Annotated in this window: 111 protein-coding genes, 1 tRNA gene and 2 pseudogenes (1 of these 114 cut by a window edge); 59 read left to right on the forward strand and 55 right to left on the reverse strand. The window is 71.7% G+C overall.

Annotated features, from left to right (window positions below):
* The 5 genes and pseudogenes from HG542_RS09875 to HG542_RS09895 form a co-directional block, all read left to right on the forward strand.
* A pseudogene (locus tag HG542_RS09875) lies at window positions 1-632 on the forward strand (hypothetical protein); the annotation flags it as partial.
* A gap of 194 nt (window positions 633-826) precedes the next feature.
* On the forward strand, window positions 827-2,470 hold the full coding sequence (locus HG542_RS09880; protein WP_171079771.1) for an acyl-CoA mutase large subunit family protein: 1,644 nt from the start codon (window positions 827-829) through the stop codon (window positions 2,468-2,470).
* A 44-nt stretch (window positions 2,471-2,514) separates the two neighbouring features.
* Window positions 2,515-2,730 (forward strand): hypothetical protein, encoded by a 216-nt coding sequence (locus tag HG542_RS09885; protein ID WP_171079773.1) that lies wholly within the window; start codon window positions 2,515-2,517, stop codon window positions 2,728-2,730.
* A 238-nt stretch (window positions 2,731-2,968) separates the two neighbouring features.
* Window positions 2,969-3,364 carry a hypothetical protein gene (locus HG542_RS09890; protein WP_171079775.1) on the forward strand — a complete coding sequence of 132 codons (396 nt, stop codon included), beginning with the start codon at window positions 2,969-2,971 and terminating at the stop codon, window positions 3,362-3,364.
* Between the two features lie 111 nt (window positions 3,365-3,475).
* Complete coding sequence (locus HG542_RS09895) at window positions 3,476-4,936, forward strand: amidase (protein ID WP_171079776.1); 1,461 nt, start codon at window positions 3,476-3,478, stop codon at window positions 4,934-4,936.
* Here the strand turns inward: HG542_RS09895 and HG542_RS09900 are convergent.
* Both HG542_RS09900 and HG542_RS09905 read right to left on the reverse strand, forming a co-directional pair.
* Window positions 4,916-5,083: a hypothetical protein gene (locus HG542_RS09900; protein ID WP_171079778.1), complete on the reverse strand. Its 168-nt coding sequence runs from the start codon at window positions 5,081-5,083 to the stop codon at window positions 4,916-4,918. The two genes, HG542_RS09895 and HG542_RS09900, sit on opposite strands and share 21 nt — an antisense overlap.
* A gap of 80 nt (window positions 5,084-5,163) precedes the next feature.
* Window positions 5,164-5,874 (reverse strand): FadR/GntR family transcriptional regulator, encoded by a 711-nt coding sequence (locus tag HG542_RS09905; RefSeq protein ID WP_171079779.1) that lies wholly within the window; start codon window positions 5,872-5,874, stop codon window positions 5,164-5,166.
* Window positions 5,875-5,970: 96 nt separating this feature from the next.
* Between HG542_RS09905 and HG542_RS09910 the strand changes: the two genes are divergently transcribed.
* Window positions 5,971-6,495, forward strand: a complete 525-nt coding sequence (locus tag HG542_RS09910; RefSeq protein WP_171079781.1) for a gluconokinase — start codon at window positions 5,971-5,973, stop codon at window positions 6,493-6,495.
* A gap of 54 nt (window positions 6,496-6,549) precedes the next feature.
* The gene (locus HG542_RS09915) at window positions 6,550-7,947 is read left to right on the forward strand and encodes a GntP family permease (protein WP_171079782.1); all 1,398 of its coding nucleotides are present in this window, start codon (window positions 6,550-6,552) and stop codon (window positions 7,945-7,947) included.
* Window positions 7,948-8,003: 56 nt separating this feature from the next.
* Here the strand turns inward: HG542_RS09915 and HG542_RS09920 are convergent, their stop codons facing one another.
* The gene (locus HG542_RS09920) at window positions 8,004-9,527 is read right to left on the reverse strand and encodes an FAD-dependent monooxygenase (RefSeq protein WP_171079783.1); all 1,524 of its coding nucleotides are present in this window, start codon (window positions 9,525-9,527) and stop codon (window positions 8,004-8,006) included.
* A 70-nt stretch (window positions 9,528-9,597) separates the two neighbouring features.
* On the opposite strand from HG542_RS09920, the gene HG542_RS09925 reads away from it, so the two are divergent.
* Window positions 9,598-10,236 (forward strand): TetR/AcrR family transcriptional regulator C-terminal domain-containing protein, encoded by a 639-nt coding sequence (locus HG542_RS09925; protein ID WP_171079784.1) that lies wholly within the window; start codon window positions 9,598-9,600, stop codon window positions 10,234-10,236.
* Window positions 10,237-10,307: 71 nt separating this feature from the next.
* Here the strand turns inward: HG542_RS09925 and HG542_RS09930 are convergent, their stop codons facing one another.
* The 3 genes from HG542_RS09930 to HG542_RS09940 are packed head-to-tail and all read right to left on the reverse strand — an operon-like array spanning window position 10,308 to window position 13,806.
* Complete coding sequence (locus HG542_RS09930; protein WP_171079786.1) at window positions 10,308-11,438, reverse strand: acyltransferase family protein; 1,131 nt, start codon at window positions 11,436-11,438, stop codon at window positions 10,308-10,310.
* Window positions 11,435-12,829 carry a polysialyltransferase family glycosyltransferase gene (locus tag HG542_RS09935; protein WP_171079787.1) on the reverse strand — a complete coding sequence of 465 codons (1,395 nt, stop codon included), beginning with the start codon at window positions 12,827-12,829 and terminating at the stop codon, window positions 11,435-11,437. The genes HG542_RS09930 and HG542_RS09935 overlap by 4 nt, the downstream gene beginning before the upstream one ends.
* Window positions 12,829-13,806, reverse strand: a complete 978-nt coding sequence (locus tag HG542_RS09940; protein WP_171079789.1) for a glycosyltransferase family 2 protein — start codon at window positions 13,804-13,806, stop codon at window positions 12,829-12,831. The genes HG542_RS09935 and HG542_RS09940 overlap by 1 nt, the downstream gene beginning before the upstream one ends.
* A 187-nt stretch (window positions 13,807-13,993) precedes the next feature.
* Here HG542_RS09940 and HG542_RS09945 point away from each other — a divergent pair, with 187 nt between their 5' ends.
* From HG542_RS09945 to HG542_RS09995, 11 genes are all read left to right on the forward strand, one after another.
* Entirely contained in the window at window positions 13,994-15,319 is a 1,326-nt protein-coding gene (locus tag HG542_RS09945) for a DUF6716 putative glycosyltransferase (protein ID WP_373313103.1), read from the forward strand.
* Between the two features lie 32 nt (window positions 15,320-15,351).
* Window positions 15,352-16,596, forward strand: coding sequence for an acylneuraminate cytidylyltransferase (locus HG542_RS09950; RefSeq protein WP_171079948.1), 1,245 nt, complete (start codon window positions 15,352-15,354; stop codon window positions 16,594-16,596).
* A gap of 34 nt (window positions 16,597-16,630) precedes the next feature.
* Window positions 16,631-17,566, forward strand: coding sequence for an N-acetylneuraminate synthase family protein (locus tag HG542_RS09955; RefSeq protein WP_171079790.1), 936 nt, complete (start codon window positions 16,631-16,633; stop codon window positions 17,564-17,566).
* 13 nt (window positions 17,567-17,579) lie between these two features.
* Window positions 17,580-18,839: a hypothetical protein gene (locus tag HG542_RS09960; RefSeq protein WP_373313102.1), complete on the forward strand. Its 1,260-nt coding sequence runs from the start codon at window positions 17,580-17,582 to the stop codon at window positions 18,837-18,839.
* Between the two features lie 106 nt (window positions 18,840-18,945).
* Window positions 18,946-20,178 carry an amidohydrolase gene (locus HG542_RS09965; protein ID WP_171079952.1) on the forward strand — a complete coding sequence of 411 codons (1,233 nt, stop codon included), beginning with the start codon at window positions 18,946-18,948 and terminating at the stop codon, window positions 20,176-20,178.
* A gap of 132 nt (window positions 20,179-20,310) precedes the next feature.
* The gene (locus HG542_RS09970) at window positions 20,311-21,342 is read left to right on the forward strand and encodes a BMP family lipoprotein (protein WP_171079792.1); all 1,032 of its coding nucleotides are present in this window, start codon (window positions 20,311-20,313) and stop codon (window positions 21,340-21,342) included.
* Window positions 21,343-21,554: 212 nt separating this feature from the next.
* Complete coding sequence (locus HG542_RS09975; RefSeq protein WP_229922536.1) at window positions 21,555-23,243, forward strand: ABC transporter ATP-binding protein; 1,689 nt, start codon at window positions 21,555-21,557, stop codon at window positions 23,241-23,243.
* A gap of 4 nt (window positions 23,244-23,247) precedes the next feature.
* Complete coding sequence (locus HG542_RS09980; RefSeq protein ID WP_171079793.1) at window positions 23,248-24,354, forward strand: ABC transporter permease; 1,107 nt, start codon at window positions 23,248-23,250, stop codon at window positions 24,352-24,354.
* The gene (locus HG542_RS09985) at window positions 24,351-25,640 is read left to right on the forward strand and encodes an ABC transporter permease (RefSeq protein ID WP_171079794.1); all 1,290 of its coding nucleotides are present in this window, start codon (window positions 24,351-24,353) and stop codon (window positions 25,638-25,640) included. The genes HG542_RS09980 and HG542_RS09985 overlap by 4 nt, the downstream gene beginning before the upstream one ends.
* A complete protein-coding gene (locus HG542_RS09990; RefSeq protein ID WP_171079795.1) occupies window positions 25,637-26,032 on the forward strand; it encodes a cytidine deaminase in 396 nt (131 codons plus the stop codon). The genes HG542_RS09985 and HG542_RS09990 overlap by 4 nt, the downstream gene beginning before the upstream one ends.
* Window positions 26,033-26,120: 88 nt before the next feature.
* On the forward strand, window positions 26,121-27,398 hold the full coding sequence (locus tag HG542_RS09995; RefSeq protein WP_171079796.1) for a thymidine phosphorylase: 1,278 nt from the start codon (window positions 26,121-26,123) through the stop codon (window positions 27,396-27,398).
* A 191-nt stretch (window positions 27,399-27,589) separates the two neighbouring features.
* Here HG542_RS09995 and HG542_RS10000 read toward each other — a convergent pair whose 3' ends face one another.
* Window positions 27,590-28,885 (reverse strand): MFS transporter, encoded by a 1,296-nt coding sequence (locus tag HG542_RS10000; protein ID WP_171079798.1) that lies wholly within the window; start codon window positions 28,883-28,885, stop codon window positions 27,590-27,592.
* Between the two features lie 63 nt (window positions 28,886-28,948).
* Here HG542_RS10000 and HG542_RS10005 point away from each other — a divergent pair, with 63 nt between their 5' ends.
* Window positions 28,949-29,935 (forward strand): LysR family transcriptional regulator, encoded by a 987-nt coding sequence (locus HG542_RS10005; RefSeq protein ID WP_373313117.1) that lies wholly within the window; start codon window positions 28,949-28,951, stop codon window positions 29,933-29,935.
* A gap of 8 nt (window positions 29,936-29,943) precedes the next feature.
* On the opposite strand, the gene HG542_RS10010 is transcribed toward HG542_RS10005, so the two are convergent.
* Window positions 29,944-30,726 (reverse strand): alpha/beta hydrolase, encoded by a 783-nt coding sequence (locus HG542_RS10010; RefSeq protein ID WP_171079799.1) that lies wholly within the window; start codon window positions 30,724-30,726, stop codon window positions 29,944-29,946.
* A 104-nt stretch (window positions 30,727-30,830) separates the two neighbouring features.
* Here HG542_RS10010 and HG542_RS10015 point away from each other — a divergent pair, with 104 nt between their 5' ends.
* Window positions 30,831-31,958, forward strand: coding sequence for an adenosine deaminase (locus tag HG542_RS10015; RefSeq protein ID WP_171079800.1), 1,128 nt, complete (start codon window positions 30,831-30,833; stop codon window positions 31,956-31,958).
* Window positions 31,959-32,157: 199 nt separating this feature from the next.
* Window positions 32,158-32,529 (forward strand): hypothetical protein, encoded by a 372-nt coding sequence (locus HG542_RS10020; RefSeq protein ID WP_171079802.1) that lies wholly within the window; start codon window positions 32,158-32,160, stop codon window positions 32,527-32,529.
* A gap of 85 nt (window positions 32,530-32,614) precedes the next feature.
* On the opposite strand, the gene HG542_RS10025 is transcribed toward HG542_RS10020, so the two are convergent.
* The 5 genes from HG542_RS10025 to afsQ1 form a co-directional block, all read right to left on the reverse strand.
* On the reverse strand, window positions 32,615-32,824 hold the full coding sequence (locus HG542_RS10025) for a PspC domain-containing protein (RefSeq protein WP_171079803.1): 210 nt from the start codon (window positions 32,822-32,824) through the stop codon (window positions 32,615-32,617).
* An 85-nt stretch (window positions 32,825-32,909) separates the two neighbouring features.
* Window positions 32,910-33,512 carry a VanZ family protein gene (locus HG542_RS10030; RefSeq protein ID WP_171079805.1) on the reverse strand — a complete coding sequence of 201 codons (603 nt, stop codon included), beginning with the start codon at window positions 33,510-33,512 and terminating at the stop codon, window positions 32,910-32,912.
* A gap of 66 nt (window positions 33,513-33,578) precedes the next feature.
* Window positions 33,579-34,175: a hypothetical protein gene (locus HG542_RS10035; protein ID WP_171079806.1), complete on the reverse strand. Its 597-nt coding sequence runs from the start codon at window positions 34,173-34,175 to the stop codon at window positions 33,579-33,581.
* Window positions 34,172-35,734 (reverse strand): ATP-binding protein, encoded by a 1,563-nt coding sequence (locus tag HG542_RS10040; protein ID WP_171079807.1) that lies wholly within the window; start codon window positions 35,732-35,734, stop codon window positions 34,172-34,174. Before HG542_RS10040 ends, HG542_RS10035 begins: the two co-directional genes overlap by 4 nt.
* Window positions 35,735-35,777: 43 nt before the next feature.
* Window positions 35,778-36,455, reverse strand: a complete 678-nt coding sequence (afsQ1, locus tag HG542_RS10045) for a two-component system response regulator AfsQ1 (RefSeq protein ID WP_171079808.1) — start codon at window positions 36,453-36,455, stop codon at window positions 35,778-35,780.
* A 195-nt stretch (window positions 36,456-36,650) separates the two neighbouring features.
* On the opposite strand from afsQ1, the gene HG542_RS10050 reads away from it, so the two are divergent.
* A complete protein-coding gene (locus tag HG542_RS10050) occupies window positions 36,651-37,406 on the forward strand; it encodes a SigE family RNA polymerase sigma factor (protein WP_171079809.1) in 756 nt (251 codons plus the stop codon).
* Window positions 37,407-37,514: 108 nt separating this feature from the next.
* Here the strand turns inward: HG542_RS10050 and HG542_RS10055 are convergent, their stop codons facing one another.
* Complete coding sequence (locus tag HG542_RS10055) at window positions 37,515-38,261, reverse strand: uridine kinase family protein (protein ID WP_229922565.1); 747 nt, start codon at window positions 38,259-38,261, stop codon at window positions 37,515-37,517.
* Window positions 38,262-38,319: 58 nt separating this feature from the next.
* On the opposite strand from HG542_RS10055, the gene HG542_RS10060 reads away from it, so the two are divergent.
* Window positions 38,320-38,763, forward strand: coding sequence for a hypothetical protein (locus tag HG542_RS10060; RefSeq protein ID WP_227727092.1), 444 nt, complete (start codon window positions 38,320-38,322; stop codon window positions 38,761-38,763).
* Window positions 38,764-38,851: 88 nt separating this feature from the next.
* Here HG542_RS10060 and HG542_RS10065 read toward each other — a convergent pair whose 3' ends face one another.
* Genes HG542_RS10065 through deoC form a run of 3 tightly spaced genes read right to left on the reverse strand, consistent with a single transcriptional unit; the run spans window position 38,852 to window position 42,166 of the window.
* Window positions 38,852-39,739: an aldehyde dehydrogenase family protein gene (locus HG542_RS10065; protein WP_171079810.1), complete on the reverse strand. Its 888-nt coding sequence runs from the start codon at window positions 39,737-39,739 to the stop codon at window positions 38,852-38,854.
* A complete protein-coding gene (locus HG542_RS10070) occupies window positions 39,732-41,162 on the reverse strand; it encodes an aldehyde dehydrogenase family protein (RefSeq protein ID WP_171079811.1) in 1,431 nt (476 codons plus the stop codon). Before HG542_RS10070 ends, HG542_RS10065 begins: the two co-directional genes overlap by 8 nt.
* Before the next feature lie 2 nt (window positions 41,163-41,164).
* Window positions 41,165-42,166 (reverse strand): deoxyribose-phosphate aldolase, encoded by a 1,002-nt coding sequence (deoC, locus tag HG542_RS10075; RefSeq protein ID WP_306665299.1) that lies wholly within the window; start codon window positions 42,164-42,166, stop codon window positions 41,165-41,167.
* Window positions 42,167-42,688: 522 nt separating this feature from the next.
* Here deoC and HG542_RS10080 point away from each other — a divergent pair.
* The 3 genes from HG542_RS10080 (at window position 42,689) to HG542_RS10090 (ending at window position 45,023) form a co-directional block, all read left to right on the forward strand.
* Complete coding sequence (locus HG542_RS10080; RefSeq protein ID WP_171079770.1) at window positions 42,689-43,618, forward strand: hypothetical protein; 930 nt, start codon at window positions 42,689-42,691, stop codon at window positions 43,616-43,618.
* Window positions 43,619-43,688: 70 nt separating this feature from the next.
* Window positions 43,689-44,423, forward strand: a complete 735-nt coding sequence (locus HG542_RS36345) for a class F sortase (protein ID WP_171079812.1) — start codon at window positions 43,689-43,691, stop codon at window positions 44,421-44,423.
* A gap of 24 nt (window positions 44,424-44,447) precedes the next feature.
* On the forward strand, window positions 44,448-45,023 hold the full coding sequence (locus HG542_RS10090; protein ID WP_171079814.1) for a PH domain-containing protein: 576 nt from the start codon (window positions 44,448-44,450) through the stop codon (window positions 45,021-45,023).
* A 160-nt stretch (window positions 45,024-45,183) separates the two neighbouring features.
* On the opposite strand, the gene HG542_RS10095 is transcribed toward HG542_RS10090, so the two are convergent.
* The 3 genes from HG542_RS10095 to HG542_RS10105 form a co-directional block, all read right to left on the reverse strand.
* Entirely contained in the window at window positions 45,184-46,869 is a 1,686-nt protein-coding gene (locus HG542_RS10095) for a phospho-sugar mutase (RefSeq protein ID WP_171079816.1), read from the reverse strand.
* 255 nt (window positions 46,870-47,124) lie between these two features.
* On the reverse strand, window positions 47,125-47,940 hold the full coding sequence (locus HG542_RS10100) for a purine-nucleoside phosphorylase (RefSeq protein ID WP_171079817.1): 816 nt from the start codon (window positions 47,938-47,940) through the stop codon (window positions 47,125-47,127).
* A gap of 108 nt (window positions 47,941-48,048) precedes the next feature.
* Window positions 48,049-48,486: a gamma-glutamylcyclotransferase family protein gene (locus HG542_RS10105; RefSeq protein WP_006347041.1), complete on the reverse strand. Its 438-nt coding sequence runs from the start codon at window positions 48,484-48,486 to the stop codon at window positions 48,049-48,051.
* Between the two features lie 166 nt (window positions 48,487-48,652).
* On the opposite strand from HG542_RS10105, the gene HG542_RS10110 reads away from it, so the two are divergent.
* The gene (locus HG542_RS10110) at window positions 48,653-50,086 is read left to right on the forward strand and encodes an NAD(P)H-quinone dehydrogenase (protein ID WP_171079819.1); all 1,434 of its coding nucleotides are present in this window, start codon (window positions 48,653-48,655) and stop codon (window positions 50,084-50,086) included.
* Between the two features lie 146 nt (window positions 50,087-50,232).
* Window positions 50,233-51,195, forward strand: a complete 963-nt coding sequence (locus HG542_RS10115) for a DeoR/GlpR family DNA-binding transcription regulator (RefSeq protein ID WP_229922564.1) — start codon at window positions 50,233-50,235, stop codon at window positions 51,193-51,195.
* Between the two features lie 33 nt (window positions 51,196-51,228).
* Here the strand turns inward: HG542_RS10115 and HG542_RS10120 are convergent, their stop codons facing one another.
* The 3 genes from HG542_RS10120 to HG542_RS10130 form a co-directional block, all read right to left on the reverse strand.
* Complete coding sequence (locus tag HG542_RS10120; protein ID WP_227727107.1) at window positions 51,229-51,810, reverse strand: TetR/AcrR family transcriptional regulator; 582 nt, start codon at window positions 51,808-51,810, stop codon at window positions 51,229-51,231.
* 129 nt (window positions 51,811-51,939) lie between these two features.
* Window positions 51,940-53,697 carry an acetyl/propionyl/methylcrotonyl-CoA carboxylase subunit alpha gene (locus tag HG542_RS10125; protein WP_171079822.1) on the reverse strand — a complete coding sequence of 586 codons (1,758 nt, stop codon included), beginning with the start codon at window positions 53,695-53,697 and terminating at the stop codon, window positions 51,940-51,942.
* 336 nt (window positions 53,698-54,033) lie between these two features.
* A complete protein-coding gene (locus tag HG542_RS10130) occupies window positions 54,034-54,753 on the reverse strand; it encodes an IclR family transcriptional regulator (protein WP_227727111.1) in 720 nt (239 codons plus the stop codon).
* A 198-nt stretch (window positions 54,754-54,951) separates the two neighbouring features.
* Between HG542_RS10130 and HG542_RS10135 the strand changes: the two genes are divergently transcribed.
* Entirely contained in the window at window positions 54,952-55,455 is a 504-nt protein-coding gene (locus tag HG542_RS10135; protein ID WP_171079826.1) for a hypothetical protein, read from the forward strand.
* Between the two features lie 26 nt (window positions 55,456-55,481).
* Here the strand turns inward: HG542_RS10135 and HG542_RS10140 are convergent, their stop codons facing one another.
* From HG542_RS10140 to HG542_RS10155, 5 genes are all read right to left on the reverse strand, one after another.
* The gene (locus tag HG542_RS10140; protein WP_171079828.1) at window positions 55,482-56,090 is read right to left on the reverse strand and encodes a Maf family protein; all 609 of its coding nucleotides are present in this window, start codon (window positions 56,088-56,090) and stop codon (window positions 55,482-55,484) included.
* A gap of 126 nt (window positions 56,091-56,216) precedes the next feature.
* Window positions 56,217-57,671 carry a peptidoglycan D,D-transpeptidase FtsI family protein gene (locus HG542_RS10145; protein WP_171079830.1) on the reverse strand — a complete coding sequence of 485 codons (1,455 nt, stop codon included), beginning with the start codon at window positions 57,669-57,671 and terminating at the stop codon, window positions 56,217-56,219.
* Between the two features lie 112 nt (window positions 57,672-57,783).
* Window positions 57,784-57,912, reverse strand: a complete 129-nt coding sequence (mmpB, locus tag HG542_RS34900; protein WP_255315868.1) for a morphogenic membrane protein MmpB — start codon at window positions 57,910-57,912, stop codon at window positions 57,784-57,786.
* Window positions 57,913-58,160: 248 nt separating this feature from the next.
* Window positions 58,161-58,370 carry an acyl-CoA carboxylase epsilon subunit gene (locus HG542_RS10150; RefSeq protein WP_171079831.1) on the reverse strand — a complete coding sequence of 70 codons (210 nt, stop codon included), beginning with the start codon at window positions 58,368-58,370 and terminating at the stop codon, window positions 58,161-58,163.
* Window positions 58,371-58,398: 28 nt separating this feature from the next.
* Window positions 58,399-59,997, reverse strand: a complete 1,599-nt coding sequence (locus HG542_RS10155; RefSeq protein ID WP_171079833.1) for an acyl-CoA carboxylase subunit beta — start codon at window positions 59,995-59,997, stop codon at window positions 58,399-58,401.
* A 133-nt stretch (window positions 59,998-60,130) separates the two neighbouring features.
* On the opposite strand from HG542_RS10155, the gene HG542_RS10160 reads away from it, so the two are divergent.
* From HG542_RS10160 to hutH, 5 genes are all read left to right on the forward strand, one after another.
* Entirely contained in the window at window positions 60,131-60,979 is an 849-nt protein-coding gene (locus HG542_RS10160; RefSeq protein ID WP_171079834.1) for a biotin--[acetyl-CoA-carboxylase] ligase, read from the forward strand.
* Window positions 60,980-61,151: 172 nt separating this feature from the next.
* Entirely contained in the window at window positions 61,152-62,201 is a 1,050-nt protein-coding gene (locus HG542_RS10165; RefSeq protein ID WP_171079959.1) for an adenylate/guanylate cyclase domain-containing protein, read from the forward strand.
* A gap of 182 nt (window positions 62,202-62,383) precedes the next feature.
* A complete protein-coding gene (locus tag HG542_RS10170) occupies window positions 62,384-63,184 on the forward strand; it encodes an enoyl-CoA hydratase/isomerase family protein (RefSeq protein WP_171079835.1) in 801 nt (266 codons plus the stop codon).
* 155 nt (window positions 63,185-63,339) lie between these two features.
* Window positions 63,340-64,428, forward strand: a complete 1,089-nt coding sequence (locus HG542_RS10175) for a GGDEF domain-containing protein (protein ID WP_171079960.1) — start codon at window positions 63,340-63,342, stop codon at window positions 64,426-64,428.
* A 183-nt stretch (window positions 64,429-64,611) separates the two neighbouring features.
* Window positions 64,612-66,150 carry a histidine ammonia-lyase gene (gene hutH, locus HG542_RS10180; RefSeq protein ID WP_171079962.1) on the forward strand — a complete coding sequence of 513 codons (1,539 nt, stop codon included), beginning with the start codon at window positions 64,612-64,614 and terminating at the stop codon, window positions 66,148-66,150.
* Window positions 66,151-66,392: 242 nt separating this feature from the next.
* Here hutH and HG542_RS10185 read toward each other — a convergent pair whose 3' ends face one another.
* Window positions 66,393-66,671, reverse strand: a complete 279-nt coding sequence (locus HG542_RS10185) for a hypothetical protein (protein ID WP_171079837.1) — start codon at window positions 66,669-66,671, stop codon at window positions 66,393-66,395.
* Window positions 66,672-66,997: 326 nt separating this feature from the next.
* Between HG542_RS10185 and HG542_RS10190 the strand changes: the two genes are divergently transcribed.
* Entirely contained in the window at window positions 66,998-68,269 is a 1,272-nt protein-coding gene (locus tag HG542_RS10190) for a L,D-transpeptidase (protein WP_171079838.1), read from the forward strand.
* Window positions 68,270-68,342: 73 nt separating this feature from the next.
* On the opposite strand, the gene HG542_RS10195 is transcribed toward HG542_RS10190, so the two are convergent.
* Entirely contained in the window at window positions 68,343-69,806 is a 1,464-nt protein-coding gene (locus HG542_RS10195; RefSeq protein WP_171079840.1) for a cytochrome P450, read from the reverse strand.
* Window positions 69,807-70,125: 319 nt separating this feature from the next.
* Between HG542_RS10195 and HG542_RS35655 the strand changes: the two genes are divergently transcribed.
* On the forward strand, window positions 70,126-71,373 hold the full coding sequence (locus HG542_RS35655; protein WP_268256415.1) for a DUF2786 domain-containing protein: 1,248 nt from the start codon (window positions 70,126-70,128) through the stop codon (window positions 71,371-71,373).
* Between the two features lie 3 nt (window positions 71,374-71,376).
* On the opposite strand, the gene HG542_RS35940 is transcribed toward HG542_RS35655, so the two are convergent.
* Window positions 71,377-71,730, reverse strand: coding sequence for a helix-turn-helix domain-containing protein (locus HG542_RS35940; RefSeq protein WP_229922534.1), 354 nt, complete (start codon window positions 71,728-71,730; stop codon window positions 71,377-71,379).
* A gap of 19 nt (window positions 71,731-71,749) precedes the next feature.
* On the opposite strand from HG542_RS35940, the gene HG542_RS10210 reads away from it, so the two are divergent.
* Together HG542_RS10210 and HG542_RS34910 are read left to right on the forward strand one after the other, a co-directional pair.
* Window positions 71,750-72,184, forward strand: a complete 435-nt coding sequence (locus tag HG542_RS10210) for a class I SAM-dependent methyltransferase (protein WP_229922533.1) — start codon at window positions 71,750-71,752, stop codon at window positions 72,182-72,184.
* Between the two features lie 5 nt (window positions 72,185-72,189).
* Window positions 72,190-72,330, forward strand: coding sequence for a hypothetical protein (locus HG542_RS34910; protein ID WP_229922532.1), 141 nt, complete (start codon window positions 72,190-72,192; stop codon window positions 72,328-72,330).
* A 5-nt stretch (window positions 72,331-72,335) separates the two neighbouring features.
* Here the strand turns inward: HG542_RS34910 and HG542_RS10215 are convergent, their stop codons facing one another.
* Together HG542_RS10215 and kilB are read right to left on the reverse strand one after the other, a co-directional pair.
* Window positions 72,336-72,767, reverse strand: coding sequence for an acyl-CoA thioesterase (locus tag HG542_RS10215; RefSeq protein ID WP_171079843.1), 432 nt, complete (start codon window positions 72,765-72,767; stop codon window positions 72,336-72,338).
* A gap of 7 nt (window positions 72,768-72,774) precedes the next feature.
* Window positions 72,775-73,272: a plasmid transfer protein KilB gene (gene kilB / locus HG542_RS10220; RefSeq protein WP_227727118.1), complete on the reverse strand. Its 498-nt coding sequence runs from the start codon at window positions 73,270-73,272 to the stop codon at window positions 72,775-72,777.
* 201 nt (window positions 73,273-73,473) lie between these two features.
* Between kilB and HG542_RS10225 the strand changes: the two genes are divergently transcribed.
* Window positions 73,474-73,547: transfer RNA gene (locus HG542_RS10225), tRNA-Lys, on the forward strand.
* A 99-nt stretch (window positions 73,548-73,646) separates the two neighbouring features.
* Here the strand turns inward: HG542_RS10225 and HG542_RS10230 are convergent.
* Window positions 73,647-73,919 (reverse strand): hypothetical protein, encoded by a 273-nt coding sequence (locus tag HG542_RS10230; protein ID WP_171079844.1) that lies wholly within the window; start codon window positions 73,917-73,919, stop codon window positions 73,647-73,649.
* Entirely contained in the window at window positions 73,916-74,269 is a 354-nt protein-coding gene (locus HG542_RS10235; RefSeq protein WP_171079846.1) for a DUF6247 family protein, read from the reverse strand. Before HG542_RS10235 ends, HG542_RS10230 begins: the two co-directional genes overlap by 4 nt.
* A gap of 321 nt (window positions 74,270-74,590) precedes the next feature.
* Here HG542_RS10235 and HG542_RS36020 point away from each other — a divergent pair, with 321 nt between their 5' ends.
* A complete protein-coding gene (locus HG542_RS36020; RefSeq protein WP_368857183.1) occupies window positions 74,591-74,680 on the forward strand; it encodes a TRADD-N-associated membrane domain-containing protein in 90 nt (29 codons plus the stop codon).
* 26 nt (window positions 74,681-74,706) lie between these two features.
* Here the strand turns inward: HG542_RS36020 and msrA are convergent, their stop codons facing one another.
* A complete protein-coding gene (gene msrA, locus HG542_RS10240; protein WP_171079847.1) occupies window positions 74,707-75,378 on the reverse strand; it encodes a peptide-methionine (S)-S-oxide reductase MsrA in 672 nt (223 codons plus the stop codon).
* A gap of 74 nt (window positions 75,379-75,452) precedes the next feature.
* The gene (locus HG542_RS10245; protein ID WP_171079849.1) at window positions 75,453-76,544 is read right to left on the reverse strand and encodes a hypothetical protein; all 1,092 of its coding nucleotides are present in this window, start codon (window positions 76,542-76,544) and stop codon (window positions 75,453-75,455) included.
* Window positions 76,545-76,672: 128 nt separating this feature from the next.
* Here HG542_RS10245 and HG542_RS10250 point away from each other — a divergent pair, with 128 nt between their 5' ends.
* Complete coding sequence (locus HG542_RS10250) at window positions 76,673-77,818, forward strand: cystathionine gamma-synthase (protein ID WP_171079851.1); 1,146 nt, start codon at window positions 76,673-76,675, stop codon at window positions 77,816-77,818.
* 26 nt (window positions 77,819-77,844) lie between these two features.
* On the opposite strand, the gene HG542_RS10255 is transcribed toward HG542_RS10250, so the two are convergent.
* The 3 genes and pseudogenes from HG542_RS10255 to HG542_RS10265 form a co-directional block, all read right to left on the reverse strand.
* A complete protein-coding gene (locus HG542_RS10255; RefSeq protein ID WP_171079853.1) occupies window positions 77,845-78,105 on the reverse strand; it encodes a hypothetical protein in 261 nt (86 codons plus the stop codon).
* A pseudogene (locus tag HG542_RS10260) lies at window positions 78,102-78,629 on the reverse strand (sigma factor-like helix-turn-helix DNA-binding protein). The gene HG542_RS10255 and the pseudogene HG542_RS10260 overlap by 4 nt, the downstream one beginning before the upstream one ends.
* Before the next feature lie 100 nt (window positions 78,630-78,729).
* On the reverse strand, window positions 78,730-79,230 hold the full coding sequence (locus HG542_RS10265; protein WP_171079855.1) for a MarR family winged helix-turn-helix transcriptional regulator: 501 nt from the start codon (window positions 79,228-79,230) through the stop codon (window positions 78,730-78,732).
* Between the two features lie 215 nt (window positions 79,231-79,445).
* On the opposite strand from HG542_RS10265, the gene ilvA reads away from it, so the two are divergent.
* From ilvA to HG542_RS10280, 3 genes are all read left to right on the forward strand, one after another.
* Complete coding sequence (gene ilvA / locus HG542_RS10270; RefSeq protein WP_171079857.1) at window positions 79,446-80,696, forward strand: threonine ammonia-lyase; 1,251 nt, start codon at window positions 79,446-79,448, stop codon at window positions 80,694-80,696.
* A gap of 139 nt (window positions 80,697-80,835) precedes the next feature.
* Window positions 80,836-81,840 (forward strand): ATP-binding cassette domain-containing protein, encoded by a 1,005-nt coding sequence (locus tag HG542_RS10275; RefSeq protein WP_171079859.1) that lies wholly within the window; start codon window positions 80,836-80,838, stop codon window positions 81,838-81,840.
* Window positions 81,837-82,697: an ABC transporter permease gene (locus tag HG542_RS10280; protein ID WP_171079861.1), complete on the forward strand. Its 861-nt coding sequence runs from the start codon at window positions 81,837-81,839 to the stop codon at window positions 82,695-82,697. The genes HG542_RS10275 and HG542_RS10280 overlap by 4 nt, the downstream gene beginning before the upstream one ends.
* 69 nt (window positions 82,698-82,766) lie before the next feature.
* Here the strand turns inward: HG542_RS10280 and greA are convergent, their stop codons facing one another.
* Both greA and HG542_RS10290 read right to left on the reverse strand, forming a co-directional pair.
* Complete coding sequence (gene greA / locus HG542_RS10285; protein WP_171079863.1) at window positions 82,767-83,264, reverse strand: transcription elongation factor GreA; 498 nt, start codon at window positions 83,262-83,264, stop codon at window positions 82,767-82,769.
* Window positions 83,265-83,438: 174 nt separating this feature from the next.
* The gene (locus HG542_RS10290; protein ID WP_171079865.1) at window positions 83,439-83,849 is read right to left on the reverse strand and encodes a DUF4307 domain-containing protein; all 411 of its coding nucleotides are present in this window, start codon (window positions 83,847-83,849) and stop codon (window positions 83,439-83,441) included.
* Between the two features lie 136 nt (window positions 83,850-83,985).
* Between HG542_RS10290 and mca the strand changes: the two genes are divergently transcribed.
* Both mca and HG542_RS10300 read left to right on the forward strand, forming a co-directional pair.
* Window positions 83,986-84,855, forward strand: coding sequence for a mycothiol conjugate amidase Mca (mca, locus tag HG542_RS10295; protein ID WP_171079866.1), 870 nt, complete (start codon window positions 83,986-83,988; stop codon window positions 84,853-84,855).
* Window positions 84,856-84,862: 7 nt separating this feature from the next.
* Window positions 84,863-85,063, forward strand: a complete 201-nt coding sequence (locus HG542_RS10300; protein ID WP_171079966.1) for a hypothetical protein — start codon at window positions 84,863-84,865, stop codon at window positions 85,061-85,063.
* 195 nt (window positions 85,064-85,258) lie between these two features.
* Here the strand turns inward: HG542_RS10300 and HG542_RS10305 are convergent, their stop codons facing one another.
* Window positions 85,259-85,825, reverse strand: a complete 567-nt coding sequence (locus HG542_RS10305) for a Uma2 family endonuclease (protein WP_171079868.1) — start codon at window positions 85,823-85,825, stop codon at window positions 85,259-85,261.
* Between the two features lie 185 nt (window positions 85,826-86,010).
* On the opposite strand from HG542_RS10305, the gene HG542_RS10310 reads away from it, so the two are divergent.
* Window positions 86,011-88,047: a thioredoxin domain-containing protein gene (locus HG542_RS10310; RefSeq protein WP_171079870.1), complete on the forward strand. Its 2,037-nt coding sequence runs from the start codon at window positions 86,011-86,013 to the stop codon at window positions 88,045-88,047.
* A 27-nt stretch (window positions 88,048-88,074) separates the two neighbouring features.
* Here the strand turns inward: HG542_RS10310 and HG542_RS10315 are convergent, their stop codons facing one another.
* The 3 genes from HG542_RS10315 to trhA all read right to left on the reverse strand — a co-directional run bounded on the left by HG542_RS10315 (window position 88,075) and on the right by trhA (window position 91,384).
* Complete coding sequence (locus HG542_RS10315) at window positions 88,075-88,698, reverse strand: TetR/AcrR family transcriptional regulator (protein ID WP_171079872.1); 624 nt, start codon at window positions 88,696-88,698, stop codon at window positions 88,075-88,077.
* 10 nt (window positions 88,699-88,708) lie between these two features.
* Window positions 88,709-90,250, reverse strand: a complete 1,542-nt coding sequence (locus HG542_RS10320; protein ID WP_171079874.1) for an MFS transporter — start codon at window positions 90,248-90,250, stop codon at window positions 88,709-88,711.
* Window positions 90,251-90,619: 369 nt separating this feature from the next.
* Window positions 90,620-91,384 carry a PAQR family membrane homeostasis protein TrhA gene (trhA, locus tag HG542_RS10325; RefSeq protein ID WP_171079875.1) on the reverse strand — a complete coding sequence of 255 codons (765 nt, stop codon included), beginning with the start codon at window positions 91,382-91,384 and terminating at the stop codon, window positions 90,620-90,622.
* Between the two features lie 257 nt (window positions 91,385-91,641).
* Between trhA and HG542_RS10330 the strand changes: the two genes are divergently transcribed.
* Entirely contained in the window at window positions 91,642-93,462 is a 1,821-nt protein-coding gene (locus tag HG542_RS10330; protein WP_171079877.1) for a phosphoenolpyruvate carboxykinase (GTP), read from the forward strand.
* Window positions 93,463-93,576: 114 nt separating this feature from the next.
* Here the strand turns inward: HG542_RS10330 and HG542_RS10335 are convergent, their stop codons facing one another.
* The 4 genes from HG542_RS10335 to HG542_RS10350 all read right to left on the reverse strand — a co-directional run bounded on the left by HG542_RS10335 (window position 93,577) and on the right by HG542_RS10350 (window position 98,295).
* On the reverse strand, window positions 93,577-93,951 hold the full coding sequence (locus HG542_RS10335) for an SCO4983 family protein (protein WP_171079879.1): 375 nt from the start codon (window positions 93,949-93,951) through the stop codon (window positions 93,577-93,579).
* 75 nt (window positions 93,952-94,026) lie between these two features.
* Window positions 94,027-95,238: a pyridoxal phosphate-dependent aminotransferase gene (locus HG542_RS10340; protein ID WP_171079881.1), complete on the reverse strand. Its 1,212-nt coding sequence runs from the start codon at window positions 95,236-95,238 to the stop codon at window positions 94,027-94,029.
* A gap of 87 nt (window positions 95,239-95,325) precedes the next feature.
* Complete coding sequence (locus HG542_RS10345; protein ID WP_171079882.1) at window positions 95,326-96,927, reverse strand: N-acyl-D-amino-acid deacylase family protein; 1,602 nt, start codon at window positions 96,925-96,927, stop codon at window positions 95,326-95,328.
* 96 nt (window positions 96,928-97,023) lie between these two features.
* A complete protein-coding gene (locus HG542_RS10350) occupies window positions 97,024-98,295 on the reverse strand; it encodes an amino acid deaminase (protein ID WP_171079884.1) in 1,272 nt (423 codons plus the stop codon).
* Window positions 98,296-98,412: 117 nt separating this feature from the next.
* On the opposite strand from HG542_RS10350, the gene HG542_RS10355 reads away from it, so the two are divergent.
* From HG542_RS10355 to HG542_RS10375, 5 genes are all read left to right on the forward strand, one after another.
* Window positions 98,413-99,420 carry a sugar kinase gene (locus HG542_RS10355; RefSeq protein ID WP_171079886.1) on the forward strand — a complete coding sequence of 336 codons (1,008 nt, stop codon included), beginning with the start codon at window positions 98,413-98,415 and terminating at the stop codon, window positions 99,418-99,420.
* Complete coding sequence (locus HG542_RS10360; RefSeq protein ID WP_171079888.1) at window positions 99,417-100,193, forward strand: IclR family transcriptional regulator; 777 nt, start codon at window positions 99,417-99,419, stop codon at window positions 100,191-100,193. Before HG542_RS10355 ends, HG542_RS10360 begins: the two co-directional genes overlap by 4 nt.
* The gene (locus HG542_RS10365) at window positions 100,190-100,594 is read left to right on the forward strand and encodes a RidA family protein (protein ID WP_171079889.1); all 405 of its coding nucleotides are present in this window, start codon (window positions 100,190-100,192) and stop codon (window positions 100,592-100,594) included. Before HG542_RS10360 ends, HG542_RS10365 begins: the two co-directional genes overlap by 4 nt.
* 18 nt (window positions 100,595-100,612) lie before the next feature.
* Complete coding sequence (locus HG542_RS10370; RefSeq protein WP_171079891.1) at window positions 100,613-101,959, forward strand: GntP family permease; 1,347 nt, start codon at window positions 100,613-100,615, stop codon at window positions 101,957-101,959.
* A 124-nt stretch (window positions 101,960-102,083) separates the two neighbouring features.
* Entirely contained in the window at window positions 102,084-102,995 is a 912-nt protein-coding gene (locus tag HG542_RS10375; RefSeq protein ID WP_171079893.1) for a hypothetical protein, read from the forward strand.
* On the opposite strand, the gene HG542_RS10380 is transcribed toward HG542_RS10375, so the two are convergent.
* Window positions 102,984-103,268, reverse strand: a complete 285-nt coding sequence (locus HG542_RS10380; RefSeq protein WP_171079895.1) for an acylphosphatase — start codon at window positions 103,266-103,268, stop codon at window positions 102,984-102,986. The two genes, HG542_RS10375 and HG542_RS10380, sit on opposite strands and share 12 nt — an antisense overlap.
* 91 nt (window positions 103,269-103,359) lie before the next feature.
* Here HG542_RS10380 and HG542_RS10385 point away from each other — a divergent pair, with 91 nt between their 5' ends.
* A complete protein-coding gene (locus tag HG542_RS10385; protein WP_171079897.1) occupies window positions 103,360-103,533 on the forward strand; it encodes a hypothetical protein in 174 nt (57 codons plus the stop codon).
* Window positions 103,534-103,581: 48 nt separating this feature from the next.
* Here HG542_RS10385 and HG542_RS10390 read toward each other — a convergent pair whose 3' ends face one another.
* The 3 genes from HG542_RS10390 to HG542_RS10400 all read right to left on the reverse strand — a co-directional run bounded on the left by HG542_RS10390 (window position 103,582) and on the right by HG542_RS10400 (window position 105,773).
* A complete protein-coding gene (locus HG542_RS10390) occupies window positions 103,582-104,655 on the reverse strand; it encodes an alpha/beta hydrolase (RefSeq protein ID WP_171079898.1) in 1,074 nt (357 codons plus the stop codon).
* A 75-nt stretch (window positions 104,656-104,730) separates the two neighbouring features.
* The gene (locus HG542_RS10395; protein ID WP_171079900.1) at window positions 104,731-104,934 is read right to left on the reverse strand and encodes a DUF397 domain-containing protein; all 204 of its coding nucleotides are present in this window, start codon (window positions 104,932-104,934) and stop codon (window positions 104,731-104,733) included.
* Window positions 104,931-105,773 carry a helix-turn-helix domain-containing protein gene (locus HG542_RS10400; protein ID WP_227727254.1) on the reverse strand — a complete coding sequence of 281 codons (843 nt, stop codon included), beginning with the start codon at window positions 105,771-105,773 and terminating at the stop codon, window positions 104,931-104,933. The genes HG542_RS10395 and HG542_RS10400 overlap by 4 nt, the downstream gene beginning before the upstream one ends.
* Window positions 105,774-106,188: 415 nt before the next feature.
* Between HG542_RS10400 and HG542_RS10405 the strand changes: the two genes are divergently transcribed.
* Window positions 106,189-107,070 carry a trypsin-like serine peptidase gene (locus HG542_RS10405; RefSeq protein ID WP_171079902.1) on the forward strand — a complete coding sequence of 294 codons (882 nt, stop codon included), beginning with the start codon at window positions 106,189-106,191 and terminating at the stop codon, window positions 107,068-107,070.
* Window positions 107,071-107,363: 293 nt separating this feature from the next.
* Here HG542_RS10405 and HG542_RS10410 read toward each other — a convergent pair whose 3' ends face one another.
* Window positions 107,364-109,076, reverse strand: a complete 1,713-nt coding sequence (locus HG542_RS10410) for a chitinase (protein WP_373313099.1) — start codon at window positions 109,074-109,076, stop codon at window positions 107,364-107,366.
* A 167-nt stretch (window positions 109,077-109,243) separates the two neighbouring features.
* Here HG542_RS10410 and HG542_RS10415 point away from each other — a divergent pair, with 167 nt between their 5' ends.
* The 3 genes in view from HG542_RS10415 to HG542_RS10425 are tightly spaced (at most 18 nt apart) and all read left to right on the forward strand, a layout consistent with a single transcriptional unit that may run on beyond the window.
* On the forward strand, window positions 109,244-110,179 hold the full coding sequence (locus HG542_RS10415) for a hypothetical protein (RefSeq protein ID WP_227727255.1): 936 nt from the start codon (window positions 109,244-109,246) through the stop codon (window positions 110,177-110,179).
* Window positions 110,180-110,197: 18 nt separating this feature from the next.
* Window positions 110,198-110,923 (forward strand): Flp pilus assembly protein CpaB, encoded by a 726-nt coding sequence (cpaB, locus tag HG542_RS10420; protein ID WP_171079904.1) that lies wholly within the window; start codon window positions 110,198-110,200, stop codon window positions 110,921-110,923.
* Between the two features lie 13 nt (window positions 110,924-110,936).
* A protein-coding gene (locus tag HG542_RS10425) for a CpaE/TadZ family protein (protein ID WP_171079906.1) crosses the window boundary here: on the forward strand, window positions 110,937-111,151 show its 5' portion. Its footprint extends 1,420 nt past the window's final position; the window shows 215 of its 1,635 coding nt (coding positions 1-215); the start codon lies at window positions 110,937-110,939; its stop codon lies beyond the right edge, outside the window.

Consider the following 111,151-nt stretch of genomic DNA (forward strand, 5'->3'; position numbering starts at 1 on the left):
TGGCGGCCGGCACCGGCGTCCTGCCCGCCCCCTTCGGGCGCGGCGGCCGCGAACCGGCGCCCGCCACGAGCGTGGTGGCCGACAGCGACACCGAGACCGGCGCCCCCGCCACCGGCGCACCCCGCACCGGCCCGTCGCACGGCACCGCCGGCGACGGGCACGGCCGCAGCACGGCACCGTCGGCCCCCGGCAGCGCCACGCCCGTCCCCGGTACGGGCAGCACCGCGCCCGACGCCGCGCCCGGCACCGTCACCCCGACGCCCACGCCCCCGGCACAGGACCGGGATCCCGGCAAGGACGACGGCCGCAAGGGCGACGACGGCCACCCGGCCGTGATCGCCAAGCTGTGCCGCGACTACGTGGACGCCACCCGGCGCAACAGCGGCAAGGGCGTCGACAACGACACCCTGAGCGCCCTGGAGCGCGCCGCGGGCGGCGCCGCCGTGCGTGCCTACTGCGACCACGTGCTGGGCACCTCCACCAGTGGTGGCGGCTCCGACGACCAGGGCGAGGACACCCAGGGGAACAGCGGCCTGCACAACCCCCTGCGCTCCGTCCCGCACCCGCTCGTCGGGCTCCCGGACCTCTCCCGGACGCCGGGTGTGACGTTTTCGGAGCCCCTGGCGCTGTAGAGAATGAGCCGACTGGTCATCGGCAGAGCGCAGGAGCCGGAGTTCCCCCCATACCGTCGGCTCCGCGCATGTGGCGCGGGCGGGACTCTTCCCCCGGTCCTGCCCGCGCCCCCCCTCCTCCCCTTCGCATGTCCTCGTGTCCCGGCGCCGCACGGGACGCCCGCGCCTACAGTGGCTGTGGGAGGAGTGAAGCCATGGCACACGAATCCGAGTCGGCGCTCGAGTCGGTCGAGGACACGTCCCGCCTGAGCGAGTCCGGACTGCCGGTCGAGCCGGTCTACGGCCCGCAGGACCTCGCGTCCTGGGACCCCGGGAAGCAGTTGGGCGAACCCGGCGCGTACCCCTACACCCGCGGCGTCCACCGCACCATGTACACCGGCCGCCCCTGGACCATGCGCCAGTACGCCGGCTTCGGCACCGCCGCCGAGTCCAACGCCCGCTACCGGCAGCTCATCGCCCACGGCACCACCGGACTGTCCGTCGCCTTCGACCTGCCGACGCAGATGGGGTACGACTCGGACGCGCCGCTCGCCCGCGGCGAAGTGGGCCGGGTGGGCGTGGCCGTCGACTCCGTCGACGACATGCGCGTCCTCTTCGACGGCATCCCGCTCGGCGAGGTGTCGACGTCGATGACCATCAACGCCCCTGCCGCGCTGCTGCTGTTGCTCTACCAGCTCGTCGCCGAGGAGCAGGGCGTCCCCGGCGACCGCCTCACCGGCACCGTCCAGAACGATGTCCTCAAGGAGTACATCGCCCGCGGCACCTATATCTTCCCGCCCGCCCCCTCGCTGCGCCTGACCGCCGACATCTTCCGCTACTGCCAGGCGGAGCTGCCCCGTTGGAACAGCATCTCCGTATCCGGCTACCACATGGCCGAGGCCGGTGCCTCGCCCGTGCAGGAAATCGCCTTCACCCTCGCCGACGGCGTCGAGTACGTCCGCGCGGCCGTGGCGGCCGGCATGGACGTCGACGACTTCGCCCCGCGCCTGTCCTTCTTCTTCGTCGCGCGCACCACGCTGCTGGAGGAGGTCGCCAAGTTCCGTGCGGCGCGCCGCATGTGGGCCCGGCTGATGCGCGAGGAGTTCGGGGCGAGGAACCCCAAGTCGCAGATGCTGCGCTTCCACACACAGACGGCGGGCGTGCAGCTGACCGCGCAGCAGCCGGAGACGAACCTGGTCCGCGTCACCGTCCAGGCCCTGGCCGCGGTGCTCGGCGGCACGCAGTCCCTGCACACCAACTCCTTCGACGAGGCCATCGCCCTGCCCACGGCCAAGGCCGCCCGGCTCGCCCTGCGCACGCAGCAGGTGCTGGCCCACGAGACCGATGTGACGGCGACCGTCGACCCGTTCGCCGGTTCGTACGCGATCGAGTCGATGACGGACGACATCGAGAGCGCGGCCCTGGAACTCATGGACGAGGTGGAGTCGCTCGGCGGCGCCGTCGCCGCGATCGAGCGCGGATTCCAGAAGAACGAGATCGAGCGCAACGCGTACCGGATCGCGCAGCAGACGGACAGCGGAGACCGGGTGGTCGTGGGCGTCAACCGGTTCCGCCTGGACGAGGAGGAACCGTACGTCCCGCTGCGCGTGGACCCGGCGATCGAGGCCCGGCAGCGCGAGGGCCTGGAGCGGCTGCGCGCGGAACGGGACGGCAAGGCGGTGACCACGGCGCTGGGCGAGCTGCGCAAGGCGGCGGAGGGGAAGGGAAAGGGGAAGCAGCCGAAGCCGAATGTCCTCCACCCCATGAAGGACGCCCTGCGCGCCCGCGCCACCGTCGGCGAGGTGTGCGGGGCGCTGCGCGAGGTGTGGGGTGCGTACACCCCGGGCGAGTCGGTCTGACGCCCGCGGTCCCGGGCCTTCCGCGGGTGGGTCACACTGGTGAGATGTCCTCTCCCCGCCGGGCCTGCCCCGTTTGCACCCGCGAGATCGCCGTCGTCGGCGGCCGCTTCGCCCGTCACGACCCGCCCGGCCGCCGTGTCGTCTCCTACGAACTGACCTCCTGCCCCGGCTCGCGCCGCTCGGCCCCGCTGCTGTCGACGGAACCGAGGCTGTTCGACCCGGAGGAACCGCCGATGGCAGGACAGCAGCAACTGTTCTGACTGTTTGGGGCCGGCTCTTGGGACAGAGGACGTCACCGGCCGGCCGCTCCCCGTCCGCCAGGAACCGGCTGACGGCGCGGTGGGCACTTGCCCATCCGGCAGACCTTTTCCCTGAGGGCGGGGACAGCCCCCCCGATCCGAACGACTTGAAACCGTCAAGATGGCCGGCCGGGTGTTGATCTTGAGTAGGGGGCCGGGTGCAGAATGTGACCATCCGTTTCCGATCCAAGGAGTCACCATGTCGCGACGCGCGTTACGCCTCGGTCTGGCCGCCATGACGGCCATAGGCCTCACCGCCTCCGCGGCCCCCGCCGCCACCGCTGCCGAATCGACGGCAACCACGTGCCACAAGGGCGAGTTCTGCCTCTTCAGCGGCGCGCACCAGACCGGGAAGATCCTCTACCGGGTCGACGCCAAGGTCACCAAGAACGGTTTCACCTTCCCCGAGGTCGACGCCCTCGACCCCGTGATCACGCCCCGCTCGGCGTACAACCCCATCCCGGACGACTTCGGCTGCATCGTGCGCCTCAACGACCGGACACACTTCGCCGGTTCCGAGCAGGAGATCGACGGCTTCGGGGCGAAGGAGCTGAGCGGCGCACCGGTCGGCTCGATGGTGAGCGACTGCGGCTGACGGGCCGCGCGGGGCCGTACCTGGCCGTTTTCACCGTTACCTCGTCAACTGCCGTACCAGTAACCTGTGTTCGAGAACACGAAGGGGGATCGTGTGATTCGTGAGACAGGGTTGAAGGCAGAGAGGCCGGACGGACTCGACGGACTCGACAGGCTCGGCGACCAGGTGCGTGCCCTCGCCTCCGGCGACGTCACCTCCCGCGAGCTCGTCGAGCGCTCGTTGCGCCGGATCGCGGCGACGCAGCCGACGCTCAACGCGTTCCGGCGCGTGCGGGCGGAGGCCGCACTGGAGGAGGCCGACGAGGCCGACCGGCTGCTGGCGGCGGGGGAGCGCAGACCGCTGCTGGGGGTGCCCGTCGCCGTCAAGGACGACATGGACGTGGCCGGGGAGCCGACCGCCTTCGGGTGTCCGGGCGACTTTCCGCCGCAGCACGCCGACAGCGAGGCCGTGCGCCGGCTGCGGGCCGCGGGGGCCGTGATCGTCGGCAAGACCAATACCCCCGAACTGGGGCAGTGGCCCGTCACCGACGGGCCCGCGTTCGGGGTCACGCGCAACCCGTGGAGCCCGGAGCACACGCCCGGCGGGTCCTCCGGAGGGTCGGCCGCGGCCGTCGCCGCCGGGCTCGTCGCGGGGGCGCTGGGGTCGGACGGAGCCGGCTCGGTCCGGATCCCGGCCGCGTGGACGCACCTCGTCGGGATCAAGCCGCAGCGGGGGCGGATCTCCACCTGGCCCGAGCGCGAGGCGTTCCACGGCATCACCGTGCACGGGCCGCTGGCGCGGACGGTCGCCGATGCGGCGCTGCTGCTGCAGGCGGTGAGCGGCTCGCACGCCGGGGACGTGCACCGGCCGCGGGCCGTCGACGTCGAGGCGGCCGCCCGGCGCGAGCCGGGGCGGCTGCGGATCGCGCTCTCCCTGCGGCCCGCCTTCGCCGCCGTGCGGCACTGGCTCTCGCCCGCCGTGCGCGAGGCGACGGTGCGCACGGCCGAACGGCTGGAGGCGCTGGGGCACGAGGTGGTGGAGGAGGAGATCGCCTACGGGCCGATCGGACTGACCTTCCTGCCGCGGGCCATGGCGGGAGTGCGGGACCTGGCGCTGCAGGTGCCCGATCCGGCGCTGCTCGACCCCCGGACACGGGCCACCGCGCGGAGCGGCCGGCTGCTGGACGCGGCCGGGCTGCTGCGGCTGGCGCGGGCGGCCGAGGCGCCGCTGCGGCGCCGGGTGGGGGAGATGTTCGGGCGGTACGACGTCCTGCTCACGCCGACGACGGCGGTGCCGCCGCTGCGCACCGGCGATCTCGCGGGGCTCAACACCCGTGACACGGATGCCGCGATGACCGCGGCGTGTCCGTACGCCTGGCCGTGGAACGTGCTGGGGTGGCCGGGGGTGAGCGTGCCGTCGGGGTTCACGGAGGGCGGGCTGCCGATGGGCGCCCAGCTGCTCGGTCCGGCGGGCGGGGAACCGGTGCTGGTGTCGCTGGCGGCGCAGTTGGAGGCGGAGCAGCGGTGGGACGAGCGGTGGCCCGGCGGTGCCGGGCGGGCCGCGGACCCGGTCTCAGCGGGGCGCGCCGCTTGAGATCAGCAGCAGGGCCGCGACGGCGGCGAGCGGGATGAGGATCACGAGGGCGAGACCCTTGGGGTTGCTGCGGTGGTACACCCAGCGTTTGCCGTAGCGCTGGCGCGCGGGGCGCGCAGGGCGCGTGAAGCGGTTCTGGTGGCGCATGGGACTGAGGGTACGGATGGGGGGTTGGCGGTGCGTGGGTGACGTGGGCCGGATGGGGCAAGTGACCCCGTCCGGCCCCGCTATGGCGCCAGGACGTCCAGCTCCGCCATCGCGCCCGTCGCAATCTCCCGCGTCAGCCGCTCCGCGGCCTCCGCGTCCCGTTCCCGTACTGCCTCCGCCACCCTGACGTGCAGGGTGACCGCCGCCGGGTCGGGGTCCGTGAACATCACATGGTGGTGGGTGCGGCCCGTGAGGACCTCGGCCACCACGTCGCCCAGGCGCGCGAACATCTCGTTGCCGGAGGCGCGGAGGATCACGCGGTGGAAGGCGATGTCGTGCACCAGGTAGCGCTCCAGCTGCTGGCCGCGCGAGGTGGCGACCATCCCGAGGGCGTGCTCGGTGAGTTCGGCGCACTGCCCGGGCGTGGCGAGACGGGCCGCGAGGCCCGCGGCCACCGGTTCGACGGCCGAGCGCAGCACGGTGAGGGAGCGGAGCTGGCGGGGGCGGTCGGGGCCGGCCAGCCGCCAGCGGATCACCTGGGGGTCGTAGACGTTCCACTCGTCGGCCGGCAGGACGGTCACGCCGACCCGGCGCCGGGAGGCGACCAGGCTCATGGACTCCAGGACGCGTATCACCTCGCGCACCACCGTGCGCGAGACGTCGAACCGCCTCTCCAGCTCGTCCGTGCGCAGCACCGTGCCCGGCGGGTAGTCGCCCGCCGTGATCGCGGGTCCGAGGGAGTCCAGCACGCGCGCGTGCAGTCCCTGGCCTCCCTGTCCCTGCTTGCTCATGGGATCAGCCTACGGGCCGGGCTCCCGGACGATTAAGTATGACGTTTACGTCACAGTGTCTTGAATACGTCGTACTCATAAAGTTCAGTGTCCTCCATGTCGACGGAGACGGAACCCCGGACGGAACCCCGCGTCATCGTGGTGATGGGCGTGGCAGGAACGGGCAAGACCACGGTCGGGCCCCTCGTGGCGGAGGCACTCGGTGTGCCCTATGCCGAGGGCGACGACTTCCACCCGGCCGCCAACATCGCCAAGATGTCGGCCGGGATTCCGCTGGACGACACCGACCGCGCCCCCTGGCTCGACGCCATCGGCGACTGGGCGCGCGGGCGGGCCGGGCTGGGCGGCGTGGTCAGCTGCTCGGCGCTCAAGCGCGCGTACCGCGACCGGCTGCGGGCCGCGGCCCCCGGGCTCGTCTTCCTCCACCTCGCCGGCGACCGCGAGCTGATCGCCGGCCGGATGGCCGCCCGCAAGGGCCACTTCATGACCACCCGGCTGCTGGACTCCCAGTTCGCCACCCTCGAACCGCTCGGGGCCGACGAGGCAGGCATCACCGTTGATGTCGCGCCCGAAGCGGCCGTCATCGCCGAGCGGGCGGCCGCCGCCCTGCGGCGCCTCTGACCGTACCTTCCACCCCCCCTCCATCCCCCTCAACTTCCCCCCTAGGAAAGCCCCGTGAGCACTCTCAGCGTCGAGATGCTGGCCGCGGACGCACCCGCCCCGATCACCTCGGCGGGACACGCACAGCTGGGCATCGCCGTTCTCGTCGGCATCGCCGTCATCGTCCTTCTCATCAGCCGCCTCAAACTGCACGCCTTCCTGTCGCTGACGATCGGTTCGCTCGTCCTCGGCGCGGTGGCGGGTGCCCCGCTGGACAAGGCCATCGCCAGCTTCTCGGCCGGGCTCGGCTCCACCGTCGCCGGTGTCGGCGTGCTCATCGCGCTGGGCGCGATACTCGGCCGGCTGCTCGCCGACTCCGGCGGCGCGGACCAGATCGTGGACACCATCCTCGGCCGCGCGAGCCGGAGTTCGATGCCCTGGGCGATCGTGCTGATCGCCGGGGTCATCGGCCTGCCGCTGTTCTTCGAGGTCGGCATCGTGCTGCTGATCCCCGTGGTGCTGCTGGTCGCCAAGCGGGGCGGGCACTCGCTGATGCGGGTCGGGATCCCCGCACTGGCGGGCCTCTCCGTGATGCACGGGCTGGTGCCCCCGCATCCCGGGCCGCTGGCCGCCGTCGACGCCATCCACGCCGACCTCGGTGTGACCCTGGCCCTGGGCGCGCTGATCGCGGTGCCCACGGCCGTGATCGCGGGGCCGCTGTTCTCCCGGTACGCGGCCCGGTGGGTCGACATCGCCCCGCCGGAGAAGCTGATCCCGCAGCGCCCCTCCGAGGACCTGGAGCGGCGCCCCGGGTTCGCGGTCACCGTCGGGACGGTGCTGCTGCCCGTGGCGCTGATGCTGGGCAAGGCCCTGGTGGACGTCGTCGTGGACGACCCCAAGAACCATGTGCAGCGCGTCGCGGACGTCGTCGGCTCGCCGCTGATCGCCCTGCTCGCGGCCGTGCTGGTCGGCATGGTCACGCTGGGCCGCGCCGCCGGCTTCGGGCGCGACCGGATCGCCGGGACCGTGGAGAAGTCCCTCGGGCCCATTGCGGGGATCCTCCTGATCGTGGGTGCGGGAGGCGGCTTCAAGCAGACGCTGATCGACGTCGGTGTCGGACGGATGATCCTGGACTTCTCCAAGGACTGGTCGGTGTCGGCCCTCCTGCTGGCCTGGCTGATCGCGGTCGGCATCCGGCTGGCGACCGGCTCGGCCACGGTGGCCACCATCTCGGCCGCCGGCCTGGTCGCCCCGCTGGCCGCCGATATGAGCACCACGCACACGGCCCTGCTGGTCCTGGCCGTCGGCGCCGGGTCGCTGTTCTTCTCCCACGTCAACGACGCGGGGTTCTGGATGGTGAAGGAATACTTCGGCATGAGCGTGGGACAGACGCTCAAGACGTGGTCGCTGATGGAAACGCTGATCTCGGTGGTGGGGCTGGGGTTCGTGATGCTGCTGTCGGTGGTGGTGTAGGGGCCGGGCCCCGGTGGCACAGGAGGTGTGGGGCCCCGTCCGGGGCCCCGCTGCCGTTACCCCATCACCTCCGCCAAGTACCGCTCCACGTCCGCCGGTTCGTCCGTCGCGACCGCGACATACCCGTCCGGGCGGATCAGAAACAGCCCCGAGCCGTAAGCCGACTTGGCGTGGCCCTCCCGGTCGAAGAGGTCCGGGGCCGGGCCGCCTATGCGGTAGATGCGGACGCCGGGCACCTCGGCGGCAGCCGGTATCGCCCCCGTTCCCGACAGGTCCAGCAGTGTGAAGTGCGGGCCCCTGAAGGCGTCGAAGAGGCGGAAGACCTCGCCCGAGCCGTTGCGGCAGGGGGCGTCGGGAGCGCGGTCGCCGGCATGGAGGGCGTCGTCCGGGACGGCGTCGCGGTGCTCCCGGGACAGCGCGCTCTCCCGGTAGTTCAGGTCCAGTTGGTGCATCTCGCTGCCGCGGCGGCTGAGGCCGTCGGCGGTCGTGGAGCGGTCCTTGTGGTGCTGGCGCGTGCTCAGGCCCAGGACGTCCGCCGCCACCCGCGCCCGCTCCTCGTCATAGGTGTCGAGCAGGGCGTCCGGTGCGCCTCCCCGCAGCACCGCGGCCAGCTTCCAGCCCAGGTTGTACGCGTCCTGGACACTGGTGTTGAGGCCCTGGCCGCCCGCGGGGGAGTGGATGTGGGCGGCGTCCCCCGCGAGGAAGACGCGGCCGGTGCGGAAGCGCTCCGCCATGGCGGCCCGCGGCCGGTAGACCGAGGCCCAGCTCACTTCGGTCACCCGCAGGTCCGGCAGGCCCGTGCGGCGGGCGATCGTGCGGGTCAGGGCCTCCGGCGTGGCGTCGCGCGCCACGTCGGGGTCGAAGGCCGGGTCCTTGAAACGGATGAGGAGCTGGAACGCCTCCGTGCCCTCCAGGCCCCGCAGGGCGATGAAGCCGTCCTCCGCCGCCGGCCACATGTGCCAGTGGTCGCGGTCGAGCTCGCCCTCCAGCGTCAAGTCCACGATCAGCGCGGCCGTTTCGTCGACCTGCTCGCCGGCGAAGGCCGTGCCCAGCGCCCTGCGCACCGTGCTGCGGCCGCCGTCCGTACCGACCAGATATGCCGCGCGGACCGTCTCCGCCGAACCGTCGGCACCGAGCAGTGTCGCCGTCACACCGTCCGCGTCCTGCGTGAAGTCCGCCAGCCCGGTGCTGAAGTCGGCCGTGCCGCCCAGCTCTTCGAGCCGCGCGTACAGCTCCTCCACCGTCCGCCACTGCGGCACCATCAGGATCTCGGGGTACGGGACGGCCGGTGAGGGCTCGGCCCGTTCCACCAGATCCCATGTGCGGATCCGCTCCGGCCCCTCCCAGGTCTGCACCGGCGGGCACGGCCCGCCCGCGGCCGTGATGGCGCCGATCACCCCCAGGTCGTCGAACACCTCCTGCGTGCGCGGCTGGATGCCCATCCCGCGCGAGCCCGGGAATCCGCGCTCGGCGCGCTCCACCAGCCGGTGCCGGATGCCGCGCCGCTGCAGTTCGATGGCCAGGACCAGGCCGGTCGGGCCTGCGCCCGCGATCAACACCTCGACGTCCGTGTTCGTCACGGAAACCCCCCTTAACGATGTTAAGTTCGCTGCACTATCAGACTGAACTGAACAGCGTTAAGCTGTCAAGGTGGCAACGCGAATCGACCGGGCCCAAGTGGCCGACACCGCACTCCGGTTGCTGAACGACGTGGGTCTCGAAGGTCTCACCCTGCGCCGGATCGCCAAGGAGCTCGACGTCCAGGCACCCGCCCTGTACTGGCACTTCAAGAACAAGCAGGAGCTGCTCGACGAGGTGGCGACGGAGATGATGCGCCGCATGGCCGGGCCCATGCGCTCCGGTGACGGCGGCACCTGGCAGGAGTGCGTGGCCGTCGGTGCCCGCGAGATGCGGCGCTTCCTGCTCCGCTACCGCGACGGCGCCAAGGTGTTCGGCGGCACCCGTTTCACCGACGGCACCTACGCCGGCCCGCTGGAGGGCACCCTGCGCACCCTCGTCGACGCGGGCTTCTCGACGCAGGCCGCGGCCCGCGCCTGGTTCACGGTGCAGACGTACACCATGGGATACGTGATGGAGGAGCAGTCCGTGCACCCCGTGCCCGGCGGGCCGCGGGATCCGGAGTTCGAGCCCGAACAGCGGGCCAAGCGGCTGGACGGGCGGCACCCGTTGTCGTTCGAGGCGGGGGAGGAGCTGTTCGGCGACCTGGATGCGGGGTTCGAAGCCGGGCTGACTGCCGTCATAGCGGGGGTTGAGGCCACCCTGGTGTAGGGCGGATTTTCGGATGCGGGCCGGTGGGGGTTGTTCGCGCAGTTTCCCACGCCCCTTACGGGGCGCCCCCCTTACGGAGCCAGGGCCCTGCGCAGCAGCGGTGTCAGCCGGCGCTCCACCACGCGGTGCATCAGCCACGCCAGTACCAGCATCACCCCGATCGTCATCACGAACACCGCCGCCGACGGCAGGCCGAGCCTGCGGTGCAGTACGCCGATCACCACCCACCCCAGGTGCTCGTGCACCAGGTAGAACGGATAGGTCAGCGCCCCCGCGAACGGCAGCCAGCTCCAGTTCGCCCAGCGCACCTTGCCCAGGGCGATCAGTGCCACGGCCGCGTAGCCCAGCGCCAGCACGGCGATGATGACGTAGGCCGAACGGTACGAGAAATAGTGCGGGTTCGGCGGGTGCCACAGCCCCGCCACCGCGTAGTGCTGCCCGACCAGGAAGCTCATCGCGACGATGCCCCAGGCCAGCGCGTCGTGCCCGAAGCGGTGGACGAGGTACAGGCCGATGCCGCCGATGAAGTACGCCGAGTACTCCGGCATGAACACCACGCGCAGCACCTCCAGATGGGAGGCCGTGGTGATCACCGTCGCCAGGGTCCACCCGGCGCAGAACAGCACGACCCGGTGGCGCGTGGCCCCGGGCAGGACGACGCACAGGGCGAAGAGCGCGTAGAAGCGCAGTTCGGCCCAGAGCGTCCAGCACACGCCGAGCACCCGCGTGGCGCCGACCGGCTGTTGCAGCATGGTCAGGTTGACGAGCGTGTCGCTGGGCGAGACCGTCTTGTACGTCACCCACGGCAGCGCGAACACGAGCGTCACCAGCGCGATGGCCACCCAGTAGGCGGGGTAGAGCCGGGCCACGCGGGAGGCGAAGAAGGAGCGCAGCGGGCGGCCCCAGCCGCTCATGCAGATGACGAAGCCGCTGATGACGAAGAAGATCTGCACCCCGAGGCAGCCGTAGGCGAACGCGCCCGACAGGTGCGGGAATTCGTGGCGCGGCGACCTGCCCCACGCCTGACCGATCTCGCCGTCCCGGCCGCCGTAGTGGTACAGCGCGACCATGAGCGCGGCGATCAGCCGCAGGCCGTCCAGGGCGCGCAGCCGGCCCGCCGCGCCGCCGCTGCCGTGCTGTGCGCCGGCGGCAGGCGCCTGGGCCTCGGTGAGGCGGGGGCCGGGCACGGTGGGGGCTGTCATGAGGAGGGCACCGCCGTCTTCTTGGTCAGCCGCCGCTTCACGGCCCGGGCGCGACGTGCCATGCGCCGGAGCGTCGGATTGCGCGGCAGGAAGGAGAGTGAGGAGGGGACCGCGCCGGGCAGGCCCAGCGATGTGAGGCGGCGCCGTTTGAAGTAGCGCCGGGTGCGGGGTGTCAGGTGGGCCGCGAGATAGCGTTCGGCGGCGGGGCGGAGGTCGGGGAGGATCTGCGGCTGCATCGAGTAACCGACTGCCGCCAGCAGCCCGTTGAGGTCCCCGGTGTCCGGGACGGGCGGCGTCTCGTCGTCCACGTCCGGCAGCAGCGCGTCGACGATCGTCACCGGCACCCGGTTGCTGTTCTGGTACGGCGTGAGCCGCTCCAGCAGCATCTCGGTGCCCGACCGGGCGACCGGCAGGCCGTGGAAGGCCCGTGCCGTGAACAGCGCCGTCGAGAAGCAGGCGACGACCAGCGCCGGCCGCAGCCGCTGGTACACCGTCTCGGCCAGGACGGGGGTGTCCAGCACGGTCAGCTGCGTGCCGAGCCGGTCCGCCTCCTCCTCCAGCAGCCGCGACCAGCGGGCGGGTGCCGACGGGTGGGGCTTGAAGAGCACCGTCCGGTGCCCGCGGCGCACCGCGCCGCGCAGCATCCGCACGTGCAGCCGCTCCTCCTCCTCGGGGGTGAGGATGCCGAGCGCCGACAGGTACTGGCCGAGCAGCAGGGCGGCGCCCTCGGGGGCGTCGTCCGGCAGCTCGGCCGCGTCGGCGAGTTCGGCCAGCACCTTGGCGAAGACCTCGCCCGGGACGATCTCCGGCTCGACGCCGAACTCCGTGAGCAGCAGCGGCTTCAGCCCGGGCACGAGGTCCAGGTGCAGCAGGCGGCGCACGCGGGTGCCGATGAGCGGGTCGAGCTTGCTGCGCGTGGGACCGTAGCTCATCAGGCCGTCGGCGTAGACGTCGAGCGGGGCGCCGGGGAACATCTGGGCAAGCGCCATGGCCGGGTTGACCTGGAGCGACTCCAGGACGATCGTCACCTCGTCGGTGCCGAGCCCCCACAGCAGCCGCAGATGGCGCTCCCAGAGGGGGGTGTCGTCGGGGCGCGGCGACCAGCCGGTGGGGTGGAAGGGGCTGATCGTCTCGTTCCAGGACACGACGGCGTCGAAGCGGGTGCGCAGCCGCTCGAAGCCGGGGGCCTCTTCCAGAGAGGGAGATGTCTCGGGTACGGCAGCCGTGTTGGAGACCACCAACAGGCGGCGGTCGGCGGGCGCGAGCATGCCGGCGTCGAGGGCGGCCGCCAGTGTGGCGGCTCCGTAGAGGGTCGAGGCGAGAAGCAGTTGAGTACGACGCTGCGGCGTCGGCCCTGCGGGGTGTACCGCACCGGGTGTCGTGGCCGTCATCAGGCCGCCACCTCCGCCGGGGCCGGGCGGCGGCGGAGGCGGCGCAGGCGGGCTGCGCGGTCGTCGTCCATGGAATTCAGGGCGTCCTTGAGAAGATCCTGCGGCATGCGTTTCATTGCTGCTGCACTCATCGAACGCAGAGCTTTGGCCACGGCCGGTTCGAAACGTTCGATGCTGCCGAGGTGGTGGGAAATGATGGCGCAATACGTCCGCACGGCCTTGGGCAGGAGCTTTTCCGCGGCGGGATCGCGGGAGGTCTCGTCGATGACCTGGTCGAAAGCGCGAATGAAATCGAGCTGGCGTACGTCGCCGATCTGTGTGAGCGACGAGGAGATTCCGCGCCGGTAGAAAACGCCCAGCAATCCGGCCACCGCGAAGGACTGTGCCTCGCGGTGCAGGCGCCAGATCCACGGGCGGTCCTCGGCGGTGCGCAGTCCGTGCTTGAAGTGCAGGAGCCCTTGGTCCAGCAGGCGGCGGTGGTAGATGCCGGCCCAGGCGTAGGCGTAGTCGACGGACGTCGAGCGGTCGGCCGGGAGTATCGCGTCGCGCGGCCGCAGCGCGACCCCGCGACGGCCGATCGGCACCCGGTGCACGGTGCGGACGGGGCCGGTGCACTGGACGTGGTCGGTGCGCACGAAGTCGACGTCCAACGCCTCGATCTCGGCGAGCAGTCGGGGGTAGTGGCCCGGTGCCAGCCAGTCGTCGCCGTCCAGGAAGGTCAGGTACCTGCCCCGGGCGTGGTCCAGGCCCGTGTTGCGGGCGGTGGCGAGCCCGCCGTTCCTCTCGTGGCGCACGAGCACCGCCCCCGGCAGTTCGCGTGCCGCCCGCTCCAGGATGCCCGGCGTCCCGTCCGTCGAGCAGTCGTCGACGAGAATGAATTCGAAGTCCTCGCGTGCGTTCGCACGCAGGCTGCGCAGCGCGTCCGGAGCATATGTCTGCACGTTGAAGAACGGCACGATGACGGAGAGCTTGACCACTCACGGAACGGTAGGCGGCGCTCCGGCATTTACTCTGACCGCAGCCGGAAGAGCGGGTGAACGAAGCGGGTCGGAACGATGAACCCGGCCTGCGCGTCAACCGATTTGCCGATCGTCGTTGTGCTGTTTACCGATTGTTGCGCCTGCGTTGGGCAACGAAACGGAATGCATTCCTATCGTCGGCGACGTGCCCACACGTACCGAATCCCCGCCGCGGGTCGCCGTGCTCGCGGACTCCGACACGCGATGGAAATGGGGAGCACTCACCGCGCACCGGCTCGTGCCCGGCGCCCGGCCGGACGGGTTCCTGCTGCGGGGGCGGGCCACGCCCACGGTACGGCAGCTCGCCGAAGTCGGCGTCGAGGCCGCCGTGTTGCGTGAGGTCACGGGCGTCGAGTTCGTCCGGTCCATGGACCGGGACCGGTACGAGGTGATCGTGCTCGCGTGCGTCGGCGGCGCCGTCCAGGCCGTGCTGCACGGGCTCGGGCACGCGTGGGCCGGGGCGGCGCGGCGGCCCGTCGTGGTCACCGGCTACGTCGGGGTCGTGTACGAAAAGCTCGCGGACGGGCTGCTGTTGCGGCATGGGGCGGATGTGGTCCTGGCCAACTCCCGGGCGGACGCGGAGCGTTTCCGTGCCGTGTACGCGGGCGCGGGCGCCGGCGCGGAGAGCGTCACCGAGTGCGCCCTGCCGTTCCTCGGGGGCGACCCCTACGGGACCGGACGCCAAGTCCGCCCGTACACCGTGGTGTTCGCCGCCCAGCCCTCGGTGCCGGAGAGCCGTGCCGACCGCATGTACCTGCTGGAACGCACCGTCGGGCACGCCCGGCTGCACCCGGACCGCGAGGTCCTCGTCAAACTGCGCAGCAAGCCCGGAGAGCACACCACGCACATCGAGGAACACCCGTACCAGAAGCTGGCCGCCCGGTTGAAGGGCGGCCTGCCGCCCAACGTCCGCCTGGTGTACGGGCACATGGGCGACGTCCTGGACCGCACCGACCTCCTCGTCACCGTCAGCTCCACCGCCGCCCTGGAGTCCCTGCACCGGGCCGTCCCCACGGCCGTCCTCACCGACCTCGGCATCCGCGAACCCCTCGGCAACCACCACTTCCTCGGCTCCGGCTGCCTCGCCTCCTGGGACGAGCTCGACGCCGGCCTGCTGCCCGCACCCGACCCCGAGTGGACGGCCCGCCAGGGCGTCGCCGTGGGCGTCCCCTACGAGCAGGCCTTCGCCACGGCGCGCCAGCGGGTCGCACACCTCCGCGCACAACCCCAACTCCCGCCGCTCGCCCCCTACTACACCGCGCGCACCGCCCCCGGATACCTCCCCGGCATCCTCGCCCGCCACGGCTTCGACCCCCGCGGCCGCCCCCTCCCCGGCCGAGCCGCCCCCGAACGGCCGGAGAACGCCCTGCGCCGCGTCACCCGCAACGCCCTCCGCGACGCCGCCCGCGGCGCCTACCGGCACGGGGTGCAGCGTGTGGCCCCCGTCATCCGGCGGCTGGGGGAGCTGTGACACCGACCCCGAACCCCTCCGAGGAGCGCACCATGCCCGCCGTCCTGGCCGTCGTCCCCGCCCGCGGCGGCTCCAAGGGGGTGCCCGCCAAGAACCTCGCCCCGGTCGGCGGCGTGCCCCTGGTCGCCCGCGCGGTACGGGCCTGCCGCGCGGCACGCCTGGTCACCGACGTCGTCGTCTCCACCGACGACCCGGCCATCGCCGCCGCGGCCCGCGCGGCGGGCGCGGAGGTGGTCCGGCGCCCGGACGCCCTCGCGGGCGACACCGCCACCAGCGAGGCGGCGGTGCTGCACGCGATGGACGCGTACGAGGCGGCGCACGGCACGCCGGTGGACACGGTTCTGCTGGTGCAGTGCACGAGCCCGTTCCTCACCGGCGAGGACGTCGACGCAGTCGCCTCCGCGGTCGTCGAACAGGGCGCCGACAGCGCGTTGACGGTGGCACCGTTCCACGGCTTCGTGTGGCGGGAGGCCTCCGGCCCGGTTGCGGAGCCGTTCCGTGGCGCCCCGCCCGCCGCCCCGCCCCGTGAGGCCCCCGGCGGTGCCGTCGGCGTCAACCACGACGCGTCCCACCGCCCCCGCCGCCAGGACCGCCCCCAGGACTGGCTGGAGACCGGTGCCGCCTACGCCATGCGTGCCGCCGGGTTCCGTGCCGCCCGGCACCGGTTCTTCGGGCGCACCGAGCTCGTACCGACCGACGCCGCGCGGGTGCTGGAGATCGACGAGCCGCACGACCTCGACCGGGCCCGGGCCCTCGCACCGCTGTTCGGCCCCGGCGCCGGTGACAGCCGGCCCGCCCGTGCCGACGTCGACGCCGTCGTCCTCGACTTCGACGGCACCCAGACCGACGACCGCGTCCTGATCGACGCCGACGGGCGCGAACTCGTCGCCGTCCACCGCGGCGACGGGCTCGGCGTCGCCGCCCTGCGCCGCGCCGGGCTGGAGCTGCTGATCCTCTCCACCGAGACCAACCCCGTCGTCGCCGCCCGCGGCCGCAAGCTGGGCATCCCCGTCGTGCACGGCAGCGCGCACAAGGACCACGCCCTCAAGCAGTGGTGCGAGGAGCGCGGCATCGCCCCCGAGCGGGTGCTCTACGCCGGCAACGACGTCAACGACCTGCCCTGCTTCGGCCTCGTCGGATGGCCCGTCGCAGTGGCGGACGCCCATGGCTCCGTACGGGCGGCAGCCCGCGCGGTCACCTCCGCACCCGGCGGCAGCGGTGCCGTCCGGGAGATCGCCTCATGGCTTCTCGGCCCCGAACTCGGCTCAGGAATCTGACCCCCGCCCCTTCCCCTTAAGGAACCGCCTCACCATGAGTCCCGCCAGCACCGCAGCACGGACCCGCCTCCTCGGCGAGCGGCCCGTCGGACCCGGCCACCCCGTCTACGTCACCGGCGAGATCGGCATCAACCACAACGGCGACCTGGACACGGCGTTCGCCCTCATCGACGCCGCCGCCGATGCCGGCTGCGACGCGGTGAAGTTCCAGAAGCGAACCCCCGAGGTCTGCACCCCGCGCGACCAGTGGGCCCTGGAGAGGGACACGCCGTGGGGCCGGATGACGTACATCGACTACCGCCACCGGGTGGAGTTCGGCGAGGACGAGTACCGCAGGATCGACTCGTACTGCCGCGAGCGCGGCATCGCCTGGTTCGCCTCGCCCTGGGACACCGAATCCGTCGCCTTCCTGGAGAAGTTCGACCTGCCCGCCCACAAGGTCGCCTCCGCCTCGCTCACCGACGACGAACTCCTGCGCACCCTGCGCGCCACCGGCCGCACGGTGATCCTGTCGACCGGCATGTCCACCCCGAAGCAGATCCGGCACGCCGTCGAGGTCCTCGGCAGCGACAACATCGTGCTCTGCCACGCCACCTCGACCTACCCGGCCAAGGCCGCCGAGCTCAACCTGCGCGTCATCCACACCCTCCAGGCCGAGTACCCCAACGTCCCCATCGGCTACTCCGGTCACGAGACGGGCCTGCAGACCACCCTCGCCGCGGTCGCCCTCGGCGCCGCCTTCGTCGAGCGGCACATCACCCTCGACCGCGCCATGTGGGGCTCCGACCAGGCGGCCTCCGTCGAACCCGGCGGCCTGCAGCGGCTGGTGCGCGACATCCGGGTGGTCGAGGAGTCGCTGGGCGACGGCGTGAAGCGGGTGTACGACAGCGAGCTCGGTCCGATGCGCAAGCTGCGCCGGGTGGCGGGCGTCGTCGCCGAGGGCGGCGACCGCGAACCCGTCGCCGTCTGACGGGCGCGCCACGGTGACCTCTCCCGCGGGGCCTTCCGGAGGCCCCACCCCGGAGGCGGCGGCCACTCCCGTCCGCCGTCTCCGGGGCCCCCGCAGCGCGCAGGACCCCGCCCGCACGCTGGCGTTCGTCGAGAGCCCCGTCCAGCTGCTGAACGTCCTCGAATGGGCGCATCTCGGCGCGCCCCGCCGCCCGCCGCGGCGGCCCGGCGAGCGCACCGACGGCGTGCCCCGGCAGCCCGGACCCCGGGACGTCGAGACGGAGCCCCCGGACGCCGGGGAGGCGGGCGGCCTGCACGGCGTTCTCGTCGTCATCCTCGCCCCGCACGACCCCATGACCCGCGGCCAGTTGCGCCGCATGGCCGAACTGGCCCGCGACCAGGGGCACCGGGTGCAGTGGACGGAGGCCCGGGGCGGCCCGGCGGCGCCCGTGCAGACCGTCGGCGCGCTCGCCGGGCCGCTGCGCCGGGCGCACCGCGTCGTCATCGGCGACCCGTTCTCGCGCTATGTGCAGCTGCTGCTGACCCTCACCCGCGCCCGGGAGCTGGTGGTGGTGGACGACGGCACGGCCACCATGGAGTTCGTCTCCCAACTCGCCAGCGGGGAACGGCTGGTGAGGTGGCATCGCAGGGGCGAACGCGGGGCGCGTGACATCCTCTTCGCGCCGGTCTCCGCTTCCGCGCGCCGGAGGCTCACCCCGAACGACCGCCGGAACGTGGAGATCTTCACCTCCATGCCCGTCGAGGCCCCGCCCGGAGTGACCGTCACCGCCAACGACTTCGCCTGGACCCGCGCCTCCTTCGGCCCGCCCCGTCTCACCCGCACCACCGACCTCGTGGGCACCAATCTGGTCGAGACCGGCGTGGTGGACCCCGAGCACTATCTGTCCGCCGTCGCCGCGCTGGCCGCGGCCCACGGCGCCACCCGCTACTTCGCCCACCGCCGCGAGAGCACCGACAAGCTGCGCCGGATAGCCACCGGCCTCGGCCTGGAGGTCGTCCGCCCCGAGCTGCCGCTCGAACTCGTCGCCCGCCGCGGCCCCATAGGGCGCACCGTGCTCAGCTTCCCCTCCACCGTCGTGCACACCCTGCCACTGGCCCTCGCCGGCACCGGTGTGACCGTGGCAGTGTGCGACATCGACCCCGACTGGCTCACCGAGCACGCCTCGCCACGCGCCGAGGGCTTCCTCTCCGGCGTCACCGGCACCGCCCGCGAGGTACGCCGGCTGCCGCGGATGCCCGTACCCGCGCGGTGTGTCGCCGAAGGTACGCCGTAAATACGGGTCATACCCCTCGGCAAACCCATCCATGCGGCTGAACTTTTCTTGATCGATGGGTAGTTGCCCCATTCGGGGCTCTAACCTTCCAAGGGTGAATCATCTGATGCCCTGCGAAGCCGACCCCGACACCGCCCAGGGCGAGCTGCCCGGCGCGCTGCCCCCCGGGCTGCGCGCCGAACTGATCGCCTTCCGCCGGGACTTGCACATGCACCCCGAACTGGGCAACCGCGAGTTCCGCACCACCGCGGCGGTACGGGAGCGGCTCGAAAAAGCAGGCCTCAGACCACGCACCCTCACCACCGGCACCGGACTCGTCTGCGACATCGGGCGGGACAGCGCCTCGTACGCCGCCTCCGGCCGTCCCGTCCTGGCGCTGCGCGCCGACCTCGACGCACTGCCCATCCCGGACACCAAGACCGTCCCCTACCGCTCGACCATCCCCGGCATGTGCCACGCCTGCGGCCACGACGTGCACACCACCGTCGTGCTCGGCGCCGGGCTCGTCCTCGCCGGGCTCGCCGAGCAGGGGCTGCTGCCGCACCCGGTCCGGCTGATCTTCCAGCCCGCCGAGGAGGTGCTGCCGGGCGGCGCGCTCGACGCCATCGAGTCCGGCGCGCTGGACGGGGTGGGCCGGATCCTCGCGGTGCACTGCGACCCCAAGGTCGAAGTGGGCCGGCTCGGGCTGCGGGTCGGGCCGATCACCTCCGCCTGCGACCGCCTGGAGGTCACCCTCAGCGGCCCCGGCGGCCACACCGCCCGCCCGCACCTCACCACCGACCTGGTGACCGCCGCCGCCCGGGTGGCCACCGACGTGCCGGCCCTGCTCGCCCGCCGCATCGACACCCGGATGGGCCTCGCCGTCACCTGGGGCCGGCTGGAGGCGGGCCACGCCCCCAACGTGATCCCGCAGGACGCGCGGCTCTCCGGCACGGTCCGCTGCCTGGACATCCAGGCCTGGCGGGACGCGCCGGACATGGTGCACGCCGCCGTCGACGAGGTCGCCGGGATGCACCGCGCCAAGTCGGAGATCAGCTACGTCCGCGGGGTGCCCCCGGTGATGAACGACCCGGAGGCCACCGGCCTGCTGCGGCGCGCCATGACGGCGCGCCGCGGCCGCTACGCGGTGGAGGACACCGAGCAGAGTCTGGGCGGCGAGGACTTCTCCTGGTACCTGGAGCACGTCCCCGGCGCGATGGCCCGGTTGGGCGTCCGCCCGGTGGGGGATACGACCCGCCGTGACCTGCATTGCGGTGATTTCGATGTGGACGAGGGCGCGATCGAGGTGGGGGTGGAGCTCTTCACGGCCGCGGCTTTGCTCGATGGCAACCGAATGTGAGCATTCACGTCGAGAAGTGTTCGCGACGAATCGATAACGGCTTGCCAGCACCCCTTTTATCTGCATCTACGCGCGTTACGATGCCCGCGAACCAGCGCCAATGGAGGCGCTTCGTAGTGAAGGGGCCCCTCTGTGCGCCGGGTATCCACAATCACTGTCGCGGGCATCAGCACCGCGGCTCTCGCATTCACTCTTTCCGCCTGTGGTTCTTCCTCGACCGAGTCCAGCGGTGGCTCGGGCAAGGGTGTGGGCCTCGCCTTCGATGTCGGCGGCCGTGACGACCACTCCTTCAACGAGTCCGCCGCCCGCGGTGTGGACAAGGCGAAGAAGGACATGGGCATCGACAACAAGATGATGACCGCCAAGAACGGCGAGACCGAGGCCGACCGCGAGCAGCGGCTGACCTCCCTCGCCGACGCGGGCTACAACCCGGTCATCGGCGTGGGCTTCAACTACGCGAAGTCGATCGAGAAGGTGGCGAAGGACTACCCCAAGACGACCTTCGGCATCGTCGACTCGGTCGTCCCCGGCAACAACGTCGACAGCATCACCTTCGGCGAGCACGAGGGCTCCTACCTCGCGGGTGTCGCCGCCGCGCTGAAGTCGAAGAACCACAAGGTCGGCTTCATCGGCGGCGTCAACAACGCGCTGATCCAGAAGTTCCAGGCGGGCTTCGAGCAGGGTGTGAAGGACACGGACTCCAGCGTCCAGGTCACCTCGCAGTACCTGTACCCGAACAACGACAAGGGCTTCAACGACCCGGCGGCCGCCAAGGACAAGGCCAAGGGCATGCTCGACTCGGGCATCGACGTGATCTACACCGCGGCCGGCCTCTCCGGCAACGGTTCGATCGAGGCCGTCGCCGGCCAGAAGGGTGCCTGGGCGATCGGCGTCGACTCCGACCAGTACCAGCAGCCGGGTCTGGAGCAGTACAAGAACTCCATCCTCACCTCCGTGGTGAAGAACGTGGACGTCGCGGTCTACGACCTCATCAAGAGCGTCAAGGACGGCAAGCCGCTCACCGGTGAGCACAAGTACCTGCTGAAGGACGACGGCGTTTCGCTGGCCACCTCCGGCGGCTTCATCGACGACATCAAGGACAAGATCGAGGCCGCGAAGAAGAAGATCGTGGACGGCCAGATCACGGTCCGCACCTCCCCGTGATCTGAGGGCCGGTCCCGACCGGTCCATGGACACCGCGGGCCCGGCGGGGGAACATTCCCGCCGGGCCCGCACACACGAGTCAACGCTACGCGCGTAGCGCGCTGTTGGCCCGTATAGCGTCAACCCTTGCTGCCCTGCCCTCCGCTCCCTTTGCCCGAGGAGAGTGCGCCATCAAAGCGTCCACCGAAAAAACCAGCAGTACCGCCCCGGCAGTGGAACTCGCGGGAATCACCAAGCGGTTCCCCGGCGTCGTGGCCAACCACGACATCCACCTGACCGTCCGCCGCGGCACCGTCCACGCCCTCTGCGGCGAGAACGGCGCCGGCAAGTCCACCCTGATGAAGATCCTCTACGGCATGCAGAAGCCGGACGAGGGCACCATCACGCTCGACGGCGAACAGGTCACCCTGCACAGCCCCGCCGACGCCATCGCGCGCGGCATCGGCATGGTGCACCAGCACTTCATGCTCGCCGACAACCTCACCGTCCTGGAGAACGTGGTCCTGGGCGCCGAGAAGCTGCACGGCATCGGCGGCAAGGCCCGCGCGAAGATCAAGGAGATCTCCGACGCCTACGGCCTCGGCGTGCGCCCCGACGTCCTCGTCGAGGACCTCGGCGTCGCCGACCGCCAGCGCGTGGAGATCCTCAAGGTCCTCTACCGCGGCGCGCGCACGCTGATCCTCGACGAGCCCACGGCCGTCCTGGTCCCCCAGGAGGTCGACGCGCTCTTCGACAACCTGCGCGAGCTCAAGTCCGAGGGCCTGACGGTCATCTTCATCTCGCACAAGCTGGGCGAGGTGCTCTCCGTCGCCGACGACATCACCGTCATCCGGCGCGGCACCACCGTCGGCACCGCGATCCCCAGCCGGACCACGCCCAAGCAGCTCGCCGAGCTGATGGTCGGCGAGGAGCTGCCCTCGCCGGAGACCCGCGAGTCCACGGTCACCGACATCCCGATGCTCACCGTCGAAGGCCTGCACCTGTCGGCCACCGACTCCGACGGCGTCGTGCGCGCGGTGCTCGACGGCATCACCTTCACCATCCACAAGGGCGAGGTCCTCGGCCTCGCGGGCGTCGAGGGGAACGGCCAGGCCGAGCTCGTCGAGGCCATCATGGGCATGCGTTCCCCGGACGCCGGCACCGTGACCCTGGACGGCGAGGACATCACCAAGGCCCCCACGCGCAAGCGCCGCGAGGACGGCATCGGGTACATCCCCGAGGACCGCCACCGCCACGGCCTGCTGCTGGAGGCCCCGCTGTGGGAGAACCGCATCCTCGGCCACGTCACCGAGCGGCCCAACAGCAAGCGCGGCCTGATCGACACCAAGGCGGCGCGCGCCGACACCGAGCGCATCGTGCGCGAGTTCGACGTGCGCACGCCCGGCATCGAGGTCACCGCGGCCTCGCTGTCCGGCGGCAACCAGCAGAAGCTGATCGTCGGCCGGGAGATGAGCCACCTGCCCAAGCTCCTCATCGCCGCCCACCCCACCCGGGGCGTGGACGTCGGTGCGCAGGCGCAGATCTGGGACCAGATCCGCGAGGCGCGCCACGAGGGCCTGGCCGTGCTGCTGATCTCCGCCGACCTGGACGAGCTGATCGGGCTCTCCGACACCCTGCGGGTGATGTTCCGCGGCCGCCTGGTCGCCGACGCCGACCCGGCCACGATCACCCCGGAGGAGCTCGGCTCCGCCATGACCGGCGCCGCCGGCGGCCACCTCGAACACCACGAGAAGGGCACGAAGGGCGAGAAGGGCGAGAAGGGGTCCGGGGGGAAGCCGAAGCCGCCGGAGCGGGGCGCGTCCTCGGAGCCCCGGAAGGCCGGCACGTCCCCGAAGGCCAAGAAGCCCGGGAACACCAACCGCAACAAGTCCAAGAAGAACAAGAAGAAGCGGAGGCGGTGACGAAGTGAAGAAGATCGACAAGAACAGGCTGATCCTGGGCCTCGCCGCCCCGGTCCTGGCGATCGTGGCCGCCCTCGCCATCACCTCGATCATCATCGGCGTCACCGGCAAGGACCCGTTCCACGCCTACCAGGTGATGGTCGAGTTCGGCTCGAAGGCCGACAGCCAGGTCTGGATCATCAACAAGGCGACGCCGTACTACCTTTCGGCGCTGGCGGTGGCCGTCGGCTTCCGGATGAACCTCTTCAACATCGGCGTCGACGGCCAGTACCGCATCGCGGCCTTCTTCGCCGCCGTCGTCGGCGGTGCGCTGACGCTGCCGGGCATCATCGAGATCCCGGTGATCATCATCGTCGCGATGGCGGTCGGCGCGCTCTGGGCGGGCATCGCCGGTCTGCTGAAGACCAGCCGCGGTGTCAACGAGGTCATCAGCACGATCATGCTGAACGCCATCGGCGCCTCCGTCATCGGCTACTTCCTGCAGGACGGCCGGCTGGCGAAGAAGGAGGGCAACCTGATCCACACGCCCTACCTGCCCGACTCGGCGCACTTCTTCGAGATCCCGACCCAGACCAAGCCGATCTACGGCTTCGTGGTGATCGCCGCCCTCGCCGGCGTCGCCTACTGGTTCCTCCTCAACCGCACCCGCTTCGGCTTCGACCTGCGCACCGTGGGCCAGTCCGAGACCGCGGCCCAGGCCAGCGGTGTGAGCGTCAAGCGCATGGTGGTCACCTCCATGCTGATCTCCGGTGCCCTCGCCGGCCTCGTCGGCATGCCGACCCTGCTCGGCGTCTCGTACAACTACGGCACCGACTTCCCCACCGGCATCGGCTTCACCGGCATCGCCATCGCCCTGCTCGGCCGTAACAACCCCGTCGGCATGGCGCTCGCCGCCCTGCTCTGGGGCTTCCTCGAACGGACCGGCACCCAGCTGGAGTTCGAGGGCTATGCGCAGGAGATCGTCGGCGTGATCCAGGGCGTCATCGTCCTGTGCGTCGTCATCGCATACGAGCTCGTCCGCCGGTACGGACTCAAGGCCCAGCAGCGGAAGGTCGGCGAGGAGCTCGCCGCCCAGGCCCGCAAGAGCGACAAGGCGGAGGTATCCGCGTGAGTACGACCTTCACCGCCGCGCTCGCCAAGGGGCTGCGGGGCAACAACAACGACGGCGGGAAGCGCAAGCTCTCCTACCCCGTCGTGCTGCTGATCGTCGCCGGCGCCCTGGTGCTGCTCTCGGCGCTGCGCGTGATCACCGGCGCCACGGACCTCACCTCCGCGGGCCAGTTCAGCGGCGCGCTCGCCGCCGCCGTGCCGATCGGACTCGCGGGCCTCGGCGGCCTGTGGGCCGAGCGGTCCGGTGTCGTCAACATCGGCCTCGAAGGCATGATGATGCTCGGCACCTTCTGCGCCGGCTGGATGGGCTGGCAGCACGGCCCCTGGGCCGCGGCCCTCGCCGGTGTCGTCGGCGGTGCGCTCGGCGGCCTCGTGCACGCCCTCGCCACCGTCACCTTCGGCGTGGACCACATCATCTCCGGTGTGGCCATGAACATCCTGGCCCTCGGCATCACCCAGTACGCCGCCAAGACGCTCTTCGGCGCGGAGGGCAGCGCGGCCCAGCAGGCGGGCGGCAACGACAAGCAGTCGCCGCCCATGCCGAACATGGGGAACTTCTCCGTCCCCGGCCTGTCCGACTGGCTGACGTCGGTCGAGAAGCACCACTGGTTCCTCGTCTCCGACCTCGCGGGCATCCTCGACAGCTTCGTCGACGGGGTCTCCTGGCTGACGATCGTCGCCGCCGCGCTGTTCGTCGGCACGTTCTTCGTGCTGTGGCGCACGGGCTTCGGCCTGCGGCTGCGGTCCTGCGGCGAGAGCCCGGTGGCCGCCGAGTCCCTCGGCGTCAACGTGTACACGTACAAGTACGCGGCCGTGGTCGTCTCCGGCGCCCTCGCGGGCCTGGGCGGTGCGTTCCTCGCCATCGGGACGCACATGTACTCCGACGGCCAGACCGGCGGGCGCGGCTACATCGGCCTCGCCACGATGATCTTCGGCAACTGGCGTCCGGGCGGTGTCGCCATGGGCGCGGGCCTGTTCGGCTTCATGGACAGCCTCCAGCTGCGCTCCGGCGGCCCGACCGTCCACGCGCTGCTGCTGCTCCTGGCGGTGCTGCTGGTCGGCCTGGCCGCGTGGCGGCTCAAGCAGGGCAAGCAGAAGCCGGCGCTGATCAGCGCGGGCATCGCGGTGGCGCTGGCCGTCTGGTACGCGCTGACCAAGACCGTGCCGCTGGAGTTCGTCGACGCCACTCCGTACGTGGCGACGCTGCTGGTGCTCTCCGTCTCCGCGCAGCGGCTGCGGATGCCGAAGGCCGACGGCAAGCCGTACCGGAAGGGGCAGGGCAAGTGACCCTCTCCGTGGATTGGGAGGCCCTGCGCGCGCAGGCCCGGGACGCCATGTCCCGGGCCTACGCCCCGTACTCGGACTTCCCGGTGGGGGCCGCGGCCCTCGTCGACGACGGCCGCGTCGTCACCGGCTGCAATGTGGAGAACGCCGCGTACGGCGTGGCGCTGTGCGCCGAGTGCGGAATGGTTTCCGCACTGTTCTCCTCGGGCGGCGGCCGGCTCACGGCCTTCACCTGCTGCGACCGCCACGGCAACGTCCTGATGCCGTGCGGCCGCTGCCGCCAGCTGCTGTGGGAACACGGCGGCCCCGAGCTCGCCGTGGACACCGCGTCCGGCATCCGCCCGCTGGCGGAGCTGCTGCCGGACGCGTTTGGCCCCGCCGACCTCAATCGCTGACAATGTCATCGAACGTCTGACGGGCTGGGAGGAACCACGACCAGCCCGTTCGGCGTTCGAGCACCCATGACGTAAGGAAGCACAGCCGATGGACGCCATTTCCGTCATCCGCACCAAGCGCGATCGCGGCCGCCTGACCGACGAGCAGATCGACTGGATCATCGACGCGTACACGCGCGGCGTGGTCGCCGACGAGCAGATGTCCGCCCTCGCGATGGCCATCCTGCTCAACGGCATGGACCGGGCGGAGATCGCCCGCTGGACCGCTGCGATGATCAAGAGCGGCGAGCGCATGGACTTCTCCTCGCTGCCGCTGCCCACCGCCGACAAGCACTCGACCGGCGGCGTCGGCGACAAGATCACCCTGCCGCTGGCCCCGCTCGTCGCCGCGTGCGGCGCGGCCGTCCCGCAGCTGTCCGGCCGCGGCCTCGGCCACACCGGCGGCACGCTCGACAAGCTCGAGTCCATCCCCGGCTGGCGGGCGCTGCTCTCCAACGACGAGATGATGGACGTCCTGCGCAACGTCGGCTCCGTCATCTGCGCGGCGGGCGACGGCCTGGCGCCGGCGGACAAGAAGCTGTACGCGCTGCGCGACGTGACCGGCACGGTCGAGGCGATCCCGCTGATCGCCAGCTCGATCATGTCGAAGAAGATCGCCGAGGGCACCGGCTCGCTGGTCCTGGACGTGAAGGTCGGCTCCGGCGCCTTCATGAAGAACCTGGAGGACGCGCGCGAGCTCGCCTCCACGATGGTGGGCCTGGGCACCGACCACGGCGTCAAGACGGTCGCGCTGCTCACCGACATGTCCACCCCGCTCGGCCTCACCGCGGGCAACGCGCTCGAGGTCCGCGAGTCCGTCGAGGTCCTCGCGGGCGGCGGCCCGGCGGACGTCGTCGAGCTGACCCTCGCCCTGGCGCGCGAGATGCTCGACGCGGCGGGTGTGAAGGACGCCGACCCGGCCAAGGCCCTGGCCGACGGCTCCGCCATGGACCACTGGCGCCGCATGATCATCGCCCAGGGCGGCGACCCGGACGCCGTTCTCCCGGTGGCCCGGGAGCAGCACGTGGTGAAGGCCGAGTCCACGGGTGTCCTCACCAAGCTGGACGCCTACGCGGTGGGCGTCTCGGCCTGGCGCCTGGGCGCGGGCCGGGCCCGCAAGGAGGACCCGGTGCAGGCGGGTGCGGGCATCGAGATGCACGCGAAGCCGGGGGACTCCGTCGTGGCGGGGCAGCCGCTGATGACGCTGCACACGGACACGCCGGAGAAGTTCGAGTACGCGCTGGCTGCACTGGAGGGCGGCGTCGAAATCGCCGCCGCCGGTACGGAGTTCACGCCGAACCCGATCGTGCTGGGGCGGATCGCCTAGGGGCTTCGCCCCGTAAGGGGCGCGGGGAACTGCGCGACCAGCCACCGGCGGCCCGCAGCCGACGCACCACCTGGGGTCCGGGGCGAAGCCCCGGCAAGGAGGCGGCACGTCGGCTGCGGGTACGTCGTGGTTGCTCGCGCAGTTCCCCGCGCCCCTTTGGGGCGCGGTACCCCGTAACGCGCGCGGGCGCCCTACGCCCGCATCGCCAACCGGCGCTCCACGAGCGCCTTCCGCGTCGCGTACAGCGTGACCGCAGCCGCACCCACCATCGCCAGCAGGCCCAGCACCACCGTGCCGTCCCACCCCGCCGACCGGAACGCGAGGGCGCCGAGCGTGCCGCCCACCGAGCTGCCCGCGTAGTACGCCGTCTGGTACAGGGCCGACGCCTGCGCGCGGCCCGTCTTCGCCGTGCGGCTCACCGACGAACTCGCCACCGCGTGGCCCGCGAAGAAGCCCGCCGTGATGAGGATCAGCCCGGCCAGCACCGCCGCCAGCGAACTGCTCACCGTCAGCAGCAGGCCCAGCGACGTCGTGGCCAGGGCCAGATACAGCGCACCCCGCCGGCCCAGCCGGCCCACCAGCTTGCCGGCCGCCGCCGACGAGGCCGTGCCGACCAGGTAGACCAGGAAGATCGAGCCCACCACGCCCTGCGGCAGCGAGAACGGCGCCGCCGCCAGGCGGTAGCCGACGACCGTGTAGACCGCGCCGAAGACGGTCATGAAGAGCGCGCCGATCGCGTACAGCCGGCACAGCAGCGGGTCGGACAGGTGCGTCCCGAGCGTACGGGCCAGGTTGCGCACCGACAGCGGGGCCGGCGTGAAGTGCCGTGCCCGCGGCACCAGGACGCGGAACGCCAGCGCGCACACCACCGCCAGCGCGCCGACGGCGGCCAGGCCCGCCCGCCAGCCCCACGCCTGCGTCACCCAGCCGGCCAGGATGCGGCCGGTCATGCCGCCGATCGCGTTGCCGGCCACGAACAGCCCGATCGCACCGACCAGCGCCTTCGGCCGCACCTCCTCCGCCAGGTACGCCATCGCCGACGCCGGCACCCCGGCCAGTGCCGCGCCCTGCACGGCGCGCAGCGCGACCAGCCACCCCAGGCTCGGGGCGAACGGCACCAGCAGCGCCACCAGCGCGGCGACGCACAGCGCCACGGTCATCGTCGTGCGCCGCCCGAAGCGCTCGGAGAGCGCGCTCAGCGGGACGACGGCGACGGCCAGTCCGCCGGTCGCGGCGGAGACCGTCCAGCTCGCCTGATCCGGCGTCACCCCGAGGTCGTCGGAGATCGCGGGCAGCAGCGCCTGCGTGGAGTAGAGGAGGGCGAACGTGGCGACACCGGCGGCGAAGAGCGAGAAGCTCATCCGGCGGTAGCCGGGCCCGCCGGGGGTCAGCCGGGTGTCGGTGGGGGAGGCGGCGGCAGGGGACGGCTGGGCAGAGGCATCCGGACGCGCTATGGCGGCGGATGCCCCGGTATCGGCAGCAGGCATGTCCCAAACATTTGCACCCCACATCTCATGCGTCCAATGCACAGAATGGCGATAATCGATGCTGTGCTGCATGAGCCCAGGTCAGCGCGGTCCTTGTCACCGCGCGGCAACGAAAAAGACATCCCCGCAACAGTCGACGTCGAGGCCGACTCGTGGGCGGCGACGCTCACTCCGCGCCTCGCGCAGTTCGTCGCCGTCGCCCGCCAGGAACACGTGACGCGCGCCGCGCACCAGCTGGACATGCCGCAGTCCACGCTGAGCCGCTCGATGGCCCGCCTCGAACACGACCTGGGCGTCGCGCTGTTCGCGCGGCACGGGCGCACCGTCTCGCTCACCGCCGCGGGCCGCGCCTTCCTCGCCTCGGTCGAGCGTGCCCTGTACGAGGTCGACCGCGCCGCCGAGACCCTCCGGGAGGACGCGGACCCCGCCTCCGGCAAGATCGCCTTCGGCTTTCTGCACACGATGGGTTCCGAGACCGTACCCGAACTCATCCGCGCCTTCCGCGCCGACCACCCGCGGGTGCGCTTCCAACTCGTGCAGAACTACGGCGAGGCCATGCTGGAACGGCTCCGCGACGGCGGGCTCGACCTGTGCCTGACCTCGCCGGTGCCGGACGCGCCGGACCTGGTGGCGCGCCGGCTCGACGAGCAGAAGCTGCGGCTCGTCGTCCCCGACGACCACCGGCTGGCCGGCCGCAAACGGGTGCGCCTCGCCGAGGCGTCGGCCGAACTCTTCGTCACCCTGGAACCGGGGTACGGGCTCCGGCGCATCACGGACGCGCTGTGCGCGGAGGCGGGGTTCGCGCCGAAGGTGGCGTTCGAGGGCGAGGACCCGGAGACGCTGCGCGGCCTGGTGGCCGCGGGCCTGGGCGTCGCCCTGCTCCCCCCGCCGGCCGTGCCGCGCCCGGGCATCGTGGAACTGACGGTGACCGCTCCGCGCGCGGTCCGCGAGATCGGGGTGGCGTGGCTCGACGGCCACCCCGACACACCACCGGTGGCCGCGTTCAAACGGTTCCTGCTGTCGCGCAGGGGGCAGTTGCTGCACCGATAGGGCCCACCTCAGTACCGCAACGACTCCCCGAAGCCGGAGGCCAACGGCATGCGCAGCCCCAGGGGCGGCGGAGCCGCCAGGGCGTCCGCCACCGGACGGGCGTACGGGTGGCCGAAGAGGGAGCCGCGGACGAAGTCGGCTGCCAGGGCCAGGACTTCGGGGCGGTGCTCCGTGAGCGCGTGGCCGTCCGAGTGGACCTCGAAGCGGCACACGTCGCGGTTCACCTTCTTCGCCCGTTCCGCCAGCCGGAACGACAGGTCCGGATCCGTCCGCGTGTCGTTGGTGCCGTGCACCAGCAGCACCCGCCGCCCGGACAACTGCCGTACGGGGTCCGGGTCCAGCACCGCCTCCGGCTCCGGCAGCCACGTGGCCAGTGCCAGCACCGCCGTCACGGCCGGATGCCCGGCCGCCCGCAGCGCGGCCCGGGCGCCCATGCCCGTACCGATCAGGCACACCGGTACGTCCCCGTAGCGCCGCACCACCTCCTCGGCCGCCCACTGCACATCGCGGACCGGATCCGCGGAGCCCCCGTTCCAGCCCGCGCGGCGGTAGCGCACGACGTGGGTGACGAGGCCGTCCGGCCCGACCGCCCGGGCCAGCCGGCGGGCCAACGGCCGCTGGGCGGCGAGCGCGAGGGGCGAGGGGCGGCGCGCCCCGGCCGCCCGGCCCGCGGGCAGCAGCAGGGCCGCCGCGTGCACGGCGTCCTCGGCGGTTCCGGACCCTCCGGCGCCGAGCGGCTTTCCGAGGCGGGGCGCCCCCGCCCGTTCTCCCGACAGCGCTTCCTGAGCCATGGCAGACAACGATGGCAGAAGGCCGGACGATGTCCACCCGGCCGATGGGTCACCGTTCCGTATCGTTCGCCGACATCTACGCGCGTAGGGGCTACAGTGCGGAAATGACGAGCGAGACCCACTCCCAACCGACCGCCCTGCCGACCCCGGAGCAGATCCGCCGAGCACCGAAGGTGCTGCTCCACGACCACCTCGACGGTGGTCTCCGCCCCGGCACGGTCGTCGATCTCGCCCGCGAGACGGGCTACGACAAGCTTCCCGAGACGGATCCGGACAAGCTGGGCGTCTGGTTCCGGGAGGCCGCCGACTCCGGTTCGCTGGAGCGCTACCTGGAGACGTTCGCACACACCTGCGCCGTGATGCAGACCCGGGACGCGCTGGTCCGGGTCGCCGCCGAGTGCGCCGAGGACCTCGCCGCGGACGGCGTCGTCTACGCCGAGGTCCGCTACGCCCCCGAGCAGCACCTGGAGGCCGGGCTCACCCTCGAAGAGGTCGTCGAGGCCGTCAACGAGGGCTTCCGGCAGGGCGAACGCCGCGCCAAGGCCAACGGTCACCGGATCCGCGTCGGTGCGCTGCTGACCGCCATGCGGCACGCCGCCCGGGCCCTGGAGATCGCCGAACTGGCCAACCGCTACCGGGACTCCGGCGTCGTCGGCTTCGACATCGCGGGCGCCGAGGCGGGCTTCCCCCCCACCCGCCACCTGGACGCCTTCGAGTACCTCAAGCGCGAGAACAACCACTTCACGATCCACGCCGGCGAGGCCTTCGGCCTGCCGTCGATCTGGCAGGCCCTGCAGTGGTGCGGCGCCGACCGGCTCGGCCACGGCGTGCGCATCATCGACGACATCGAGATCGCCGAGGACGGCAGCGCCGAGCTGGGCCGGCTGGCGTCGTATGTGCGGGACAAGCGCATTCCGCTGGAGATGTGCCCGACCTCCAACCTCCAGACGGCGGCGGCCGCTTCGTACGAGGAGCACCCGATCGGTCTGCTCCGCAAGCTGCACTTCCGGCTCACGGTGAACACCGATAATCGTCTGATGAGCGGTACCAGCATGAGCCGCGAATTCGAGCACCTGGTCAAGGCGTTCGGCTATTCGCTCGACGACATGCAGTGGTTCACCGTCAATGCGATGAAGAGCGCCTTCATCCCATTCGACGAACGTCTGGCCATGATCAACGATGTGATCAAGCCGGGTTATGCCGAGTTGAAGGCCGAGTGGCTGTTCCGTTAGGCCGCTGACGGCAAGCGTCTGACCTGTGGTTCCGCGGCCAATTGCCGCTGTTCGCGCAGGACAACCGAATACCGTGGAAACGGCCGGGACTTCATCGGGTCCCGGCCGTGTCGTCTATTGCGGGCCGCTCGTTCTCGTGGCTAGGTTGCAGTGCCGCTGCACATACCCCCCGTTCCCCCGTCGCGAGGACAGAATTCAGATGAAGCCAGGATCCCTCAAGATTCTCGGTGCCGCCGCGCTCGGTCTTTTCGCCGCGGCCGCCGGGGCCGGTACCGCGTCCGCGGCCACCGGAGTCGTCGAGTCGGCCGCCGACACCGCCGTCACGGCGTGGCAGACCGTCCCCGCCGAGCAGGTCGGCCACCTGGTGCCCGCGGGCGGCCCGGTCGTCCGCAGCGCGGACCAGGTGATGAACTCGGGGCTGCCGAAGCAGGTCGGCCGTGCGGCGGACCAGGCCATGGACAACAAGCTCGACCGCAATCTGCACCCCATGGACAACAAGGGCAACAAGGGCCTGCTCGGCCTGGTGCCGCCCGGGGTGATCCCGTCCAAGGGCCTCTCCCTCGGCCGCTGACGGCGGACCCCGGCAGCACGATGCGGCGGCCGCGCACCCGGTATCCCGGGCGCGCGGCCGCCGCGCGTGCGTGTGCGGTCAGGGATCACCAGGCGGTGGACTCCTTGTGGTCCCCCTCGGAGGGCAGCAGGATCCACAGCGCGAGGTAGAGCAGGAACTGCGGGCCGGGCAGCAGGCAGGACAGCAGGAACAGCACCCGCATCGTCGTGCGGGAGATGCCGAACCGCCGGGCCAGGCCCGCGCAGACTCCGGCGATCATCCTGTGCTGACGGGGGCGGACCAGCGGAGCGGACATGACGGACTCCTCGTCGGTGGGGAGGGTGCGGGAACGTTTCCCGACACCCACCACGCTACGGAGCGATCCGGAGCAAAGCGTCCCTCTACGGGGCGATCCCGACCCTGGGCAGCGTAGGGGTCAGACCCCGATCCCGGTCCTCCCGGAGGAGGGGGCGGCGGACGGCCGCGTCCGCCCGGAGTCCACCCCCGGGCTCCGTCCTGCGGCCCGGGCCGGACCTCGCCCGCCTGCGCAGCCGCGCCCGTACCGCCGGGACCACCGCCAGGTGCGCGAGCGTCACCCCCGCCACGTTCAGCAGCAGCCCGTCGACGTCGAGGATCTGCCCGGCCACACCGCTCTGCACGACCTGGAGCGCGAGGGAGAGCATGGCGCAGGTGAAGACCGTGCGGGTCAGCGAGCCCAGCGGCGACACGTCGAGCCGCCCGCCCGCCCACGGCAGCAGCACGCCCAGCGGAGCGAACGGCACGACCCCCGTCCCTATGGCCCAGGCCGCGTCCCACGGGTCCATGGCCAGGTCGGCACGGATCGTGGCGAGGGGCTCCAGGTGCACGGCGGTCACCCAGGGTGCGGTCAGCGGGCGCAGGGCGAGCCAGCCGAGCACGAGGAGGTATGCGGCCAGGAGGACGCAGCCCGCGACGCGGTAGCGGTATCGGAGGGCGGGCGTACCGCCATAGCCATGACGCTGCACGCCCCTACGGACGCCGCGCGCGGGGCGTGCGGTTCCGCCTGCCGGGCACGGAGAGTCAGCGTTGCGTCAGGAGGCGGCGGTGCCGGTTCCGCGGATGCTCTCCGGGTGCGTGCGCAGTTCGTCGGTGCACTGGTAGCCCTTGGGGCCCTCGTCCCCGGGACCGCCCAGGATCACGGTGCCCCGGCCGTCGGCCGCCGCGGTGCCCCCGAAGGTGCACACGAGTTGGGCCAGGGCCACGGGAGGCAGCTGGTCGGGGGCGATGTTCAGGCGCAGCGTGCCGGCCGGGTCGCCCTTGTGCGGGGCGCCGACGGCGAGCCGGGCCGGGACGGAGGTGGAGAATCCGGCCTCGTCCTCGGCGGGCGAGGGCTGCCGGCGCAGCTCGTCCAGGAGCGCGGAGGCGACCTGTACGGCGTCGTCGGCGGCGGGGAGCACCACCGCGCGCGTCACGGGCAGTAGCTGAGAGGTGCAGACCAGTTGGACGGACACGGTGACGCTTCCGGTGGGCAGCGCGTTCTGTGCGCCGGGGCGCACGACACACGTCGCGCGCGACGGGGCGCTGCCCGCGTCCACGGGGACGGCCGTGCCGCGGATGCCGCAGCCGGCGAGGAGCAGGAGCCCGGCCGTCAGCGCGGCGGCACGGGCGGCGGTGCGGCGTCGTCTCACTGCCCGCCCCCGTCCGTCGTGCTGCCGCCGTCCTCGCCGTTCTCGCCGTCCTCGGTGAGGCTGGAGGCGTCGCGGGGCAGGGTGAGCGTGAAGGCGGCACCGCCGTCGGGGGAGTTGGCGGCCGTGATCTCGCCGCCGTGGATGTGCGCGTTCTCCAGGGCGATCGACAGGCCCAGCCCGCTGCCCTCGGAACGCGGCCGGGAGGCGCTCGCCTTGTAGAAGCGGTCGAAGACGTGCGGCAGCACGTCCTCCGGGATGCCGGGGCCGTGGTCGCGGACGTCGATGCGCAGCGAGTCGTCCTCGGTCCGCACCGAGACGCGCACCGGGGAGCCGCCGTGCTTGAGGGCGTTGCCGATGAGGTTGGCGAGGATGACGTCCAGGCGGCGCGGGTCGAGACGGGCCATGATGCCGCGCTCGGCGTCCAGTTCGACGGCGTCCAGCCAGGCACGGGCGTCGATGCAGGCGGTGACCTGGTCGGCGACGTCCACGTCGTCCAGGACCAGCCGGGCCGTGCCCGCGTCGAAGCGGGTGACCTCCATCAGATTCTCCACCAGGTCGTTCAGGCGCCGGGTCTCGCTGACCACGAGCTGCACGGCGGGCGCGATCATCGGGTCGAGGGAGTCGGCCTCGTCCTCCAGCACCTCGGTCACCGCGGTGATCGCGGTCAGCGGGGTGCGCAGCTCGTGCGACATGTCGGCGACGAAGCGGCGGCTGGAGGCCTCGCGCGCGCTGAGCTCCTCGACGCGCTTCTGCAGGGCCTCGGCGGTCCGGTTGAACGTCCGCGAGAGATCGGCCAGTTCGTCGGTGCCCGAGACCTGCAGCCGGGTGTCCAGCTGGCCCTCGCCGAGCCGCCGGGCCGCCTCGCCCAGGCGCTGCACCGGCCGCAGCACCGTGGAGGCGGCGGCCTGGGCGAGCAGGGCGGAGCCGATCAGGGCCAGGCCGGTGGCGATACCGAGCGACCAGGCAAGCGAGTTGAGGTCGGCGCGCTCGTTCTCCAGCGACTTCAGCAGGTACCCGGTGGGCCCGCCGCCGATCACCTTGGCGCCGCCCACCAGATAGGGCTTCCCGCCGAGCGTGATCCGCTGCCAGTACAGGTGGTACGGGTACGGGTTCGACTCGTCCACCCGGCGCTCCCGGTTGACCGCGGTGACCAGGGTCTGCGGAACGACCTTGAGCGGGAAAAGATCGCGGTCGGACGGCGCGGCGCAGTCGCCGCCGCCCTTGACCTTGCCGACCAGCAGCACCTCGTACTTCTGCGAGGTGGCCGCCATCCGGTCCGCGGCCTCCTGCAGTTCGGGGCAGGTGGGCAGCAGCGGCAGGGAAGCGGTGTTGTCCTGGAGGGACTTGCGGAAGTCGTCCAGGGCGGCGTTCTGGGTCCGGGTGAGGACCGCGTCACGGTTGAGCCAGTAGGCGATGGCGGACGCCGACACGGCGGCCGCCAGGGCGACCAGCGCGAAGACGAGCATCAGCCGCAGCCGCAGGCTGATCCACCGCACGCTGAGCTTCAGCACGTTCCTGGCCGCGGCCCAGCCCCGTACCCGACCGGGCTTCTCCGTCACTGTGCGCTCTCAGTTCCCTTGTGTGTGCTCTTGTCGCTCTCGTTCACTGCGGGGCGTCCAGGCGGTAGCCGACGCCGCGGACCGTGCGGATGAGGGTGGGGGAGGACGGCACGTCCTCGACCTTGGCACGCAGCCGCTGGACGCAGGCGTCCACCAGCCGGGAGTCGCCCAGGTAGTCGTGCTCCCAGACCAGGCGCAGCAGCTGCTGCCGGGACAGCGCCTGCCCCGGCCGGCGGCTGAGCTCCAGCAGCAGCCGCAGCTCGGTCGGGGTGAGCTGGAGGTCCTGTCCGTTCTTGGTGACCGTCATCGCGGAGCGGTCGATCACCAGCGAGCCGAAGGTCGCCGAGTCGCTGGACTCCCGCTCGCCGCGGCGCAGCACGGCCCGGATCCGGGCGTCGAGCACGCGGCCCTGCACGGGCTTGACGACGTAGTCGTCCGCCCCCGACTCCAGGCCCACCACGACGTCGATGTCGTCGCTGCGCGCGGTGAGCAGGATGATCGGCAGCTGGTCGGTGCGCCGGATACGGCGGCACACCTCGAAGCCGTCGATGCCGGGCAGCATGACGTCCAGCACGATCAGGTCCGGCCGCTGCTCGCGCAGCAGCTTCAGACCGTCCTCGCCGCTCGCCGCGGTCACCACACGGTGACCTTGGCGCGACAGGGACATTTCGAGGGCCGTGCGGATGGCGTCGTCGTCCTCGATCAGCAACAGGAAAGGCACGTGGTCATTCTGGCCTAAGAGTGGCCGGTAGTTCGACAGACGGACCCTGTCACGACCCCGGCTTCGCCTGTTGCAGGGCTGTGACAGTCGGCGGACAGCGCGATGAAACTGGCCCGGCAGGCTGTGATGCACCGGGCAAGACCAAGGTCCGGGAGCACTACCGGACCAGCCGGCTCCACCGACGGGGGGCGCGAGATGAACACCCTGCACGCCACGACGACCAGCGCAGTTCGCACGCGCCTGCACGACGCCGGCAGGGGTTCGGAGAAGTCCGGTGCGGTAACGGGCGGACGGGGGTGCGCCCGCAGCACCGGACGCGTCCGGCCGCCTTACATGGTGGCCGTCGACGCCATCGCGTACGGGGAGAAGCCCGCTGCGGCGGCCGATGTCACCGACATCACGGGGGGACGCCGGCAGACCGCTTCGCGGACGGAGGCGGAGTTCACCGCCTATGTCCAGGAGCGCCGGGCCTCCCTGTACGCGACTGCCTACCACCTGACCGGCGACCGGTACGAGGCCGAGGACCTGCTGCAGAGCGCGCTGTTCTCCACGTACCGCGCCTGGGACCGGATCACCGACAAGGCCGCGGTCGGCGGCTACCTCCGCCGCACCATGACCAACCTGCACATCAGCGCCTGGCGCCGGCGGAAGCTCAACGAGTACCCGACCGAGGAACTGCCGGAGACCGCCGCCGAGCACGACGCGATGCGCGGCACCGAACTGCGCGCCGTCCTCTGGCAGGCGCTGGCCCGGCTGCCCGAACTGCAGCGCACCATGCTCGTCCTGCGCTACTACGAGGGCCGCACGGACCCGGAGATCGCCGAGATCCTCGACATCAGCGTCGGCACCGTCAAGAGCAGCATCTGGCGCTCGCTGCGCCGGCTGCGCGACGACGAGGCCATCGCCAACGGCCGTGCCGTCGAGGAGTGCTTCGGGGAACTGGTCGCCTGAGAGACCTGGGGGCCACGGGGGACACGGGGGGAACCACAGAGGGGGGAAACGGGGGAGGGAAAAGGGAGCGGGCGGGCAGCCGGGGGGTCTGCCCGCCCGCTTCCGCGTTCACACCCGGGTGACAGTGGTGGCGGGCGCTGCGTCCGCCACCGCGTCCGGCACCGCCTCGCGCACCGGGCCCCGCCGGCCCGCGGCCGCCGCGGCGATCCGGCCCATGGCCGTCTCCCCGCCGCAGGCGAAGGCGCCCAGCGCCGTCTGCCGTGCCACGATGCCGCGTTCGCTGCGCATCAGCCGCAGCCCGCGGCGGATCAGGACGTGCACGGGCTTGCGGGCCTCGCGCAGGTCGCGCACCAGCCGGCGGCGGAAGGTCGTCGACGGACGGCCGCGCAGGCACAGCGCGTCGGCCAGCACACCGAGCTCCCGGCAGCGCCCGATGATGTCGGCGGCGAAGATGCCCTCGGCGATGAACAGCGGCGTGCGGCCGATGTCCAGGACGCTCTCGCCCGTCCGCGAACTCGTGGAGATGTCGTACACCGGGACCGCCGTCCGGGACGTGCGGCACAGCTCCTCGATGGCCGCCACGGCCGCGTCCGCGTCCCACGACCGCGGCGAGTCCCAGTCGGTGGCCGAACCGTCCGCGAGCAGCGGCAGCGTGGGGTCGTCGCCCTCCTTGTAGAAGTCGTCGAGGTTGAGCACGGGCAGCCCGGTACGGGCGGCGAGGGACGACTTTCCGGAACCGGACGGGCCGGTCAGCAGGACGACGCGCGGATGGCAGGAGGAGGTCACGGGACACCAGTGTGACGCATTGGGCCGAACGGGGGATCCCTCCGGGTCGGGGCGTGCGCGAAGTGTCATCATTCCGATACGTTCCGTTGCCAATCGCTGACGTAATTCTCCGACCCGGCAGGTGGTCATGGCCTCCCACGCACGGCACGCACGGCACGCCCGTACCGTGCCCCATCCCCCTCCGCCCTACGCGCGCAACCTGGTGCGCGTCGGGCTGACCGTTTCCGCAGGCGCCGCGCTCGTCGCCGGCAGCGCGGCCGGCGCCAGTGCCGCGGGCCAGGCGCGCGCCCAGTTCGGCCGTACCGACGTCCTCGCGGCCGTCGAAGGCACCCACATCGCCCTGGAGAAGTCCCTCGAGGGCCTGACGCCGGTGCTGAAGAACCTCCCGACCGACCCGCTGGCCAACACCGGCGTCGACCCGCTGGACAACGGCGCCCGCACCCAGGTCGCCGACTTCAAGCCCGTGGGCACCTCGCTGGCCACCGACCCGCTCGCCAAGGGCGGTCACGTGGGCGACCTGCCGGTGATCGGCGCGGCGGCCAACCTGCTGCCGGCGGCCGGCGGCTCCTGAGACCCGTCCGTACGTCTGAGCCCGTCCGTACGGACGACGATGGCGGCTCCCCTGTCCGGGGAGCCGCCATCACGCATGTGCGGGGACGTCAGTAGGACGAGCCGCCCGCGCCCAGCGAACCGGTCGGGTGCCAGACGGTCTTGGTCTCCAGGAACGCCGTCAGGCGGTCCGTGCCCGGAGCCGCGGACCAGTCCACAGGCTGTGGACGGAGCACGCGCTTGAGGTTGTCCGCCGCGGCGATCTCCAGCGCCTTCGCCAGCTCGGCGTCCGCACCGGCCAGGTCGATCGCGTTGACGTCCTGGTGCGCGGCGAGCGACGGAGCGATCTCCGCGGCCCTGCCCGACAGGATGTTGACGACACCGCCCGGCAGGTCCGAGGTGGCCAGCACCTCGCCCAGCGACAGCGCCGGCAGCGGCGACGCCTCCGAGGCGATCACGATCACGGCGTTGCCGCCGGCGATCACCGGGGCGATCACCGACACCAGCCCGAGGAACGACGACTCCTGCGGGGCCACCACGGCCACGACACCGGTCGGCTCCGGCGAGGAGACGTTGAAGAACGGCCCCGCCACCGGGTTCGTGCCGCCCACGACCTGGGCGATCTTGTCCGTCCAGCCCGCGTACCAGACCCAGCGGTCGATCGCCGCGTCCACCTGGGCGGCGGCCTTCGACTTCGACAGGCCCTCGGCATCGGCCACTTCACCGATGAACTGGTCCCGGCGGCCCTCCAGCATCTCGGCGATGCGGTAGAGGATCTGGCCGCGGTTGTAGGCGGTGGCACCCGCCCAGCCGCCCGTCGCCTTGCGGGCCGCGACGACCGCGTCCCGCGCGTCCTTGCGGGACGAGAGCGGCGCGTTGGCGAGCCACTTGCCCTTCGAGTCGGTCACCTCGTACACCCGCCCGCTCTCGGACCGGGGGAACTTGCCCCCGACGAACAGCTTGTAGGTCTTGAGAACGCTCAGCCGTGCATCAGACATCGAGGTACGCCTCCAGACCGTGGCGGCCGCCCTCGCGGCCGAAGCCCGACTCCTTGAAGCCGCCGAACGGCGAGGTCGGGTCGAACTTGTTGAACGTGTTGGCCCAGACGACGCCCGCACGCAGCTTGCCCGCCACGGCGAGCATCCGCGAACCCTTCTCCGTCCAGATGCCCGCGGACAGGCCGTACTGCGAGTTGTTCGCCTTGGCGACGGCCTCGGCCGGGGTGCGGAAGGTCAGCACGGACAGCACCGGGCCGAAGATCTCCTCGCGGGCGATCCGGTGCGCCTGGGTGACGTTCGTGAACAGCGTCGGCGCGAACCAGTAGCCGGACGTGGGCAGTTCGCAGGCCGGGGCCCAGCGCTCGGCACCCTCGGCCTCGCCGCTGTCGGCCAGCGCCTTGATGCGGGCCAGCTGCTCGGCCGAGTTGATCGCACCGACGTCGGTGTTCTTGTCGAGCGGGTCGCCGACACGCAGCGTGGACATGCGCCGCTTGAGCGCGTCCAGCAGCTCGTCCTGGATCGACTCCTGGACGATCAGACGCGAGCCCGCGCAGCAGACCTGGCCCTGGTTGAAGAAGATCCCGTTGACGATCCCCTCGACGGCCTGGTCGATCGGGGCGTCGTCGAAGACGATGTTGGCGCCCTTGCCGCCCAGTTCGAGGGTGAGCTTCTTGTCCGTACCGGCGACGGTACGGGCGATCTCCTTGCCGACGGCCGTGGAGCCGGTGAAGGCGACCTTGTCGATGCCCTCGTGCGCGACGAGCGCGGCGCCCGTCGCACCGTCGCCCGTCAGGATGTTGACGACGCCCTTGGGCAGGCCCGCCTGGCGGCAGATGTCCGCGAAGAACAGCGCCGAGAGCGGCGTCGTCTCGGCGGGCTTGAGCACCACGGTGTTGCCGGCGGCCAGCGCCGGGGCGATCTTCCACGCCAGCATCAGCAGCGGGAAGTTCCACGGGATGACCTGGCCGGCCACGCCCAGGGGCTTCGGGTCCGGCCCGAAGCCGGCGTGGTCCAGCTTGTCGGCCCAGCCCGCGTAGTAGAAGAAGTGCGCGGCGACGAGGGGGAGATCGGCGTCGCGCGTCTCCTTGATCGGCTTGCCGTTGTCGAGGGTTTCGAGGACGGCGAGCTCGCGGCTGCGCTCCTGGATGATCCGCGCGATGCGGAACAGGTACTTCGCGCGCTCCGAGCCCGGCAGCGCGGACCACTTCTCGAAGGCCTTGCGGGCGGCCTTGACGGCCGCGTCCACGTCCTCGGCCGACGCCTGCGCGACCTCGGAGAGCACCTCCTCGGTCGAGGGGCTCAGGGTCTTGAAGACCTTGCCGTCCGAGGCCTCGCGGAACTCGCCGTCGACGAACAGCCCGTAGGACGGGGCGATGTCGACGACCGCGCGCGACTCGGGCGCCGGTGCGTATTCGAAAGCCATGGTCAGTCCACCGTCACGTAGTCGGGACCGGAGTAGCGCCCGGTGCTCAGCTTCTGCCGCTGCATCAGCAGGTCGTTGAGGAGGCTGGAGGCGCCGAAGCGGAACCAGTGGTTCGACAGCCACTCCTCGCCCACGGTCTCGTTGACGAGGACGAGGAACTTCAGCGCGTCCTTGGTCGTGCGGATGCCGCCGGCCGGCTTCACGCCGACCTGGACGCCCGTGGCGGCGCGGAAGTCGCGCACGGCCTCCAGCATCAGCAGGGTGTTCGCCGGGGTGGCGTTCACCGCGACCTTGCCGGTGGAGGTCTTGATGAAGTCGGCGCCCGCCAGCATGCCGAGCCAGGAGGCGCGGCGGATGTTGTCGTACGTCGACAGCTCGCCGGTCTCGAAGATCACCTTCAGCCGGGCGGCCGTTCCGTCGGGGCGACGGCAGGTCTCCTTGACGGCCTTGATCTCCTCGAAGACCGACAGGTAGCGGCCGGCGAGGAAGGCGCCCCGGTCGATCACCATGTCGATCTCGTCCGCGCCCGCGGCGACGGCGTCGGCCGTGTCGGCCAGCTTCACCGGCAGCGCGGCGCGGCCGGCCGGGAACGCGGTGGCGACGGACGCGACCTTGACGTCCGTGCCCGCCACGGCCGCGGCGGCCGTGGCCACCATGTCGGGGTAGACGCAGACCGCCGCGGTACGGGGCGTATCGCGGTCGGTCGGGTCCGGAAGGAGGGCCTTGGCGCACAGCGCCCGGACCTTGCCCGGGGTGTCCGCGCCCTCCAGGGTCGTCAGATCGATCATGGAGATCGCCAGGTCGATGGCGTACGCCTTCGCCGTCGTCTTGATCGAGCGGGTCCCGAGCGCTGCGGCGCGGGCTTCCAGCCCGACCGGGTCGACGCCCGGCAGGCCGTGCAGGAAGCGGCGCAGCGCACCGTCGGAGGCGGTCACGTCCGCCATCGACGCCAGTCGCTCCGCGGCTTCGTTGCCGGATGAGGAGAACTTTGGGGGAGGGTGCATGGTCACCGGATGAGCATATCTACGCGCGTAGCGCGTGTCACCCCCTCGGGCGGGTGGCCCTTTTCTGTCGGGCGAATGCCCGGATTTGATCGACTTCATATGGAAGTGGCGGGGCATCTTCCATTTCCTGTCGATGTTCCGTGACAAAGAGTGGAAAGTTTGATCACAGGTGATCCATAGAGTTCTTCTCAGCGACACCGTCTGACCTCTCCGGTCTCCACCGATCCGAGGGAAGCGGCATGCGAAATCCCTATCTCTTTCCTTCCTAGGTCTGTCCAGGCCCAGTTCCGCCAGGAGTCCTGCATGTCTGCTCTGTCCCCGCGCCGCCGTTCCGTACTGCGCGCTGTTGTTACGTCTGCCGCGCTGGCGAGCGCGGTTCTCGCCCCTGCCGCTGCCGCGTTCGCCGACGCGCCTGCGGTGCCGGGTGCGCCTGTGGCGCCTGCGGCTTCCCCGGCTGCGCCTGCCGCGTCTACCGCCCCTGCTTCCCCTGCTGCCAAGGCAGTTGAGGCCGGTACCCCTGCGGTGCCGGCCGAGGGCGGCCCCAAGCAGGACCGGTCGGCCCGGCCTGCGGAGCAGCCGAAGGCGGAGGGCAAGGGTGACGACAGCCGGACCTCAGAGGGGAAGGACCGGCAGCCGCAGAGCCACAAGGGGGACGGGCCGGTCACGTACACCCTCGTCGACGGTCACCGAATGGCGGTCGGCAAGGACAACCCGCACCAATTCCGGGGCGAGGTTGTCGAGAACGGCCATGCCGTGCTGATCATGTCGAGCTCGGACGAGACCGATGTCGCCTACTGGGGCGGCATGCGCGTCGCACTGCACCCGGACGGCACCGTGGAGTCCTCGTGGATCGTGGACCACCCGTCCAAGCCCTACCGCAAGGATGCGGACCCGCACATCTCCGACCCGGGCCGCTTCGAGGGGACGCCCGTGTCCATCGCCAAGGGCCTGGTCGCCGTGCTGCGGCGCGACCCGAACGACGGCGGCCCCGAGGCGTGGATCCGCGAGGTCGGCCCGGGCTGGAAGCCCGGTGACCCGTACATCGTCCGCGTGGCCGCCGTGCTCAACCGCGAGAACCGCACCGACACGGTGGGGGGTCTGCACCTCAGCCTGGAGGGCGCGGACGGTCCCACCCCCGTGCTGAAGGTCGACGGCAAGGCGTATCCGTTCCCGAAGGTCGCCGAGGGCGCCAACGGCGGCGGCTCCACGGGTACTTCGGCTGCCCGGGGTGGCGCTCATGCACAGACCGCCGGCACGGCGGCTCTGCCGGCTGCCGATGCCGCCGCCCAGACCAAGGCCATCCCCGAGGGCGGCGTTGCCGCCGGTGCCGAAGGGGTGCGTGAGGGGAACGACACGGCGCTCGTCGCGGCCATCGGTGGGTTTGCCGCCGTGAGTGCTGCCGGTATCGCGTTCACCGTGCTGCGGCGGCGCGCCGTCGGCGTCCGCGGCTGATCCGTGGGGCGGGGGCGGGACGGGTCCTTCCGGGGACTGAACTTTTTGCGACGGTCCGTTACACGCGGGGATGCCCCGCACCATCGCCGCAAAAAGTTTTTACGTCCCTCTCCAGGACCCGTCCCGCCCCCGCCCCACCCCCTCACGTCACTCAACCCTTGTGCGCCCGCCAGGAGTTACTCTCGTGATCCGCCCCTCTGCCCGTGCCGCTGCACTGCTCGCCCTTGTTGTGGTGGGAGGCGGGGCGGTCGCTTGCAGCAGTACCCATGCTCATGTCCCCGAGGCCGGTGCCGAAGTTGTCGCCACTGCCGCGCCCCGGCCCACCAACAGCGTTGCCCCGATGGCGGCTTCCAGGCCCGTCCGGGTGCGGATACCCGCCGCCTCCGTGGATGCCTCGCCCATCCTCGATCTTGGGCTCGCCGACGACGGAACCGTTCAGGTGCCGTCCGTCGCTCAGGCCGGGCGCATCGGGTGGTACGACAAGGGTGTTACTCCCGGTGAGACCGGGCCCGCCGTGCTCATCGGGCACTTCGACACCGTGGAGGGGCCCGCAGTCCTCAAGGACGTCGAGAAGATCAAGATCGGGGACCCGGTCGTTGTCGACCGTGCCGACGGGTCCACTGCCACCTTCCGCGTACGCGAACTGGAACAGGTGGACAAGAAGAAGTTTCCGACCACCAAGGTCTACGGGAACACCGACCGTCCCGAGCTCCGCCTGATCACCTGTGGCGGTGCGCTGCGCGACGGGCACCGGCCCGACAACATCGTCGTCTACGCCGACCTGACCGCGGGCCCGCGCTCGTAAAAGGCCTCAGGCAGAATCGGCGCCATGACGAGTACCCCGAAGGACCGGAGCTACCGCTCGCCCGCCGGTATCGCCGGTGGCGTCCTGCTGCTGGCCCTGGCCGCCTGGCTCGGTGGCGACGCGCTGCTGCGCGGCACGGGACGGACGCCGTGGCTCGCGCTCGCCGCGCTGCTGTGCGTGGTGCCGCTGGTCGTCGCGTTCACCCTGCGCCCGGCGGTGTGGGCAGGCGAGGAGCGGCTGCTGGTGCGGAATCCGTTCCGCACGATCACCCTGCCCTGGGGGACCGTGGAGCACATCCGTGCCGGGTACTCGAGCGAGGTGCTCGCCGCCGGGAAGAAGTACCAGCTCTGGGCGATCCCCGTCTCGCTGCGGCAGCGGAAGCGGGCCGGCCGCCGCGCGGCCCGCGGTGCCGCGGAGGGGCTCCCCCTGCCGACGGAGACGCCCGGCAAGGCGCCTTCCGACCAGGCCATCGACGACCTGCGCGAGCTCGCGGAGAGGTTCGCCGACCGGGGCGGTGCCCCTGCGGTGCGCTGGGCGTACGAAATCGTCGTGCCGTCAGCCGTGGGGCTGCTGGCCTTCGTGATCCTTTCCGTGACGTGAGGGGGTGGGGCGGGGGCGGGACGGGTCCTGGAGAGGGACGTGAAAGCTTTTTGCGGCGATGGTGCGGGGCATCCCCGCGTGTAACGGACCGTCGCAAAAAGTTCAGTCCCCGGAAGGACCCGTCCCGCCCCCGCCCCGCCCCCGGCCACCCCCGACAGGCTCAGATCCCGGCGGCCCGCGCCAGGTCCGTCTTGATCGCGGCCAGCACCTCGGCCCCGCGCACCCGCGCCCCGGCCAGCGCAGCGGCGTCCGCCACCGGCACCACGGCCTCCAGGTAGCACTTCAGCTTCGGCTCCGTGCCGCTCGGCCGCACGATCACCCGGGCGCCCGAGACCAGCCCGGCCTCGTCACCGGCCAGGTGGTACCGCAGGCCGTCCGTCGGCGGCAGCGACTCCGTGCCCTTGCTCAGGTCCTCGGCCGACACCACGTGCAGCCCGGCCAGCACCGCCGGCGGCTGCTCCCGCAGACGCCGCATCGCCGAGGCGATGACCGACAGGTCCTCGACCCGCACCGACAGCTGGTCGGTGGCGTGCAGCCCGTGCTCGACCGCGAGGTCGTCCAGCAGGTCGCTCAGCGTCCGGCCGTGCTCCTTCAGCTCGGCGGTCAGCTCGGCGACCAGCAGCGCGGCCGTGATGCCGTCCTTGTCGCGCACGCCCTCCGGGTCGACGCAGTAGCCCAGCGCCTCCTCGTACGCGTAGCGCAGACCGTCCACCCGGGCGAGCCACTTGAAGCCCGTCAGGGTCTCCTCGTAGGGCGTGCCGGCGCTCGCGGCGGCGATGCGCGAGAGCAGCGACGACGAGACGATCGTCGTCGCGAACGTCCCGGCCGCGTTCTTGTGCACCAGGTGCTCGGCCAGCAGCGCGCCCACCTCGTCGCCGCGCAGCATGCGCCAGCCCTCGACGGTGTCGTCCGCCGGCACGGCCACCGCGCAGCGGTCCGCGTCGGGGTCGTTGGCGATGATGATGTCCGGGGCCTCGCCGCGGGCCGCCGCCTCGCGGGCGGTGGCGAAGGCCAGGTCCATCGCGCCCGGCTCCTCGGGGTTCGGGAAGGCGACGGTCGGGAAGTCCGGGTCCGGTTCGGCCTGCTCGGCGACGACGGTCGGGGCGGGGAAGCCGGCCCGGGCGAAGGCGGCGGTCAGCACGTCGCGGCCGACGCCGTGCATGGGCGTGTAGACGACGCGGACGTCACGCGGGGATCCGCCGGTGAGGACGGCGTCGGTGCGCTCCAGGTAGGCGCCGAGGATGTCCTCCTCGCGGAGCGTCTCCCAGCCGGCGTCCGGGCGCGGCACATCGTTCAGGCTCGCGACCGCCGCGATCTCGGCGGCGATGCCGGCGTCGGCCGGGGGCACGATCTGGGAGCCGTCGCCGAGGTAGACCTTGTAGCCGTTGTCCCGGGGCGGGTTGTGGCTGGCGGTGACCTCGACGCCGGCGACGGCGCCGAGGTGGCGGATCGCGAAGGCGAGGACGGGGGTGGGGAGCGGGCGCGGCATGATCACGGCCTTGAGGCCGGCGCCGACCATGACGGCGGCGGTGTCGCGGGCGAAGTCGGCGCTCTTGTAGCGGGCGTCGTAGCCGACGACGACGGTGCCGTTCGCGTGGCCCTGCTTCTTGAGGTACGCGGCGAGGCCGGCGGCGGCGCGGATGACGACGGAGCGGTTCATGCGCATGGGGCCGGCGCCGAGTTCGCCGCGGAGGCCGGCGGTGCCGAACTGGAGGGTGCCGGCGAAACGGGCACCGAGCTCGGTGAGGTCCTCGCCGTCGATGAGCTTGGCGAGCTCGTCACGGGTCTCGGGGTCGGGGTCCTCGGCGAGCCACGTCCTGGCCTGGGCGATGAGGTCTCGCTGCACGGGGTTCCTCCGGAGGTTGCGGGGCGATACGGGGTTGCGGTGCGGTGTGGTGGGGCGGGGTGCGGGGCGCGACGGGCCCTTCCGGGGGCTGAACTATTTGTGGCCTCGGCGCATCCTTGGGGGTGCCCGGCACCAGCCACAAATAGTCCTTTACGCCCCTCTCCAGGGCCCGTCGCGCCCCGCACCCCTCACGTGAGCGGGGCGTGACCCACACCCATGGTGGGACACGCCCCGGAAGCCGGAAGGCGGCAGGCCTCAGAGACGGGGGAGAACCTTCGCGAGGAGCTCGCCCATCTGGACGGCCGAGTCACGGCCGGCCTGCAGGACCTCTTCGTGGTTGAGGGGCTCGCCGGTCATGCCCGCGGCGAGGTTCGTCACGAGGGAGATGCCCAGGACCTCGGCGCCGGCCTCGCGGGCGGCGATCGCCTCGAGGGTGGTGGACATGCCGACCAGGTCCGCGCCCAGGGTGCGGATCATCTTGATCTCGGCCGGGGTCTCGTAGTGCGGGCCGGGGAACTGGACGTAGACGCCCTCTTCGAGGGAGGGGTCGATCTCCTTGCACAGCGTGCGGAGGCGGGGAGAGTAGAGGTCGGTGAGGTCGACGAAGTTGGCGCCGACGATCGGCGAGGTCGCCGTGAGGTTGATGTGGTCGCTGATCAGCACCGGCTGACCCGGGCGCATGCCCTCGCGGAGGCCGCCGCAGCCGTTGGTGAGGACGACGGTCTTGCAGCCGGCGGCGACGGAGGTACGGACGCCGTGGACGACGGAGGCGACGCCGCGGCCCTCGTAGTAGTGCGTGCGGCCGAGAAAGACGAGCGCGCGCTTGTCGTTGACCTTGTACGAGCGCACGGTGCCCGCGTGACCGGCGACGGCGGCGGCGGAGAAGCCGGGGAGCTCGGTGACGGCGAACTCGGCCTCGGGGGTGCCGAGGGCCTCGGTGGCGGGAACCCATCCGGAGCCCATGACCAGGGCGACGTCGTGGGTCTCGGCGCCCGTGAGCTCGCGCAGGCGGGCGGCGGCGGCGTCGGCCGCGGCGTACGGGTCGGTCTGGGGGGTAACTGATGCGTTCACGCGGACGAGGGTAACCGTTCTCTGCCTACGCGCGTAGATGTCGCCGCTTACGGAGTTCCAATTGTTGCTTTGTGCCTTGCGACGAGGCCTGCGCCACGGCTCGTGCGCTCAGCAGGGCCGCTTGCGCAGCTCCATCACGTAGTCGTGCGGGGCCCCGGCCGACTCGGCGGCGTCCGCGAGCTCCCCCAGGTAGCGGGCGGACGGCAGCCCGCCCTCGTAGCCGTTGAGCACGTAGACCCACGCCGGCTCCTCGCCGTCCAGCGTGTGCACCCGCACCCGCATCCGGCGGTAGATGTCGAGTCCGACACCCTCCCAACGGTCCATCGAGTCCTCGTCCATCGGAGCGATGTCGTAGAGGGCGACGAAGACCTGCGAGCGGGGGGCCTCGACGATGGTGGCGAGGGCGCCCTCCCAGCCCATCTGTTCCCCGCCGAACGTCAGCCGCCAGCCGTTGAGCCAGCCCGTGCCGCGCAGCGGCGAGTGCGGGGCGCGGCGGGTCATCAGCCGCGCATCGAGGTTGCCGGCGTACGCGGCGTAGAGCGACATGGTTCCGAGGGTACGGGAGTGAGGCGGGACGGCATTTGGGGTGGCAGTCTCGAAGGGAGGTTCGTGCGGAATTTTCTGCCGAACCTCGCACGGATCCTCGCGCGGACACGGGCTGCGGCCCGGTAACCGGGCCCCGGAAGGAGTCACTTCGAATGGGTGCGGGACAATGGAGTACGTGACTCGGATCGTGATCATCGGTGGCGGACCCGGCGGCTACGAGGCGGCGCTCGTCGCCGCTCAGCTCGGCGCGGAGGTGACCGTCGTCGACTGCGACGGTCTGGGCGGGGCGTCGGTGCTCACCGACTGCGTGCCCTCGAAGACTCTCATCGCGACGGCCGAGGTGAAGACCAACTTCGACTCCTCGTACGAGGAGCTGGGGATCACCGTCGACGACGGCGAGGACGGCACGGTCGTCGGCGTCGACCTGGGCAAGGTCAACCGCCGTGTGAAGCGGCTCGCGCTGGCGCAGTCGCACGACATCACGGCGTCGGTCACGCGGGCCGGCGGCCGGGTGATGCGGGGGCGCGGGCGGCTGGAGCCGGACCGGGCGCCCGACGGGTCGCGCACGGTCGTGGTGCGGGCCGCGGACGGCACCGAGGAGAGCCTGGTCGCGGACGCGGTGCTGATCGCGACGGGTGCCCACCCGCGGGAGATCCCGGACGCGCTGCCGGACGGCGAGCGGATCCTGAACTGGACGCAGGTGTACGACCTGGAGGAGCTCCCGGAGGAGCTCATCGTGGTCGGTTCGGGTGTCACGGGTGCCGAGTTCGCGGGCGCCTACCAGGCGCTGGGCTCGAAGGTGACGCTGGTGTCGTCGCGCGACCGGGTGCTGCCGGGCGAGGACCCGGACGCGGCCGCCGTGCTGGAGGACGTCTTCCGGCGGCGCGGGATGAACGTGATGGCGCGCTCGCGCGCCGCCTCGGCCAAGCGTGTGGGGGACCGGGTGGAGGTCACCCTGGCCGACGGCCGGGTCATCACCGGGACGCACTGTCTGATGGCCGTCGGGTCGATCCCGAATACTGCCGGGATCGGACTGGAGGAGGCCGGGGTCCGGCTCCTGGAGTCCGGACACATCTGGACGGACAAGGTCTCGCGGACCAGTGCACCCGGTGTCTACGCGGCCGGCGACTGCACCGGGGTCTTCGCGCTGGCGTCCGTGGCGGCCATGCAGGGCCGCATCGCGATGTACCACTTCCTGGGCGACGCGGTGGCCCCGCTCAATCTCAAGACGGTATCTGCGAACGTATTTACGGATCCGGAGATTGCGACGGTCGGGTACACCCAGGCCGACGTCGACAACGGACTGATTGACGCCCGTGTCGTCAAACTTCCGTTGCTGCGCAATCCGCGAGCGAAGATGCAGGGTATTCGGGACGGTTTTGTGAAGATGTTCTGCCGCCCCGGCACGGGCATCGTGGTGGGCGGTGTCGTGGTGTCCCCGCGGGCCAGCGAGCTGATCCACCCGATCTCGATCGCGGTGGACAACAACCTGACCGTGGAACAGATCGCCAGCGCCTTCACCGTCTACCCGTCGCTCTCCGGCTCGATCGCCGAGGTGGCACGGCAGCTGCACACGCGGAAGACGCAGCGGGAGGCGTGACCCGGGCCCTGTGATGGCCCATACCACTTCTCGGGTTGCAGTGCGGAGAACTTCCGTTAATTGCTGCAACCTGCTGAAAACAGATGGTCGTTGGCGTTACTGTCGGTTTCGTGTTCGCTGCAGAACGTCGTCAATTGATCCTCGAAATGGTGCGGGCCAACGGAGCGGTTTCGCTCCGGGAGCTCGCCCGCGTCGTCCAGACCTCCGAAGTGACCGTACGGCGGGACGTGCGGGCTCTGGAGGCCGAAGGACTGCTCGACCGCCGGCACGGCGGTGCGGTGCTGCCGGGCGGATTCACCAGGGAGTCCGGCTTCCCGCAGAAATCCCATCTAGCGACCGCCGAGAAGACGGCCATCGCCGATCTGGCGGCGAGCTTCGTCGAGGAGGGCGAGGCCGTCGTCGTCGGCGCCGGCACCACCACCCAGGAGCTGGCCCGCCGGCTCGCCCGGGTGCCGGGGCTCACCGTGGTCACCAACTCCCTGCTCGTCGCCCAGGCCCTGGCCCACGCCAACCGGGTCGAGGTCGTCATGACCGGCGGCACCCTGCGCGGCTCCAACTACGCCCTCGTGGGCAGCGGAGCCGAGCAGTCCCTGCAGGGGCTGCGCGTGAGCAGAGCCTTCCTGTCCGGGAGCGGTCTCACCGCCGAGCGCGGGCTGTCCACGTCCAACATGCTCTCCGCGAGCGTGGACCGGGCGCTGGTGCAGGCCGCGGCCGAGGTGGTCGTGCTCGCCGACCACACCAAGCTCGGCACCGACACGATGTTCCAGACGGTGCCGACCGACGTCATCACCCGGCTGGTCACCGACGAGCCGCCCGCCCACGACGACCGTGCCGCCACCGAGCTCCAGGCGCTCGCAGACCAGGGCGTGCACATCTCGGTCGCCGGGCCCGGCGCGGGGTCGGGCCCGGCGGCGGGGGTGCCCGGCGAGCCCGTACCGGCCCGCCGCCGGGACGTGCCGCCGCTGCCGGGCCAGCGGCGCAGCCTCCCGCTGGGCCCCGGCCGGCCGGAGGCCCCGGGGCAGGGCGGCCCGCCCGGGGCGCAGCTGCGCAGCGCGGTCTCCCTCGACCAGCCGCCGACGGCACGGGTGGCGGACCTCCGCAGGAGATAGTGGGCCGGGTTGCGGGGGCCTGAGCGCTTCGCGCTACGGGCGCAGGCCCGTGAGTGTCAGCATCAGCAGCCGGTCGGCCAACTCGGGGTCGTCCGGGGACTGTTCGACGGCCAGCGAAATGGCGTTGGTCAGCTGCATCAGGTCGGCGATGTCCACGCCGCCGCGCACCGCTCCGGCCTGCTGGGCCCGCGCCAGCAGCATGCTGCCCGCGTCCCGCAGGGGAAGGCTGCAGCGGGACAGGGCGGAGGCCTTGTCGCTCTGTGCGGCCATCAGGGCCCGGGACAGGCCCCGGTAGGTGCTGGCGTGCGTCACGATGGCCCGCAGCCAGGCCACCAGGGCCCGGCAGGGCTCGGGGGAGGCCAGCAGCTCGCGGGAGCGCGCCAGCAGGCCGTCCAGCTCGCCCTGGAAGACGGCGCTCATCAGGGCCGTGCGGTTGGGGAAGTGCCGGTAGAGGGTGCCGATGCCCACACCCGCGCGGCGGGCGATGTCCTCGAGGGAGGCGTCCGTGCCGTGCTCCGTGAAGGCCGTACGGGCCTCGGCGAGCAGCCGCTCGTAGTTGCGCCGCGCGTCCGCGCGCATGGGTCGTGGTGACGTCTGGGCCGTCTCGGCCGTCATCTCCGTCCGTCCTCCCGCTCGGTGCCCCGTGGTCCCCGCCTGCCAAGGATGCCAGGCGTACAAGAACCCCGAGGGCCCCGGCCGACTACCGGCCGGGGCCCTCGGGGCGGTTGTCGCGGCGGAGCCGCGTCAGTCCTTGATCTCGCAGATGACGGCGCCGGAGGAGACCGAGCCGCCGACCTCGGCGGTGATGCCCTTGACCGTGCCGGACTTGTGGGCGTTGAGCGGTTGCTCCATCTTCATCGCTTCGAGGACGACGATCAGATCGCCCTCGTTGACCTCCTGGCCCTCCTCGACCGCGACCTTGACGATCGTGCCCTGCATCGGCGAGGCGAGGGAGTCGCCCGAGGCGGCGGAGGAGGACTTCCGGGCCGCGCGGCGCTTCGGCTTGGCGCCCCCGGCCGCGGCGGTGCGGGCGATGGTCATGCCCAGGGAGGCCGGGAGGGAGACCTCCAGGCGCTTGCCGCCGACCTCCACGACCACGGTCTCGCGGCCGGCCTGCTCCTCGTCCTCCTCGGCGGCGGCGCCGCCGGCGAAGGGCTTGATGGTGTTGTCGAACTCCGTCTCGATCCAGCGGGTGTGGACGCGGAACGGGTCGGAGGTGAAGGCGGGGTCGGTGACCGCGGCCTGGTGGAACGGGATGGCCGTGGCCATGCCCTCCACCTGGAACTCGGCCAGCGCACGGGCCGCGCGCTGCAGGGCCTGCTCACGCGTGGCGCCGGTGATGATCAGCTTGGCCAGCAGGGAGTCCCAGGCCGGGCCGATGACCGAGCCGGACTCCACGCCCGCGTCCAGCCGCACGCCGGGGCCGGTCGGCGGGGCGAACTTGGTGACGGTGCCCGGGGCGGGCAGGAAGTTGCGGCCGGGGTCCTCGCCGTTGATGCGGAACTCGAAGGAGTGGCCGCGGACCGCCGGGTCGTCGTAGCCGAGTTCCTCGCCGTCGGCGATGCGGAACATCTCGCGCACCAGGTCGATGCCGGTGACCTCCTCGGTCACCGGGTGCTCGACCTGGAGGCGGGTGTTGACCTCGAGGAAGGAGATGGTGCCGTCCTGGCCGACGAGGAACTCGCAGGTGCCCGCGCCCTCGTAGCCGGCCTCCTTGAGGATCGCCTTGGACGCGCGGTACAGCTCGGCGTTCTGCTCGTCCGTCAGGAACGGGGCCGGGGCCTCCTCCACCAGCTTCTGGTGGCGGCGCTGCAGCGAGCAGTCACGGGTGGAGACGACGACCACGTTGCCGTGCTTGTCGGCCAGGCACTGGGTCTCGACGTGCCGGGGGCGGTCGAGGTAGCGCTCGACGAAGCACTCGCCGCGGCCGAAGGCGGCCACGGCCTCGCGCACGGCGGAGTCGTAGAGCTCGGGGACCTCTTCGAGAGTGCGGGCGACCTTCAGGCCGCGACCGCCGCCGCCGAAGGCGGCCTTGATGGCGATCGGCAGGCCGTGCTCCTCGGCGAAGGCCACGACCTCGTCCGCCCCGGAGACGGGGTCGGAGGTGCCGGCCACCAGCGGGGCGCCGGCGCGCTGGGCGATATGACGGGCCGCCACCTTGTCGCCCAGGTCGCGGATCGCGTGGGGCGGCGGTCCGATCCAGGTCAGCCCGGCGTCGAGAACGGCCTGGGCGAACTCCGCGTTCTCGGACAGGAACCCGTATCCGGGGTGGACGGCGTCGGCACCGGACTCGGCGGCCGCGGCCAGGACCTTGGCCATGTCCAGGTAGCTCGTCGCCGGGGTGTCACCGCCCAGCGCGTACGCCTCGTCGGCCGCACGGACATGCAGCGCGTCACGGTCGGGGTCGGCGTAGACGGCCACACTCCCGATTCCGGCGTCCCGGCATGCACGAGCGACGCGGACAGCGATTTCGCCACGGTTGGCGATGAGCACCTTGCGCACGATGGCTCCCTCCTTGAAACAAGGTGAGTTTAGGTACTGGCGACACTCTGTGCCGACCCGACTTCCGGGGTGAGCTTGCCCACACGGAGCGTGAGACGGGAGCCGTGTGCGGACCGAAGCCCCCAGAACCTCCACCGTACGCCGGGTTCGGGCGGCTGAGGCGGCGTGCCGGTGTGGTCTGCATCTCCATGATCGCGTGGCGGTCAGGGGGTCGTTTGTTTGTGGAGTCCCTACGAACGGGTGAAGCAAAGTTTGCGCCCAAGGAGCCCTCTGGTTTCTTGCTTACCCACGGGTAGGCGCGGTTATCCGGGCCGGCCGCGGCGGCGGGGGTGATCCTCAGGCCAACTTGGCCGCTTCCGCCGCGACATGGCGCAGGGCCTCCGTGACCCGGCGTCCGTGCCGGCGGAACTCCTCCACGGGCAGTGCCGCCGAGACGGCCCGCAGCGCCCCGGGCACCGGCACGGCCACACAGGCCACCCCGGCCGCGCACTCCTCGATCTCCACCGCGAGTCCCTCCCGCCGCACCCGGCGCAACTGGACGTCCAGCAGCTCCGGGGAGGTGATCGTCCGCGGTGTGACGGCGGGCATCCCCGAGGCCGTGAGCCGGCGCAGCCGGGCGGCCCGGGGCAGCGCGGCCAGCAGGACCTTGCCGTGGGCCGTGGCGTGCGGGACGGCGTCGTGGCCCACGGAGAAGCCGCCGGTGGCGGGGTGGGCGGTGGCGGTGCCGGCGAGGACGGCGATGTCGCCGTCCCGGTAGGCGCTGAAGTAGGTGTCCGTCCCGACGGTCTTGCGCATCCGCACGAGCAGCTCCTGCACCTCGTCGCTCACCTGCATCTGCCGCTGGAACGCGTGGTGCAGGGCGGGCACGCGGTAGCCGAGCGCGTAGCCCGCGGGTGTACGGACCAGGTGCCCGCGCGCGGTGAGGGTGCCGAGCAGTTCGTACACCGTGGACAGTCCGCAGCCCAGCCGGCGGGCGAGGGCCTTGGCGGGCACCGGGTCCGCGGAGGCGGCGACGGCGTCCAGGACGTCCAGGGCGCGGTCCACGGACTGCGGCACGGTGATCCTTTCGGGGTGGGGGCCTTTCCAGCGTCGCACATCGGCAGATGTGCGGATGCGCGGGCGAAGTCCCGGGCGGGTGTGCGGAATTCGCGCGCGGTGCGGCACCGCCCTTACGGGCGACGGGTGTTGGGCGATGCGGGCCTCGGGTGGCGCAGGGGAGGGTGACCGAAATGCCATGACATCGTTGATGAAGTCATGATCAAGCGCATTGCCGCAGCCGCCGCTCTCGCCGGCGCAGCTCTCTCCGTGACCTCCGTCCCCGCATCCGCCGCGCCGTCCGCGCCCACGCCGGCGCCGCCGCCGAGGAGCATGCCGGATGCCCAGTCCGCGGCGAAGCCGGCTGCCCAGCCGGCGGCGACGGGCGGGAAGACGGCGAAGGCCGGGCAGACCGCACCGGCGGACCGGCAGACGCCGGCCGCGAAGGGCGCGCCCGCCGCGCAGGCGCCGGCGGGGAAGGGTGGTGCCCCCATGGGCAAGGCCGCGCCCGCCGGGAAGGCGGCCCCGGGCAGGCCGGCCGGCGACCGGATGCAGCCGAGTTCGCATGCCGGTCCCGTCACGGCGCCGCCGCCGAGCCGGCTCCAGGAGCCGGGCCAGCCCGAGACCAGCATCTACCCCGGCGCCGTCAACCAGCTCGGCAAGCTCGACCAGCTCAACCAGCTGGGCCAGCTCAACCGCGTGACCCAGGAACTCCCGCTCTGACGGGACGGTGTCGGGGGCTCAGGCCCTCAGACCCACAGGTCGGTGATCGGGACCCCCAGCTCGGCGAGCAGCCGGCGCAGCAGGGGAAGGGACAGGCCGATCACATTGCCCGGGTCCCCGTCGATGCCCTCGATGAACGGCGCCGAGCGCCCGTCGAGGGTGAAGGCCCCCGCGACGTGGAGCGGCTCGCCGGAGGCCACGTAGGCGGCGATCTCCGCGTCGTCCGGCTCGCCGAAGCGGACCGTGGTCGAGGCCGTGGCCGAGGCGCGGCGGCCGGTGGCCGTGTCGATGACGCAGTGGCCGGTCCGCAGCTCGCCGGAGCGGCCGCGCATCGACTTCCAGCGGGCTGTCGCCTCCTCGGCGTCGGCGGGCTTGCCGAGGGCCTGGCCGTCCAGCTCCAGCACCGAGTCGCAGCCGACCACCAGGGCTCCGGCGGCCTCCGGCCGTGCGGCCACGGCCGCGGCCTTGGCCTCTGCCAGCACGAGCGCCAGCTCGGCGGGGGTGGGGGCGTCCAGGGCGTCCTCGTCGACTCCGCTGACGATCACCTCCGGGGCGAGGCCTGCTTGGCGCAGCAGGCCCAGGCGCGCCGGGGACGCGGAGGCGAGGACGAGGCGGCGTGCGGGGGTTTCGGTCATGCCGCTCAGCCTATGTGGTCCGGTGCGGGCCGTTCGTGGTTGCTCGCGCAGTTCCTCCCCCAGCTACCGCTGGGGGACCCCCAGAGGTGCCCCCAGCGCCCCTTACGGGGCGCGATGGCGGGGCACTTACCTGGCCAGGACCGCCTCCATCACCTTCTTCGCGATCGGGCCCGCCAGTTTGCCGCCGGAGATCTGGTCGTCCGGGACGCTGTCGTCGGGGTCGATCATCACCGCGACGGCGACGGGCGAGCCCTCGGCGGTCTTGGCGTAGGAGATGAACCAGGCGAGGTTCTTCTGCTTCGCGCCGCGCTCGGCGGTGCCGGTCTTGCCGCCCACGGTGACGCCGTCGATGAGGGCGGCCTTGCCGGTGCCCTTGGTGGCGGTGTCCTCCATCATCTGCTGGACCTTCTTCGCGACCTCGGGCGAGGCCGCCCGGGACAGCTCCTCCGGCTTGTGCTTCTCGATCGTCGACAGGTCCGGGCTGCGCAGTTCCTCGACCATGTACGGCTTCATCAGCTTGCCGTCGTTGGCGATCGCGGCCGTCATCATGGCGACCTGCAGAGGGGTGGCGGTCAGGCTGCCCTGGCCGATGCCGGCGAGCGCGGTCTGCGAGGAGTTGATGTTGTCCGGGAAGGTGCTCTTCGCGGCCCGGACGGGGGTGTCGACCTTGGGGTTGTTGAAGCCGAACTTCTCGGCGGTCTGCCGCATCTTGTCCTTGCCGAGGTCCGAACTCGCCTTGCCGTAGACGTTGTTGCAGGAGTGCTGCATGGCCACGTCGAGGCTGGCGTTCTTGCAGGGCGCGGTGGGGTTCTGGTTGGGCAGGACCGTGCGGGTGCCGGGCATGGTCCACGGGTCCGGCGAGTCGGTGCTCGCGTTGATGTCCGTGTGGAGGCCGTTCTCCAGGGCCGCCGTCGCCGTCACGATCTTGAAGGTCGAGCCGGGCGGGTAGACCTCCTTCAGGGCCCGGTTGAGGGTCGGCTTGTCCTTGTCCTTCTCCAGTTCCTCCCAAGCGGCCTTGTCCTTGGCCGAGTTGCCCGCGAAGACCGACGGGTCGTACGAGGGCGTGGAGGCGAGTGCGAGGATCTTGCCGGTGCGCGGGTCGAGGGCGACGACGGCGCCCTTCTTGTCGCCGAGCCCCTCGTAGGCCGCCTTCTGGGCCTTGGGGTCGATCGTCGTGACGACGTCGCCGCCCTGGTTCTTCTTCCCGGTGAGCAGGTTGCTCGTGCGCTGCAGGAAGAGGCGGTCGTCACTGCCGTTGAGCAGCTTGTTGTTGAGGTTCTCCAGCTGGGTGCTGCCATAGCCCTGCGAGAAGAAGCCGGTGACCGGGGCGTACATCTTGCCGTCCGTGAACGTGCGCTTGTACTTGAGGTCGGTCCCGGTCTCGGAGGATCCGGTGATCGGCTGCCCGCCGACGATGATGTTGCCGCGCGGCTGCGCGAAGTTCGCCATGGCGACGCGCCGGTTGTGTTCGTTGTTGGCGAGCTCGTTGCTGCGGACGAACTGCACCCAGGTGGCACGGACCAGCAGCGCGAGCACCAGCACGCCGCTGAAGATCGCTATATGGCGGACAGGCTTGTTCATGGTGTGACGGACTCCCCGGTTCGCGGCATATCACTGGGACTGACGCGAATCGGGTGAATGTAGTTCCTGGTGGGGCAAACCTGTGGTGTGCCTGTGACGCAGGAGACCAGGGTCACGGCAGGCCCAGGACGACGAACAGCACCACCATGCCGACCGCCAGCACCACCCCGGCACGGCGCAGCATCCGCTGCGCCTCACGGAGATCGTCGGGGGAGTCGTCGGGCGGGTCGGACCAGAGCATGTTCCCCATGCTCCGGTCCGGCCGTGCGCAGCGCCTGAGTACGGGTACTCAGGCGGCGCCCCGTCAGGGGCGCGGGGAACTGCGCGAGCAACCACGACGCGCCCGTAGTCGACGTCCCCGGGGCTGCGCCCCGGGCCCCTGGGTAGTGCGTCGGCTGCGGGCCGGTGGGGGCTGGTCGCGCAGTTCCTCCCCCAGCTACCGCTGGGAGGTGCCCCCAGCGCCCCTCCGGGGCGCAGCGGACAGGCCTCCTAGGCCGGCCAGTACGACGTGCGCCAGGCCCGTGGCCCGGGCCGCGGCGCCCGGAGTGCCGTCGTCCGGCGCTCCGGGCTGGACCACTCCGGGCGCAGCCGGCCCGCATCGGGCGCGGCTGCCGCCCGGGCAGCCGCGCGCGCCTGGACCACCGCCAGAGCGGCGGCCAGCTCCTCGGGGGTCGGGTTGCCCCGTACGACCTTGATCACTGCAGCGTCCCTTCCACAGCGTCGGTGTTCACAGCGGAATGTTGCCGTGCTTCTTGGGCGGCAGCGCCTCCCGCTTGTCCCGCAGGGTGCGCAGTCCGCGCACGATGTGCCGGCGGGTGTCCGACGGCATGATCACCGCGTCGACATAGCCGCGTTCGGCCGCCGCGTACGGGTTCAGCAGGGCGTCCTCGTACTCCGTGACCAGCCGGGCGCGCAGCTCCTCCTGTTCCTCCGGCGACGCGACCGCCGCCAGCGAGCGGCGGTGCAGGATGTTGACCGCGCCCTGGGCGCCCATCACGGCGATCTGGGCGGTGGGCCAGGCGAAGTTGAGGTCCGCGCCCAGGTGCTTGGAGCCCATCACGTCGTACGCGCCCCCGAACGCCTTGCGGGTGATGACGGTGATCAGCGGGACCGTGGCCTCCGCGTAGGCGTAGATGAGCTTGGCGCCGCGGCGGATGATGCCGTTGTACTCCTGGTCCGTGCCCGGGAGGAAGCCCGGGACGTCCACGAACGTCAGCACCGGGACGTTGAAGGCGTCGCAGGTGCGCACGAAGCGCGCCGCCTTCTCGCTCGCGTTGATGTCCAGGCAGCCGGCGAACTGCAGCGGCTGGTTGGCGACCACGCCCACCGGGTGGCCCTCCACACGCCCGAACCCGGTGACGATGTTGGGCGCGAAGAGCGCCTGCGTCTCCAGGAACTCGCCGTCGTCCAGGACGTGTTCGATGACGGTGTGCATGTCGTAGGGCTGGTTCGCCGAGTCCGGGATGACCGTGTCCAGCTCCCGGTCGGCGTCCGAGACCTCCAGGTCCGCCTCCTCCGGGAAGGCGGGCGGCTCGGAGAGGTTGTTGGACGGCAGGTAGGACAGCAGCGCCTTGACGAAGTCGATGGCGTCCTTCTCGTCGCCCGCCATGTGATGCGCCACGCCGGACGTGGTGTTGTGCGTCCGGGCGCCGCCCAGTTCGTCGAAGCCGACGTCCTCGCCGGTGACGGTCTTGATGACGTCCGGGCCGGTGATGAACATGTGCGAGGTCTTGTCCACCATCACCGTGAAGTCCGTGATCGCGGGCGAGTAGACCGCACCGCCCGCGCACGGGCCGACGATCAGGGAGATCTGGGGGATGACTCCGGAGCCGTGGACGTTTCGCCGGAAGATCTCCGCAAACAGGCCGAGCGCCACGACGCCCTCCTGAATGCGGGCGCCTCCGCCGTCGTTGATGCCGATGATGGGGCAGCCGGTCTTGAGGGCGAAGTCCATCACCTTGACGATCTTCTCGCCGTAGACCTCGCCCAGCGATCCGCCGAAGACCGTGAAGTCCTGCGAGTACACACAGACGGTGCGGCCGTCGACCGTGCCGTAGCCGGTGACCACCCCGTCCCCGTACGGGCGGTTGGCGTCGATGCCGAAGCTGGTCGAGCGGTGCCGGGCGAGCTCGTCCAGCTCCACGAACGAACCCTCGTCCAGCAGCAGGGCGATCCGCTCGCGTGCCGTCAACTTGCCCTTGGCGTGCTGCTTTTCGACCGCCTGCGCGGAGCCGGCGTGTGTCGCCTCCTCGATCCGGCGCTGCAGGTCCGCGAGCTTCCCCGCGGTGGTGTGGATGTCGGTTCCCTGGGTGTCTGGCTCGGACATCGGGCTGCGGCTCCTGCTCGTCCAGAGGGGTCATGGCGGGTGCTACCGGTGCTACCGGTTCGTAGCGTATCCGCGCGGATGCACGCTGACAGTGCGGCGTTGGCCACACCGTTCTCCTCCTAAAGTGGCCCGTATGACGCCCCCCGACGCCCCCGGCAGCCGCTGGTCCGACCTGGACCGCCCCCCGCTGAACGCCGCCGCCCTGCGGCGCGCGCTGGTCCGCCCCGGCGGACTGTGGACCTCTCTGGACGTGGTCCAGCGGACGGGATCCACCAACACCGACCTCGTCGCCTCCGGTGGCACCGAGGGCGCCGTGCTCGTCGCCGAGGAGCAGTCGGCGGGCCGCGGCCGGCTCGACCGCACCTGGACCGCGCCCGCACGCTCCGGCTTGTTCTTCTCCGTCCTGCTCACCCCCGGCCCCGCCGTGCCGGTTGCCCGCTGGGGCTGGCTGCCGCTGCTCGCCGGCGTCGCCACCGCCACCGCGCTCTCCCGCGCGGCCGGCGTCGACACGGCCCTGAAATGGCCCAACGACCTTCTCGTCACGGTCGACGGCACCGAGCGCAAAACGGGCGGCATCCTCGCCGAGCGGGCCGGGGACAGCGTCGTCGTCGGCATCGGGCTCAACGTCACGCTGCGCGCCGACGAGCTGCCGGTGCCCGGCGCCGGGTCGCTCGCGCTGGCCGGGGCGCAGGTCCTCGACCGGGACCCGCTGCTGCGCGCCGTGCTGCGCTCGGTCGAGGACTGGTACGGGCAGTGGCGCGCCGCGGACGGCGACCCCGCCGCGTGCGGGCTGCAGGACACGTACGCCGCCGGCTGCGCCACCCTCGGCCGCACCGTGCGGGCCGAACTCCCCGGCGGGCGCGCCCTGGTCGGCGAGGCCGTCGCCGTCGACGGCGACGGGCGGCTGGTGCTGGCCACCTCCGAGGGCGTGCAGGAGCCGGTGGGCGCCGGCGACATCGTGCACCTGCGGCCCGCCGAGTAGACCGGGCGGTCGGAAGGGTGAGCCCCGGCGGTCCGTGAAGTGAGCTACGGCACACCTGCCGTATCGTTGTCCCCGGAAACTGGGCGAGCACGATCGGCAGGGCAGTGCGCACGGATCGGACAGGGGGCGGGCGGTGACCGCCGATGAGACGGGTGGCAGTGCTGCGCGCGGGATCGCTCCTCGGGAGATCGAGGAGAACGGTGAGGAGAGCGGCGACCCCCTCGCCCTCCGGCTGGAGGCGCTGATCCTCGGCGCCGAGCGCCGCTACACCCCCTTCCAGGCGGCCCGCGCCGCCGGTGTCTCCATGGACCTGGCCTCCCGCTTCTGGCGCGCGATGGGCTTCGCCGACATCGGCCAGGCCAAGGCGCTCACCGAGGCGGACGTGCTGGCACTGCGCCGGCTCGCCGGTCTCGTCGAGGCGGGGCTGCTCAGCGAGCCGATGGCCGTCCAGGTCGCCCGCTCCACCGGGCAGACCACCGCCCGGCTCGCCGACTGGCAGATCGACTCCTTCCTGGAGGGCCTGACCGAGCCTCAGGAGGGCATGACCCGCACGGAGATCACCTATCCGCTCGTCGAGCTGCTCCTCCCCGAGCTGGAGGAGTTCCTCGTCTACGTCTGGCGGCGGCAGCTGGCCGCCGCCACCGGGCGCGTCGTCCAGGCGCAGGACGACGCGGAGATGGTCGACCGGCGGCTCGCCGTCGGCTTCGCCGATCTCGTCGGCTTCACGCGGCTGACCCGCCGGCTGGAGGAGGAGGAACTCGGCGAGCTGGTCGAGGCCTTCGAGACCACCGCGGCCGACCTGGTGGCCGCGCACGGCGGCCGCCTCATCAAGACGCTGGGCGACGAGGTGCTGTACGCGGCCGACGACGCCGGGACGGCCGCGGAGATCGGCCTGCGGCTGATCGAGACGCTCACGAACGACGAGACGATGCCGGAGCTGCGCGTCGGCATGGCCTTCGGGACGGTGACGACGCGCATGGGCGACGTCTTCGGCACGACCGTGAACCTGGCGAGCCGGCTGACGTCGATAGCGCCGAAGGACGCCGTGCTCGTCGACGGGGCGTTCGCGGAGGAGCTCGCGCGGAGCGGGGATGCGGCGAAGCCGGGCGAGGACGACGGCGCCGGGGAGCACCGCTTCGCGCTGCAGCCGATGTGGCAGCGGCCGGTGCGGGGGCTGGGCGTGGTCGAACCGTGGCTCCTGGGCCGGAGGGGCGCCCCGTAAGGGGCGCGGGGAACTGCGCGACCGGCCACGACGCGCCCGCAGTCGAAGTGGTCGGGGCTTCGCCCCGAACCCCTGGGTGGTGCGTCGGCTGCGGGCCGGTGGGGGCTTGTCGCGCAGTTCCCCGCGCCCCTGACGGGGCACGGGTATGGCCCCCCGCGCAGCGGCACGGCATGATCACCCCCATGAGCGACAGCGAACACCGCTTCGGGGAGTGGGTGGCGGTCCGCCGCCACGGACACGTCGCCGAGCTGGTCCTGGACCGTCCGAAGGCCATGAACGCCGTCTCCACGGAGATGGCCCGCCGCATCGCCGAGGCGACCACCGCCCTGGCCGCCGACCGCGACGTCAGGACCGTCGTCCTGACGTCCACGCACCCGCGTGCGTTCTGCGTCGGCGCCGACCTCAAGGAGCGCAACTCCCTCACCGACGCCGAGCTCGTCCGCCAGCGTCCCCTCGCCCGCGCCGCCTACACCGGAGTGCTGGAGCTGCCCGTGCCGGTCGTCGCGGCCGTCCACGGGTTCGCGCTCGGCGGCGGATTCGAACTCGCCCTGTCCTGCGACGTGATCGTCGCGGACACCACCGCCGTCGTCGGCCTCCCCGAGGTCTCCGTCGGCGTGATCCCCGGCGGCGGGGGCACCCAGCTGCTGCCGCGCCGCGTCGGGGCCGCCCGCGCGGCCGAACTCGTCTTCAGCGCGCGGCGGGTGGACGCTTCGGAGGCCCGCGAGCTGGGCCTGGTCGACGAGCTCGTCCCGGAGGGCGAGGACCGTACCGAGGCCCTGGCCCTGGCCGCGCGCATGGCGGCCAACTCGCCCGTGGGCCTGCGCGCCGCCAAGCGGGCCCTGCGGCTCGGGCACGGGCTGGACCTGAGGACCGGGCTGGAGGTGGAGGACGCCGCGTGGCGCAGCGTCGCCTTCTCCGGCGACCGGGCCGAGGGCGTGGCCGCGTTCAACGAGAAGCGGAAGCCGGACTGGCCCGGGGAGTAGCCAGGAAAGCGCAGCCGTGATGCCATGAAGCGGAATGGCCTCGGCGTTCCTACGCTGGAGTACGGGGGCTGCGCGTGGACGAATGCGAGGCTCGGGTGGCACAAGACGGGGAGTGCGACGTCCGGCTGCGCGCCGTGGTGGAGCTGGCGCAGGCGATGGCCGCCGCACGCACCCCGCTGGAGACCGTCGGAGCCGCGGCGGAGGGTGCCCTCCGGGCGCTGGAGGGCAGCTTCGCCGCCATCTCGGTGTGGGAGCGGGAGGCAGGCCGGCTGCGGGTGCTGGTGAACGAGGGCGAGCGCTCGGCGGGCGAGGCGCGCTTCCCTCATGACGAGTGGTACCCGGTGCACGACTTCCCGGAGATCGCCGAGTTCCTGCACGAGGAGTGGGTGGGCGGCCAGCCCCGCGCCTGGGTCGACACCGCCGGGGACACCGGCCCGACGGCCCACCGCCGCAGGGCGGCCGCGCTGCGCGAGCGCGGCCGCGGCTGCTGCGTCGTGGCCCCGCTCGTGCTGCACGGGCGGGCCTGGGGCGAGCTGTACGTGGCGCGGCCGGCCGGGGCGGCGGTCTTCGATGCGACGGACGTGGACTTCGCGACGGTCCTGGCGGCCGTGACGGCGGCGGGGATCGCGCAGACCGAGCGGCTGGAGGAGGTGCGCCGGCTCGCCTTCACCGATCCGCTGACCGGCCTGGCCAACCGCCGTGCGGTGGACGTGCGGCTGGAGGAGGCGGTGGAGCGGCACCAGGCGGAGGGCGTGGTCGTCAGCCTGGTGGTGTGCGACCTCAACGGGCTCAAGCATGTCAACGACACGCTCGGGCATGCGGTCGGGGACCGGCTGCTGGAACGTTTCGGGTCGGTGCTGTCGCTGTGCGGGGCCCGGCTGCCGGGGGCACTGGCGGCGCGGCTGGGCGGGGACGAGTTCTGTCTGCTGGCGGTCGGCCCGGCGGCCGACGAGGTGGTGCGGGTCGCGTCCGAACTGTGCCGCCGGGCCGCCGAGTTGGAGCTGGGCGAGGGCGTCGCGTGCGGGGTGGCGTCCACCGGGGACCCGATCGGTCCGGTGCGGTCCGCGCGGCGGCTGTTCCGGCTCGCGGACGCGGCGCAGTACCGGGCCAAGGGGGCGCGGGCCGCGGAGCCGGTCGTTGCGGGGCGCGCGGGTGGGGTCGAGGACCCCGTGGTGCGGATGGCCGACCGGCCGCCGGTGCCGGTTACCGCGGAGCGGCGGATTTTCCGGGGGCGGGAAGCGTGAGCGGTCCGGTGCGGGCCGTCCTGGGCCGGTCGCGCAGTTCCTCCCCCAGCTACCGCTGGGGGTACCCCCAGCGCCCCTGACGGGGCGCGGTAGCGCGGCACCCCGGCATGAGAGCCCCTCCACCTGCGTTGTATCTACTAGTGACAGCTCGCGATTCAGTCTCTAGGGTGCCTGAATATGGATATGCACACTGTGGTGGTGGGGACGGCCGGGACGACCGCGGACGATGTGATCGCCGTGGCGCGTCGCGGTGCGCGGGTCGTCGTGTCGGAGGAAGCGCTGGCCGCCGTGGCCGCGTCGCGGCAGGTCATCGATGATCTGGCCGCCAAACCCGAGCCCGTCTACGGCGTCTCCACCGGCTTCGGTGCCCTCGCCGTGCGCCACATCAGCCCCGACCTGCGCGCCCAGCTCCAGCGCAACATCGTGCGCTCGCACGCGGCGGGCATGGGGCCGCGGGTCGAGCGGGAGGTCGTCCGCGCGCTGATGTTCCTGCGGCTGAAGACGCTCGCCTCGGGCCGCACCGGTGTGCGTCCGCTGGTCGTCGAGACCATGGCGGCCATCCTCAACGCGGGCATCACGCCCGTGGTACACGAGTACGGCTCGCTCGGCTGCTCCGGCGACCTGGCGCCGCTGTCCCACTGCGCGCTCACCCTGATGGGAGAGGGCGAGGCCGAGGGCCCCGACGGCGTCGTGGCGCCGGCCGCGCAGCTGCTCGCCGCGCACCGCATCGAGCCCGTCGAGCTGCGCGAGAAGGAGGGCCTCGCCCTGCTCAACGGCACCGACGGGATGCTCGGCATGCTCGTGATGGCCTGCGCCGACCTTGGTCGGCTGATCACCTCCGCCGACGTCACGGCAGCCCTCTCGCTGGAGGCCCTGCTCGGTACGGACAAGGTCCTCGCCCCCGAGCTGCACGCGATCCGCCCGCACCCGGGCCAGGCCGCGAGCGCCGCGAACATGCTGCGGGTGCTGGCCGGTTCGGGCCTGACCGGGCACCACCAGGACGATGCGCCGCGCGTGCAGGACGCGTACTCGATCCGCTGCGCGCCCCAGGTCGCCGGCGCGGGCCGGGACACGCTGGCGTACGCCCGGCTGGTCGCCGACCGCGAGCTGGCCGCCGCCGTCGACAACCCCGTCGTGCTGCCCGACGGACGTGTGGAGTCCAACGGCAACTTCCACGGCGCCCCGGTCGCGTACGTCCTCGACTTCCTCGCCATCGCCGCGGCCGACCTCGCCTCCATCGCCGAGCGCCGCACCGACCGGCTGCTCGACAAGAACCGTTCGCACGGCCTGCCCCCGTTCCTCGCCGCGGACGCGGGCGTCGACTCGGGCCTGATGATCGCCCAGTACACCCAGGCCGCCCTGGTCAGTGAGATGAAGCGGCTGGCCGTGCCGGCCTCGGTGGACTCGATCCCGTCCTCCGCGATGCAGGAGGACCACGTCTCCATGGGCTGGTCGGCGGCGCGCAAGCTGCGCACGTCCGTGGCGGCCCTCGCCCGCGTCGTCGCCGTCGAACTCGTCGCCGCCACGCGCGCGATCGAGCTCCGCGACGGCCTGACGCCGGCCCCGGCGACGCAGGCGGTACTGCGCGCCGTGCGCGCGGCCGGTGTGGAGGGGCCGGGGGAGGACCGCTTCCTTGCGCCGGACCTGGCGGCTGCGGAGGCGTTCGTGCGGGACGGGAAGCTGGTGGCGGCTGTCGAGCCGGTGACGGGGGCGCTGGCCTAGCGCGCCCCCGTCGGGGCAACCCGTTGTCAGGGGGCGCCCCGTCGCCAGGGGGCGCCCCGTGCGGGGTGCGCCCCGTCAGGGGCGCGGGGAACTGCGCGACAAGCCCCCACCGGCCCGCAGCCGAGGCAGAAGCCAGGAGGTCCGGGGCGCAGCCCCGGGGACATCGACTGCGGTTGCGTCGTGGTTGCTCGCGCAGTTCCCCGCGCCCCTGACGGGGCGCCGCCCCCCACGGGGCGCACCCGCTACGGCGCGCTGCTGCCGCGGCGTACGGCGGCGGTCACCAACACGCCGCCGATGCCCACGAATGCGATGCCGCCCACCAGATACGGAGTCGTGTCCACGCTGCCGGTGTCCGCGAGGGCAACCGGCTCCGGCGCCGGTGCCTGGCCCTGGGGCGCGGCCCCAGCAGTGGTGGCCGCACCGGCGCGCTCGCCCGTGGCGTGCGCGCTCGGCACGCACCACACCGCGCACAACACTGCACCTGCGGCGACGGCGGTGAGCAGCGGACGGCGTGCGGTCACGGGATGAATCCCCCTCGGAGCGCAGGAGTTCGGGGGTCGTGGAGCGGCGGCGCGTCCCGACTGACACGATGTTAGTGACAGGGGCGGGTGCTGGGGAAGCCGAGTCCACCGCTCGATACGGGGCCGGGGCGCCCGGAGGGGCTCCCCCTATCAGGGCCCCGGTTGCGCTGTCCGCCCCCCGAGGGGCTTTACTGGCGTGGTCTTCCCCACACTTGGCCGACGAGTGGAACGGACGATTCGGTGTATGCGTTCCTCAGCAGTAGCCGGGAGACGTGTTGCACCACGAGCCCCACGAACGGCCCGGGGGACTTAGGGGTCCAGGAGCAATGGAGAAGCGTGTGATGACCTACGGCAAGCGCCGCAAAGCCCTGGTGGCGGCGGCCGCTGTGCTCGGCGGTGTACTGACCCTCGCCGCATGCGGCGGCGACGGCGACGGCAAGAACGGCGGCTCCGGGGACGGGAAGTCGCAGAACCAGGTGGATGCGCAGGCTGCGAAGGACGCCTCCAAGGCCCAGATCAAGATCACGCCCAAGGGCGGCACCACCGACGCCGGCATCACCACCGACGCCGTTCAGGTCACCGTCACCGACGGCGAACTCACCAGCGTCAAGCTGACGGACGACAAGGGCACCGCGGTCGAGGGCACCCTGGCGGCGGACAAGAAGAGCTGGAAGCCGAGCAAGCAGCTGGAGCGGTCGACCAAGTACAAGATCGTCGCCGAGGCGAAGGACGACAAGGACCGCAAGGCCACAGAGAACTCGTCCTTCTCCACGGTCTCGCCCGCCAACAGCTTCATCGGCTCCTTCACCCCGGAGGAGAACTCGACCGTCGGCGTCGGCATGCCGGTGTCGATCGAGTTCGACAAGCCGATCAAGGACCGCAAGGCCGTCCAGTCGCACCTGGAGGTCAGCTCCAACAGCGGCCAGAAGGTCGTCGGCCACTGGTTCAGCGACCAGCGCCTGGACTTCCGTCCCCAGGAGTACTGGAAGGCCGGTTCCGAGGTCACCCTGAAGATGGAGCTGGGCGGCGTCGAGGGCGCCCCCGGCATCAAGGGCGTCCAGAACAAGACGGTCAAGTTCACGATCGGCCGCTCCCAGGTCTCCACGGTCGACGCCAAGACGCACCAGATGACGGTCGTGCGCGACGGCAAGACCCTCAAGACCATCCCGATCTCGGCGGGCAGCCCCGACAACCCCACGTACAACGGCCAGATGGTGATCTCCGAGAAGTTCAAGGAGACCCGCATGGACGGCTCGACCGTCGGCTTCACCAAGGGCGACGGCAAGGGCGAGTACGACATCAAGGACGTCCCGCACGCCATGCGGCTGTCCACGTCGGGCACCTTCATCCACGGCAACTACTGGGGCAGCGGCGTCTTCGGCGTGGCCAACACCAGCCACGGCTGCGTCGGCCTGCAGGACGCCCAGGGCGCCAACGACCCGTCCACGTCGGGTGCGTGGTTCTACGACAACTCGATCATCGGCGACGTCGTCATCGTGAAGAACTCCGACGACAAGACGATCAAGCCGGACAACGGCCTCAACGGCTGGAACATGGACTGGAAGGACTGGGTCGCGGGCAGCGCGACCGGTTCCTGACCCCGGTCGGAACAGGGCCCTCCCGGCGGGATGCCGCCGGGAGGGCCTTTGCGTTTCCCGGCGGATGCAGGGCTCACCGCCGCTCCGCCACCATCGGCAGCGTGTCCGGATGGATCTCCGCCCGGGCCACCGCCCGCACCTGGACGCCCGGGGCCGGGCGGAGGCGCCAGTGGCGGCAGATCACGGCGGCGGCGACCGTCATCTCGGTGAGGGCGAACGCGTCGCCGATGCACTTGTGGGCGCCCGCCCCGAAGGGGAGGAAGGCGCCCCGGGGGAGGTCGCGGCAGCGGTCCGGGAGCCAGCGGTCGGGATCGAAGCGGTAGGGGTCGGGGTGCCAACGGGCGTCGTGGTGCAGGGCGTACGGGCTGTAGAGGATCTCCGCACCGGCCGGGACCGTCACCGCGCCCAGCCGGACAGGGGACCTGGCGCGGCGGGTGATCAGCCAGGGTGCGTAGCGGCGCAGGGTCTCCAGGATGACGCGCGTGGTGAACTCCAGCCGCGGCAGGTCCTCGTGGCGCGGCGGGCGGCCTACCAGCACCGTGTCGACCTCGGCATGGACCCGTGCCTCCAGTTCGGGATGGCGGCCGAGCTCATGGAAGAACCAGGCCAGGGAGGCCCCGGTGGTCTCCACTCCCGCCATGGCGATGCTCGTCACGTGATCCTGGAACTGGCGGGCGGTCAGGCCGGGTTCGCCTTCAGCGGGCCCCTCCTGCGGTGCGAGGAGGACGGACAGCATGCCCGCCCGGCCCGCGCGCTGCGCCGCCACCGCCTCCGCGACGAGCTCCGCCATCGTCCTGCGGGCCTGCTCGAAGCGGCGGTTGCCCGGGGTGGGCAGGCGCGCCCACCACTCGGGCAGGATCATGCGGACCATCATGCCGCGCGTGAGCACCGGCAGGGCCTGCTGGAACGCCTCGCCGGAGCGGGACTCCAGGCTGTCCGGGAGCAGGGTGCGGGTGACGACCGCGAGCGAGTAGTCGTTCATCGCGTGGTCCACCGCGACCGTCCGGCCCGGTACCCAGCCGGACACGATGCTCTGCGCGACATGACGCATGACCGGGACGCAGGCGGCGACGCGCTGCCGGCTGAACGCGGGCTGGATGACGCGCCGTTGGCTGCGGTGCAGCGCGCCCGATGTCGCCGCGAGCCCCTCCCCGAGGAAGGCGGACGCCTTGTCGAAGAGCCGCCCGCGCGAGAAGTCCCGCGCGCCGTCGACGAGGACGTGCCGCACGAGTGCCGGGTGCGTGACGGCGTACGCGGGCAGCCGGCCCAGGCGGATCCGGACGACGTCGCCGTGGGCCGTCAGCGACGTGACGAACTCCAGCGGGCGCCGCATCAGGACGGGCGTGTGACCGAGGACCGGCCAGGCGCCGGGTGCCGCGGGCGCGGCGACAGGGTTCCCGATCGGACCGCCGGTCGGACTGCCGGTTGCGATGTCGGTTGCGTTGCCGGCCGAGTCGTCGATCGGACAGCCCGTCGGGCTGTGGGCGGCCGGACTGTCGGCCGGATTGCCGGCCGGACGCTGCAGAGGTGTTGCCACCCGCTTCCCCCTCCCCCCTCCGCCACGCAGTGAACGCGCAGCGTATTTACGCGACTACTCAACGCTACCCAGACTCCTGGTCAATACACCGACACGCTGAAAACACGCTGAAATCGGTGCGCACGGTGCTGCTGAACCAGGCGTGCGCTCCGTGCCTGCGCAGACCGAACTCGGCCACACAGGTGGCGAGTTCGCGGCAGCACACGGTTCCGACTGCGAACCGGCCCCGGGAGCAGCGCGCACCGTCCGCAAGAATGGAGGCGTACGCACATGCGTACGCGCCCGCAAACGCGGCGCACGTCCGTAGGAAAGAGAGACCGTGGCCCAGCGCAGGAGGCCCGAGCGGCCCGACGAGACAGAACTGACCGCGGCAGTCGAGACGGCCGTGCGCACCCTGCGCGCCTTCACCGGTTCCGCGGACGATCTCGCCGACGTCGTCTACGCCTCCGCCTCCGCCCTGACCGCCGCCCCCGCCGGCGCGGCGGCCCTCAGTCGCGCGGTCGTCCGCGTCGCCTCCGCGGCCCTGCGCGGCTGCTGGGAGCGCGGCTGGCAGCCCGCCGACGTCGTCCGGCTCGTCCGCGCACAACTCCCGCCCGCCGAGGCGCGGTTCACCGTCGACGTCATCGCCGCCGAGGCGCGCCGCTACGCCCCCGAGACGCTCGGCGCGCGCTGGACGGCGCAACTGCGCGAGCTGGAGGCCCGCGTCTGGTGGGAGACCGACGACGGCTTCCTCGCCGGCTTCGCGGCACGCGAACGGCTCAGCCGCTTCGAGACCGTCGCCTGCGCGCTCGGCGCCCTGCGGATGATCGGCTCCCTGCCGCGGATCGGCGCCGTCGGCCCCCTGCCGGGCACCGGCCACCTGCAGACCCGTACCGCCGTGGAGCCCCGCATGCTCGGCCGGATCCGTGCGCTGCTGGCGAAGGCCGAGTCGACGCAGTTCCCGGAGGAGGCGGAGGCGCTCTCCGCGAAGGCCCAGGAGCTCATGGCCCGGCACGCGCTGGACGAGGCGGCCCTGGCCGCCGCCCACTCCGCCGGTTCCGCCGGGTGGGGGGACGGCGACGGCCCGGAGGCCTGCCGGATCGGGGTCGAGGGCCCGTACGAGTCCGCCAAGGCACTGCTCCTGGACGCCGTGGCCGCGGCCAACCACTGCCAGGCCGTGTGGTCCGGCGAGTACGGCTTCTCCACGGTCGTCGGCTTCGAGGCGGACCTGGAACTCGTGGAGCTCATGTACACCTCGCTCCTCGTCCAGGCCACCGCCGCGATGCGGCGCGCCGCCGACGAACACCACGCGCGCGGCCGCTCCCGCCGCACCCGCGACTTCCGCGAGTCCTTCCTGATCTCCTACGCGGCCCGCATCGGCGAACGCCTCGCCGCCGCCGTGCGCGACGTCACCGCCCAGGAGCCGCGGTCCGAGGTGCTGCCGGTGCTCGCCGCCCGCGACGTGGCCGTCGGCGAGACGGCGCAGCAGCTCTTCCCCGAGACCACCTCGCACCGGCTCCGCGGACGCGACGCGGACGGCTGGACGCAGGGGGCGGAGGCGGCGGACTCGGCGGTGCTGCGGGACTGAGCCTCACCGCTCGGGGCTTTTGAAGTACATGCCCGGAGGCACCCCCACCCCCCTGTGGAACGCCGCCACGAACGCACTCGGCGAGCCGTAGCCCACCCGGCGGGCCACCGACGACACCGTCGCCCCCGCCACCGGCAACGGCATCGCCGCCTCCAGGCGCAACTGGGTGCGCCACTGGCCGAACGGCATGCCCGTGTCCGCGACGAAGGCACGGGCCGGCGTCCGGGCGCTCGCACCCACCGCGGCGCCCCACTGCGCCGGCGACCGCCCGTCCGCCGGGTCAGCGCGCAGCGCCTCCGCCACCTCGCGGGCACGGACGTCCGTCGGCGACGGCGCCCGTACGGTCGTCACCGACACGGGATGCAACGGTCCGGCCGTGCGTACGGGCTCCGCACCAGGGCCGCGGTCGTCGCCCCTGCGGCATGCCGGACGCCCGCCGGGATCCACAGCGCCACGGACGGCGGCAGCACCCAGGTCCGGTCGGCCGTCCGCACGGCCACGGGACGTACTGGAGATCGGACCCGGGTACGGCGCCACGACACGCGTCCTGCTGCCCGAGGCCCGGCACCTGACCCTGCTGGAGGTCGATGCCGCCTCGGCGGCGCGCCTGCGCGAGGAATTCGCGGGGCGGACGGAGGCGGTGGTGCACGGCGGCGGTACGCACATGCCCTTCGCCGACGGCCGGTTCGACTCCGTCGTCTGCTTCACGATGCTCCACCACGTCCCGACACCCGCCGCGCAGGACCGGCTCTTCGCGGAGGCGCACCGGGTGCTGCGCCCCGGGGCGTCTTCGCGGGCTGCGACGCGCTGAGCAGCGTGCGCTTCCGCCTGATCCACATCGGCGACACATGCGTGCCCGTGCTGCCGGCAACCCTGGGGGAGCGGCTGCGGGCGGCGGGGTTCGCGAAGGCGGAGGTGACGGTGGGGGAGGGACGCGTCCGCTTCCGGGCGGAGTAGGGGTTTTACAGCCCGAGCACCCCCGGATCCGAGGCCAACGCCCGGAAATACACCCGCGGATCGGGCACCAGCCGCCGCTCCTTGAGATCCAGCAGCCCACCGGCGCTGGACACCTCGGCGGCGAGTGTCCCGTCCGCGGTGACGATCTCCTGCTCGAACCGGAACGTCTTCGGCGTCCTCCCGGTGCCGAAGACGTACCGGCAGCTCACCGCCACTTCGTCGCCGGCCCGCAGCTCCTTGAGGTACTTGATGTTCGTCTCCAGAACGATCAGCCCCACCCCCTGCTCGAGCAGCGCACTCTGCCGGATTCCGGCGGCCTCCAGCCCGGACCAGCGGGCGTGTTCCGCGTACTGCATGTACACGGCGCTGTTGAGGTGCCCCTGCGAGTCCGTCTCGTAGCCGCGGACGACGACGGACACGGTGAATGCGTCGGTCATGCCGTGCTCAACGAGGCGCGGGCAGCCTGGGGTTCCCGGAGGGCTCCGCGATCGTGTGTTTGGCCGCGGCGACGAACCCGTGTATGGCTTCCTTGGCCGCCGTCCGTTTGACGTCCCAGTCGGCGCGGTCGCTGGCCTTGAAGATCTCGCCGACGCAGTCGAGCACCTCCTGGGAGTGCCGCACCAGTTGCTCGTCGTCGGTGAGCATCTGCAGCCGGAACAGGGCTTCTTCGGCCGCGGTCCGCAGCTCGTACGAGCGTGCCCGCATCGCGGGCTCGTCGTTGTCGAACATCACTTCACCGTGCTGCTGCAGCCACCGCTCCATCAGACTCCGCCGGTAGTCGACGAGCTTCCCGGCGAACGAGGAGTACGCGTCCAGCCGCTCCTGCCGCAGCTTCTCGTCCCGCGTGAACCGCTCACTGCGGCGCGCGGCGCGCTGCTGGAACGTATAGGTGACGCCGGAGCCGAGGAGTGTCCCGACGACGGCGATGATGCTTGCCCCCATTCCCTGCATGGGGTCAGTGGATCACGGAGGGGGATGATTGGCGAGATTTCCCGGTGATCGCCGGGCAGGGCCGTGGGACGATCTCGGGGGCACCGCCTCGGCTTTGATCGCGGTCAGCCTGGCCCTCGCCGCTGCCGTGAGCCGGGCCCAGCCGGCGTGAGGGGCGGGGGCACCCGCATCTTCGTGTAATATTTCCCCGACGCGCCGCTAGCTCAGTTGGTTAGAGCAGCTGACTCTTAATCAGCGGGTCCGGGGTTCGAGTCCCTGGCGGCGCACAGAAAAGGGGCCCCTTGCCGGTAGGCGAGGGGCCCCTTTGAGTAAATGTGGCCCCCGACCGTGCACGCGTCGATGAGCGAACCGCAGTGCCGCGTCGATCACAGGCTTTGGACCGGCGGAACAATCCGTACCACCACCATGATGCGATCTCTTGGTGAAGCCAGGTAGTGGAACCAGCCCCCCGCCGCATTCATATGCCGGAGCCCGCCCGGCCGGGGCCCCATGCCCAACTCGCCAATGTTCACGCCCATGTCTGCCAGTTCTGTGAGCTGGTCGGCGAGGCGTTCCACCTCCGCGATAACGCTCACCGGAATGCCGTCCGTCACATGCATTTCGTCCGGGTCGTATTCCCAGCGCCAGGCGTCGCTCACCGCTGGAAGATCCCCAGCGCTGCGTGGGCCTCGTCGAGGATGCGCCCGATTCCTGAAGCGGCCTGGCGGGCCTGAGCGGCATCACCCGTGGCGGCAAGGTCCTCCAATTCCCTGAATCGAGCAGCGATGTCGGGCTGGCGCTGAATGTGGACGTAGACCGACCACTGAGCGATGAAACGCTGGAGAGGGGCGATGTCGGAGCCCTGCCGGGACTGGTCCGCGGCCTGGTCCAGTTCCTGGGTGAAAGCGGGAAGGGCGGCTGGAGCAATCTGCCCGATGGCCTGTCGAAGTGCTGTCACCGTGGCAGCCGGCTGCGGGATGAGGGGCTGCCCGGCGGCGGAGGTTGTCATTGCTTCTCCCATGGGCGAGATTCTGATCCCCGTCCCCAGCGTACCCAGCGTGAACCGCACGCCGTCCGCCGAACGGGTGACGGGCGGATTGCCGGCCCACTCCTCCGCCCGCGCCGTCCCCCCTGGTGCATGGGGCGCCTCGGTCACGCCGCACCAGGGCGGCGGCATGCCTGTTGGAGAGGCGATGGCTGTCACACGTGAACCGGTGTCGCTGTCATCAACTGGCACCAGGCTGGATGGAGTTGGCGTCGCCCCAGTTGAGGACCCGGGGCCCGGAAGCCCAGCCGCGCCGAGCAACGCCAGAAGCTCCACTTCGAGTTCTTGAACCACTCGCTGAAGCGGGCCGAGTGGACCTTCTGGCTCAGCGTGTGGTTCATGACCGGCGGTGCGGCGGTGATCCCCGCGAGCTGAGCCCGATCAGGCCCGCCGTGCGTGGACTACTCCTGGGTGGTTTCCGGCGTCGGAGCCACCCCCACCGGGCAGCTCACCCCCGTCCCCCCGATCCCGCAGTACCCCGCCGGGTTCTTGGCCAAGTACTGCTGGTGGTACGGCTCCGCCGCATGGAACGGGCCCGCCGGGGCGATCTCCGTCGTGATCGGGCCGAAGCCCGATGCCGTCAGGACGGGCTGGTACGCGTCCCGCGACGCCTCCGCCGCCGCCCGCTGGGCCTCGCCGTGCGTGTAGATCGCCGAACGGTACTGCGTGCCGCGGTCGTTGCCCTGGCGGAAGCCCTGCGTGGGGTCGTGGGATTCCCAGAACAGCTTCAGCAGGGCCTCGTACGTCGTCGCCGCCGGGTCGTACACCACGCGGACCGCCTCCGTGTGGCCCGTGCGGCCGCTGCACACCTCTTCGTACGTCGGGTTCGGCGTGTGGCCGCCCTGGTAGCCGACCAGAGTCGTCCACACCCCGGGCGCCTGCCAGAAGCGGCGCTCCGCGCCCCAGAAGCAGCCCAGGGCGAAGTCGGCCACCGCCAGGCCCTCGGGGTAGGGGGCGGCCAGGCGGGTGCCCAGGACCGTGTGGTGCTCCGGGAGCGGGAACGCGGGAGCCTCCCGGCCGGGGAGGGCCTGGGCGGGGGTGGGGAGGACGGGTTCGCGGTGTCCGAACAGCATCACGGCTCCAGGGAGGGGAGGAGGAGATGGAGGGCGGGCGTCATCCCTCCACAATCCCTCACAACTTTCGGCCGTCATCCGTAATTCCGGCCCGCCTGCCAGCCCGCCACCGCCCTCGCCCGGAACGCCGTGTACGCCGCCACCGGATCCTGCTCGTACGTCCACGGCACCGCCCCGATGTGCCCGTCCACCGCACGCAGCTGCTCCACGGCCTCGCCGTAGCGCTCGGCGCGCACCAGGAACCACACCAGCAGGTGGCGTACGTGCGGCAGCACCGGGTGGTCGGACGGGGCGTGGTGCACCGCGTACTGTGCGCCCTCGATCGCCTCCCGGACCGTCACGCTCTGGAAGAGACTGCGCACCAGCCCGGTGTCGTCCAGGTGGTCGTGCAGCGCGAACAGCGGCAGCGCCGGCAGCAGGCTGCCCTCCGGTGCGCCCGCCGCCGCGCGCCGGGCGAAGGCGTCGGCCTTGTCCTGCGAACCGTGCCACTTCGCGCTCCAGTAGCGCAGCGCGGCCAGGTGGGCGCCCATGTGCTGCGGCGCCCGCGAGAGCACCGTCTCCCACACCGATTGGAACGCCGCCTCGCCCGCGCCCAGCCCGCGCGCGACACCGAGCTCGACGATGTACGGGACCGGGTCGCCGGGCGCGAGCAGCGCCGCCTCGCCGCAGACCGTACGGGCCTCCTCCAGGATCATGCGGAAGTCCTGCGACGACGGATCGCGCAACGCCTGCTGCACCAGGAACTCGGCCTGCACGGCCGCGCCGCCCGGGTCCTTCGGGGCCACCACCCGCCAGTGGCGCAGCCACATGCCGCCCGTGCCGGGGGCCTCCGCCAGCTCGCGCACGCCCGCGCCCGCCAGTGTCTGCACCCGCTGCCAGCGCAGCTCGGCGGACCCGTCCGCGGGCGTGCGGGCCAGCAGCTCCGCGGCCGGCTTCCAGTCCTGGGTGCGCCGGGCCTCCTCGACGGCGGCCAGCAGCTCCGGGTCGGGGCCGGGCAGCCGGACGTCCAGCTGCTCGGGCGGCAGGAATCCCTGCCCGCACACCGGGTCCACCGCCGCCCCGGCACCCTGCATCACCTCCTGCGCGAAGCGCCTGCGGCGCAGCGCGGGAACGGCCACCACCCCGCACACGACGACGAGGGCGATCAGGAGGAACAGAAACTCCATGGTTCGGGCTTCCTGGATGGGACGGACAAGGGCCTGTGCACGGACAACGTCCCGGCCCGGCGGATCGTTCATCCGCCGGTTACAAGTGAACAGGGTGTTTCCCCCAACGGGGTACTACCCTCGGCCCAATGAGCGACCAGCAAGCTTTCGAGACCCTGGCCATCCACGCCGGGCAGGAGCCCGACCCGCTGACCGGGGCAGTCGTACCGCCCATCTACCAAGTGTCCACCTACAAGCAGGACGGCGTCGGCGGCCTGCGCGGCGGCTACGAATACAGCCGCAGCGCCAACCCCACCCGCACCGCCCTGGAGGAGAACCTGGCGGCGCTGGAGGGCGGCGCCCGCGGTCTCGCCTTCGCGTCCGGTCTGGCTGCCGAGGACTGCCTGCTGCGCACGCTCCTCGCCCCCGGCGACCACGTGGTGATCCCGAACGACGCCTACGGCGGCACCTTCCGGCTGTTCGCCAAGGTCGTCGGGCGCTGGGGCGTCGAGTGGTCGGTCGCCGACACCTCCGACCCGGCCTCCGTGAAGGCGGCGCTGCGGCCCACCACCAAGGTGGTCTGGGTGGAGACCCCCTCCAACCCGCTGCTCGGCATCACCGACATCGCCCTCGTCGCGGGCATCGCGCACGAGGCCGGCGCCAAGCTGGTGGTCGACAACACCTTCGCCAGCCCCTACCTGCAGCAACCGCTGTCGCTGGGCGCGGACGTGGTGGTCCACTCGACGACCAAGTACATGGGCGGTCACTCGGACGTCGTCGGCGGCGCGCTCGTCACCGCCGACGCCGCCCTCGCCGAGGAACTGGCCTTCCACCAGAACGCGATGGGCGCCGTGGCCGGCCCCTTCGACTCCTGGCTGACGCTGCGCGGCATCAAGACGCTCGCGGTGCGCATGGACCGGCACAGCGCCAACGCCGAGCGCGTCGCCGAGGTGCTGGTCTCGCACCCGAAGGTCACGCAGGTCTACTTCCCGGGCCTGCCGGAGCACCCGCTGCACGAGGTCGCCGCCAAGCAGATGCGCGCCTTCGGCGGCATGGTGTCGTTCCGCGTCCGGGGCGGCGAGGAGGCGGCGGTCGAGGTCTGCAACCGCGCGCAGTTGTTCACCCTCGGTGAGTCGCTGGGCGGCGTGGAGTCGCTGATCGAGCACCCGGGCCGGATGACGCACGCCTCCGTCGCCGGTTCCGCGCTGGAGGTCCCGGCGGACCTGGTGCGCCTGTCGGTCGGCATCGAGTCGGCGGACGACCTGATCGCGGACATCACCCAGGCCCTGGGCTGAGCCCGCGTCTTCTGCGGGGCCGGAAATCACCGGTCCCGCAGCGGGAAAACCGGCGGAACCGTGCCTTCCGGTCGTGCCGCCCACGGGTGCACGACCGCGGCCCAGGCACAGAAGGCCACGACGGCCGCCAGCAGCAGCACCCACGCCGCCGCCCGGACGGCCCGCCGCCTGCGCAGCAGCCGCCGGCCGCGCTCGGCGGCCTGCCCGGCCGGCCCGGCCGGGACGGCGGAATACGGGACGGCCGGCATCCGCCGGACATCGTCCTCCTTGCGGTCGTAGCCGCTCACGGCACGGGCCCCGCGGGCCTGCTGCGCAGGGCGGCCACCGCGCGCGTGCACAGCGCGCGCACCCGTTCCACGGGCAGTCCCAGGCCAGCCGCGGCCTGTTCCTCGGCCACGCCCTGTAGAGCCGCAGGACCACCACCAGGCGTTCCCTCGGCGGGAGCCGTTCCAGCACGCCCCCGCGCGGCTGCCGGTGGCGCCGGGCGGAGTGCGCGAAGCGGGCCGCGAGCTCGCGGCGCGTGTGCTCGTACGGATCGTCGCCGCCGAGCCGGTCCCAGTCGGCGTAGGCACGGGCCAGGGCGGCGTAGGCACGGGCCAGGGCGGCGGTCAGCAGGCGCTCGGCGGCGCCGGTGCCGGGGCCGTGCGGGTCCTCGGCGGTCAGCAGCCGGGCTGGGGGCACCTCTGGGGGTCCCCCCAGCGGTAGCTGGGGGAGGTGGCTGGGGGAGCAGGAGCCGGCCGCCCGCGCCCCCGACGAACTTCTCGAACTCCCGGGCGCGGCGGCGTTCCCGGGCCGCCTGCCGTTCTCGCACGCCCCGCCTCCGTCACACCCGGCGGCACTCCCCGGTGGCTTCCGGGGGTTCCAGCAGACGGCAGCGGGGGCGCCCGGTCAAGGGTCGGGACCGCGGGACGTCAGGAGGCGGACGCGCCCGGCGGCAGTGCGGTGTGGATCTCCGAGAGCGCGGAGTTGAAGCGGGTGAGCAGGGAGCAGAAGATGTCGCGCTCGTCCTCGCTCCAGCCGTCGGTGCACAGCGCCATCAGCTCGCGGCGCGACGCGCGCACCTCCTCCAGGCGGGCCTGGCCGCGGGGCGAGAGCTGCAGGACGACTGCGCGGCCGTCCTCGGGGTGCGAGGTGCGCTTGACCAGGCCGGTGTCGACCAGCGGCGCCACCTGGCGGGTGACGGTCGAGGAGTCGATTCCCATGCCCGCGGCGAGCGCCTTGACGCCCATCGGGCCTTCCTGGTCGAGGCGGTTGAGCAGCAGATACGCGGCTCGGTCCATCGTGTTGTGGACCCGGCCGACACCGCCGAGGCGGGTCTGTTCTGCGCGGCGTGCGAAGACGGCCACCTGGTGCTGGAGGGTGTCGAGGACACCGGGGGCGAGTTGGGTCGTCACATCCGGAGAGATGGGCATGGCCTGGGGCTCACTTCGTGCGGCGGGCGGAGGGGACGGCAGAGGCTCTGCAGGGCTGTAGGACAGATTGCGGGACCAGCTGGTTGCTCGCGAATGGGGGACAGAGTACGCGGCCTTTCCCGCGCTCGTACCAGTGCTGCACAAACCGGACGGTAGGCCCGGTTCCGCTCGTCCTCGCAAAGCCTGTGACGTGCATGTTCTGCGAGACTGGCGGTATGGCCCGACGAGTTGGCGGCCCGGGCGGAACGCCCGCTTCCGGCACGTTCCCGGTGACGCTCGGCGATGTGCTCGCTGCGCAGCGGATGCTGGCCGGGGTCTGCCGGACCACGCCCCTCGTGGTCAGCCGCCACCTCTCCGCCGCGGCCGGCACCCCGGTGCGGCTCAAGTGCGAGAACCTGCAGCGGACCGGCTCGTTCAAGGTGCGCGGCGCCTATGTGCGCATCGCGCGGCTGGCGCCGGACGAGCGCGCGGCGGGGGTCGTCGCCGCCAGCGCCGGCAACCACGCCCAGGGCGTCGCCCTCGCCGCCTCGCTGCTCGGCGTGCGGTCCACGGTGTTCATGCCGGAGGGCGCCCCGCTGCCGAAGCTCGCCGCGGCCCGCGCCTACGGGGCCGAAGTCCGGCTGCACGGACGGTCGTTGGACGATGCGCTGGACGCTGCCCGGGCGTATGCGCAGGAGACGGGGGCGGTGCTCGTCCACCCCTATGACCACCCCGACGTCATCGCCGGACAGGGCACGGTCGGCCTGGAGATCCTGGAGCAGTGCCCCGAGGCCGGCACCGTCGTCGTGGGCATGGGCGGCGGCGGGCTGGCGGCCGGAATCGCCGTGGCGGTCAAAGGGTTGCGGCCGGACGTCCGGATCGTGGGCGTCCAGGCGGCGGGCGCCGCCGCCTATCCGCCGTCGCTGGCCGCGGGCCGCCCGGTGACGCTGCGGGCGCCGGTGACGATGGCGGACGGCATCAGGGTCGGGCGCCCCGGGGACGTACCGTTCCGGATCGTCGCACGGCTGGTCGACGAGGTGCGGACGGTCTCCGAGGACGAGCTGGCCGCGGCGCTGCTGCTGTGCCTGGAACGGGCGAAGATGGTGGTCGAGCCGGCCGGGGCGAGCCCGGTTGCGGCGCTGCTGTCGGCGCCCGGCTCCTTCGCCGGGCCGGTCGTGGCGGTGCTGTCCGGCGGCAACGTGGACCCGCTGCTGCTGCAGGCCGTGCTGCGGCACGGCATGGCCGTGGCGGGCCGGTACCTGTCCCTGCGGGTGCGGCTGACGGACCGTCCGGGCGCGCTGGCGGCGCTGCTGGAGGTGCTGTCCGCGGCCGGCGCCAACGTCCTCGACATCAGCCATGTGCGCACCGACCCGCGGCTCGGGCTCGCCGAGGCCGAGGTTGAGCTGCACCTGGAGACGCAGGGGCGCGAGCACTGCGCCGAGTTGGACGCGGCCCTGCGCGACGCAGGGTATCCGGTGCTGCACTGAACGTGTCGGCGGTGACGGGTGCCGGTGGTGTCCGGCGATGCCCGGATTTCGGGCAATGATCCGGAGTGATGCCTTCATAAGGCGAAATGGGCCGGGCGAACCTAAAATCAACTACGTCACCTCAACGGGGAGAAGCTCCATGCAAGGTGCGATACACGCCGAAGGTCTGGTCAAGACCTTCGGTGACGTCAGGGCTCTGGACGGTGTCGATCTCAACGTCCCGGAAGGGACCGTCCTCGGACTGCTCGGCCCCAACGGCGCCGGCAAGACCACCACGGTGCGCGTCCTCACCACCCTCGTCCGGCCCGACAGCGGCTCGGCCGTCGTGGCCGGCCTCGACGTCCTGAAAAAACCCAACGAAGTCCGCCACGCCATCGGCCTGTCCGGCCAATTCGCCGCCGTCGACGAGTATCTGACGGGCCGTGAGAATCTCCGGATGGTCGGCAGGCTCTACCAGATGAGCGCGCGCGACGCCAAGACGAGGGCGGGCGAACTGCTCGAACGCTTCAACCTCGCCGATGCCGCCGACCGCCCCGCCAAGACCTACTCCGGCGGCATGCGCCGCCGCCTCGACCTCGCGGCCGCCCTGGTCGTCAGCCCGCCCGTGATGTTCATGGACGAGCCCACCACCGGACTCGACCCGCGCAACCGGCAGCAACTCTGGGAGGTCATCGAGGAGTTGGTGGCAGGCGGAACGACTCTGCTGCTCACCACCCAGTACCTGGAGGAGGCCGACCGCCTCGCCCACGACATCGCCGTCGTCGACCACGGGCGCGTCATCGCCCGCGGCACCTCCGACCAGCTCAAGGCGCGCACAGGAGGGGAGCGCGTCGAGGTCGTCGTCCACGACCGCGAGCACATCCCCGTCACCGAACAGGTGCTGCACGCCTTCGGCAAGGGCGCCACCGCCGTCGAGGAACACACCCGCAAGGTCACCGTCCCGGTCTCCGGCGGCGCCAAGCTCCTCGCCGAGGTGATCCGCGAACTCGACGGCCGCGGCATCGAGATCGACGACATCGCCCTGCGTCGCCCCACCCTGGACGACGTCTTCATCTCCCTCACCGGGCACACCGCCGAGGAGGCGCAGGACCGCGCGGACCGCGCGCACGAAGCGGACCGCGGGCAGGAAGGGGCCGCGCCATGAGCGCCACCGGCCAGATCGTCCCCAGGAAGGCGGTGCCCAGGGCACGCGGCGGCGTCACCCAGTCCGTCCACGACTCCCTGGTCGTCGCCCAGCGCAACCTGATCCGGATGGCGCGCATCCCCGAGGTCGTCGTCTTCGGACTCGTCCAACCGATCATGTTCGTCGTGCTGTTCAGCTATGTCTTCGGCGGATCGATTGCCGTCGGCGGCAGCACCGACCCGGCCACCTACCGGCAGTTCCTGATGGCGGGCATCTTCGCCCAGACCGTCACCTTCGCCACGGCCGGTGCGGGCGCGGGGATCGCCGACGACATGCACAAGGGCCTCATCGACCGCTTCCGCTCCCTGCCCATGGCCCGGGGCGCGGTGCTCACCGGCCGCACCCTCGCCGACCTCGTGCAGACCGCGCTCACCCTGGTCGTCCTGGCGATCGTCGCCGTGATCGTCGGCTGGCGCATCCACCACGGCGTCCCGGAGGCGCTCGGCGGCTTCGCCCTGCTGCTCCTGCTCGGCTACGCCTTCTCCTGGATCGGCGCACTGATCGGGCTGTCGGTGCGCACCCCGGAGGCGGCGACCTCCGGCGGGCTCATCTGGCTCTTCCCGCTCACCTTCATCTCCAACGCCTTCGTCCCCTCCGACAACATGCCGGTGGTGCTGCGCACCATCGCCGAGTGGAACCCCTTCAGCGCCACCGTGCAGGCGGCGCGGGAGCTCTTCGGGAATCTCCCCGCGGGCTACCCGGTGCCCGGTGCCTGGCCGATGCAGCACCCGGTGTGGGCGTCGCTGATCTGGTCCGTCCTGATCATCGCCGTCTTCCGGACGCTGTCGGTGCGCAAGTACCGCTCCGCGACGGCCTGAACGCGTGCAGGAGCCCCCTCCGGCCGCGGCCGGAGGGGGCTCCACAGGGGTTCGTGCGTACGGAAGGGCTCAGCCCTGGTACGGCTTGGCGTCCAGGATGCGCACCATGGCCTTGCGGCCGTTCGGCAGCTCGTACTCGGCGTCCTCGCCGACCTTCTTGCCGTTCACACCCGAGCCCAGTGGGGACTGCGGGGAGTACGTCTCGATGTCCGCGCTCGCGTACTCGCGGGAGGCGAGCAGGAACTGCAGGGTGTCGTCCGGGTCGCCGTCGAAGGCGATGGTCACGACCATGCCGGGAGCCACGGCGCCGTCGGCGGCCGGAGCCTCGCCGACCTTGGCCGCCTCGAGCAGCTGGGTCAGCTGGCGCACGCGGAGCTCCTGCTTGCCCTGCTCCTCCTTGGCCGCGTGGTAACCGCCGTTCTCGCGCAGGTCACCCTCCTCGCGGGCCGCCGCGATCTTCGCCGCGATCTCGGTGCGAGCGGGACCAGACAGGTACTCCAGCTCAGCCTTGAGCTGGTCGTACGCCTCCTGAGTCAGCCAGGTGACGTTGTCGCTGGTCTGGGTCACAGGTGCTCCTCGTCGGTACTGGGAATGCTGGGATACAGCCGGTGGATACAAATGAACGCCCTACTCAGAAGGGTGCACCTTCAAAGGCGGGCGAAACCACGAGCCTAACAACTCCGCCCGTCAAGGGGGAAGAAGCAAAGGGGAGGAAACGCGCAAGAAACGCGTCAGGGCAGGTCAGTGCCCGGTTACCTGGCGACACCCCTCGAGCTCCGTCGCGGAGGCCCGCTGCGTGGTGCGGAGCGTGACCAGCTCGGTGAAGTGGGTCTCGCGACGGTCCAGGGTGACGTCCTTGCGGGCCACCTCGGTGCCGTCCTCGCCCAGCGAGCGCACCGTGCAGACGCCGGTCGCGTCCTTCTCCTTGCGGATCTCCAGCACCGCCTGCACGGACGAGTCGGAGACCGTCTGCGAGCGGACCAGCTGACCGCTCACATCCGTCTTGGTGATGTAGTGCACACCGGCCCAGCCGACGAAGCCCAGCAGCGCGGCACCCAGCACCGCGCCGGCGATCTTCAGCTTGCGGTCGGCACGCTCGTCCGCCGAGCGGCCGTAGCGGCCCTCGGGCAGCGCTGCACCGTCCGCAGCCATGATCGTTCCTCCTGACGGGACGTACGGGACCGGGGAGGACCCCTCGGGGTTCCGGTTGTGGAACCCGGAATGAATCGCGCCCTCCTTCGGTCACTATAGGAGGCGTCTTAAGAGACCAGTGACTGAGGATCGAGCCTTGACCGAGCAGCTGCGAATGATGGCCGTTCACGCCCACCCCGACGACGAGTCGAGCAAGGGCGCGGCCACGATGGCCAAGTACGTGTCCGAGGGGGTGGACGTACTGGTCGCCACCTGCACAGGCGGTGAGCGCGGCTCCATCCTCAACCCAAAGCTCCAGGGCGACCCGTACATCGAGGAGCACATCCACGAGGTCCGGGCCAAGGAGATGGCCGAGGCCCGCGACATCCTCGGCGTCAAGCAGGAGTGGCTCGGCTTCGTCGACTCCGGCCTGCCCGAGGGCGACCCGCTGCCCCCGCTGCCGGAGGGCTGCTTCGCCCTGCAGGACGTGGACGAGGCGGCCGGCCGCCTCGTCGAACTGATCCGCACCTTCCGTCCGCACGTGATCACCACGTACGACGAGAACGGCGGCTACCCGCACCCCGACCACATCATGACCCACAAGATCTCGATGGTCGCCTTCGAGGCCGCGGGCGACCCCGAGCGCTACCCCGAGGCCGGCGAGCCCTGGCAGCCGCTGAAGCTCTACTACAACCAGGGCTTCAACCGCCCCCGCACCCAGGCGCTGCACGACGCCCTCCTGGAGCGCGGCATGGAGTCCCCCTACGGGGAGTGGCTGGAGCGCTGGGAGTCGATGGGCCGCGAGCGGACCCTGACCACCTACGTGCCCTGCGGCGACTTCTTCGAGATCCGCGACAAGGCGCTGATCGCGCACGCCACCCAGATCGACCCCGACGGCGGCTGGTTCCGGGTCCCGCTGGACCTCCAGCGGGAGATCTGGCCGACCGAGGAATACGAGCTCGCCAAGTCCCTCGTCGACACGTCCCTCCCCGAGGACGACCTCTTCGCGGGCATCCGCAACAATTGAACCCATGATGAGCAACCTGGTGCCGCTCGCCGCCGACCTCGACCAGAACAAGGTCACGCCCGGCGTGCTGGGCTTCATCGTCTTCGCCCTCATCGGCGGCGCGGTGTGGCTGCTGATGAAGAGCATGAACAAGCACATGAAGCGGGTCGACTTCGTCGAGGATCCGGAGGGGGCGGCTGCGGTTCCGGGTGACAAGGGCACGGCCTGATCGGTCCGGCCGTTCGACGGTGCGGGTAGTCCTGGGCCGATCGCGCCCACGCGGCGGAGCCGCTGGGGGTACCTCCTGGGGGCACCCCCAGCGGTAGCTGGGGGAGTGACAGCCCCACGCCCCTTAGGGGGCGTGGGGCGACGTGCTGTGCGCCGGTTGTCCTCCGTGTGTCTCGCAGCGGTTCTTCCGGCGCTGTCAGATGGCTCCCAGGTCGACAGTGACTGAGAAGGGTGCGGCAGCCTTGATCACGCCGGTGAACATCTCGCCGTCCCTGTAGGCCCTGGTGGCGGGATCGAGAACGTAGGTGTAGATGATCGGGACACCGGTAGCGGCCTGCTCGACTCGCCAGTAGAAGGGGATACCGGCCTTCGCGTACTGGTCCACCTTCACGATCCGGTCGGTGGTTTCCGAGCCGGGCGACACGACTTCGACGACCAGGAGTACGTGTTCGGGGCGGGTGGGCGTGAGGTCTATGGTCTCCGCCCGGTAGACAGTCACATCCGGACGGCGGTTGGTCAGGGGAACGTCCTGCAGGCGGACGTCGAAGTCCGTGTCGGCGTTCCAGTCCGGGCCTGCGGCGGCATCCAGAGCATTGGCCAGGATTCGGGCCAGCCGGTTGTGCCGCTTGGACGCGCTCGGGCTCACAACGACCATCCCGTCCACGACCTCAATGCCGGCACACTGCTCCTCGGACCAGGAGTCGTACTGCTCCGCGCTGATCTGCGTATGCATCCACGCGGGCGCCACCATCTCGGCGGTCATGATGACCTCCTTCGAGGAGCCTCGACAGTTCCGGCATGCTGGACTCAGCCTACGGCCCTGTGATGGTCGGGCGGTTCCGGGTGACAAGGGTGCAGGTCGCCCCGGGCCGGTTTCGTAGTTCCCCGCGCCCCGTCCGGGGCGCGCGTACGTCGGCGCGGCGGCGTCCCGTGCGCCAGGATGGACCCATGTCCAACCGCCTGGCGCACGAGACGTCCCCCTATCTTCTCCAGCACGCCGACAATCCCGTCGACTGGTGGCCCTGGTCCCCCGAGGCCTTTGCGGAGGCGCGGCGGCGGGACGTGCCCGTGCTGCTGAGCGTGGGGTATTCGAGCTGCCACTGGTGTCACGTCATGGCCCACGAGTCCTTCGAGGACCCCGCGGTCGCCGCGCTGATCGACGAGCACTTCGTCGCCGTCAAGGTCGACCGCGAGGAGCGGCCCGACGTCGACGCCGTCTATATGGAGGCCGTCCAGGCCGCCACCGGCCAGGGCGGCTGGCCGATGACCGTCTTCCTCACGCCCGAGGCCGAGCCCTTCTACTTCGGCACCTACTTCCCGCCGGCCCCGCGCCACGGCATGCCCGGCTTCCCGCAGGTGCTGGAGGGCGTGCGGGCCGCCTGGCGCGACCGGCGCGACGAGGTGGGCGAGGTCGCGCAGCGCATCGTGCGCGACCTGTCCGCGCGCACCCTCGCCGTCGACACCTCCCGTGCACCCGGCGAGGAGGAGGCGCACGCCGCACTGCTGGGCCTGACCCGCGACTTCGACGCGGTCAACGGCGGCTTCGGCGGAGCACCCAAGTTCCCGCCGTCCATGACGCTGGAGTTCCTGCTGCGCCACCACGCCCGCACCGGCTCGGCGGCCGCCCTGGACATGGTGCAGGCCACCTGCGAGGCCATGGCACGCGGCGGGATCTACGACCAGCTCGGCGGCGGCTTCGCCCGCTACGCGGTGGACGCCACCTGGACGGTGCCGCACTTCGAGAAGATGCTCTACGACAACGCCCTGCTGTGCCGCGTCTACGCACACCTGTGGCGCGCCACCGGGTCCGGCCTCGCCCGGCGCATCGCCCTGGAGACCGCGGACTTCATGATCCGCGAACTGCGCACGGCTCAGGGCGGGTTCGCCTCCGCGCTCGACGCGGACAGCGACGACGGCACGGGCCGGCACGTGGAGGGCGCGTACTACGTGTGGACGCCCGAGCAGCTGCGCGCGGTGCTGGGCGACAAGGACGCGGCCCTGGCCGCCGCCCACTTCGGTGTCACGGAGGAGGGCACCTTCGAGGAGGGGGCCTCCGTGCTCCAACTCCCCGACACCGAGGAGCTCTTCGACGCCGCGCGGCTCGCCTCCGTGCAGGAGCGGCTGCTGGCCGCGCGCGAGGCGCGGCCGCGCCCGGGCCGGGACGACAAGGTGGTGGCCGCCTGGAACGGCCTGGCCGTCGCGGCCCTCGCCGAGTGCGGCGCGTACTTCGACCGCCCCGACCTGGTCCAGGCCGCCACGGACGCGGCCGACCTGCTCGTCCGCACCCATATGGACTGGCAGGCCCGGCTCTTCCGCACCTCGCTGGACGGCACCGCGGGCGGCCACGCGGGCGTCCTGGAGGACTACGCGGACGTCGCCGAAGGCTTCCTCGCCCTGTCCGCGGTGACCGGCGAGGGCGTCTGGGTCGACTTCGCGGGCCTGCTCCTCGACACCGTCCTGGCCCGCTTCACGGCGGAGGACGGGACGCTCCACGACACCGCCGACGACGCCGAGGCGCTCATCCGCCGCCCGCAGGACCCCACCGACAACGCCGTGCCGTCCGGCTGGACGGCCGCGGCCGGGGCGCTCCTGTCCTACGCCGCGTACACCGGCAGTGCACCGCACCGCGAGGCGGCCGAGAAGGCGCTGGGTGTCGTCCGGGGCCTCGCCCCGCGGGCGCCCCGGTTCATCGGCTGGGGCCTGGCGGTGACGGAGGCCCTGCTGGACGGGCCGCGCGAGGTGGCGGTGGTGGGCCCCGGCGACCACCCCGGTACGCGGGAACTCCACCGCACGGCCCTGCTCTCCCCGGCCCCGGGCGCCGTGGTGGCCCTGGGCGAACCGGGCGCGGCCCCGGTGGAGGTGCCGCTCCTGGAGGGGCGGGATCTGCTGGACGGGAGGCCGGCGGCGTACGTGTGCCGGCACTTCACATGCGATGCGCCGACGGCGGACGCGGGTCTGCTGGCGGAGCAGCTGGGGGCCCCGTAGGGGGGCGTCCCTGGAGTCCCCGTGCCCTCACAGCGTCAGCCCGCGCCCCAGCACGTCCAGCGTCCGGTCGATCAGCCCCGCCAAGTCCTCGGTCTGCCCCCGGTCCACCCAGTGCATCATCGCCTCCTGCATCGCCCCCAGCACCGCGGCGATCACGACCCGCACCTCGAGGTCGTCCTCCGGCCTCCCCGTCCGCTCCGCGAGGACCCCGCACAGCATGACCGCCGACTCCGCCTGCCCCTCCGCGGAGCGGCCCCGCAGGGCCGGGACCTCGCGGACCAGCTTGGTGCGCTGCCGCAGTTCGACGATGTCCGTGTCGATGATGTGCTGCAGCGCCTCCCGCACGCCGTGCCGGATCGCCTCGACCGGGGACTCCTCCGCCGGGCGCGCCCGCACGGCCGCCTCCATCACCGGGTCGTACTCGTCGGTGAGGACGATGTCCTCCTTGGTCGGGAAGTAGCGGAAGACCGTGCTGGGCGAGACGTCCGCGGCCTCGGCGATCTGGTCGACCGGCGTGGCGTCGTATCCCTGCTTCTCGAACAGCCGGTAGGCGGCACGCCGGATCGCCTGCCGGGTCTGGATCTTCTTCCGCTCGCGGAGCCCGAGTCCGGGGCCGGGGTGTGCGGGGGAGGAGGTCTGTGCTGAGGCCATGGGTGCATTCTCAGGCATCGGTCATTTCGCCCACCACCGCGTGGTCCGCGGCCGGTTCCGCGGGGCGTCCGCCCGGCAGGCGGACGGCGACGAGGAGGGCGGCGCCGAGCGCCGCGATGCCGCACACCAGCAGGGCCAGGCTCATGCCGTGCAGGTAGGCGGCGTCCGCCGACCGCGCGAGTGCCGTGTCGCCGAGCCGGGCGGCGATCATGTGCGCGCCCTCGACGGAGTCGCGCGCCGCCCCCGCGGCGGCGGGCGGCAGCCCGTCCGTGCCGAGCCTGCCCCGGTAGGCGCCGGCGATCAGGCTGCCCAGCACCGCCACCCCGACGGCGCCGGAGACCTGGCGCAGCGTCATCAGCAGCCCGGAGCCGCTGCCCGCGCGCTCGCGGGGGAGGGTGCCGAGGGCGCCGTCCATGGCGGGGATGATGCCGAAGCCGAATCCGAAGCCGGTGACGGACAGCCACAGGGCCGTGAACCCGTAGCCGTCGTGGAGGTCCGTGCGGCTGCCGAGCAGGGCGGCGAAGGCCATGACGGCCAGGCCGCCGGCGATGACGGTCCGCGGCCCGAACCGGGTGACCAGCGGTGCCGCGGTGCGCGCCGCGACGGTCATTCCGGCCATCATCGGCAGCATTCGCAGTCCGGTGCCGAACGCGTCGTGGCCCAGGACGGCCTGGAGGTAGTGGGGCAGGACGAACAGCAGGCCCGTGAGCGTGAAGGTGATCAGTGCCGCGGCCGCGGTGTTCCAGCGGAAGCCGCGGTGGGCCAGCAGCGTGAGGTCCAGCATCGGCCGGGGCTGCCGGCGTTCGCGCAGGACGAGGGCGGTGAGCAGGACGGCTGCTGCGGCGAAGGCGCCGAGGACGGCGGGTGCGGACCAGCCGCGCGTGGGCCCCTCGACGACGCCGAAGACGAGCGCACCGAGTCCGGTGGTGGTGAGCACGGTCGAGAAGGCGTCGACCCTGGGGGAGGACGGATCGCTGGTCTCGGGGAGCAGGAAGAGGCAGGCCGCGATGCCGATGATCACGAGCGGGACGTTGACCAGGAAGGCCGAGCCCCACCAGTAGTGGTCGAGCAGCCAGCCGCCGATGATCGGGCCCAGCGGCAGGCCGAGGGCGGAGGCGGCGGAGACCGCGCCCACGGCCTTGGTGCGTTCCTCGCCGGGGAAGAGCGAGGGCAGCACGGACAGGGCGAGCGGCATGATCAGCGCCGCGCCGGCGCCGAGGACGGTGCGGGCGGCGATGACCTCCCCGGTGTTCGTCGCGAGCGTGCCGAGCAGGGAACCGGCGAGGAAGATCCCGAGCCCCGTCAGCAGCATGCGGCGGCGGCCGAAGCGGTCGCCGAGGAGCCCGGCGGGGAGCATCAGGGCGGCGAGGACGACGAGGTAGGAGTCGGCTATCCACTCCTGTTCGCCGCTGGTGGCGCCGAGTTGCTCCGTCATGGTCGGCAGGGCGACGGTCAGGATCGTGGTGTCGAAGCCGAGGACGAGCATGCAGGCGACCAGGGCGCCCAGCGCCCACCAGCGCCGGGGATCGGGACGGTCGATCGGGGTGCTCATGGCACACCTCCGGGAGAGAGCCGATGTCAAGTGACAGTAACTCTCAAAAGGTGGAAGGTGTCAATATGGCCGGCGTCCGTCGGGTGATCTTGACGGCGCTCTGATTGTCAGTGGGGTGTGTGACCCTGTGTGCAGGGCAGGGGAACGGTCAGTGAGACCGAAAAGCCTGAAAAGAGGGGGTCGTTGATGGGTGGCGTCGTCTATGCACTGCTCGCGGTGCTGTGTGTCGCGGGATATGTGATCGCCGGCGAGATCGCGGTGCTGGCCGTGGCCGTCGCGGGGATCGGGGGCCTGGCATGGCGAGTGGCCGTGGCTTCGAAGCCACGGCCACTGCGGAGGGTCCGTCGGGGGCGCGGTGCGCGCGGTGCGTCAGGCGTGCGAATAGGCGACGAGTGAAATGCCCACGTAGTGCGTGACGAAGGCGGCCAGGGTGAGCGAGTGGAAGACCTCGTGGAATCCGAACCAACGCGGCGAGGGGTTGGGGCGCTTGATCCCGTAGATCACCCCGCCCGCGCTGTAGAGCAGCCCGCCGACGATCACCAGGACGAGGACGGCGATGCCGCCCTTGCGCAGGAAGTCGGGGAGGAAGAAGACGGCGGCCCAGCCCATGGCGATGTAACAGGGGGTGTAGAGCCAGCGCGGTGCGCCGACCCAGAAGACGCGGAAGGCTATGCCGGCGGCCGCCGCCGCCCAGACCGCCCACAGCAGGATCCGGCCCCTGCTGCCGGGGACCAGCAGCATGGTCAGCGGGGTGTAGGTGCCCGCGATGATCAGGAAGATGTTGGCATGGTCGAGGCGGCGGAGCACGCCCTCGGTGCGCGGACTCCAGTTGCCGCGGTGGTAGAGCGCGCTGATGCCGAAGAGCAGGCATGCGCTCAACACATAGACGGCGCAGGCGATCCGGCCACGGGGACTGTCGGCCAGGGCGGTCAGGAAGACGCCGGACACCAGTACGGCGGGGAACATTCCGGCGTGCAGCCAGCCGCGCAGTCTCGGCTTGCCCTGGGCCGGGATCGAAGCGGAATCCTGCGGGGCGCCGGGGGCAAGGGCGTCGGTGGAGGCGGCGTTCGCGCCACCGGCGAAAGCGGAGGACGCGGTGGGCGCTGCGTCGGGCGCGGGAGTCATGGCCGTCATGCTACCTACGCGACCGTAGGTTACGGATCAGTATCACGTGGCGATGGTCACGGGGACGCCCCCTGGACAGACGGTGAACGGAGTCGGATGATCAAATGAGTGCGGGCGGCACCGGATGAGCGGTCACGAAGCGTCTGGGTCGCAGCCCCCAAGGGGCGACAGTGTGCAAAGGCGGACTTTCCGGCGTTCAGGCCCGAGTCCGTTCCACCCTCAACATCTGACGCCGGGCAGTGTGGACCCGGCGGGACGGAGCGATCGTGGCGCGCATCAGTGCGGCTCCCACCACCCCCACCCACCACCAGGAGCTGCTCTCCTGGGTCGACGAGATCGCCGCCCTCACCCAGCCCGACCGCGTGGTCTGGTGCGACGGCTCGGAAGCGGAATACGAGCGCCTGTGCGGGGAGCTCGTCGAGAAAGGCACCTTCCGGAAGCTCGACCCGGTCAAGCGCCCCAACTCCTACTACGCCGCCTCCGATCCCCGTGACGTGGCGCGCGTCGAGGACCGCACCTTCATCTGCTCCGCGAAGGAGGAGGACGCCGGCCCGACCAACCACTGGAAGGCGCCCGCCGAGATGCGGGAGATCTTCTCCGGGGAGAAGGGCCTGTTCCGCGGCGCCATGCGCGGACGCACCATGTACGTCGTGCCCTTCTGCATGGGCCCGCTCGGCTCGCCGCTGTCCGCGATCGGCGTCGAGATCACCGACTCCGCCTACGTCGCCGTCTCCATGCGCACCATGACCCGCATGGGACAGCCCGTGCTCGACGAGCTCGGCACCGACGGCTTCTTCGTCAAGGCCGTCCACACCCTCGGTGCCCCGCTCGCCGAGGGCGAGCAGGACGTCCCCTGGCCCTGCAACAGCACCAAGTACATCTCGCACTTCCCCGAGGACCGCGAGATCTGGTCCTACGGATCCGGCTACGGCGGCAACGCCCTGCTGGGCAAGAAGTGCTACGCCCTGCGCATCGCCTCCGTCATGGCGCGCGACGAGGGCTGGCTCGCCGAGCACATGCTCATCCTCAAGCTCACCCCGCCCCACGGCGAGGCCAAGTACGTGGCCGCCGCCTTCCCCTCCGCCTGCGGCAAGACCAACCTCGCCATGCTCGAACCCACCATCTCGGGCTGGACGGTGGAGACCATCGGCGACGACATCGCCTGGATGCGCTTCGGCGAGGACGGCCGCCTCTACGCCATCAACCCCGAGGCCGGCTTCTTCGGCGTCGCCCCCGGCACCGGCGAGCACACCAACGCCAATGCCATGAAGACCATGTGGGGCAACTCCGTCTTCACCAATGTCGCCCTCACCGACGACGGCGACGTGTGGTGGGAGGGCATGACCGAGGAGAAGCCCGCCCACCTCACCGACTGGCGCGGCAACGACTGGACGCCGGACAGCGACACGCCCGCCGCCCACCCCAACGCCCGCTTCACCGTGCCGGCTTCGCAGTGCCCGATCATCGCGCCCGAGTGGGAGGACCCCAAGGGCGTGCCGATCTCGGCCATCCTCTTCGGCGGCCGCCGCGCCACCGCCGTCCCGCTGGTGACCGAGTCCCTCAGCTGGCAGCACGGCGTCTTCCTCGGCGCCAACGTCGCCTCCGAGAAGACCGCCGCCGCCGAGGGCAAGGTCGGCGAGCTGCGCCGCGACCCGTTCGCCATGCTGCCGTTCTGCGGCTACAACATGGGCGACTACATGGGCCATTGGATCAAGGTGGGGCAGGGCAGGGACCAGTCGAAGCTCCCCAAGATCTACTACGTCAACTGGTTCCGCAAGGACGCGGACGGCCGCTTCGTGTGGCCGGGCTTCGGCGAGAACAGCCGCGTGCTGAAGTGGATCGTCGACCGCATCGACGGCCGCGCGGAAGGCGTCGGGACGCCGATCGGCATCCTGCCGACGAAGGCCGCCCTCGACACGGCGGGCCTCGACATCTCCGAGGCCGACCTCGACCTGCTCCTCACCGTCGACAAGGACGTCTGGCGCGAGGAGGCGGCGCTGGTGCCGGAGCACCTGAACACCTTCGGTGACCACACGCCGAAGGAGCTGTGGGACGAATACCGGGCGCTGGTACAGCGTTTGGGCTGACGGGTGGGGGTCTGGGGGCAAGCCCCCAGGCCCCGTTGCGAGTTGACTGCGGGCCGGCAGCGGCTGGTCGCGCCCGCGCGGCGGAGCCGCAAATTCAGCAGAGCCCCGCGCCCCTTACGGGGCGTGCGCCCGCATGCGTTCCGCGGCCAGGGCGGCAGCGGCCTCGTCGCCGCGCGACGTGGCCACCACCAGCGCCTGTCCCGCCAGCATGTGTGCGCGCTGATGCAGCGCAGCAACAGGCGTACCGCCCGCCATCGTCGGCACCGCCCGCAACGGCGCGCTTCCGCGCAGCCGTTCCACCTGCCGGGCCAGGCGGCATCCCGCCTCGTCGAGCTCGGCCGCAGGCGCCACGGTTCGGATTTCGTCCGTCACGGTGAGCAGTGCGGTCAGATGCCAGGCCAGCCGCGCGTCCAGTTCTTCCGAGCGGGAGCGGTAGCGGCGGTGAGGGCCGTGCGTATGGACCGACTTCGTGCGGATCGGCTCGTACATGGATGGCCTCCAAAGTTACCTCTGAGGGCCATCCTAACTTAGACGGCGTCTAAAGTTATGTCGCGGTCCAAACGATCAGACCTGTGCGTACCCGTCCAGGAAGGTGCCGATCCGCGTCACCGCGTCCGCCAGATCCTTGGCGTTGGGCAGCGTGACCAGGCGGAAGTGGTCCGGCTCCGGCCAGTTGAAGCCCGTGCCGTGGACGACCATGATCTTCTCGGCGCGGAGCAGGTCCAGTACCATCTGCCGGTCGTCCTTGATCTTGTAGACCTTGGGGTCGAGCCGCGGGAACGCGTACAGCGCACCCTTCGGCTTGACGCAGCTGACGCCCGGGATCTGCGTCAGCAACTCGTGCGCCACGTCGCGCTGTTCCAGCAGCCGGCCGCCCGGCAGCACCAGGTCGTTGATCGACTGCCGGCCGCCGAGGGCCGTGGCCACCGCGTGCTGGGCCGGCATGTTGGCGCACAGCCGCATGTTGGCGAGGATCGTCAGGCCCTCGATATAGCTCTCGGCGTGGGCCTTCGGGCCGCAGACCGCCATCCAGCCGCTGCGGTAACCGGCCACCCGGTAGGCCTTGGAGAGACCGTTGAAGGTGAGGGTCAGCAGGTCGGGGGCGATGGCGGCGGTCGGGGTGTGGGTGACGCCGTCGTAGAGGATCTTGTCGTAGATCTCGTCGGAGCAGACGATCAGGTTGTGCCGGCGGGCGATCTCCGTCAGGCCGCGCAGCATCTCGTCGTCGTAGACCGCACCCGTGGGGTTGTTGGGGTTGATGATGACGAGCGCCTTGGTGCGGTCGGTGACCTTGCGCTCGATGTCCGCCAGGTCCGGCATCCAGTCCGACTGCTCGTCGCAGCGGTAGTGCACGGCCGTACCGCCCGCCAGCGAGACCGAGGCCGTCCACAGCGGGTAGTCCGGGGCCGGCACGAGCACCTCGTCGCCGTCGTCGAGCAGCGCCTGCATCGACATCTGGATCAGCTCGGAGACGCCGTTGCCGAGGTAGACGTCCTCGACGGAGAGCTCGATGCCCTTGGTCTCGTAGTGCTGCACCACCGCGCGCCGGGCGGACAGCAGCCCCTTGGCGTCGCCGTAGCCGTGGGCGTCGCCGACGTTGCGCAGCATGTCCTCGAGGATCTCCGGCGGGCACTCGAACCCGAAGATCGCCGGATTGCCGGTGTTCAGCTTGAGGATGCGCTCTCCTGCTGCCTCCAGCCGCATGGCCTCCTCGAGCACCGGGCCACGGATTTCGTAGCAGACATTGGCGAGCTTCGTTGACTGGATCACCTGCATGACGGCCACCTTAAGGGCGCCGCCCGCCCGGCGCTCGGGCATTACGACCCCACTTCCGGCCCCCGCCGGGCGCACCCCCGGCGCGGATCAGCCCGCCGGGGTGCGCCGCACCGAGCGGCCCGCGAGGACGTCCGTCCGGCGCCCGTCTTTCATCACAAAGCGACCGTCGACCAGGACAAAAGGAATGCCGGTCGGAAGCGCCCTCGGGGCTTCGAAAGTGGAGCCGGCGGCTACGGTTTCCGGATCGAAGAGCGCGAGGTCGGCGCGGTTCCCCACCCGAACGAGACCCCGGTCCGGCAGCCGCAGACGGGCCGCAGGACGGGACGTGAGATGCGCCACGCCCTCCTCCAGAGAGAGCACCCCCAGCTCCCGCACATACCGCCCGAGGTAGTGCGGGAACGTTCCGTAGGCGCGCGGGTGCGGCTTCGCGCCGTGCAGGATGCCGTCGCTTCCGCCCGTGTGGACCCGGTGCCGCATGATCGCCCGGACGTTCTCCTCGTGGCCGACATGCTGCAGGATCGTCGTCCCCAGCCGGTCCTCGAGGAGCAGCCGGCGGGCCGTCGCCCACGGCTCCTCGCCGCGCTCGCGCGCACTGGCGGCCACGCTCTTCCCCACGTGATCCGCGAGATGCGGGCGGGCCACGCCGGAGATCTCGATCGTCTCCCAGTCGACGGGCACGCCGTGACAGCCGTCCGCGCCCTCCACCTCCATCGCGTACCGGATCCGGGCCGCCGTCCCGTCGTCCGCCAGCCGCGCCGACGCGGCCTCCGGACCGCCCTCGTTCGCCCAGCTCGGCAGCATCGCGGCGAGCGTCGTACAGCCCGGCGTGTAGGGGTACGTGTCCAGCGAGATGTCCGCGCCCCCGGCGAGCGCGGCATCGAGCAGGGCCAGCAGCTCCGCCGCACGGCCCTTGTTCACCTCGAAGTTGAGCGTGGCGTGCGCCAGATGCAGCGCACACCCGGCCGCGCGGGCGACGTCGATCATCTCGGCGTACGCGGCGAGGGCGCCCGCGCCGTACGAGCGGTGGTGGGGGCAGTAGTAGCCGTCGTACCGGGCCACCACCCGGCACAGCGCGGCCAGTTCGGCATCCGTGGCATACATGCCCGGGGTGTACGTGAGCCCGGACGACAGGCCCACGGCGCCCTGTTCGAGCCCCTCGGCGACGAGTGCCTGCATGCGCGCGATCTCCGCATCGGTGGCCGGCCGGTCCTCCCAGCCGACGGCCAGCATCCGGACGGTGCCCTGAGGGACCAGGTACGCGGCGTTCACGGCGATGCCCTCGTCCAGGCGGTCGAGGTATTCGCCGACCGTGCGCCAGGTGAAGTCCGCGTCGCGGCCCGCGCCGTTCCACCCGGCGATCTGCGTGCGGATCCGGGGGAGCGTGCGGTCGTCGACGGGGGCGTACGACAGGCCGTCCTGGCCGACGACTTCGAGGGTGACGCCTTGTGCGGCTTTCGCCTCGTGCGAGGGGTCGGTGAGGAGGGCGAGGTCGCTGTGGGCGTGCATGTCGATGAAACCGGGGGCCAGCGCCAGGCCTGTCGCGTCGAGGGTGCGGTGTGCCGAGGGGCGGGGCCCCTCGCCCTCGCGACGGATTTCGGCGATGCGGCCTTCGCGCAGGGCCACATCGGCCCGGTACGACGGGCCGCCCGTGCCGTCGACGACGCGGGCGTTGCGGAGGACGGTGTCCATGTGCGTTGCCTCTCGTGTGCGGGCCGGTGCCCCCAGCGGTAGCCGGGGGAGGAACTGCGCGACCAGCCGTCCACAGCCGGCAGCCGACGAACCGGCCTAGAAGAACGTGCGGACGAACTCCGTCACGGTTCCGTCCCCCGTGACCAACGGAATCAGCTGCCACTTGTCGAACGTCGTGCACGGATGCGACAACCCGAGCCCCACCCAGTCCCCCACCTCCAGCTCCGCGCCCTCCCCGAGGGCCACGAACGCATGCTGGTCCGCCAGAGCCGTGATCGTCATGCCGGAGGCGCGCCGCACCGCGCCGTCCCGTGCCGAGCGGACGAGCTGGACCTCCGGCAGGCCGAGGTCGTACGGGGCATCCCGCTTCCCGGCGTTGAGAAACGCCTGCCCCGGTTCCGGCCGGGAGACGACCTGCGCCCACAGCCGGAACGCCGGCCGCAACTCGCCCTCGCCCGCCAGCCGGTTGAACGGCGTCTTCCTCCGGTACTGCCCGTCGTCGTGCGTGACGTACGCTCCCGACCGCAGCAGCTTCAGCACCGGCGCCGACAGAGCCGGCAACTCCGCGAAGACCTCGCCCACCACGTCGAACCACGAACTGCCGCCCGCACTGACGACGATCTCCTCGACGCCCGCGAAGCGACCCGCCTTGTCGAACGCGGCCGCCAGCGCGACGAGCCGGCGCAGCCAGGCGCCGACGCGCTCGGCGTTCGCGTCCGGCACCTCGGCCTCGTAGCAGGCGACGCCCACCAGCCGCAGGGTGTCCGAGGCCGCGACCGCGTCCGCGACGGCCTCGCACTCCGCCTCGGTGCGGGCACCCGTGCGGCCGCCCGGGACGCCCAGTTCGACGACGACATCGAGCGGACGGGCGAACTCGCCGGTACGCAGGGCCTCGTCCATCAGCTCGACGCCGCGCAACGAGTCCACATACAGGATCAGTTGGACGTCCGGATGGGCGGTCAGCTCACCCGCCAGCCAGCGCAGCGCCGCCGCGTCCACGACCTCGTTGGCGAGGAAGATCCGCCGGATCCCGAAGGCCCGGTAGACGCGCACCTGCGCGATGTTGGCGGCCGTGATGCCCCACGCGCCGTGCGCGATCTGGCGCTCGAAGAGCTGCGGTGCCATGGACGTCTTGCCGTGCGGGGCGAAGGCCAGGCCGTGTTCGGCCGACCAGCGTTCCATGACGCGCAGGTTGTGGTCGAGCGCCTCGGCGGAGAGGACGAGTACGGGTGTGGTGAACCCGCCGGTGAACAGCGAGCGCCGCTCGGCCGCCAGCTCGCCCACCGTGCGGCCCTCCGCGTCCGGGGGCAGCCCCTTGAAGCGGTGATCGACCCGTTCCAGGGCAAGCCGGGCGACGGCATCGGACATGGAGAGCCTCCCTGTGAAGCACGAGGCGCGTTGCATCCTGTGCAACGCCCGTTGCATGTAACGCTCGCCGCTGTCTAACATCCCCGCGAGTACCGGGTCAACGGGACGGGAGGGATTGTGACCACCGACGTCGTATGCCTCGGCGAATCCCTCGTCGCCTTCCGCCCCGTGCGCCCCGGCCCCCTCGCCGACGTCCCCGCCTTCGAACGCGGCATCGGCGGCGCCGAGTCCAACGTCGCCTGCGCGCTGGCCCGTTGCGGCCACCGCACCCGCTGGATCAGCCGCGTCGGCACGGACGGCTTCGGTACGCACCTGGTGGACGCCATCGCCGCGCACGGCGTCGACGTCTCCGCCGTCCAGCGCGACCCGGACCGCCCCACCGGCGTCTACTTCCGCACGGCAGGCGAACGGGCCACCACCCTGACCGCCGACCGCTCCCTCGCCGAAGTCGCCTACTACCGCGCCGGATCCGCCGCCTCCGCCATGTCCCCCGCGCTCGTACCCCGCGAAACCGCCTGGTCGGGCCGCATCCTGCATCTCACCGGCATCACGGCCGCCCTCTCCGCCGGTTGCCGCGACCTGCTCCGCCACCTCACCGCCCGCGCCCCCGGCCGCCCCCTCCTCTCCTTCGACGTCAACTACCGCGCCGCCCTCTGGCGCAACAGCCCCGAAAGCCCCTCCGTCCTCGCCGACCTCGCCCGCCGCTGCGACCTCGTCTTCGTCGGCGAGGACGAAGCCGAAGCCGCCTGGGGCGTACGCGGCACCGCCGCGATCCGCGCCGCCCTTCCCGAACCGGACCTCCTCGTCGTCAAGCACGGGGCAGAGGGAGCAACAGCCTTCCCGCGGAAGGGCGGACCCCTCACCGTCCCCGCCCCCGCCGTCGACGTCGTCGCCCCCGTGGGCGCCGGCGACGCCTTCGCCGCCGGATTCCTCTCCGCCACCCTGCGCGAACTCCCACTGCCCGCACGCCTGCGCCACGGCCACCTCACGGCCGCCGCCGCCCTCACCGTCCCCGGCGACCTCGCCGAGCCCCCGGCCCGCGAGCACGCCGACCGTCTCGCCGCACTGGACGACACCGCCTGGAACGCCCTCCGCATCGACCGCGACATGGAAAGCACCGCATGAGCCAGACCGTCGACCGCGCCCTCAGCATCCTGCCCCTGCTCGCCGAGGGACCCGCGAATCTGGAACAGGTCGCCCAGCGGCTCGGCGTCCACAAGTCCACCGCCCTGCGCCTGCTGCGCACCCTGCACGCCCACGGCATGGTCCACCGGCAGCAGGACCAGCGCTACCGCCTCGGCGCCCGCCTCTTCGCCCTCGCCCAGCAGGCCGCCGAGGGCCTGGACATCCGCGAGACCGCCCACCCGCACCTCGTCGCCCTCAACGAACTCTGCGGCCACACCGTCCACTTGGCCGTCTACGAAGAGGGCGAGGTCGTCTACATCGACAAGATCGAGAGCCGCTACCCGGTGCGCATGTACTCGCGCATCGGCAAGCCCGTCGCCATCACCGTCGCCGCCGTCGCCAAACTCCTGCTGGCCGGCCTGCCCGAACCCGAACGGCGCTCCGTCGCCGAACGCCTCGACTACCCCGCCTACACGTCCCGTTCAACCCCCAACGCCGCCGCCTACCTCAAGGAACTGGCCGCCGTCCGCGAACAGGGCTGGGCCACCGACTTCGGCGGCCACGAGGAGTCCATCAACTGCATCGGCGCCCCCGTCCACGGCGTGGACGGCCGCGTCGTCGCGGCCTGCTCGATCTCCGCCCCCAACGTGGTGGTCACCGCCGACGACCTCCGCGCCCTGCTCCCCCTCCTGCGCCGCACCGCGGAAGCGATCAGCGCGGACCATTGCGGGACGACCCCAGCCCCCAACTCACGTACCGAGGTGACCGAATGACCGTCAAGATCGCCGTCCACCCGACCGGCCACACCACCCCGCCCGCCAAGTTCTCCCACGGTGTGCGCAAGGGCAACATCCTCCAGGTGGCGGGCCAGGTCGGCTTCCTGCCCACCACGGCAGGCCAACCCCCTGCCGTGGCCGGCCCGACCCTCCGCGAACAGACCCTCCAAACCCTGGCCAACGTCAAGGCGGTTCTGGAGGCGGGCGGCGCCGGCTGGGAGGACGTGGTGATGCTCCGCGTCTACCTCACCGACACCGCCCACTTCGCCGAGCTGAACACGATCTACGACGACTACTTCGCCACCCTCCAGGGCCCGCCCGCGGCCCGCACCACGGTGTACGTCGGCCTGCCCGAGGGCCTGCTCGTCGAAATCGACGCCCTGGCGGTCCTGGGCTGAGGCACAGGGCCGGCCGGGATGCTGCTGACGGTGGCCGCCCTTGGGGTGGGCCTCCTCCTCTTCCTGATCATCAAGATCAGACTCCAGCCGTTCGTGGCCCTGCTGATCGTCTCGATCGCCGTAGGGCTGGGCTCGGGCCTGTCCGTCACCCAACTCTTCGGCACGGTCCAGAAGTCGAACACGGTCCCGCTGCTCGAAGCGGGCATGGGCGGCACCCTCGGCCATGTCGCGGTCATCATCGGACTGGGCACCATGCTGGGCTCGGTCCTGGAGGCCTCGGGCGGTGCCCAGGCGCTGGCCGGCCGCCTGCTGACCCTCTTCGGCGAGCGCCGGGCACCGCTGGCGATGGGCGTGACCGGGGTGCTGTTCGGCATCCCGGTCTTCTTCGACGTGGGCATCTTCGTCCTGGCCCCGGTGGTGTACGCGACGGCCCGCCGCGGCGGCGGCTCGATCCTGCGGTACGCGCTGCCGATGCTGGCGGGCCTCTCCATGACCCACGCCTTCCTCCCGCCCCACCCGGGCCCGGTGGCGGCAGCGGGCCTGCTGCACGTGGACCTGGGCTGGGTGGCCCTGATGGGTACCTTGACGGGCATCCCGGCGGTCCTGGCGGCATGGGCATACGCGGCATGGATAGCGCGCCGCGTGAGTGTGGGGGTACCGAGCGAGGAGCTGGAAACCCCGCCGGCTCCGGAACAACCAGTACCCCTACCGGTCCTGTTGACGGTGATAGGCACCCCGCTCGTCCTCATCCTCCTCTCGACGTTCTCCTCGGTGACCCTGCCCCCGGGAAGGGCACGCACGTTGCTGGAATTCGTGGGCCACCCCTTCGTGGCGCTGACGATCGCCCTGTTCCTCGCCTACTGGCTGCTGGGCGTCCGGCGCGGCTGGTCGCGCGCGTCATTGGAGGCGCTGTCGACGGCGTCGCTCAAACCGGTCGGCAACATCCTGCTGGTCGTGGGCGCGGGCGGGATCTTCGGCGCGGTGCTCAAGGCGGGCGGAGTGGCCCAGGCGGTGGCGGACGTGTGCGACACGGCGGGCCTGCCGGTGGTGGTGCTGGCGTGGCTGCTGTCGGCCGCGTTGCGGGTGGCGCAGGGCTCGGCGACGGTGGCCATCGTGACGACGGCGGGCATCGTGGCCCCGGTGCTGGAGGCGGCGCACCCGACGCAGGCGCATGCCGCCCTGGTGATCGTGGCGATTTCGGCCGGCTCGGTTTTCGCCTCGCATGTGAACGACGGGGGCTTCTGGATGGTGGCGAAGTACTTCGGCATCCCGGAGCGGGAGACGCTGGTGTCGTGGACGGTGCTGGAGTCGGTGCTGTCGGTTGCGGGGTTCGGGGTGGCGGGGGTGGTGAGCCTGATGGTGTGAGCAGTGACGTTTCGGCGCACCGCATCCTCACAACACGCCGTCCCCCGCGAGGATTTCCGTCACCCCAAAGCGGAGTTATCCACAGCCCCTCGTGCGTTCCGGCGGGATGCGCTGTGCTGGGGGCATGAAGGAGAAACTCCTGCAGGCCTATGGCCTCGCTGCTGCTCAGGACGGTGTCCTGCTCACGTCTCAGGCCCGGGGCTGCGGCCTTTCCAGGTCGAACGTCGCGAGGGTGCTGCGCCACGAGGGGTGGGACCAGCTCTACTCGGGCGTATGGGTGGAGCCGGGACGGCCCGTGGATCTGCGGCTGCGGTTACTGGCGGTGCAGTTGAGGTTCCCTCACCTGGTTGCCAGCCATGGCGCGGCTGCGAGGCTTCTGGGGATCTGGACGGTGGGGTCGTGTGCGGTCGAGCTCACGGATCCGATACGGAGGCACCGCTCGCGTACGCCGACGGTCCGTGTGCACAAGGCGGCACTGGGTGAGCACGAGATCACGGTGGCTTCGGGGATCCGGGTCACCACGGTTCTGCGGACGGTCTGCGACATGCTGCTGACGCTGCCGCTCCAACCGGCCGTCATCGCTGCGGACTCGGTGCTTGCCCGGAGGCGCGCGAGCAGGGAGAGCATCGCTGATGCGTTGAGTGTGCGGTGTGCCCGGCGGGTGGATGTGGCCGCGGCTCGACGGGCGCTTGCGCTCACCGATCCGGCGTCGGGGTCGCCTGCCGAGTCGAAGGCGCGGCTGGAGATACGGGAGGCGGGGCTGTTCCCGGAGTCGCAGGCCGAAGTGCACACGCAGAACGGGCGGGTGCGGCGGCTGGACTTCTTCTTCAGGGCGGAAGGGCTGGGGGTGGAGATCGAGGGGCAGGCCTGGCATGGGAGCAGGAGCGCGCACCAGAACGATGCGATCCGGTTCAACGAGCTTGCGCGGTGCCCCGGGATCCGGCAGATGCTGCGGTTCACGTATGACGACGTCTTCCGGAGGCCACAGCGCTTCATCCGTACCGTTCAGGAGGCGTTGGGGAGGCTACGGGGCTGATGACGTGGGGCGGACTTCGAAGTCGGTGAGGCCCTGCGGGGGTTCGTCGTGGGCGTCGACCGACTGGACGGCGGCGCGGGCGGGGCCGTGGTGGGCCCAGCGGATCATGTGGTCGACGGCTTCGGCGGGGCCTTCGAAGACGGCCTCGACGGTGCCGTCGGGCCGGTTGCGTACCCAGCCGGACACGCCGTGTGCGCGGGCCTCGGTGCGGCAGGTGTCGCGGTAGAAGACGCCCTGGACCAGGCCGGAGACGGTGATGTGCTTGCGGATCATGCACACAACTCTGCCTTCGTTTGCGCCGTGGGGCGAGCTGCGTAGCGTGGAAGGGGTATGCCGGAGGAACCGGACGAAGGGAGTGTGAAACATGACTGGATTCGCCAGACTTCTCGGTGCGGCTGCGTTGGCCGCGGTGCTTTCCGTCGCCCTGGGCGGTACCGCTTCGGCGACCTCGGCCGACCCGGTTCCGCAGCCGCCGACGGTGCCGAGCGTCCCGACGGTGCCGACCCTTCCGACGGTGCCGCAGCTGCCGTCGCTCTGATCGTCCGGATCGCCCCGCCGCTGGGCGGGGCGATTGTCGTGGTTGCGTTCAGGCAGCGGAGGCGAAGGCCTGTTCCAGGCGGGGGATGTAGTCCTCCAGAGACCGTGCCCAGCAGTAGCCGTTGTGGCCGCCGTTGCAGTTGCCGCCCCACGTGGAACCGTTGCCGTAGTCCACGTAGTAGTAGGGCATTCCGATGGCGTCCATGTTGTCCTTCACGTGCTTGGACGCGCCTTCGAGCCAGAACTCCAATTCAAGGGGATTGCCATTGCCGTTGCCGACGTAGATCGAGACGCCGACGTCCTTGCCCTTCAGCCTGTCCATGTGACGGGAGGGGTCGACCTCGTTCCATTTCCAGTCGGCGTTGAACACGGGGTACGGCGAGCCGAAGAGCGCGTCGCTCGATACGGTCGGGCCGTACTTGCTGTTGCAGTCGCCGATGACGTTGCTGCAGAACGCACCGAGGCCGTTGGTCAGCGAGGCGACGACTGCCAGGCGCAGGTCCATGGAGTCGACGGACATGTCGATGTCACCGGAGAACGAGGCGGTCTGGCTGAACAGTTCGGGGTGGTCCTGGGCGTAGTGGAAGGCGCCGAAACCGCCCATGGAGATGCCCGCCACGGCCCTGCCCTTCTTGGACGCGATCGTGCGGAGGTTCGCGTCGATGAAGGGGATCACCTGGTCGATGTGGAAGTTCTCCCAGTTCTGCGCCCCGGCGGCGGTGTCCTGGTCGCGCCAGTTGGCGTACCAGCCGCGTCGGCCGCCGTCCGGGATGACCGTGATCATCGACTTGGCGTTGAGGAGGGCCGGAAAGCTCTGGTTGGCCGGTTCGTCCGGCGAGCCGTGCAGGAAGTACAGGACCGGGTAGCGCTTGGCCGGATTGGCGTTGTAGTCGCTCGGCAGGATGATCCTGATGGGGTGTGCCTCGGCCACCTGGGGTGTCGTCACGGTGACGGTGAAGTCGTGGGCGGTGCCGGTCGCGGTACCGACCTGAGTGAGGCCGTAGCCGTCGGCCAGGGCCGGCGGAGCCGGGTCGGCCGCGGCGGCCTGGGCCGGGGCCGACCCCAGTATCGGTATGAGGGCCAGCCCGAGGGCTGAGACGAGCACGGTGAGTCTCTTGATCACGCTGCGCCTCCTGAGGCGTCTCGGTGGACGTCGGTGAGGAGTGTCGCAGGTGCGTGCCGGTTGCGCCGGTTCCGGTCAGAGAGCGGCCGTGCGGACGGCGGTGACGAACGCGGCCCAGGCGGTGGGCGGGACGTGGAGGGTGGCCCCGTTCGGGGCGGTTTTGCTGTCCCTTATGGGGACGGGGGCGGTGGGTATTCGGGCGGGGCTCCATTCGAGGCAGCCGTCGCCGTTGGCGTTGCTGAAACTGGACTTGACCCACTCGGTGGGGGTGGTGCTCATCTCGGGATCTCCTCGATGACGGTCTTGATGAAGGCTGCGGAGTCGATCGGTGACAGCGCGCACGCGCTGAGCATCTCGTACGCGCGGCGGTGTCGGGCGACTCGGATGGGATCCTCCAGGAACTCCATTGTCGAGATGGTCTCCTCGTAGGCCACCGTGGCACCGCTCTCCGAGATGAACAACGTCAAATGCCCGCCCATGAGCGGGTGTTCCCCATGGTTGAACGGGAGAACTTGCACAAGGTGTGTCCGGCTGGACGCGACTGCGGCCAGGGCCGCCAACTGATCACGCCAGATGTCGCTGCCTCCGACTGGTCGCCGCAGGACCGCCTCGTCGAGGATGTACGAGAGTTCCGGGGGCCGGTCGGCCTGCAGCAACGCCTGACGGCTCATGCGCAGCGCAACCATCTCCTCGACCTTTTCCTCTGACCGCGTGGGATCGCCGGTGCGAAAGAGGGCGCGGGCGTAATCCGCAGTCTGCATGAGTCCTGGGACGAAGCATCCCGCGTATTCCTTGATGCACCGGACCTTCGCCTCCAACTCCCGTCCTCGGCGGTACTTGTCCGGATGCGCCTCCCGCTGCGCGATCTTGTAGAGCGCCACGAACAGGCTCCCGGTTCCGAACTCCGCATCCAGCGCCTCGGCCAGGCCCGGCGGCGGCAAGCACTCCGCCGCCTCGATCCGTGCCAGGTGGCTGCGGCTGTAGCGGATCACCTTCGCCAGCTTCTCCAAGCTCAGGCCCGCCCGCTCGCGGTGCCTCCGGAGCTCCGCTCCGAAGAGGTCGCGGGCCGACCGGTCCGGATTCAGCTCACGTCCTGGTCTGGCCATGCGCAGCAGCACCCCGTTTTCCCTAGGCCCGGGCTGGGACAGCAACCCCCTTCCGGAGCGTACGTCGCAACCGCAACCCTGTTGCCCCACCCACCAGTTGAACCCACGTACGAGGTACCCCCATGCCGTCATCCGCCCCACCGCCTCCGCCGCCCCTGCCGCTCCGGCGTCGTCCTGCGCCCTGTGCGGAGTGCCGCCGTATCCGTGCGGCCTATCACGAGGCCTCCCGCGACGGGAATCACGCCGCTGTCCAGTGGTGCATCGAGGAGATGGGGCGCCATTACCGTGCCGTCCACTGAGGGCGGTGAAACCGGCCAAGTTCACTGGGACTTGTGACCGGTTCATTGCCGTCCGGCCCCACGCGCACCAACAATGCACACGTCAAAACGTGCTGCACGTCCGACCGATCGGAGAGGAACCACCCCCCATGAGAAGACCTCTCGTTGGTGCGCTGACCACGCTGCTCTTCGCCGGCGCCACCGTCGTCGGCACCGGTACCGGCGCCGCTCAGGCCGCCGCCCCCCGGACCGTCGACTTCGCCGGTACCGTCGCGCTCAGCAACTGCTCGGGATCGCTGATCCGGATGCCGAGTTCGGGCGACAACGACCCCGCCCTGGTGATGACCAACGGGCACTGTCTGGAGACGGGCATGCCGGACCCCGGCACCGTGATCACCGATCAGTCGTCGTCCCGTACGTTCAGCCTGCTGAACTCGTCCGCGGGCAAGGCCGGCACGCTGCAGGCGACGAAGGTCGCGTACTCGACGATGACCGACACGGACGTCACGCTCTACGAGCTGAACACGACCTATGCCCAGATCAAGCAGCGGTACGGGATCGACGCGCTGAGCCTGTCGCCCGACCACCCCGTCGCCGGTACCGCGATCAAGGTCGTCTCCGGGTTCTGGAAGAAGATCTACTCCTGCAACGTGGACGGGTTCGTGCACGAGCTGCACGAGGCCGGCTACGTGTGGAAGGACTCGCTGCGCTACACGTCCACCTGTGACGTCATAGGGGGGACCTCCGGCTCGCCGGTCGTCGACGTGTCCACCGGCAAGGTGGTCGCGATCAACAACACCGGGAACGAGAACGGTGAGCAGTGCACGATGAACAATCCGTGCGAGGTCGACGAGAACGGCAACGTCACGGTGCACCAGGGAACGAACTACGCCGAGGAGACCTACGGGATCGCCAAGTGCTTCGGCACCGGCAACAAGCTGGACCTCGGACTGCCGGGCTGCACGCTGCCGCAGCCGGGCGGGACCGACGAGGGTGACGGCGCGGTGCGTTCCGCCGGGCACCGCGCGTAGCGTTCGTTCGCCGACCGTACGCCCCGCTCACCATGTGTGAGCGGGGCGGATTTTTTCCACTTTCCCCTTGACGTGGGGCGAATCGGGAGGAAACTGGAATTTACACCAGACAACCGGTGAGAGCCGCACCTATCGGTGAAGACGTTCATCGATCCGAGTGACCCCATCTCGGCAAACTGGCTAGGCCCCCGGAAGGGCACGTATCGAGGACTGGGAAGTCGGCGACGACCGAAAGCCCGGTAATCGATATGGAGCGCCGGGGGCTGTCGCATGTCAGGAGCCGGCGGCAGGCCTTACGGCAGGCCGTGGACGTGCGGGCCGACCGCGTTGGACCAGGTGCTGCCCGCCGCGGCGTCCCAGTTGGTGGACCACGTCATGGCCCCGCGCAGACCGGGGTAGGTGTGCGGCGGCTTGAACGTGCCGCAGTTCGTCCCCTTCGTCAGGCAGTCCAGTGCCGCATTGACCACCGACGGGTCCACGTAGCCGCTGCCCGCGCCGCGGGGCGAGGCGGGGAGGCCGAGGCCCACCTGGGAGGGGGCGAGGCCGCCCTCCAGCTGGGTGCAGGCCAGGGCGGTGAGGAAGTCGACGGAGCCCTGTGCGTAGACCTGGCCGTCGCAGCCGTTCATGGAACCGCTGTTGTAGAACTGGGTGTTGACGACGGTCAGGATGTCCTTGATGTTGAGCGCCGTCCGGAAGTAGGAGGCGGACGTCGACTGCATGTCGATCGTCTGCGGCGCCATGGTGATCACGAGCTTGCCGCCCGCCTTGGCGGACAGGGAGCGCAGGGCCTGGCTCATGTAGGTGGGGTCGAGGCCGTTCTCCAGGTCGATGTCCACGCCGTTGAAGCCGTACTTCTGCATCAGGGTGTAGACGCTGGCGGCGAAGTTCTCCGCCGAGGTCGAGTCGTTGACCGACACCGCTCCCTTTTCCCCGCCGACGGAGAGGATCACGGACTTGCCGGCCGCCTGCTTGGCGGCGATGTCCGCCTTGAACTGGGCGTCGCTGTACTTCAGGGCGGGGTCGAGGGTGAAGTCGACGGCGCCGGGTGTGGTGGTGGCGTCGGCGAAGGCGACGGCGATGATGTCGTACTGGTCCTGCACGTCGCTGATCTTCTGGACGGTGGCGCCGTTGTCGAAGTTCTGCCAGTAGCCGGTGACCGCGTGCTTCGGGACGTTGCCGGGGTTGCCGCCGCTGCCGGCCGAGGTCGTGGCGGTGACCTGGGCGGACTTCGCGGATTCCCCGGTCGCGTTGGTCGCGCTGACCTGGAACGTGTACGCGGTGGAGGGGGTCAGCCCGGTGACCACGGCCGAAGTGCCGGTCACCGACTGGACCTTGGTGCCGCCCTGGTAGACGTTGTAGCCGGTCGCGTGGGGGGCCGGGTTCCAGGACAGGGCCACGGACGACGAGGTGACGGTCCCGGCCGTCAGGCCGCCCGGGGTGTCGGGCACGGGGTCGCCGGGGTTGCCGCCGCCGGGGCCGGTGAGGGTGATGTCGTCGGCGAAGTAGGGCGGTTGGCCGTACCAGCCATGGGTGTAGACGGTGACGGTCGTCGTGTCCGGGCCCGTGGTGAAGCTCGTGGAGAGCTGCTGCCAGCTGCTCGCACTCGGGGTCCAGGTGGAGACGTCCGTGGTGCCGGTGCCGCTCGCGCCGAGGTAGACGTACGAGCCCTGGACCCAGGCGCTCAGCGCGTACGAGGAGTTGGGCCGGACGCTCACGGTCTGCGAGCACTGGGCGTCGTCGGAACCGGCGGGAGTGGCCTTGAGGGCGGCCGAGCCGCTGTGGACGGGCGAGGCGGTCGTGGCCCCGCTGCCGTTGGTACAGGTCCAGTTGGACAGGCCCGACTCGAAGCCGGGGTTCTGGACGAGGTTGCCGCCGTCCGCATGCGCGGCGGTTCCGGTGACGGTCAGGCCTGCGGCGCCCAGGGCCAGGGCGGCGAGGAGGCCGGCGGAACGGCGGCCTCTCCTCCGGCGTCCGGATGCTCTGTGTACCGATGTGATGACGTGCACTACTGCCTCCGGTGGGAAGGGAGTTGGTTAGCGCGTGAGGATGGTCTAGTCCAATCCGTTCGTCAAGGGTTTCGGAGAACGGTTCTCAGCCGCTCCCAACACGGATAAAGTGCGGAGGCACCACAGCACCACACGCCCCCGCGGCCGGAGTGAACGGGGAAGCAGACGTGCCGATTGCGACAGCGGTCACCAGTTCCGACCTGGTGCTGCCCGCGCCGGACGGCCCTGCTCCCGCCGCTGCCGTCCTCCGGGCGCCGCAGGAACAGCAGTTGGAGGAGGCCGTCGCCGAAGCGGGTGCGCTGCTGGAGCAGTGCGGCCATCTCGTCGTGGTCTACCCGGACTCCCTGGACGGCGCCCACGTGCGGCGGCTGCACGCCGTGCGTGCGCTGCTGGAGAGCGACCGCGTCGCCCTGCTGCCCGTCGCGCTGCCACCGCTCGCCGTCGCCGTACTGGCCCGGCAGTTACGGCAGTTGTCGGCCTCCGACCTGAGCCCCGGAGTCCTCGCCTCCGCCGCCCGGCTGCTCGCCCACTACATCCACGCGGGCGCCGAACTCGCGGGCCCGGGCGGCATGGCCCGCCTCGACCGGGTGGACGCCGGGCTCGGCAGCCACCTCGCCGCCCTGCTCCCCGGCACCCGGTTCTGCGCGCTCGTCCACCCCGTGCCGGCGCTGCTGCGCACCGGCGGTCCCGCCGGGCGGGCGGCGGCCGCGCCCGAGGGGCCGGGCTTCGTGACCTCGCTGACCGTGGCCCGCAGCAGGCCGTGCCGGGAGGGGGACTGGGTGACCGGCACCCTCGCGCCCGCCTGGCGCGTGCGCGGGGTGCAGGAGGTCCAGCCGCTGCCCGCGGAGTCCCGGCGCTGGTGGGGCACGCAGCGGGCCGTGGAGTTCGCGGCCGCGATCCCCGACCCCTCGGTGCTCTACCAGCTCGTCTCCTCCGTGCGGCGGGAGGAGTGCCACTGGTGCGGGCGCGAACTCATCGGCGACCGCTGCGGGTTCTGCAACGCGCCCCTCGCGCGCGCCGGGGGCACCCCCGCCCTCGGGCCGCCGGCCCGGGCCCGTACCGCCCTCTCCGCCGCCGTCGCCGCCGCTCCGAACAGCTGCTGAACGAGGTTCGCCGTCCCCATGAATTCACGCCAGCGCCGCGGGATCGTCCTCCTGCTCCTGTCGGCCCTCTGTGCCGCGGGTGCCTTCGCCGGGGTGTTCGCGGTCGTCCACGACGCCGAGTCCGAGGTGGGGCCGGAGGTCACCGCGTACCGGCTGCGGACCGACGTCCCCGCCTACCGGACGCTCGACGGCGGCGAGTTCGAGCGGATCTCGATGCCGCGGCGCTGGCTGCCGGTGACGGCCGTCACCGATCTCGACGAGGTGCACGGGAAGATCGCCGTCACCCCGCTGCGGCGCGGCTCGCTGCTGCAGAGCGACATGATCGTCGCGCGGCCGGCGCTGAGCCCGGGGCAGCAGGAGATCGCCATCATGATCGACGCGGCGACGGGCGTCGCCGGGAAGATCAACCCCGGGGCGCGGGTCAACATCTACGCCACCTTCGACGGCAAGGACCAGGGGCAGGGCGCCAAGCCCGTCTCCAAGGTCATCGTCGCCGGGGCGCGGGTCATGGATGTCGGCAAGCTCACCCCCTTCGACCGGGACCGCGACGGCGGCGGCGGGGCGACGGTCCGCCGGGCCGGGGACGCCGTGCCGATCACCTTCGCGCTCGACACCAAGGACGCACAACGCGTCGCCTACGCCGAGTCGTTCGCCTCCCACGTCCGCCTCGCCCTCGTCGCTCCCGGTGGCGACGACGGCGTCGGCAGCGGCGACCGCACCTACACCCTCGACGGCGACAAGTAGAGGCAGGGCCACGGTGACGATCCGAATCCTCCCCGCCATCGGCGACCCGGAGACCGCGCGGTCCGTCTGCGGGCTGCTCGGACAGCTGCCCGGCGTGGAACTGCTGCAGACCGCCACCGACTCGACACGGCTGCTGGACACGCTCGGCGCACTGGCAGCGGCCTCGGTGCGGGAGCTGCCCGAGGTCGTCCTCGTCCACGAGCGCATCGGGCCGGTGCCCGCCCTCGA

It is taken from the genome of Streptomyces morookaense (assembly GCF_013030945.1).
GTDB classification, from domain to species: domain Bacteria; phylum Actinomycetota; class Actinomycetes; order Streptomycetales; family Streptomycetaceae; genus Streptomyces; species Streptomyces morookaensis.

Bases quoted from the DNA above. Each gene is read 5' to 3' on its own strand.
- HG542_RS09880 (WP_171079771.1), top strand. From the start codon at position 827: ATGGCACACGAATCCGAGTCGGCGCTCGAGTCGGTCGAGGACACGTCC.
- HG542_RS09885 (WP_171079773.1), top strand. From the start codon at position 2,515: ATGTCCTCTCCCCGCCGGGCCTGCCCCGTTTGCACCCGCGAGATCGCC.
- HG542_RS09890 (WP_171079775.1), top strand. From the start codon at position 2,969: ATGTCGCGACGCGCGTTACGCCTCGGTCTGGCCGCCATGACGGCCATA.
- HG542_RS09900 (WP_171079778.1), bottom strand. From the start codon at position 5,083: ATGCGCCACCAGAACCGCTTCACGCGCCCTGCGCGCCCCGCGCGCCAG.
- HG542_RS09905 (WP_171079779.1), bottom strand. From the start codon at position 5,874: ATGAGCAAGCAGGGACAGGGAGGCCAGGGACTGCACGCGCGCGTGCTG.
- HG542_RS09910 (WP_171079781.1), top strand. From the start codon at position 5,971: ATGTCGACGGAGACGGAACCCCGGACGGAACCCCGCGTCATCGTGGTG.
- HG542_RS09930 (WP_171079786.1), bottom strand. From the start codon at position 11,438: ATGACAGCCCCCACCGTGCCCGGCCCCCGCCTCACCGAGGCCCAGGCG.
- HG542_RS09935 (WP_171079787.1), bottom strand. From the start codon at position 12,829: ATGACGGCCACGACACCCGGTGCGGTACACCCCGCAGGGCCGACGCCG.
- HG542_RS09950 (WP_171079948.1), top strand. From the start codon at position 15,352: ATGCCCGCCGTCCTGGCCGTCGTCCCCGCCCGCGGCGGCTCCAAGGGG.
- HG542_RS09955 (WP_171079790.1), top strand. From the start codon at position 16,631: ATGAGTCCCGCCAGCACCGCAGCACGGACCCGCCTCCTCGGCGAGCGG.
- HG542_RS09965 (WP_171079952.1), top strand. From the start codon at position 18,946: ATGCCCTGCGAAGCCGACCCCGACACCGCCCAGGGCGAGCTGCCCGGC.
- HG542_RS09995 (WP_171079796.1), top strand. From the start codon at position 26,121: ATGGACGCCATTTCCGTCATCCGCACCAAGCGCGATCGCGGCCGCCTG.
- HG542_RS10000 (WP_171079798.1), bottom strand. From the start codon at position 28,885: ATGCCTGCTGCCGATACCGGGGCATCCGCCGCCATAGCGCGTCCGGAT.
- HG542_RS10010 (WP_171079799.1), bottom strand. From the start codon at position 30,726: ATGGCTCAGGAAGCGCTGTCGGGAGAACGGGCGGGGGCGCCCCGCCTC.
- HG542_RS10015 (WP_171079800.1), top strand. From the start codon at position 30,831: ATGACGAGCGAGACCCACTCCCAACCGACCGCCCTGCCGACCCCGGAG.
- HG542_RS10020 (WP_171079802.1), top strand. From the start codon at position 32,158: ATGAAGCCAGGATCCCTCAAGATTCTCGGTGCCGCCGCGCTCGGTCTT.
- HG542_RS10025 (WP_171079803.1), bottom strand. From the start codon at position 32,824: ATGTCCGCTCCGCTGGTCCGCCCCCGTCAGCACAGGATGATCGCCGGA.
- HG542_RS10050 (WP_171079809.1), top strand. From the start codon at position 36,651: ATGAACACCCTGCACGCCACGACGACCAGCGCAGTTCGCACGCGCCTG.
- HG542_RS10055 (WP_229922565.1), bottom strand. From the start codon at position 38,261: ATGACACTTCGCGCACGCCCCGACCCGGAGGGATCCCCCGTTCGGCCC.
- HG542_RS10060 (WP_227727092.1), top strand. From the start codon at position 38,320: ATGGCCTCCCACGCACGGCACGCACGGCACGCCCGTACCGTGCCCCAT.
- HG542_RS10065 (WP_171079810.1), bottom strand. From the start codon at position 39,739: ATGTCTGATGCACGGCTGAGCGTTCTCAAGACCTACAAGCTGTTCGTC.
- HG542_RS10070 (WP_171079811.1), bottom strand. From the start codon at position 41,162: ATGGCTTTCGAATACGCACCGGCGCCCGAGTCGCGCGCGGTCGTCGAC.
- deoC (WP_306665299.1), bottom strand. From the start codon at position 42,166: ATGCACCCTCCCCCAAAGTTCTCCTCATCCGGCAACGAAGCCGCGGAG.
- HG542_RS36345 (WP_171079812.1), top strand. From the start codon at position 43,689: ATGCCCCGCACCATCGCCGCAAAAAGTTTTTACGTCCCTCTCCAGGAC.
- HG542_RS10090 (WP_171079814.1), top strand. From the start codon at position 44,448: ATGACGAGTACCCCGAAGGACCGGAGCTACCGCTCGCCCGCCGGTATC.
- HG542_RS10105 (WP_006347041.1), bottom strand. From the start codon at position 48,486: ATGTCGCTCTACGCCGCGTACGCCGGCAACCTCGATGCGCGGCTGATG.
- HG542_RS10110 (WP_171079819.1), top strand. From the start codon at position 48,653: ATGGAGTACGTGACTCGGATCGTGATCATCGGTGGCGGACCCGGCGGC.
- HG542_RS10115 (WP_229922564.1), top strand. From the start codon at position 50,233: ATGGTGCGGGCCAACGGAGCGGTTTCGCTCCGGGAGCTCGCCCGCGTC.
- HG542_RS10120 (WP_227727107.1), bottom strand. From the start codon at position 51,810: ATGACGGCCGAGACGGCCCAGACGTCACCACGACCCATGCGCGCGGAC.
- HG542_RS10135 (WP_171079826.1), top strand. From the start codon at position 54,952: ATGATCAAGCGCATTGCCGCAGCCGCCGCTCTCGCCGGCGCAGCTCTC.
- HG542_RS10140 (WP_171079828.1), bottom strand. From the start codon at position 56,090: ATGACCGAAACCCCCGCACGCCGCCTCGTCCTCGCCTCCGCGTCCCCG.
- HG542_RS10145 (WP_171079830.1), bottom strand. From the start codon at position 57,671: ATGAACAAGCCTGTCCGCCATATAGCGATCTTCAGCGGCGTGCTGGTG.
- mmpB (WP_255315868.1), bottom strand. From the start codon at position 57,912: ATGCTCTGGTCCGACCCGCCCGACGACTCCCCCGACGATCTCCGTGAG.
- HG542_RS10155 (WP_171079833.1), bottom strand. From the start codon at position 59,997: ATGTCCGAGCCAGACACCCAGGGAACCGACATCCACACCACCGCGGGG.
- HG542_RS10160 (WP_171079834.1), top strand. From the start codon at position 60,131: ATGACGCCCCCCGACGCCCCCGGCAGCCGCTGGTCCGACCTGGACCGC.
- HG542_RS10170 (WP_171079835.1), top strand. From the start codon at position 62,384: ATGAGCGACAGCGAACACCGCTTCGGGGAGTGGGTGGCGGTCCGCCGC.
- HG542_RS10175 (WP_171079960.1), top strand. From the start codon at position 63,340: ATGGCCGCCGCACGCACCCCGCTGGAGACCGTCGGAGCCGCGGCGGAG.
- hutH (WP_171079962.1), top strand. From the start codon at position 64,612: ATGCACACTGTGGTGGTGGGGACGGCCGGGACGACCGCGGACGATGTG.
- HG542_RS10190 (WP_171079838.1), top strand. From the start codon at position 66,998: ATGGAGAAGCGTGTGATGACCTACGGCAAGCGCCGCAAAGCCCTGGTG.
- HG542_RS10215 (WP_171079843.1), bottom strand. From the start codon at position 72,767: ATGACCGACGCATTCACCGTGTCCGTCGTCGTCCGCGGCTACGAGACG.
- kilB (WP_227727118.1), bottom strand. From the start codon at position 73,272: ATGGGGGCAAGCATCATCGCCGTCGTCGGGACACTCCTCGGCTCCGGC.
- HG542_RS10235 (WP_171079846.1), bottom strand. From the start codon at position 74,269: ATGACAACCTCCGCCGCCGGGCAGCCCCTCATCCCGCAGCCGGCTGCC.
- msrA (WP_171079847.1), bottom strand. From the start codon at position 75,378: ATGCTGTTCGGACACCGCGAACCCGTCCTCCCCACCCCCGCCCAGGCC.
- HG542_RS10245 (WP_171079849.1), bottom strand. From the start codon at position 76,544: ATGGAGTTTCTGTTCCTCCTGATCGCCCTCGTCGTCGTGTGCGGGGTG.
- HG542_RS10250 (WP_171079851.1), top strand. From the start codon at position 76,673: ATGAGCGACCAGCAAGCTTTCGAGACCCTGGCCATCCACGCCGGGCAG.
- HG542_RS10265 (WP_171079855.1), bottom strand. From the start codon at position 79,230: ATGCCCATCTCTCCGGATGTGACGACCCAACTCGCCCCCGGTGTCCTC.
- ilvA (WP_171079857.1), top strand. From the start codon at position 79,446: ATGGCCCGACGAGTTGGCGGCCCGGGCGGAACGCCCGCTTCCGGCACG.
- HG542_RS10275 (WP_171079859.1), top strand. From the start codon at position 80,836: ATGCAAGGTGCGATACACGCCGAAGGTCTGGTCAAGACCTTCGGTGAC.
- HG542_RS10280 (WP_171079861.1), top strand. From the start codon at position 81,837: ATGAGCGCCACCGGCCAGATCGTCCCCAGGAAGGCGGTGCCCAGGGCA.
- HG542_RS10290 (WP_171079865.1), bottom strand. From the start codon at position 83,849: ATGGCTGCGGACGGTGCAGCGCTGCCCGAGGGCCGCTACGGCCGCTCG.
- HG542_RS10300 (WP_171079966.1), top strand. From the start codon at position 84,863: ATGAGCAACCTGGTGCCGCTCGCCGCCGACCTCGACCAGAACAAGGTC.
- HG542_RS10305 (WP_171079868.1), bottom strand. From the start codon at position 85,825: ATGACCGCCGAGATGGTGGCGCCCGCGTGGATGCATACGCAGATCAGC.
- HG542_RS10310 (WP_171079870.1), top strand. From the start codon at position 86,011: ATGTCCAACCGCCTGGCGCACGAGACGTCCCCCTATCTTCTCCAGCAC.
- HG542_RS10315 (WP_171079872.1), bottom strand. From the start codon at position 88,698: ATGGCCTCAGCACAGACCTCCTCCCCCGCACACCCCGGCCCCGGACTC.
- HG542_RS10320 (WP_171079874.1), bottom strand. From the start codon at position 90,250: ATGAGCACCCCGATCGACCGTCCCGATCCCCGGCGCTGGTGGGCGCTG.
- trhA (WP_171079875.1), bottom strand. From the start codon at position 91,384: ATGACGGCCATGACTCCCGCGCCCGACGCAGCGCCCACCGCGTCCTCC.
- HG542_RS10335 (WP_171079879.1), bottom strand. From the start codon at position 93,951: ATGTACGAGCCGATCCGCACGAAGTCGGTCCATACGCACGGCCCTCAC.
- HG542_RS10340 (WP_171079881.1), bottom strand. From the start codon at position 95,238: ATGCAGGTGATCCAGTCAACGAAGCTCGCCAATGTCTGCTACGAAATC.
- HG542_RS10345 (WP_171079882.1), bottom strand. From the start codon at position 96,927: ATGGACACCGTCCTCCGCAACGCCCGCGTCGTCGACGGCACGGGCGGC.
- HG542_RS10350 (WP_171079884.1), bottom strand. From the start codon at position 98,295: ATGTCCGATGCCGTCGCCCGGCTTGCCCTGGAACGGGTCGATCACCGC.
- HG542_RS10360 (WP_171079888.1), top strand. From the start codon at position 99,417: ATGAGCCAGACCGTCGACCGCGCCCTCAGCATCCTGCCCCTGCTCGCC.
- HG542_RS10365 (WP_171079889.1), top strand. From the start codon at position 100,190: ATGACCGTCAAGATCGCCGTCCACCCGACCGGCCACACCACCCCGCCC.
- HG542_RS10370 (WP_171079891.1), top strand. From the start codon at position 100,613: ATGCTGCTGACGGTGGCCGCCCTTGGGGTGGGCCTCCTCCTCTTCCTG.
- HG542_RS10375 (WP_171079893.1), top strand. From the start codon at position 102,084: ATGAAGGAGAAACTCCTGCAGGCCTATGGCCTCGCTGCTGCTCAGGAC.
- HG542_RS10380 (WP_171079895.1), bottom strand. From the start codon at position 103,268: ATGATCCGCAAGCACATCACCGTCTCCGGCCTGGTCCAGGGCGTCTTC.
- HG542_RS10385 (WP_171079897.1), top strand. From the start codon at position 103,360: ATGACTGGATTCGCCAGACTTCTCGGTGCGGCTGCGTTGGCCGCGGTG.
- HG542_RS10395 (WP_171079900.1), bottom strand. From the start codon at position 104,934: ATGAGCACCACCCCCACCGAGTGGGTCAAGTCCAGTTTCAGCAACGCC.
- HG542_RS10405 (WP_171079902.1), top strand. From the start codon at position 106,189: ATGAGAAGACCTCTCGTTGGTGCGCTGACCACGCTGCTCTTCGCCGGC.
- cpaB (WP_171079904.1), top strand. From the start codon at position 110,198: ATGAATTCACGCCAGCGCCGCGGGATCGTCCTCCTGCTCCTGTCGGCC.